Source organism: Agrilactobacillus yilanensis, from assembly GCF_003946725.1.
In the GTDB taxonomy this organism is placed as follows: Bacteria; Bacillota; Bacilli; order Lactobacillales; family Lactobacillaceae; genus Agrilactobacillus; species Agrilactobacillus yilanensis.
Window position 1 is genome coordinate 1 of record NZ_RHOY01000008.1, and the last position, 115343, is coordinate 115343.

A 115343-nucleotide genomic window follows, 5' to 3' on the forward strand; every position below is an offset into this window, starting at 1 on the left:
TCACCAGCACTGATTTCTACATATAACTACGCCTTGTTGCTAGTCGCAGGCGACTACCTGCCAAGTCTAGGTTATACTGCGAAATCACCCGTGCTGGTTCACGCTCTAAACGCGTTCAGGGGCACTGACTTCTCACCTAACTACGAATTATTCATAAGCGAAGTGCGCTTATTTCATAATTCTAGGTTAGTGCTCGAAGTCAAAATCGTGTCCCTTCACGCTCTGGTTCTAAAACGCGTTCCAAAAGACTGATTTTTGTGCTTAGCTACGTCTAACTTGTAAGCGAAGTCCGCTCACGGCGTTAGCCTAGGCTATGCTCAAAATCAACCCGTCTTTTGTCACGCTCTACTTAATAAAAAAAAGGATGGTTTACGATTATGACAAACGAAGAGATTTTTACTAAGGTTCAAGAGATTATTGCGGATCAATTAGATAAAGAGACTGAAGAAGTTAAGATGGATTCTAATTTCAAGAATGATTTTGATGCGGATAGTTTAGATATTTTTGAAATTATCAATGAAATTGAAGATGAATTTGATGTGAAGATCGAGGCTGAAGAGGGTATCGATACGGTTAAAGATTTGGTTGAATTCGTGGAAAAAGAAGCCTAATTAAGGAGCTTAAAAATAATGAAAGCAACGGCCTTTTTTGAAACACTTGGTATTCGTTATCCGATCATTCAAGGTGGGATGGCTTGGGTGGCTGATGGTGCTTTGGCGGCTGCCGTTTCTAACGGTGGTGGTTTGGGGATTATCGGTGCCGGCAATGCCCCTGGTGAAGTTGTCGCAGAACAGATTCGCGTGGCGCGTTCTTTAACAGATCGGCCTTTTGGGGTGAACGTGATGTTGATGTCCCCCTTTGTTGAAGAGGTTATGGCAGAGGTTTTGAAGGCCCATGTGCCAGTAGTTACAACGGGTGCTGGGAATCCTGGAAAATATATTGATGATTTAAAAGCAGCTGGCAGTAAGGTTGTTCCGGTTATTCCATCTGTGGCTTTAGCTAGAATGATGGCACGAACGGGGGCTGATGCAGTTGTGGCTGAGGGTATGGAGTCAGGGGGTCATATTGGCCAATTGACAACGATGGCTTTAGTTCCGCAAGTTGCAGATGCTGTAGATATTCCAGTTTTTGCGGCTGGTGGGATTGGTGATGGTCGTGGTATTGCGGCAGCCTTTATGTTAGGTGCAGCTGGTGTTCAGATGGGGACGCGCTTTTTAGCGGCCACTGAAACTAATATTCACGAAAATTATAAAAAAGCAGTTGTTAAAGCAAAAGATATTGATACGCAAATTACAGGACAATATGCCGGTTCACCGGTACGTGTTTTGAAAAATAAGATGAGTAAAGAATTTTTACGGTTAGAAAAAGCAGAAGCTTATAAACCAGAACCTGATTTTGCAAAATTGGATGAGTTGGGCAATGGCAGTTTGCGCCGGGCAGTTCAAGAAGGCGATAAGGCCACCGGCTCCTTTATGGCTGGCGAAATTGCGGGCTTGGTTAAAGCGGTACAGCCGGCTGCTGAAATTATTCAAGAATTAGTTCAAGAAACAGATGCTTTATTGCAAAATACTGGGAGATTTATCTGATGAAATTAGCGTATTTATTTTCAGGTCAAGGCGCCCAATATGTAAATATGGGGCAAGATCTTTATGACAATGCGGCCACTTATCGGCAATTAATTGATACGGCCAGTGAGGTTTGCGGTTTTGATATTCAAGCCAAAACCCATGAACCGGCGGCTTTGGATAACACGGCTTTATTACAGCCAATGATTGTTGCGATGAGCTATAGCATTCATGCGCTTTTAAAGGCGCAAGATTTGCCAACTCCTGTTGCGCATCTGGGGTTAAGTTTAGGTGAGTACAGTGCATTAATGGCGGCTGGTGCTGTGGATTTTGAAACTGGGATTGATTTGGTCACTAAACGCGGCGCATTGATGCAAACAGCCAGTGCCCAAACTAAAGGTAAGATGGTCGCGGTAATGACTAAAGATCAACAGCAAGTGCAAGAGATCTGCAGTACGGTTACCGATCGGGGCTATGTCCAGATTGCCAACGAAAATACTAGTAAACAAGTGGTTATTGGCGGTGAAATACCTGCTGTAGAACGTGCGCAGCAATTATTAGATGCGGCTGGTTTTAAGACAATTCCGTTAAAAGTAGCAGGGGCATTTCATACACCTTTGATGACTTATGCGGCGGCGAATTTAGCGGCTGATCTGCGGCAGACGGTTTTTGAAGAACCCGCTGTTATGACGCTCAGTAATACAACGGTGACACCATTTACGCATGTAAATACGGCTGAAACATTGATAGATCAAATTACAAATCCGACACATTTTTCTAAATGTTTACAAAAACTAGGGGATTTGGGTGTTGATACGTTAGTAGAAGTTGGGCCAGGCCATACGTTAACCGGGTTTGCCCGCAAGACTTTGAAGGGTCTCAAAACTTATCATGTTGAAGATCGGGCGACTTTATTAACTACGGTACAAGCCTTACAAGAAGAGGTGTCATCATGAATTTAATGGATCAAGTGGTATTAATCACCGGGAGTTCTCGAGGCATCGGTTTGGCGATCGCGCAAGCTTTTGCCGCAAAAGGGGCTCAAGTTATTTTGAATAGCCGGCATGAAATTGCGCCTGAAGTTTTAGCTGAATTTTCAGGGAGCCATTGCCCCGTACAAACCGCAATTGGCGATATTAGTGATAGCGCAGCGGCAGCAGCTTTGGTTCAATCTATCAAAAAAAATTACGGTCACTTAGACTGTCTGGTGAATAATGCGGGCATTACCGACGATAAATTATTATTACGGATGACCCACGAAGATTTTATGAAAGTGATTAATACAAATCTGGTGGGGGCGTTTAATATGCTGCAACCTACTTTAAAAGTGATGTATAAACAAAAATCAGGCAATATTATTAACTTGGCCAGTGTCGTTGGCCTCACGGGTAATATTGGCCAAGCCAATTATGCGGCGGCAAAAGCAGGGATTTTAGGTTTAACTAAAACGGCGGCTTTAGAAGGCGCATTACGCGGCATTCGTTGCAATGCCATTGCACCAGGGATGGTAAATACAGCCATGACGGCGGAATTGAGCGATAAAGTTCAAGCAGAACTAACCGCTCGAATTCCGTTAAAACGCGCTGCTGAGCCAGCAGAAATTGCCCATGCGGCCATTTTTTTAGCTGAAAATGACTATGTTACAGGGCAAACATTGGCTGTCGACGGCGGCATGGTTATGCGGTAAGACTTAGTAAAAAAAGAAGCGGAGGAATTAGTTTGCGTAGAGTTGTTGTTACAGGTATTGGCGCAATCACGCCGATTGGCAATGACGCCAAGACTTTTTTAGAAAATGTAGATGCTCAAAAAATTGGCGCTGGGCCAATCACAAAATTTGACGCTTCTGACTTGAATGTCAGCTTAACCGGAGAAGTTAAAGATTTTGAACCCACCAAGCGTTTAAATAAAAAAGATACAAAACGGATGGATATTTTTTGCCAGTATGGCTTGTATTCAGCTGTAGAAGCGATGACTGATGCTGGTTTTTCAGAGGATGAACCTACCGATAAAATTGTGGCGCCGGAACGTTTAGGCGTGCTATTTGGATCAGGAATCGGCGGTATCACCACCACAACGGAACAAGCCATCAAGATGCACACAAAAGGTGTGGATCGCATTTCACCGATGTTTATTCCAGAAGTGATTGCCAATATGGCCGCGGGTAATATTGCGATTCGTTATCAAGCTAAAAATATGTGTCAATGTATTGTGACGGCTTGTTCTTCTTCAACGGATGCCATTGGTCAGGCTTTTCATCATATTCAAGCTGACCGGGCCGATATGATGATTGCCGGTGGTGCTGAAGCCGCCAATATGGCGATGGGTGTCGGTGGCTTTGCGGCTTTAACGGCCATTACAAAAGCCGATGACCCTACTCGAGCTTCTATTCCGTTTGATGAAGATCGAGCTGGTTTCTTATTGTCTGAAGGGGCTGGCACAGTGATCTTGGAAGATATGGGCCATGCGTTAGCGCGTGGGGCTAAAATCTATGGCGAAATTGTCGGTTATGGCAGTATGTGTGACGCCTATCATATGACTTCCCCAGATCCTACCGGTGCTGGTGCTTATAACGCTATGAACGAAGCAGTTCGTGAAGCAGATATTACCCCAGCGCAAGTGGGTTATATTAATGCCCATGGGACGAGTACAAAGGCCAATGATGCCATGGAAGCTAAGGCAATTCAAAGATTATTTGGTGCCGATTCACAAGTCCTTGTCAGCTCCACAAAGGGCATGACCGGACATCTATTGGGGGCTGCCGGCGCCATTGAAGCGATTATTACATTAAAAGCGCTGCAAAGTGGCCAATTACCAATTAATGTTGGTGTCAAAAATCAAGACGCAGCGTGTCCCGTAACTTTAGTTTCAGCAGAAAATCAAACTCAAACCATTGATTATGCCTTGAGCAACTCTTTTGGTTTCGGGGGTCATGATGCTGTTTTAGCACTAAAGAAATGGCGTGGGGTATAGTAATGGATCAAGAAACATTATTTAAATTATTAGCGGCTTTTGATGCGTCCAGTGTTAAGGAAATGGCAGTGGATTTTGAAGGTGCCCATGTGTACCTCAATAAAAATGATATTGCCCGTAAAGAACCGCAAGTGACAGTGCCGACCAAAACCACCGCAACGATGGATGAGACACCGATAAGTGCTGTTGCAAAATCGGCACCTGAGCAACCGTCTGCTGAAACAGCACCTGAAACAACAGCAAATGATGTTGTTAAAGCGCAGATGGTAGGGGTTGTTTATCTACAACCAGCACCTGAAAAGGACAATTATGTTCATGTCGGGGATCATGTGAAAAAAGGCCAAACGGTGTGTGTAATTGAAGCAATGAAGATGCTCACAGAAGTTAAAAGTGAATTCACCGGCGTAATTGTCAGCATTAATGTGAACAATGAAGAAATGGTGGATTATGATCAGCCGTTGATGACCATTCAAACAGACTAAGACGACAAACTTATGAAATGAGGTGTCTTTATGGCAGATGCAGCAGTGGATATTTTAAAAATTTTGCCCCATCGTTATCCGATGTTATTAATTGATAAAGTAATTGACGTCGTACCTGGGCAGCAATGTCATGCCCTTAAAAATGTGACCAATAACGAGGCCGTTGTTCAAGATTATAGCGATCAAAAACCGCGTTACCCACAAACATTGATGGTTGAGTCCATGGCGCAAGCCGGTGCAGTCGCTTTATTAACCTTGCCAGAATTTGCGGGTCATTTAGCGTTTTTTGGCGGGATCGATCAAGCAACTTTTAATGGCTGGGCTTACCCTGGGGATATTTTAGATATTCAAGTCGAGATCACCAAGCTACGACAAAATGCAGGCGTTGGTGTTGGGCATATATTTGTGGCTGATCAAGAGATTTGTCAAGCCACCTTAACGTTCTTAGTGTCCCCAAAGGAGGCCTGAAATGTACCGAAAAGTACTTGTTGCCAATCGGGGTGAAATCGCAGTACGGGTAATCCGTGTTTTAAAAGAATTAGGAATTCGTTCCGTTGCGATTTATTCAGAAGCAGATGCCAATAGTTTGCATGTCAAGTTGGCGGACGAAGCCGTCTGTGTTGGCGGCCCCATGCCAGTGGCTTCTTATTTGAATGAACGTAATATTTTGTCAGCAGCTGTGTTAACGGGTGCCGAAGCCATTCATCCCGGATTTGGTTTTTTATCGGAAAGCAGTGAATTTGCGCAGATGTGCGGGGAATGCCACATTGACTTTATTGGGCCAACGCCTGAAACCATTGCCTTAATGGGCGATAAAGCCAAGGCTCGGCAGACGATGCACGCGCATGACATTCCAGTAATTCCCGGCAGTATCGGGACCGTAGCAACCTTGGCTGAAGCGGCAAAAATTGCTGAAACAGCCGGCTATCCCGTCTTGTTAAAAGCGGCAGCTGGCGGTGGCGGTAAAGGTATCCGTCGGGTGAATTCTAAAGAAGAATTAACCACCGCTTTTCAAGATGCGACCCGTGAAGCCAAGGGCGCCTTTAATGACAGTGCTATGTACTTAGAAAAAATTATTGCGCCGGCCAAACATGTGGAAGTGCAGATTTTTCGAGATCAATTTGGAAACGGCGTCTATTTTCCAGAACGAGATTGTTCGCTGCAACGGAATCATCAAAAGGTTTTGGAAGAAACCCCTTGCCCGGTTTTGACCCCTGAAGAACGCACCTATTTAGGACAGACGGCATTAAAAGCAGCAGAGGCCATTGATTATAAGAATACGGGGACGGTTGAATTTTTAATGGATCAGGCCCATCATTTTTATTTCATGGAAATGAACACCCGAATTCAAGTGGAGCATCCGATTACAGAAATGGTTACCGGCGTTGATTTAGTAAAAGCTCAAATCTTAGTGGCGGCCGGCCAAAACCTTCCTTTTATGCAGGCTGATGTGGCTTTAAACGGCTATGCCTTAGAATGCCGGATTAATGCGGAAGATCCTGAAAATAACTTTCGACCATCTGCTGGGCATATTGATTATTTATATTTGCCTACCGGTGGTGTAGGGATTCGAATTGACAGCGGTGTGTATTCTGGCGGCGACGTTTCGCCGTATTATGATTCAATGATTGCCAAGTTGATTACCCATGGGCAAACACGCCTAGAAGCCATTGCCCGCATGCGCCGTATTTTGGAGGAATTAGATTTAGAAGGGATTCATTCAAATAGCGATTTTCAGCGGGCGCTGTTAGATGATCCTAATTACCTAACCGGGAAAACAAATAATAGTTACATCGAACGGTATTTTTTGAAAAATTATCTCAAAGAACGCGTGAATAAGGAGGCGCATCATGTATCTCTTCAAGAAAAATTCATACGTTGAAACCCATCCAAGACGGCAACCGGAAAAACAATTTAAACAACAAGTGCCTGACAATATGTTTATCCAATGTCCTTATTGTAAGCGGGGGTTTTATTACCGTAACTTCGGTACACTGCGGGTCTGCCCGGATTGTGGTTACGGTCTGCGGCTGAAAGCGACAGAACGCCTTAATTTATTAACGGCGGATTATACCCCTTGGGATGAAGATCTACAAACAACCGATCCTCTAGATTTTCCGGGCTATCCGGAAAAACTCCGAAAAGCTCAGGCCGCAACAAAATTAAATGACTCAATTTGGACGGGGATTGCGCGGATTAGAGGTTTAGAAATCGCTTTAGGTATTATGGATTCCAACTTTATTATGGGCAGTTTAGGCACTGTAACGGGTGAAAAAATTACCCGATTATTCGAACGGGCAATCGAACAGAAATTACCCGTTGTATTATTTACAGCTTCTGGCGGAGCCCGGATGCAAGAAGGCATGCCTGCCTTAATGCAAATGGCCAAAATTTCTCAAGCAGTGGCCCGTCACAGTGAAGCCGGGCTGTTTTACATGCCGATTTTGACAGATCCGACAACGGGTGGTGTCACGGCAAGTTTTGCCATGCAAGGGGATATCATTGCAGCAGAACCCCATACTTTAGTGGGCTTTGCTGGTCGCCGGGTCATTGAACAAACCATTAATAAGGCGTTACCTGAAGATTTCCAAAGTGGGGAACAACTGCAAAAAAATGGGTTTGTGGATAAAATTGTACCGCGCTCAGAGTTAAGTGATTTCATTGCACAAGTGGTTAGTTTGAATCAATAGAAGTGGGGTAAAGAAATGGCTCAGAAAAGTAAAGCGGCTGCGGCAGTGGTCAAAGCAGCTCGTAGTGCAGATAAAATCAGTACCCGGGCATTGATCAACGGTTTGGTCACAGACTTTGTTGAACTCCACGGTGATCGCAGTTCGGGGGATGATCCAGCAATTGTTGGGGGTATCGGTTATTTGGGAACCCGACCAGTGACGATTATTGCCACCCAAAAAGGGGAAACTGTTGAAGAAAAAATTGCGACACATAACGGCGATCCAGAACCGCAAGGCTATCGAAAAGCACTGCGGTTAATGGCACAAGCAGCTAAATTCAAGCGGCCGGTCATTACGCTAATTAATACCGCCGGTGCTTATCCGGGTGCCGATGCCGAACAGCATGGGCAAGGTGAAGCGATTGCAGCTTTATTGGAAGCTTCTTATCAGCTCAAAGTGCCGTTTATTGCAACAATTTTTGGTGAAGGCGGTAGTGGTGGTGCCTTAGCTTTAGCTTGTGCCGATGAAGTTTGGATGTTTGAAAACAGTATTTATTCTGTGCTTTCACCAGAGGGCTTCGCCTCGATTCTTTGGAAAGACAGCGGTCGTGCTGATGAAGCAGCGGGGTTAATGAAATTGACGCCTAGTGATCTTTTAAGCTTAAAAATTATTGATCAAGTCATTTCAGAACCGAGCAATCAAGATAAGCTCGTTAAAAATCTAAAGAAAAAATTGATATTAAAAGTCGCTGAATTGAATCAATTAGCGCCTGAGCAATTAATTGAAAAACGTTTAGCCCGATTCCGGAAGTTCTAAAAGAAACGAGGGAAGATTATGGAGACACATTATGATGTTGTCGTTTTAGGTGGTGGTGTCGGTGGTTATACTGCCGCAATTCAAGCTGCCAAGCACCATTTAAAAGTCGCTTTAGTAGAAGCGCAACTTTTGGGGGGTGTTTGTTTAAACCAAGGCTGTATTCCGACAAAGGCTTATTTGAAGAGTGCAGAGGTCTTACGAACGATCCAAAAAAGTGCTGATTTTGGCCTGGAGGACGTCACGCAGACACCAACAGTTGCTTTTCAAAAAGTTTTTGAACGTAAAGAAGCGATTGTTAAACGGTTGCGTCAAGGGGTCACCTATTTGATGCAAAAAAATAAAATCACGGTTTATCCAGGTTATGGTCAGTTAATTGGGCCCAATGCCTTAACGGTGAAACAAGCCGAACAAACGGTGCCTTTAAACTTTAAAACATTGATTTTAGCAACGGGTTCTACGCCTAAGACACTAGATAAAGTCGTGATTGATGATCAAAAAATCTTAACCTCTGAATCAATGCTGCAGCAAACGACCTTGCCGAAACGGCTAACCATCATTGGTGGTGGTGCAATTGGCTTAGAATGGGCTTCTTTACTACACGATCTAGGGACAGAAGTTCAAGTTTTGGAATACGCAGACCATTTATTAGGCCAAGAAACAGCTGCTGCCGGTCAATTTTTGAAGCAGACATTAACCAAACGTGGTATTAAAATTCAGACGGCTGCCAGTGTGACAGCTGCTGAACTGGTGGATGATCAAGTGCAAGTGACTTATCTACTAGACGGTCAAACAAAAACCGTCATGAGTGATCAAGTTTTGGTCGCTGTAGGCCGTCAAGCACAAACTAGTGGGATGGGCTTAGCGGAACAAGGCATTTTATTACAGCCCAACGGCACGATTGCAGTGGATGAAAATTATCAAACAAATCAAAGTCAGATTTTTGCGGTGGGCGACTGTATTGATACGTTACAATTAGCCCATGTCGCTATGGCTGAGGGGATTCATGCGGCTGACTTCATTGCAAAACAGCCGGTTGAACCGCTGGATTATGCAGGGGTACCGCGCTGTATTTATACTTATCCAGAAGTGGCCGTTGCGGGGGCCAGCACCATCGACCAGCAACAACACCCCCATACAAAAGTCGGTACCTTCCCTTACAGTGCCAACGGGAAGGCAATTATTGAAGGGGAAACAACCGGTCAGATTCAAGTGACCATCGATACGGACACCGATGATGTTTTGCAAGTATTAATGATCGGCACCCATGCCACCGATATGATTGCAGAAGCCAGTTTAGGCCTTTATTTGAATGTATCCGCTGCAGAAATTGGGGCAGCTGTGCATCCACATCCAACTTTATCAGAGACCGTCCGTCAAGCCGCATTAGCTGCTAAAGACTGGGCGACCGATATTTAATTTAAGAATAAAACGGCTGTTAAATCAAAAAGACGAGAGACTAAAACGCCAAACGTTGGCCTCTTAACAAAGGAGTACAGTGATCATGACACAAAAACTGCTGGCAAGTGGTTTAGACAAAGTAACTTTACAGCAAGTCTATACACAAATTTTACGTTCTCGACGTCTAGATGAACGCTTAGGGCTTTTACAACGGACAGGAAAAACATCTTTTAATGTCTCTGGTCAAGGACAAGAGATTGGCCAAGCCGCTATGGCGATGGCTTTTGAACCGGAAAAAGATTATTTTTTACCTTATTACCGAGATATGACGGCCTTTATGTTTTGGGGAGCCACACCTAAAGAGATTTTGTTAGATTCTTTTGGGCGAGCTGCTGGACCATCGTCTCATGGGATGCAGATGCCAAATCACTATGGTTCTAAAAAATTGCATGCCGTTTCGCAGGCTTCTACTGTTTCCAGCCAATTTCCATTAGCCACCGGCGTCGCTTACGGCGCTGTTTTGGATCAAAGTGACCGCTTAACACTGGTTACAACTGGGGAAGGCTCGACGGCTGAAGGCGAGTTTCATGAAGCGTTGAACTTTGCAGGCGTTGCTCAGTTACCGGTTATTTTTGTAATTGAAAATAATGGGTATGCCATTTCAACACCGGATAAAGAAGAATTTGCAGCTCATAGTTTGGCCGATCGTGGTGCTGGCTACGGGATGCCGGGCATAGATGTGGATGGCCTAGATTTCACGGCGACTTATTTAGCTTTCAAAGAAGCGGTTACCCGAGCTAGAGCCGGTGAAGGCCCAACGTTAGTTAATTTAAATGTCATTCGGCTGTTAGACCATACTAGTGACGACAATCAGCGGATTTATCGTTCTGAAGCAGAATTAAAAGCGTTGCAGGCTAAGGATCCATTAAAGACGTTGACGGCGCAAGTGATCGCGGAAGGTATCTTCACCGAAGCCGAGATTGCCACGTTAGAACAACAGTTGAAAAAAGAAATCAATCTGGCAACGGACCAGGCAGAAGCAGCGCCAGCCCCAGATTTGAGCGTTTTAGGGCAACAAGTTTTTGCCCCTGTTGAAAAGGAGACCGGTATCTATGGCTAAAATTGATTATCTAGAAGCATTGCATCAAGCGCTTGATGAAGAATTGGGCCGGGATCAGCGGCTGACTATTTTTGGAGAAGATGTGGGCGGTGTTAAAGGTGGCGTCTTCAATGTGACCCAAGGCTTAGCTGAAAAATACGGCGACCGCCGCGTGTTTAATATGCCTTTAGGCGAAGCTGAAATTGGAGGCTTGGCCATTGGGTTAGGGACCACCGGCCATCCAGCAGTTGCGGAATTTCAATTTGCCGATTACATATTGCCGGCAACCAATCAAATTATTTCAGAAGCCGCACGCATGCGTTACCGCAGTCAAGGCGATTGGACGGTTCCGGTTGTTTTTAGAGCCCCATATGGTGGCGGTGTAGGCGGTGGTTTTTACCATTCACAATCTACGGAAAAAGTTTTTGTCGGTCAGCCCGGGCTGCGGGTGGTGACGCCTTCTACCGTTCGGGATGCCAAAGGCTTGTTAAAAAGTGCCATCCGGTGTCAAGATCCAGTACTGTTTTATGAGCACAAGCGGCTGTATCACAGTATTAAAGCCGAAATTGATCCAAATGAAGAAATTTTAACCCCGATTGATAAAGCGGCCATTTTACGCTCCGGTACGGATTTAACGGTTATGAGCTATGGCGTGACTTTACAATATGTGCTGCAAGCTGCTGACGAATTAACACAACAAGGGCTTCATACAGAAGTCGTGGATATTCGCTCACTTTATCCACTAGATAAAGCAACCATTATCGCGGCGGCTAAGAAAACTGGTAAAGTTTTATTAGTCAATGAAGATAATCAACAAGGCGGCGTTTTAAGTGAAATTTCAGCAGTAATCAATGAAGGGGCTTTGTTTGATTTAGATGCGCCCATTCAACGCCTAGCTGGCCCAGATAGCCCAGCGATGCCTTATGCCAAAAACTTGGAACAGGCTTTCTTAGTGCAGGCAGACGCTGTGAAACAGGCCATGTTAGATTTAGCTGAATTTTGAATTTCGACAGATAAAAATCTTTTTTAAAGAAAGTGAGACGGCAAACTTATGAAAAAAGAAATGACCATGCCTCGATTAGGCGAAAGTGTCACCGAGGGAACGATTGTCGATTGGTTGGTCAAACCAGGCCAAGAAATCGCAAAATATGATCCAATCTGTGAAGTTCAGACTGTAAAGGTTATCGCCGAAGTGCCCGCAAGTTTTGACGGCACGATCGTTGATATTTTAGCTAAAAATGGGGATACGGTGGCGGTTGGCGCACCAATTGCCACGATTGAAGTGGCTGCTGAAGCAGAATCGACCCTTGATAGCACTGAACCCGCAGCAGCCCCAGCGCAATCCAGTACTTCAAAGACGCCGGTAACTGTGTCCGCAGTCCCAGCACCGACTGCACCAGAAGGCCCTAGATTTTCACCAGCGGTGGCCACGTTATTAGCGCACCATCAATTAAATGCAGCGGATATTCCAGCCACTGGGCATCAAGGACGGTTAACCCGTAAAGATGTTGAGAAATATTTGGCACAGCCGCAACAGCCTAATGTTCAACATCCCGACCAACATCAGCTGGCACCGGCACCAATGGCCACAACCGCTGGAGAATCTATGAGCGCAACGGCTAGCGGAGATACCGTTATTCCTGCCAGCAGTATCCGGCGGGTAATTGCCCAACGCATGAGTTTAAGCAGTTCTGAAATTCCCCATGGCTGGATGATGGTTGAACAAGATGTCACCCGCTTAGTGCAGTTGCGTCAAGCTAAAAAAGCTGAATTTCAACAGCAAGAAGGCTATAAGCTCACTTATTTCCCATTCTTCGTTAAAGCTGTAGCGCAAGCCTTAGTGAAGCATCCGCGGTTGAATAGCTCTTGGCAAGAAGGTCAGATTGTAGTGCATCATGATATAAACTTGTCGATTGCGGTGGCCAAAGATGATGAATTATATGTCCCAGTCATTAAGCATGCGGATCGATTATCCTTAAAAGGGATTGCCGCAGAGATTGACCGCTTAGCGCTGGCGGTACGAAAAGGAACGATTACCGCTGATGAAATGCAAGGCGGCACGTTTACCGTGAATAATACGGGCTCTTTTGGTTCAATTTCATCAATGGGAATCATTAACTATCCGCAAGCAGCGATTATTCAAGTAGAAAGCATCCGTAAAGAACTCAAACCAACACCGGACGGCTTAGGCTTTAAAGTGGCGGATATGGTGAATCTTTCTTTGTCTGTCGATCATCGGTTATTAGATGGTGTTGCTGCAGGCGGCTTTTTAAGAGATGTGAAACAAAACTTAGCTGATTTTGAACCCAGCATGAATTTAAACTAAATAAACGCATTAAAATAAGCGTCGTTTTCAAAGGTTGAAGCTGCAACTTTTGAAAACGACGTTTATTTTTTTGAAGCATGTTTTGATTTTGAATTAAAGTCCGCAAATAAATTATAGCGGGCGTAAAGACAATAGCCAATGGATAAAAGCGAGACGAAGCTGGCTAGTATCAGCCAGACATTGGCTTGAAATGGTGTTTTATCTTCAGACGCTTGAAAGCCTAAAAAGACGATGATCAAATTAACCGCCAACAAAGAAAAACCTAATAAGGAAAAAATCTGTAATGCCTTTTCTACTTTTTTATCATAGCTTTTATAATAATGGGCGAGTGTCTGTAATAAGATTGCTGCGAGGCTCAAAATTAAAATGAAACTGACGGTCAATAATGGTGTGACTAAATTGGCATTGGCTAACAACTGCACCGGCAGTCCCCACTTTCTATTAAAACTTTACCTTAATTATACAAATACTAGCACGGAAACACCAACGGAATTATTAATGTATATTATTCATTCAAATGATTATTTTATGAATATTTATTTAAATACTTGCATTATTTTGTTTAAAGGTGTATATTCATCACATCAACAAAACTAAGGGAGTTTTTAGATATGGCAAATAAAAAAGTAGTATTAGCATATTCAGGCGGTTTAGACACATCAGTTGCAATTCAATGGTTAAAAGATAAAAATTACGATGTTATTGCATGCTGTATTGATGTTGGTGAAGGTAAAGACTTAGAATTCATCAAACAAAAAGCATTGACGGTGGGTGCTGTTGAATCTTATACCTTGGACTGCCAAGATGAATTCGCAGATGAATATGCCTTGATTGCCTTAAAGGCCAATGCATTATATGAAGAAACTTATCCATTAGTTTCCGCATTATCCAGACCATTAATTGTTAAAAAATTAGTTGAAGTTGCCCAAGAAACTGGGGCTCAAGCGATTGCCCATGGCTGTACTGGGAAAGGGAACGATCAAGTCCGTTTTGAAGTTGGGATTCACGCTTTGGCACCAGATATTGAAATTTTAGCTCCAGTACGGGACTGGCACTGGTCTAGAGAAGAAGAAATTGACTACGCTAAAGAACACAACATTCCAATTCCAATTGACTTAGACAGCCCTTATTCCATCGACCAAAACTTATGGGGCCGGGCTAATGAAGCTGGTGTCTTAGAAGATCCTTGGGTAACCCCACCAGCAGATGCTTTTGAATGGACAAGTGCCATCGAAGACACACCAGATACACCAGATATTTTGGAAATTGGTTTTGAACAAGGTAAACCTGTTACATTAAACGGCGAAACTTACCCATTAGCCGAAATGGTTTTAAAACTAAATAAAATTGCGGGTAAACATGGGATTGGCCGGATTGATCATATCGAAAACCGGCTTGTAGGGATTAAGTCTAGAGAAGTTTACGAAGTGCCTGGCGCTGAAGTTTTGATGACAGCCCATCAAGCATTAGAAGACTTAACTTTTGAAAGAGACCTTTGTCATTTTAAACCGCAAATTACGAACCAAATGAGCAATACGATTTATAACGGCTTATGGTTCTCACCATTAATGGAAGCAATGGTTGCCTTTATCGAACAAACTCAAAAAGTGGTCACTGGCACAATTCGGGTGAAATTGTTCAAAGGTAATGTGGTTGTTGAAGGTCGGAAATCACCATATTCTCTATATGACAAAGACTTAGCCACTTACACATCATCTGATACTTTTGACCAACAAGCTTCTGTTGGCTTTATCAAACTTTGGGGCTTACCAACCCAAGTTGCGGCACAAGTGCAACAAAAAGGGGATTTGGAAACTAAAGGCCAAGGTGTGCACTAATGGCAACCACAAAACTTTGGGGCGGCCGTTTTACGGCAGAACCTAGCGAATATGTGCAGAAATTCGGTGCATCCATTGAATTTGATCAATTATTAGCTGAAGAAGATATCCAAGGCTCCCTGGCCCACGTTCAAATGCTGGGGGATCAAGGCATTATCGCTAAAGACGAAATGAGCAGTATTCAAACGGGCTTAAAACAACTGCAAGTTCAACTAGAACAAGGGGATTTAACCTTTTCGATTGACAATGAAGATATTCATTTGAATTTAGAAAAGGCCTTAACGGATCTCATTGGCCCTGTGGCAGGTAAATTGCATACTGCCCGGAGTCGAAATGATCAAGTGGCCCTAGATATGCATTTATACTTGCGTAATCGATTAAATGAGCTGTTGCCTTTAGTTCAGGACTTGCAAAAAACGTTAGTTCAAAAGGCAGAAACAAATGTGGAAACCATCATGCCCGGGTATACCCATTTGCAGCATGCACAACCGATCTCTTATGCCCATTATTTGTTGGCTTACTATAATATGTTCCAAAGAGATTATGAACGGTTGACCTTTAATTTACAGCACACGGATATTTCACCGATTGGGGCGGCCGCTTTAGCTGGGACAACATTCCCGATTGATCGGCAGCAAACCGCAGATTTACTAGATTTTAAGGCACTTTATCACAATAGTTTAGATGCGGTTTCTGATCGAGACTTTATTTTAGAATTTTTAAGTAATGCCGCAATCTTGATGATGCATCTATCCCGGATGTGTGAGGAACTTGTGCTTTGGTCCAGTCAAGAATTTAACTACATTGAATTATCTGATACGTATTCCACGGGTAGTTCAATCATGCCGCAAAAGAAAAATCCCGATATGGCCGAACTGATTCGTGGCAAAACCGGCCGAGTTTACGGTGATTTATTAGGTCTGTTGACCGTAATGAAAGGCCTGCCGTTAGCGTATAACAAAGATTTACAAGAAGACAAAGAAGGTATGTTTGATACCGTGAATACCTTGATGATGTCTTTGAAAGTAATGAAAGGCATGGTCGAAACCTTAACGGTTAAAAAAGAACAGATGAAACATGCTACCGTGCATGATTTCTCAAATGCGACAGAACTTGCCGACTATTTGGCTAAAAAGGGTATTCCTTTTAGACAAGCCCACGAAATTGTGGGGGCAACTGTCCTGAAATGTATTCAGCAAGGTAAGTTCTTAAAGGATATTACATTATCAGAATATCAAGCTATTTCACCGTTAATTGAAGCCGATGTATTTACAGCTTTAGACCCAGTCACTGCCGTTAAAACACGAGACTCCCTTGGTGGTACGGGCTTTGATGAAATTCGCAAAGAATTAGCACAGGCTAAAGCTGATTTACAATTATAGATTTAAAAAACAGTAATCTTTAAGTTTTGCCAACTTGAAGATTACTGTTTTTTTGTGTGGTGTCTATTTTTAAGTGATTAACGGATGACCGCGTGGACAAATTCAGAAATTTCAGTTTTTTGTTTTTCTGAAATATTCGCTTTAGCTGGCACAAGCCCGTGTAAAAATAAATTGTGTTTTGAGATTGTCATTTTTTGATCGTTTAAAATTCGGACGAGGCCTTTTTTGATGGATAAAACACCACCGGATGTCCCAAAAATAACAACTTCACGAATCTTTTCAGAATCAAGATTTTCTGCAAAATGTTTTAATTCTTTATCTAAAGAGGCCATGTGAATCGCACCGCCTAGAAATAATTTTTGGATCGGATAGGTCAAAGGCGTGTCCACCGGTTCAGCCGTGACGCCCAGTTGTTTGGCGATCATTTCCGCCATTTTTTTAGTATTACCAGTTTTGGAACAATAACGAACTGCATTCATAGTAAAGCCCCCATTATAATTAATACACCCCTATTATAGATCTGTTTTTTAAAAATAAAAAAATTAATTTAAAAAAACCCTTGCCTTGAAGTTCAGACAAAGGTTTAAGATGAATCTCGTTGATAAGTTAACAACGTAGCTTAAATTAAGGCGGGATCAATTATGAAAAAGATGAAAAAATATAAGAAGTATCGACGGCGTTTGGAACGCTTAATCATGATGGGCTAACCCTGACGAAATAATCAAAGGAGAAATTTAAATGAATTTATTAATTTTAGCGGCTAACGGCCAAATTGCAAGAATCGTAGAACACCGGATTTTAACAGAGGCACAATTTGACGATGTTCAGTTAACTTTAGTTTTAAGAAATAGCCAACGATTGGCTGATTTAAAAAATAATGAACGGGTGACTTTAGTTGAAGGTAGTATTACCGATGCCAAAGTTGTTAACGCGGCTATGAAGGGGCAAGATATGGTTTTTGTCGCAGTTGTAGATCATGTTAATGACAATGTGATGACGAAGGTTGCTTTAGCGGCAATGGCTGAAAATAGGGTTAAACGGATTATTTCTACGAATATTTTAGGTATTTATAATGAAGTACCTGGTGAATTTGGCCGCTGGAATTTAGAAGCGGTTGCCAGCAATTTACAGACAGCAATTAACGCTGATAAGTTATTGGCCGCAAGTGGGGTAGACTATACGACGTTACGCTTACCTTGGTTAAATGATCGAGATGAAGTGAAGTATGCGGTAACTACAAAAGACCAACCTTATTTGGGCGTTTCTGGCTCTCGGCAAAGTGTGGCAGATGTTGTTTTGAAGATTGTTGCTGACCCAAGTTATGGGCTTAAAGATAGTTTGGGCATGGCTGATCCAGCAACCCAAGGCGAGGATCGCCCCGTTTATTAATTGAGGGATGGTTAAGTTGGAAATTACAGAAGTTGCTAAACAATATGATATCCCCACGGATACTTTGCGCCGCTGGGAACGAATTGGCTTAATCCCACCGGTAACGAAGACCGCTTCAGGCTTAAGAAATTATACGGCTGCAGATTTGAGTTGGGTACGTTATGCTAAAACGTTATTAGCGGCCCATTTACCTGAAGATTTCTTAATAGAATATGTCACGTTAGCCCAATTAGGTGCCAAAGCAAAACCTGCTAGAAGTGCCTTTTTAAAAGCCCAATTAGCTGAAATCCAAACAACTTGCACCCAGTTAACCACGATCATGACCGACATGGAAACTAGTCTGGATAAAACGAATGGGGTATAATGGGTTCAATTTCAAAAGCGAAGCAAAAGGCGGGGGTATAAATTGAATATTGCACAGGCCAGTGAAAAATTTGACGTTACAAAAGAGACCTTACGTTACTGGGAACGTTTGAATTTATTGCCCGAAATTCCTAGAAATGACAGCGGCTATCGGGACTATGGTGAACAGGAGCTAAACTGGATTTTTTTTATTAAAGCCATGCGTCAAGCCGGGATGTCTATAGAGTCGTTGGTGGAGTTTATTGCGTTATATCGACAAAATATGGATACCCGTGAGGCTCAAAAAACATTACTCGTGGAACAACGGGATAAACTAGAGGCTCAAAAAGCAGAAATTGAGAAAACATTAAATTATTTAAACTTTAAATTGGATAATTTTGAAAGCCATGTTTTAAATTACGAAAATGAGAAACTATATTATAAAACAGATGCGGAACTGAATTCGGAGACGTAAAGTAGCTGGACATGATCCTCAAAAAGCGGTTAACTCAAAAATTAATTTTGGGCTAACCGCTTTTTTGTGCCAATTTCGGGCATCGGATCGTGTATGATAAAGGTATTAGATCTATTTCGCAGACAATTATCCGGAGGGTTGATGATGATTACAAAACACCGTTCTTTTTTATCCAGTAATGGCCGTCACCGCATTCAGGCATTGATTTGGGAACCTCAAGACACACCGGTTGGTATTTTACAGATTAATTATGGGATGGCGGAATACGCCAAACGTTATCAAGACGTCGCCCAGTTCTTTACAGCACAAGGGTTTATCGTCGCCTGCCACGATCACTTAGGCCATGGTCAAACCGTCCGCAGTGTTAAAGAATTTGGTTATTTCGGGCCAGAAGGCAAGCAAGCTTTAGTTGAAGACAGCCACTTATGGACGATGGCCTTGCAACAAGCTTATCCAAAACTGCCGTTGTACCTTTTAGGTCATTCCATGGGGTCTTTGATCACAGAGCAATATTTACAGAAATATTGGTATGACACCAATGGCACAATTTTGATGGGGACAGTGTATCAGCCTAAGATTTTGCCAGCATTAATGCCAGAAATTCGATTACGGGCTAAACTTCAAGGGAAGCGGCCGGATTATTTATTAAATGCGTTAGCTTTTGGTCCCTATAATCTAAAGTTTGATCATCGGGAATTTTTCTCATGGCTCAGCAGTGATCCGGCAGCTGTGGCCCGCTACAAGGCGGATCCGTTATTAGGCTTTACCTTTACAACCAACGGCTTTGAAACGTTATTTGAACTTGTTTTAGCCCAAGAAACCAATCAGTGGACTCAAAATTTACCAGCAGCTTATCCGATTTTAGTAACCAGTGGTGCCCAAGATCCAGTAGGGGATTTTGGCCGGCAGCCGGCAAAATTAGTCGCGGCTTTACAAAACAAAGGCTTAGAAAAAGTCACCAAAAAAGAGTGGCCTGCCTTACGACATGAACCACTCTTTGAAGTTGATACAGCAGCTGTAGAAGCCTACTTAGCACATTGGTTATGGCAACAGCTAGAGCAGGGATCTGTGTGATTTTTCCATAATATACCTGCTAAGCCAAAGCCCATTATTAAGATAAGCACAAGGTTGATTAGCCCAAAATCTAAAGTTGTTAGATGTAAGCCTTCGCGAATAAACGTGGCTGGAATAATGGTTAACCGTTGGGCGCCAACAACCACAATACCGATGATAACAGCTAAAGCAGGACTTAACACAAGCTGCCAAATTTTGAAAGGCCGGCAGCGTTTGCGAAAAATTAAGCTGGTTATCAGACTGAGCAAAATAAAACTGCCAAAGAAAATATAACCGATATTCATCCGCATTTGTAACCATGTACTATTAAAACATAAAGTAGCCAGTAATAACGCCCAGATGAAACTATTATAAATTAGGGTTAAATATTTCATGGCTATTTTTTGTTGGCTAACGCAAAGGTAACTTTAACTTTAGTACCGTCTTTAGGTAAGACTTTTTTGTTGCCTCTGAATTCAGCGACTTTGTTTTGGGTCGTGCCTGTTGGCCAAGCAGCATCACTAACGATCCCGGTAGCGCAGCTGTCTAAGCATAAAGTACAACCGGTATTATTTTTCTTAGCACTGGCTAAGTTACCGCTGAAACGGAAATCAGCAGTGTATTTTTTAGTAGATTTAACAATCTTTTGGAATGGAATGGCTTTTTGACCTTTCCATTTGATCGTAACGTCTAATTTAGAGCCTTTTGTTGATTTACCATCTTTGGCGCCAGCCTTCATATCGTCAGCGGTTAAGTTATTACCAGGTTTAGCCCCAATTTTAACTAAAGCATGATAAAAATCTTTTTCATCAGCTAAACCACGTAAAATGGCTTTTTCACCATTAGAGCCACCTTTATAAACGATACCGTGACGGGTAGGTTCCGTGAAATATGTACCATTTACTTCAGCGGTCATAGTCACTGTTTTGGCCTTTTTGTTAACGACAATATCGCTATTTTTAGTAGCAGCCTGTACAGATTGACTGTTTAAAGCGCTGAATGTAAATAAAGCTGCGGCGGCGAAAATAAAAGCGTGTATTTTTTTGAATTTCATGATGATTCTTCCCCCAAATAAAATGAATTATGAATTTGTTTTTTGTTGACGATCCGTATAAATTTTCCGGAATAAAACGATTAAAGCTGAAAGGGCAAATAAAATTAATAGCGCAGTTACAAATAATTTCGCCCCACCTGTCAGCATGCCGCCGACATAAGAATAGATGATGGTTGCAGGTAATTGGCCCAAACCAGTGGCAATTAAAAAGCTACCAAAAGACATTGCGGTTAATCCAGCGGCATAGCTCACGATGTCAAAAGAAATAAACGGCAATAACCGGGCAATCAAAATACTTTGTTGGCCATATTTGTCAAAGAAGTTGTCAATTTGGGCTAAGCCGCTTTTGCTTGTTAATTTCTCAACAGCATCCCGACCTAACACATGGGCAATTCCAAAACAAACGGCTGCACCGGCCATCGCACTTGTCCAAGAAAGCAAAGCGCCTTGCCACCAGCCAAATAAGTTCGCATTGGCAAACGTGATCAAAAATGCCGGTAATGGTGCTGCAACGGATTGGAAAATCATTAGTAAAAAGGATACTAAAACCGCATAAGCGCCATAAGAGGCAACAAACTGCCGAATGACCGTGAAATCACCAGTGGCAAACATTTTAACAATTGTATTGACCTGTTGATTGACCGCTGGCACTAAGAAATACAGCAAGACCAATAAGAGGATTAACCCCACTAAAATCCATCTGGACCATGCATGCTTCTTTTTTGTTGTTTCAGTCATCAAAAAACCTCCTTTCCTATAAAGTTGTCCCACACCTACCTGAGATTTGCGGACAAATCTCGCCCTGTACAAACTGATTCGTTAAGGATATCACAAATCAAAAATTTAAAACTAATAAAATATTTTATATAGTTTTGGAATAATTGAAAACATCAATTATAAGCTTATATATCAACGTTTTTCAAGTATTCAAATTTGAAATAACCCTTGACTAAAAGTTATTTAATATATAAAATTATAATAACAAAATAAAAACATTTTGTCCAAAAAAATTTAATTTGTATACTCAGTTACAAAGTTTGGCGGACTGAAGATAGAAAGTAGCGGATCAAATGCAATATTCTAAGAAAACCACCGATCTGGCCGCAGAGATCGTCACCCAGTGTACGGCGTGTGGCCGCTGTATGAAAGATTGTTTGTTTTTACAAAATAATTGTGAGACGCCCAAAGCCTTTTTTGAAAAGGTTGTTCAAGGACAAGAAATTGAATCGGTTGTCCCGTATTCTTGTCTGTTATGTGGCCATTGCCAATTTGTCTGCCCGCAAAAATTACAGTTAGATGCTGCTTTTTTGAGTATGCGGCAAGATTTGATGGCGCAGCAGAAACAATTACCTTTAAAAGCGTTAAAAGGTGTTTTATTTCATCAGAAGTTTTCGACAAGTGCACTATTCACAACGGTTAAGAAAAGTGGGGATAAAAAATGACTTATGGCTTTATGGCAGGATGTTCGTTGAGTTCTTCTAAACCACAGCGTGTGGGGGATGCAATTAATTATTTACAGCAGTTCTATCCAGATTTGGCGGTAATTCAGGCTTGTTGCGGCCGGCCAACACGGATGATTGGGCAAGAAGAGAAATTTCAAGAACGCTTTGGTAATTTAACACAAATGATCAAAGGTGCTGGTGTGGATGAATTGATCGTGGCGTGCCAAGGGTGTCTGCGGACGATGCGGGATGAAGACCGCTTTATGACAAGCTCCTTATGGGTAAAGATGGCGGAATTAGGGTTACCCACCCAATGTTTGAATAAGGCTAAAGACAGTGAGGTTGTTTTTTCGATTCAAGATTCTTGTCCGACCAGTCAAATGACCGAGATTCATGAGGCGGTGGTTTATCTGTTAAAGCAGCTGGGCTATGGGGTAGCTAAGAGTCGTTTATCTGGTCAAAATACGCTGTGCTGCGGTATGGGGGGCATGTGTGGGGTTTCTAACCCAAACTTAAGTCATGATGTTGCCCAACAGCGGGTACAGAGTTTTAAGACGGATTATATTGTGACTTATTGTGCCAGTTGTGCTTTTGCCATGGGTGTCGGTGGCGGCAAGGCGTGGCATTTATTAGATTTAATTTTTGGGGACGTGGTGCAGTTAGGGGATACGCCCACCCCTTCAGCATTAGGTAATCCAGTTAAGGCTTGGGCCAATCGTTATCAGACAAAACGTGTGATTCAGAAGTCATAATCATAGCTTGTTTATAATTCCTAGTTTATACTTATAATATCTAAATTTAGATAATAAAATTATTTATTTAGGGGTTAAAATAATGATGCGATCAATGCGCTGGCTACCCATTTTAGGGCTACTTTTTTTGAGCAGTTTACTGTTAGATCGGCCACAATCAGTGAATGCTGAAAGTGTAGAAATAACACCAATATTTCCAATGTCACAGCAAGAAAATAGTTCAGAAAACTGGAATTTAGTATTAGCACCTGACCAAACCGAAGTGATTCAAGCCCGCCTTAAAAATAATACGGCGGAAACCTACCGGGTCACTGCTAAAATCTCAAATCCGAATACAAGGGTGGCCGGTTCTGAATCACTACAGGCCGCAGCCAAACTACTGGATCAAACGCCCACGATGCCTTCTATGATCACGGGTAAACCAAAGCAAACGCTGACGATCAAGCCGAATGCTACTAAAGTGCTTACCTTTACGCTAAAAATGCCCTCGACACCAGTCGTTGGCCAGATTGCTGGTAAAATCAACTTTAAATCTGTGTTAGTTGCTCAAAATACAGAGTTAACAAGTCAAGGCTCAGAAGGGCTGGAATTGCCGATCATTGTTCAAAATGACCGCAATGCAGTTACCCCTAACTTGAAAATAAAAATGCCTTTTCCTAAGACATTAAACAACAAAGCAGGCATTGCCATTCCGATCGCAAATCATAGCGGTGCCTTATTAGAAGATGTTCAAGCAAAAATCACGGTTCAAGAACGTAACGGAACTGCCAAAACTACGACACAGCACTTTAGTATTTATCCCCATGTTATTTCAACCTTATGGCTGCCCAAACAAGATTTACAACCGGGTGAGTATAAGGTTAAGGTGCGTTTATCTAGTGCAGATTATCAAACTGACCGGACAACCAACTTAACTGTTAAGCGCATCCTATCTAGTCAGATGAAACAAAAACAAGTCCGCCAGCAGAAGCGAAACTTGCATCGCCTACTGGGTATTGGTTTACTTGGCGCAATGGTCATTGTCGTGCTCTTCTTTATAAGTCGCTATCGACAAACTCATAAGCGAGGTTAATGATGATTCTTGAACTGACACACTTATCAAAGACTTTTGGAGCGCAAAAGATTTTAGACGATCTTAATTACCAGATTGAAACGCCTGAAATTCTTGCGCTAGTTGCGCCTAATGGTACTGGGAAGACAACGTTATTAAATATCATTGCGAATTTAGAGCCTTGGGATACAGGTCAAATTGAGATTTTAGATAAAACGAATAAGCAATACCAGATCTTTAAAGAAATGACCTATATGCAAGATAGCACCGTCTTATTTCCTCAGCAGACCGGCTTGGATCATATTCGCCTCATTCAAAGTAGTTATCAGCTAAGCACACAACAAGTAAATAGGATCATTGATCGAGTTGGGATTCGCAATTTTTTAAAGAAGCAAGTCAAGCACTATTCTATGGGGATGAAACAATTATTGTTGTTCACCTTAGCGATTTTGCCACAGCCTAAATTAATTCTGTTAGACGAACCGCTGAATGGGCTAGATCCTCGGGCTATTAATCTTGTTCGAGAAATTCTGTTGGATTATCACCAACAGGGGACAACGATTATCTTCTCATCCCATAATTTGGACGAAATTGATCGGCTTACAGATAATGTTGTTTTTTTGGCCCACGGCAAATTGGTCAAACCAAAAGAGGACACTTTAACAGCGAAGGCGTATACAGTTGTTTTAAACGATAGTGCTGTTTTAAAGACTTTAGTGCCTGTTGCAGCACTCACAATTCTTACCGAGCACAAAGCTATTTTGAATGTAACGCCCGCTAGGTTTGAAGATTTAATCAAAAAATTAGCTGGTACCCCAAATGAAATTTTGGATACCAGCGTTAAAAAATTAAATACCGAACAAATTTATTTTCAATTGTTTAAGAATAATCGTATCCACTAAGTAAACCGATAACGTGTCTCTAAAAGGTGCGCGACGGCACTTAAACCTAAGGCAAAGCTTAAATCGACTAAAAAGGCCAAGCCAATTATTTGGGGATAGTGCATCCAAGGCTGCAGATGATTATAAAAAGATAATTGGACGAATGGAACCAGCAGAGTTTGCCAACTGCTGGTTTTTTGTAGGCCAAAAAAGATGGGTACAAATAGGACAGCACTACAGAGCAACACGGTTGTAAAACGATCTTTCATTAGATTACTGATCAAGCGCAGACAGCTGCTGCCCACCAGTAATAGGCCAATTGCCAAAATCAGCGCACCGAGTAAGAAGTGGCCCACCGTTAACACATGTCCTGCCTTAAAAGCTAATGGATATTGCCAATAACCTAATTTATGGCTGCTGATTCCAGCAATCACACTTGCGAGTAGCCCCAATAAAAGAAGTTCGCTGCCAATAATTGAAGTCAGTAGTTTGTGTTTTGCATTAAAAATTCGTTTGCGTGGCTTGGGCAGGGTATACAGCAATTTTAAGGTACCTTGCTCATAGTCTCGAGCAAAAATAGGAAAACCTTGTAAAATCAATAGCCCAATCAATAGCCATAAAAGATTACTTTGCCACAAATAGACATGAAACATCAAAATACTAGGTTTTTCATAATGCGTAATCGGTGGCAGTTTTTTTTGCTGCAGGTACTGATCTCGAGCAATATTAAACTTTATCTCCGCTTGGGTGTAGTTTGCATTACTGAGACCAAGTTGTTGTTGCCGACGTTCATTTTTAAAATACTGCAGTCTAGCCTTAACTAGCCTTGTCGAAGGCTTTGTTTTTAATGCGGTATAATAATTATTCAAAACCACTCGACTTGTCTTAAGCTGCTGTTTTTGTTGTGCGTTAAGCTGATTTGACGAGGTCGTTGATTCTAAATCATTATTAATCTGTGTATATTCTGCCTTAAGCTGTTGTTTTGTTTGTTGTAATTTAACCTGTGCTTGATAATCAAAATAGCTATATGCACCAAAAATTAGGCCAATACAAAGACCTAAAAATAACCAATGCCACCAGCTTTTTGTCCATTGCTGCCATTCCCAAAACATGATATAACCCCTTAATTGATTCGATTTGTCCGTGTTAACCAAGTGCAATTTAAGATTAATAAGATTGCAATTGTCCCGCCTAACACAGCGCTTGCTTGGAGAAAACCGCCGAAATATTGCAAGTCGTAATTACCCACATTTCCAATGGTAGAGCCATTATAATAATTTAAGTTTTGGATCAGTGCTGTAATCATCGTCCGGGGATGATCTGGTAGGGTGTTAAATTCAGTAATACTAATAAAAAATTGTGCGATGTAGTCCGTTCCGAATAGAACACGGCTGGCTTGTAAGTAGCTACTGGGCAGCCACTGTAATATAAAACGGGGGCACAGTCCCGGTAGATAACTGAGCAGTGTGATCAGAAATACCAAACTATAGCTCAATAATAAAGTACCTAAACGTAAAATCGAATCGGTTAAAGCATGTAGGCTAATTAAAACGAGCCGTACAAATAAATAAATTACCAAGCAACCCATTAAAAATAAGAAAGCACTACTTAGAGTAACTAACGTTGCTGGTATTATTGTAAATTCATGATGAAACTGTGCTAGTATCGGATAAGTTCCGGGTAGCCTTTGACCTAAACCGGTGCTTAAGCCCCAAGCAAAGCCCAAACAGATGAATAATAACAGACAAACATCTATGAAGAACACTATGGTTTGGCTTAAGAAGACTTGTCGTCTAGTTAATGGCAAAGCTGTCAAAAAGTAACATCGGTGACTTGTTAAATCATAAAAAGTTTCGATAAAAATCATGCTGACCAATAGAACAAGCCCTGCCAAAGACGTTAAAAGCGGTAATAAGCTAATTACAAAGGTCCAATTTCCAGTACCATAGCGAATAGAACTCAGGGGTAAGTTTTGTTTAAGCAATTGCGCATCCAGTTTTTTTCTATTGGCCATTGCGCGTTGAACGACAATTGGGCCAAAACGGTCGTCCATGTGAAGCTGTTCGCCGCTATTGCTCAAAACAGCCCCGTTATTTACGCCATAAGCTTCATTGCTTCCGAGGTTTGCACTAATAGCATCTAGTTGGACGAAGGCACGTTCATCGCCTTGTTTTGCTCGATTTTGTGCCTGCATGAATGGCTTTAGTCCTGAGCGCTTTATGGCTTTTTCATTTTCATAAAGCAGTTTCATAGAAGACGTATTGTACCTTATGGCCATTATTTGTTGTGATTGTTCAACGTTTTGCTGCTGTTTGAAGATAAAAAAAGTTACGCTGATCAAGCCTAATAGTAAACCTAGCATTACATAACGCCGCTTTGAACGCCAGTGTGCTTTGAAAATGAAGCCACATAAATGCTTCATTATTCACCTCCAATTAAATAATCTATCTTTATATACATAAAGATAGATTATTTTTGGTTATAATTCAATTAAATGATGATGGATCGCATATTGAATGAGTTCCGCACGATTTTTAGTTTTGAGTTTCTTCATAATATTTGCCTTGTGCGCTTCAACGGTTTTGACAGAGATGAAGAGTTGCTGTGCGATTTCTTTATTAGAGTAACCTAAGGCAACTAGTGGCAAAACCTCTTTTTCACGGTTGGACAAGTTATTATATTCTTTTAAATTCAAATCCGTCTCACCAACGCTATTGATAGCTTCGGCGGATTCTTCAGATAGCCGAATATTTTGGTCTAAGTAAGTCTCATCGGCACTGACTTTGGCTAGACCAGTTAATAATTCAGCATCTGGAGAGCTTTTTAAAATATAAGCGTTCGCACCGTTTTGTAATGCTTGACGGATGTATTCTTCTTCTTCATGCATTGATAAAATAATAATTTTGACTTTAGGAAAATGTTCGTGAATGCGTTTAGTTGTAATTAGACCACTTTCACCTGGTGGCATGGATAGATCCATGACTAGGATATCAATGGCGTTTTGTTCGACTTTCATATAGGTTTGATTGCCGTCAGCGGCTTGGTCTACAACGGTAAAATCTGGTTGTTGGTTGATTAAAAAAGATAGACCATTCCGCACGATGGCATGATCATCAGCGATTAAAACATTATACAAGTTAACCAGCCTCCAAATGGGCGGAGATAATTGGAAATTCTACTTTAACAGTGGTTCCTTCTCCAATTTTGGAGTCCAGCGTAAAGACACCATTTAATGCTTTTACCCGTTCATTCATGTTTAATAAACCTAATGAGCGGCCATTAGGTTGACCCATTTTTTCAATATCAAAGCCTTTGCCGGAGTCAATGACTTCTAAAGAGATACGCTTGTTATGGGTCAAAAGTAAGAGTGTGATTTCGTCCGTGTCGGCGTGTTTGATGGCATTGCTCATTGCTTCTTGGGCAATGCGGTAAACAACGATAGCGACGTCGTTAGGGATGGTTACCTCTGGACTTAATCGGTTGATAAACGTAATTTGGATACCGGTATTTTCCTGCAGGCGCTGAATCAGCGTCTTTAAGGCAGGGACCAGCCCTAAGTCGTCTAGTGCAGAAGGGCGCAGATCTAAAGCCATCCCTTTAACTTCATTCAGTACTTCCCGCAGCTGTACTTGCAAGAGGTCGCCTTGTTTGGCAAAATCTGCTTTGCTGGCGGTGCTTTGTTCTGAAATTAGGCGGCTAATGCCCATAATCGCCGTAAAGATGCCTTGTGCAATCGAGTCATGTAAGTCTTCAGAAATTTGTTTGCGTTCGTCTTCGTGGGCGCGGTTAACATATTGGACTAAGGACTTTTGAATGGATAGTTGGTCCATTCGTTGTTGGGCATCCATGCTTTTAAGAATAATAGAGTAGACGTTTTCGGAAGTTGAGAGTCGGCGATAGACGAGTGAAAATGAGAGTGGCGTGTCGGTATCACTGTTTAAAGTGATTGGGATAGTAATATCTGTCAGCTGATTTTTAATGACGCAGTCAAAGCATTCATCTGACTCAGTATTATCCCGTTTTATATGTGAAAAAACGATTTGTTTCAAATAATTGATGTCAATATCTGAACGCTCAATTAAATTTTCCGCTAAATCGTTCATGATCAAAAGTTGATCATCTTGAAAAATCAGCATGGCGTCGCTGGCGTGGCTGAAGTTTTCCATGATCCAATTGGATACTTCAAGCATAACGATTCCCCCTTTGGTACGTTTTGCCTTTGGACTAAGCTAGAGAATAAGTTAAACCGCACAAAAACAGCTCTAGGGTCAAAAAGCGAGATAGGGCTTATTTTGTGCGGTTATTTAGTGTGTTTGTTTTAAACGCGTTCAGAAGTACTGACAATTTACATAACTACGGCTTACTCACAAGCCAAGTGCGGGCTTATTTCGTAAGTCTAGGTTATGCGCATTGTCAAACCGTACTTCTTCACGCTCTAAACGCGTTCAGGGTCACTGACTTTTCACATAACTACAAATTACTTGTAAGCCAAGTGCAGGCTTCCGGCGTAATTTTAGGTTATGCTCAAAGTCACCCGTGCCCCTTCACGCTCTGTTTCTTATTCTCTTTTTTAGGCCCTTCTTAGATAATACCGCAAAATGGCTACGGTTTCATGAGAAACCGGTGAGCCGTTTCGGTAGCCAGCCATGAGAACGCCTGTTACGGCGCGGCTTTGAGGGTCTATTATGGGGATTGCGGCGGCTGAATTTAATTTTTCAACAACGGTAATGGGGGTGTACATTAAGTTTTGCGATTTGTCATTAAGGGCGTTGTCAAAGAAGGGTTCGCCGGTGCGTAAGACTAAACCGGCGATGCCTAGGCCGTTACGTAAGACGATGCGGCGGTAGCGTTGCGTAATGTTGCCTCGGACGTAACGCCATTTGATTTGTTCCAGGCTATCGGCACTTTTTAGGGCGATGCCAACAAAGTCGAAGTTAGATTTTTGATAGATTGTTTGAACGAGGGTTTCGTAAGCGATTTTATCTGCTGGTCCTACCATGATGGTTACCTCTTTTCTACGGACACGAGCTGAAAGGGGACGCACAGTATACGAGCAGTCTTGGCGGTCAGTCATAGTCAACTTTGATTTTTGCGGCTAGCTCAGGGTCCACAAAACGTTGATAATGACGGTAGTCGGTGGCGATGCGCTGGATCTGTTGGTCTAATTGATCGATGGCATTTTCCTGCTCTAAAGTATGGGGTGCTTCTTCCAATTGGTGAATTTGGTTTTCCATGAGGGTGCGCCGGATGCTGAGATCACTTAAGGCAATTTGTAATAAACGTTGGAAATCACCGGTGGTCATCTGGGCTTGGTCGATTGGGTTAGTCATTTTGACCACTCCTTTGGTTGTAATTAGTAAATTGGGGTTGATAATTTGACGCCAGAACAAACGGTTGACAGCCACAAGCTTCAGTCAAAAAAATGCGAACTCGGCGCTGACCAGTATTGAGATAGTGTTCGACTGCGTTTTCATTAGTTTCAAAATGGGCAATCGTCTGGTGACTGCGTTGGTCGACTACTGGATAACAAGGCTGTTTTAACAATTGGTTTAAGGTGGCGGTTTCTAATTTAGGATAATCGGTGGGGACCATCAAAAAATCAGTGGTTGTTTTTAAATAGTGACAGGTGGCATAAATCCCGCTTAAAGGGCCTTGGTCAACAAACGGTGCTTGGTCCGCTAAAACAGTAGTTGCGTTATCATTAGCGAACAGTTTCGTAATTGCACTTTGATTATGGTGATTGACGCTGACAAAAATCTGAGAAACTAGCGGTGCTAGAATTAAAGCCATTTGCTGAACTTGCGGTAAAGCTTTTGGGGTTGGGCGGTATAAGGCTTTGTCAGTGCCAAAGCGCCGAGAATGGCCACCGGCTAAAATTAGGCCGATTGGTTTATTGGGCGTCATAGATGAAATGCCCACTTTTACCACCCATTTTTTCAACTAAGTGGCAGTCGTTCAAGACCATCCCTCGATCCATGGCTTTACACATATCATAGATGGTCAGTAGCGCCGTTTGGCAGCCGATTAAAGCTTCCATTTCTACACCGGTGACATTTTTAGTTTTGACTGTGACATCAGCAGTGATGGTATCTTGGTCGTTATCACTGAAATGAATATCCACACCGGTTAACGGAATTAAATGGCACATAGGAATCAGGTCGCTGGTTTTTTTAGCGGCCATAATCCCGGCCACTTGAGCCACGGCTAAAACATCGCCTTTTTTGATTTGACCGGCATGAATCCGTGCCAAAGTTTCAGGATGCATGGTAATTTTGCCGGTGGCTGTTGCTTGGCGGAAAGTGGTGTTTTTTTCAGTGACATCCACCATTTTAGCCCGATCTTGGTCATTAAAATGGGTGAGTTGGTCTTCAGACATAAAGGAACCTCATTTCTTGAATTTAAGTGTCAGCCAAGTTTCGAACCAGGCTTGGCGTTTAGCAGCGGTGGAAAAATCTAAGATTTGATCCTTAACTTTTTCAGGCCAGAGCGTGGCTTGGTAGTCAAGATGAGTCACAGTAAAGTCCGTTAATTTATCCGTTGATCGTAATAAAACAAGTTTTGGATAATCCGCGGTCTTAAAGCCCTCCACTAAGATTAAATCTGTATCCGTGTCCGTGTAAGTCGCAATCATCGCGGGTAGATTCAACTGGGCCGGCTGTTGTTTACGGACAAAAACTTCATGATCTGAGCGTAAAATAATTTGCGCAACGCCCGTTTGCCGAAAACGATGGGTATCTGTACGCTGCTGATCTAAATCCGCATCATTATGGGCATTATGTTTAAAAATAGCTGTTTTTAAATTTAACTGCTGTGCGGCAATTAAGAAATCCGTCAAAACAGTGGTCTTACCACATTTTTTGTAGCCTATGACCTGTAGGGTAAGTGCCATACTTCAACCTCGCTCATGGTTTCGATCGGTTTTTCACTGCCAGGGATCTTGAATAAACAAGTGGCTAAACCAAGATTACCTAAAGCGCCAGATTGATCACTACCAATTAATTGGACATAAGTTTTGCCGTCCGCAACGCGATAAGTACCCCGTAAAATGCGATCATAACTATTGGTCACATGGTATGGTTTTTCAATAATACCCGTACTATGGGTCACATGACTTGTATCGTGGGCTAAGCGGCGTAATAACGGTTCGGTATAAAGGTAAAAACCGGTAAAGCATGCACCGGGATTACCTGATAGTGCCAAGATAGGTGTATCTTTATAGATAAACGCAGTCGTTACACTGCCAGGGCGCATTTTAAGTTTGTTAAAAATCAATTTTTGGGATGCTTTAGCAGCCATGGCTAAGAAGTCATAATCACCAACGGAAACGCCACCGGTAGTTAAGATTAAATCACAGCTAGCCACAAGTTCATCCAGCTGGTCTAATAGCAATTGATAATCATCTACAATTTGCCGAGTTGCGACTACTTCACCGCCGCTTTCCACAACTAAACCGGCTAATAAAGCCCCGTTACTATTGTAAATTTTACCGGGTTCTAAAGGCTGTCCCGGTGCTAAAACTTCAGTACCCGTACTAATAATGCCAACTTTTGGAGTGGCATAAACGGCAATTTCAGTGATACCAAAGGCGGATAGTAAGCTTAAATAACCAGGGTTTAAGACGGTTCCAGCCTCAATCAGTGGGGCATCTTTATGATATTCAACGCCGATTTCGACAATGTTAGAGCCTTTAGCCGTTTCGGTTAATTGAATTTGATCTTTTGCATCAGCAACAGGGCGACTTTGTTCTAACATAATCACTTTGCCAGTATTGTCGGGTACCGCTGCACCGGTCATAATCCGAACGGTTTCATTTTCACCGAGGGGCTGATCGTAAACGGCGCCGGCTGGGACTTCAGACATCACTTTGAAGTTTTTGGGGAAATCATGGTCATCTTCAGCACGGATAGCGTAACCATCATATTTAGAACGACGGAAATTTGGAAAATCATAAGGGACTTTAAACGTTTCAGCTAAGACCCGTTGATTGGCGTTTAAAACGGAGATTGTTTCCGTGTGATAGCTTAAAGGGATGGCGTCAATTTTTGCTTTGGCTTCATCGATAGTAATCGCAGTACGTTGGTCTAACATATGTAATAACCTACTTTCATTTTGTACGTTCTTTGAAGAGATGGTGCAATTCTGGCAAAATAATTTGATTCATAGCTAATTCATTGGCTTTCTTAGAGCCGGGTAAAATAAAGCAGAGCTGCTGGCGCACGGTAAAACCGGCTTCGGCCCGTGAAGCCATGGCATGGGTACCGATATCGTTATAGCTTAACTGCCGGAATAATTCACCAAATCCGGGGATGGTATCAGTGAGTAAAGGGGTTAAAGCTTGAAAAGTCACATCCCGCTGGGCAATGCCGGTACCGCCGTTTGTCAAAATTAGGCTAATTTCAGGCATTAATGCCAACTCGGTAAACGCGTGTTGGATTTCCAAAACGTCATCTTTCACAATACGCCGGGCTTTAGCAGAGAAATCGGTATGGCTTTCTAATAAAGCTTGTAATAAGTTACCGCTTTCGTCATTTTCTAAAGTACGGGTGTCACTAACTGTTAGAATTGCTGCTTTGGGCATGCTTTTTTGCCTCCTGTGTTTGCTGTAATCGTTGCGTTAAGGTGTCATAAATTGTTAAAGCACTTGTTTTGTCTGGGGCATCATAGATGAATAGTTTGTGGTTCTTAAAATAGGTTAGATTTAAATCTTGCCAAACAAATTGTACACACAATGGGTTGGCGGTGAAGGTTATTTTTTGAGCCGTTAAAAATTGTTTCATAGTCGTTAAGTTCAATGAAGCATCTAAATAAATACTATAAACATTTGTACCGCAGAGGACTTTCATCGTATTTTGATAATCTTCGGTAATTTGAGTAGTGGGTTGACTGCAGGCTTTACAATTTGGATTTTTTAAAACTGTAAATTTCTGCTGAGTCATCCGCCAATTATCAATCGTGATTAGTTGGTTAAAAGCCACTTCTTTTTTGGCGGTTAAGTATTTCAAAGCTAAGGAAACTTGCAGACCGCTGACCAGTGGAATTAAGGCTGTGTTTACACCTAATAGATCACAGTCCGTTTTTTTCAAAGCTTCTATATTTGGAAATAGGCAGTGCAGACAAGGCCCGTTTTTTGGATCTACTGCCATGACGTTACCGCTGACACCAGCGCAAGAACCAAAGATGAAATCAAAGTTATATTTCAAGGCCAATTGATTCAATAAATCCCGAACTTGAAAGTTGTCCGTACAGTCAATTGCCAAATCAAAGGCGGGCAAATCTTGGAAGCGGCTTTCAGATAGTTCATAAGGATGAACCGTAACGGCAACCTCGGAATTGATAGCAGCCAAGGCTTTTTGAACTGCTTCTACTTTAAAAGTATCTGAAGCAGCATCGGCTTCGGTGAATAAGGTCTGCCGCTGTAAATTAGTGAGACTGACAATATCTGGATCGAAGATTTCAAGTGCCCCCACCCCGGCACGGGCTAATAATTCTGCGCAGTAGCTGCCTAAAGCACCGGCTCCAATTAAAAGGACACGGGCTTGGCGAATATTGGTTTGGCCGTTTTGACCGATTTGCTTAACGCGCATTTGGCGGTCATAGCGGGCTAGGCTGTCTAAGTTTGTGTTTGTGTTCATAACAAATACCCCGTTTAGCTCAATTTAGGCTTTTCCCTAATCGAAGTATAGCACCTCCAATGCTATCTTAGTATTAGGGAAAAGGCTAACAAGGTTCAAAAAATAACGCCGTGACTACTAAATTAAGTGATTATTGTATTGATATAACGGCGTTTATGACAAGTTAAATTATGAACAAAATTTTTGTTAGCTTAACTATTGCAGCAGTCGTTAAACAAAGGAGTTGAGACTATGAAACAAGCCCGGTTTTTCAAACGCGTTGAGAAGTTTAATGGGAACTTCACCCAATTAGAAGAAGATTCTCGGCGCTGGGAAAAGTTATACCGGCGGCGTTGGAGCCATGATAAAGTGGTCCGGACAACCCATGGCGTCAATTGTACAGGTTCTTGTAGTTGGAATGTTTATGTTAAAGAAGGCATTATTACTTGGGAGCATCAAGCGACAGATTATCCATCTTGTGGCCCTGATTTTCCAGAATTTGAACCTCGAGGCTGTCCACGAGGGGCCAGTTTTTCGTGGTATGAATATAGCCCTGTACGGATCAAGTATCCTTACATAAGAGGGAAACTTTGGCAGCTATGGACGAAAGCCAAAGTTGAAAATCCTGAAGATCTAGTCGCTGCTTGGGCGAGCATCGTCGAAGATGAACAAAAAACAAAGCTTTACAAGTCCGCTCGTGGGCAAGGGGGCTTAGTTCGTGTGCATTGGGATGAAGCTGTCGAGCTGATTTCCGTTATGACATTATATACCATCAAAAAATATGGCCCCGATCGACTGGTAGGTTTTTCACCAATTCCAGCCATGTCGATGATCAGTTACGCTTCTGGCGCCCGTTTCCTATCCTTGTTAGGTGGCGAAGTCTTAAGCTTTTATGACTGGTATGCGGATTTACCACCTGCTTCACCACAAGTTTGGGGCGAACAGACGGATGTTCCAGAATCCAGCGATTGGTATAACAGTCAATACATCATTATGTGGGGCTCTAACGTTCCATTGACGCGGACACCAGATGCCCACTTTATGACTGAAGCCCGTTATAAAGGGGCTAAAGTTGTTGCTGTCAGCCCGGATTATGCTGAAAACGTTAAATTTGCCGATAACTGGTTAGCACCACATCCCGGCACTGATGCGGCTTTAGCTCAAGGGATGACTTATACAATCTTGGACAAATTCTATCTACAAAAACAAACGCCAAGATTCATCAATTATACGAAGCAATATACCGACCTACCTTTCTTAGTCTTGTTAGATCAAAGTGACGCCGATGAAACCCACTATACTTCCGGACGGTTCTTACGAATTAGTGATATTAGTGATGAACCAGTGGCTAATGGCGACTGGAAGACTTGTGTGGTCGATGAAAATCGCCATGAAATTGTGGTGCCTAACGGGACGATTGGTCAGCGTTGGGAAGATAATGTCGATTGGAACTTAGTGTTAAAAGATAAAGATGGTCAAGTGGTTAATCCTAAATTAGGGATTGATGAAGATGAAGTCGTTACCATTGATTTTCCTTACTTTGATGAAGCCGGCAATAAAGCTTTAGCCAGACATATTAAGGCACGCTGGGTTGATTTCAAAGACGGCAGCAAGCATCTTGTAACAACGGTTTACGACCTAATGCTCAGTCAATATGGCTTGCCGCAACAAGCGAATGATAATTTAGCAGCGAAAGGCCCAGAAGATGCCACTAGTCCATATAGTCCAGCTTGGCAAGAAACGGTCACCGGTGTGAAACAAAGTATCTGTGTGCAAATCGCCGAAGAATTCGCTCAAAATGCCATTGATAGTAACGGTAAATCCATGGTAATCATGGGCGCCGGGATCAATCACTGGTTTAATAGTGACATGAACTACCGGACTGTCATCAATCTAACCTTACTAACTGGCTGTGAAGGCTTCTCTGGCGGTGGCTGGGCCCATTATGTCGGACAAGAAAAACTACGGCCGCAAGAAGGTTGGGCAACGGTAGCCTTTGCCAACGATTGGCAAAAAGGCGGCGCTCGCCAGCAAAACGGGACTTCTTTCTGGTACTTTGCCAGCGATCAGTGGAAATATGATGAATTAGATAACGTGGGCTTAAAGTCACCAGTCAAAAAATCAGCGCATGCCTATGATCATCCCGCAGACTATAATCAATTGGCCGTTCGTTTAGGCTGGTTGCCAAGTTATCCGCAGTTTAATCGGAGCTCTTTAGATTTTGTCAAAGATTATCAAACAAAAGACTTGGATGAAATCAAAGCTAAAGTAGTGTCTGAATTAAAACAAGGGAAGCTACAGTTTGCAGTAGAAGATCCCGATGCTAAAATCAACGCACCAAAAGGGCTATTTATTTGGCGCTCTAATTTATTTACCTCTTCTGGTAAAGGCCAAGAATACTTTATGAAACATCTATTAGGTGCTGAAAACGGCTTGTTGGCTAAAACCAATGACCGCTTCAAACCTGAAGACATGGTTTGGCATGACGATCCAGTGGAAGGTAAATTAGACTTAGTGGTTGATTTAGACTTCCGGATGGTTTCAACACCAATGTATTCCGATATTGTTTTACCAGCAGCAACTTGGTATGAAAAAGAAGACTTATCCAGTACCGATATGCATCCATTCATTCACCCCTTCAATGCAGCCATTGCGCCATTGTGGGAAGCTAAGAGTGACTGGGATATCTTTAAGAAAATTGCTAAAAAGTTCAGTACATTAGCACAAACTTACTTGCCAGAAGTGCAATATGATTTGAAGACACAACCGCTAGGCCATGATTCGCCAGCTGAAATTGCCCAACCGATGGGTCAAATTAAAGACTGGAAAAAAGGTGAAATCGAAGCAATTCCAGGTAAGACGATGCCAAATATGAGTCTAATTCCTAGAGATTACACTCAAATCTATGCGAAATATATTGCGTTAGGGCCTAATGCCGGTGGTAAAGTCGGCGCAGATGGCTTGAGCTATTCTGTTGCAGATCAATATGATGAATTAAAACAAGTCAATCGGACTTATCTTGACCCAGCCGTAGTAAATCATGGCTGTCCAAAGATAGACCAGGCTAAAAAAGCTGCCGATGCCATTTTGACCTTATCCAGTACTTCAAATGGGGCAGTGGCTAAAAAAGCTTGGGAAAATGAAACCGAACATACCGGAATTGACCTTCATGAAATCGCCGCTGGCCGTGTTGAAGAAAAAATGACTTTTGACAGCATTACAGCGCAACCAAGAGAAGCGATTCCAACACCAATCTTCTCCAGTTCTAAGCACAACGGGGAACGTTATTCACCATTCACGGTTAATATTGAATATCTTGTCCCATTTAGAACGTTAACCGGACGGCAACAGTTGTATTTGGATCACGAAATTTTCCAAGAATACGGAGAACAGCTGGCCACTTATAAACCAACCCTACCACCGCAAGTTATGGGGCCAGAAGACACAATTGTGCCGGATGCTAAAGAAATCACGTTGCGTTATATGACGCCTCATGGTAAGTGGAATATTCATACAACTTATCAAGATAACTTGGAAATGCTGACCTTATTTAGAGGTGGGCCGAATGTTTGGCTATCTATTGAAGACGCGCAAAAATTAGGGATTAAAGATAACGACTGGGTTGAACTTTATAACCGTAACGGGGTTGTTACCGCTAGAGCCGTTGTCAGCCATCGGATGCCAAAAGGGACAATGTATATGTACCATGCGCAAGATATGGACATTCAAGAACCGTTATCTCAGATTACTGGTAATCGTGGCGGGAGTCATAATGCCCCAACCCAAATTCACGTGAAACCAACCCAAATGGTAGGGGGCTATGCCCAATTAAGTTATGGCTTCAACTATTATGGCCCAATCGGCAATCAACGGGACTTATATGTAAACGTCCGGAAATTAGAGAAGGTGGATTGGCATGAAAATTAAAGCACAAATTTCAATGGTGCTGAACTTAGACAAGTGTATTGGCTGTCATACTTGTTCAGTAACCTGTAAAAATACATGGACCAATCGTCCCGGCGCTGAGTATATGTGGTTTAACAATGTGGAAACCAAACCCGGTGTCGGCTACCCTAAAGGCTGGGAAGACGAAGATCATTATCGTGGCGGCTGGCACTTAAATCAAAAAGGACACTTAGAATTAGTAGCCGGTAGCAAGTTAAACAAAATTGCACTAGGCAAAATTTTCTATAATCCAGATATGCCGGAATTAGATGATTACTATGAACCTTGGACTTATGACTATCAAACGTTATTTAGTCCCGAAAAGAAACATCAGCCGGTTGCCCGGGCAAAGTCACAATTGACTGGTCAGCCAATGGATCTAAAATGGGGGCCAAACTGGGATGATGATTTGGCGGGTTCCAGTGAAACGATGCAAGACGATCCAAACATTAAAAAAATTCAAACTGAGATTAAAACAAACTTTGAAGATGCCTTCATGATGTATTTACCAAGACTTTGCGAACATTGTTTAAATGCACCTTGTGTTTCTTCTTGTCCTAGTGGCGCGATGTACAAACGGGATGAAGATGGCATTGTTTTAGTAGATCAAGAAAAATGTCGGGGCTGGCGTTTTTGCATGACCGGCTGCCCTTACAAAAAGGTTTATTTCAACTGGAAAACAAACAAAGCTGAAAAATGTACTTTTTGTTATCCAAGAATTGAAGAAGGGTTACCAACGGTTTGTTCTGAAACCTGTGTTGGCCGGATCCGTTATATCGGCGTCATCTTATATGATGCTGATAAAGTTCGGTCCGCTGCTGAAGAACCTGACGAACAAAAGCTTTACGAACGGCAATTAGAGGTCTTCTTAGATCCCAATGATCCAGAAGTCGTTGCCGCTGCTCAAGAAGCTGGTATTCATGACGACATGATTGAAGCCGCTCAAAATAGTCCAATTTATAAGATGGCTGTAGAAGAAAAAATTGCTTTCCCACTGCATCCAGAATATCGGACAATGCCAATGGTTTGGTACGTACCACCACTATCTCCAATTATGAATTACTTTGAAGGCAAAGATTCCATTCACAATCCAGAAATGATTTTCCCAGCCATTGATGAAATGCGGATTCCCGTAGATTATTTAGCTAGCCTTTTGACAGGTGGGAATACGACTGTTGTCAAAGCAGCCCTTTACAAATTAGCCATGATGCGGCTATACATGCGGGCTAAAACCGCAGGCAAAGACTTTGATGAAAGCAAATTAGATCGGGTGAACTTAACCGCTGATCGGGCCACAGCACTTTATCGCTTGTTGGCAATTGCTAAATATCAAGACCGCTTTGTCATTCCAAAATCTCATAAAGAATATGCTGAAGACACCTTTAGTGAACAAGGTACAGTAGGTTATGAATCTTGTGACGGCTGCGGTTTAGCTGGTGATCGTCAAGATCGATTTGGTAAGAAACAACCACAAAAGACATCTGAAGAAATCTATGCAGAAAGTTTTTATGGGGGGATCTGGCGTGATTGATTTGAAGCAATTAGATCAAAGTCGACGTAATTTTTATTATTTGTCGCATTTGATCGACTATCCGCAACCAGAGCTGCAAAGTGCCGGATTTTTAGAAAATTTCGAAAAAGAGTACGATGAAAATTCACCTTATAAAGCACAAGTTGCAGCGATTATCACCGAATTTCAAGCACAGTCTTTTGAAAGCTTGACGCAAACTTACAGTAACTACTTTGAAATGAATAAACGATTCACCTTGTACATGACATTTTATCGTTTTGAAGATTCCAGAGAGCGGGGCGAAATTTTAGCCAAATTAAAAATGCTTTATGAAATGTTTGGCGTCGCCGCTTCTGATCAAGAATTGACAGATTATTTACCGTTAATGCTAGAATTTTTAGCTTATGGTGATTGGCAAGATGAGACCCAAGATCGGGTCAAAGATTTGACCTTACTTTTTTCAGTTGTTGAAGATGGCACCTATAAACTATTGGAGAATGGGGCAATTTATCAAGATCAAGCCTACTTTAAGCTTTTAAAAATAATTCGTGCAGAATTAGGTAAATGTGTGACAAAACAACAAATTAGTCAAGCGGAGGTGAGATAATGGCACATCCAGTGCAATGGTTCATTTGGACGGTTTATCCGTATTTGATGTTAGGCTCCTTTATTTTTGGCACGATTATTCGTTTTGCCTTTTATCCAGCATCAGTCACGGCGAAATCCAGTGAACTTCTAGAAAAAAGACGGTTGATGCGGGGGAGTATCTTCTTTCATGTCGGCATCATAATGGTTTTCTTTGGACATATTGTAGGGATTTTTATTCCGAAAGTATGGACAGATGCTCTAGGTATTCCGAACGAGGTTTATCACATGTTTGCCCTAGTTGCAGGGGGTCTTGGGGGATTAGCGGCTTTGATCGGCATGCTGATTTTGACCTACCGGCGCTTCAGTGACGTTCGGGTGCATATGACCAGTACCCTTAGCGATTTGATTGTGAACGTCTCATTATTAATCATCATTATTTTAGGGCTATCCGCAACCTTTATCGTCAGCGCAACCCAACCAGAATTTAATTACCGAGAAAACTTATCAATCTGGGGTCGACAACTATTTTATTTCAGACCCAATTATTTATTGATGCTTAACGTGCCACTATTGTTTAAAGCCCATGTTTTCTTCGGCCTAGCCATCTTTGGCTTCTTCCCATATACACGATTAGTCCACGCCTTTGCCTTACCAATTCGTTACATCAAACGGCGCTATCTCGTATATCGGAAACGCCCACAATTATAAATCAGAGCGCGAACCAACATGGGTGATTTCGCAATATAACCTAGACTTGGCAGGTAGTCGCTTGCGACTAGCAACAAGGCGTAGTTATATGTAGAAATCAGTGTTGGTGAGCGCGTTTAAATCAGAGCGCGAACTAGAGCGGGAAAGCCTCGAGCACTAACCTAGAATTATGAAATAAGCGCACTTCGCTTATGAATAATTCGTAGTTAGGTGAGAGCTTTGCTCTTTTGGAACGCGTTTCAAAAACAAAAAAGACCAGTCAATTTTATACCGATTACAACAAATTAGACTAAAATCTAATGGTATCGGTATAGCTTTGACTGGCCTTTTTGTATCAACTTGGTTATGCAAAATTTCCGGGTGGAGCATAAATTAAGGCGTAAATCGCATGAATTATCAAGTTTCACACCAAAAATTTATTTTTTTATAATAAAAATATTTTTGATCATGAATATGAAAACACTAATAAAGCCGGGCTTTTTTTGAAAGAAAAAAATAAAAATTTAGCAGACTGAAAAAATTTGGTCAATTAGGGAAATAACTGATAGCAATTCTCATCTATTATGGCATAATAGAGTTAGTATTTTGTGAATTATTTAGCTTTTTAAGAGGAGGTGGTCCTTTGGCTATTATTGATTTAATACAGGGACCGATCAATGTAGAGGCACTTAACAAACAACTTGTTGATCCTAAGTATGGCGGCATTGTCACTTTTGTAGGCACAGTGCGCCAGTGGACAGATGGGATTCAAACAGAGTCGATTAATTATACGGCTTATGAAGAAATGGCCCTAAAGCAAATGCATGAACTCGCACAAACCGTTGAAGATACTGGTAGCCGTGTGATCATGGTCCACCGGTTAGGACATTTGGAATTAACAGATGCGGCGGTTTATGTCGGTGTTGCTTCTGAACATCGAAGCACGGCTTTTGGCCAATGCCAAATGTTAATGGATCAAATCAAATATAAAGTTCCAATTTGGAAAGAAGAAATTGATACCGATAAAGTACGTTGGGGAGGGATTCAGGATGATAAGCATTAAGCTGTTTGCCTACTTAGCAGAGATCGTTGATTTAGACGAGATCAAAGTTGAGATTGCCGAAACAGAAGTCACACCAGTGGTCATCAAGGCCCAAGTTGCGGCGGCTTATCCCGTATTAAAGGATTACCTTAAAACCGTACGTTTTGCGGTCGATCAAGTTTTTGTAGAAGATGACTTAATGATCAATGTTCAAGAACACCATGAATACGCACTGATTCCACCAGTAAGTGGGGGTTAAGATATGATAAAATCAGAAGATTTAACCGCAACAGATCCAGCAGTTGATTCAAAAACAGCACCTTTAAAAGATAAATACGGCCGGGTAACCGACTATATTCGCATTTCAGTAACCGATCGCTGTCCATTACGCTGCGTTTACTGTATGCCAGAAGAAGGCTTGCCGTTTTTCCCAACTGAAAAAGTATTGTCTCAAGACGAAATTGTTAAAGTTGTTGAAAACTTCGCACGTCATGGAGTACATAGCGTGCGTTTAACCGGCGGCGAACCGCTGGTACGCACGGACATTGTTGATATCGTTCGGCGGGTCAAAGCCGTACCAGGTGTTGACGATGTGGCGATCACGACCAATGGTTTGGCATTACCAAAATATGCAAAAGCTTTAAAAGAAGCAGGGTTAGATCGGCTGAATATCAGTTTAGATACTTTTAAACCTGAAGAATATAAACGCATTACACGTGGCGGTAATATTAAACAAGTGCTTAAGGGCATCCAAGCTGCTTCCGAATTAGATTTTGAAGCGATTAAACTGAATGTCGTCTTGATTAAAGGCCAAAACGATGATGAAATTTTAGACTTTTTGAAATATACTATAGATCGTAAGGTTAATGTTCGGTTCATCGAATTTATGCCAATTGGGACGGATCAAAAAACTTGGCATAGTGAATATGTCAGTTTAGATTCTGTTTTTGAAACTTGCCGTCAAGAGAATCTGTCTTATCACAGTATTAAATCATTGACCGGTAACGGGCCATCTGACAATTATCAGATTCAAGGGGCAGTTGGTAGTTTTGGGTTGATCCACCCCATTAGCTGTCAATTTTGTGAAAATTGCAATCGCTTAAGAATCACAGCAGATGGTTATATTAAAGCTTGTCTGTACTGGGATGAAGAAATTAACATTCGTGATGTGATTTATGATGAACCTGCATTTGATCAATTAGTCCAAAAGGCTTTAAACACTAAGCCTGAGAACCATGAGATGGCGCTGGCACAGGCCGATCGTATTATTAACCATCAACCAACCTGGCGCCATATGAGTCAAATTGGAGGTTAGTACACATGGAAAACAGTAACAAAAAAGCGGCGACTATGGCGTTAGTCATGGGCACGCTAGCCATGCTTGTGTCTTTTATCGCATGGTCATCGTTGGCACCTTTAGCAACACAAATCACGCAAGATTTATCATTATCGGTTTCTCAAAAAACCTTTATGATTGCGACGCCGGTCTTATTAGGGTCAATCATGCGGATCCCGATGGGGTATTTGAGTGATCGTTACGGTGGTAAGAAGATGTACATCATTTTGATGATCTTCGTTTTAATTCCACTCTTCTTTATGCCAATGGCTTTAGCGAGTAAATCTTTTGGGATGGTTATCTTCTTAGCCTTCTTATTGGGGATGAGTGGCACCTCGTTTGCTATTGCAATTTCTTATATTACGGTTTGGTACCCACCAGAAAAACAAGGCCTCGTTTTAGGCATTGCTGGTGTGGGGAATATCGGGAATGCTATGGCAGCGTTATCACTACCAAAGATCTCTGAAGCAAAAGGTATGAGCGCAGTTTACTATTTCATCATGGCCCTATTAGTGATCATGATTATTTTATTCTTTTTCCTTTGTAAGGAAATGCCCGTTAACAAAAATAAGACATTGGGGCAAGCCTTTGTCGTGGCTAAAGAAAAGAATACTTGGCTATTATCATTATTTTATTTCTTAACATTCGGCTTGTTTGTGTCATTAAGTAACTTATTACCGGCTTTACTGGCAGACCAATTTGGGACAACACCCGTTAATGCTGGTTTATGGGCCGCTGCATTTGCTGCTTTAGCAACAGCAATTCGGCCGATCGGTGGGGCAATTTCAGATAAAGTTGATCCGATGAAATTGCTGGAACTATTATTTGTTGGCGTGACGATTATTGGTGTTTTGATGGCTTTGAGCTTAAGCAGCTTTGGTCTGTTTATGACAACGATTTTGATAATCGCGGTTTTGGCCGGTTTAGGAAATGGGGCCGTTTTCAAAATGGTGCCATCTGTTTCTAAAGGCAATACTGGTACGGTTACCGGTTTCGTTGGCGCAATTGGCGGCTTAGGCGGTTACTTCCCACCACTAATCATGGGAATTATCAAACAAAATACTGGCAGTTATCAACTCGGTTTTTATTTTCTAGCAGCAGTCGGTTTGATCTGTGCCGTGGTTTTGTACAGTGCCTTCATTAAGGGTGGCAAAGCCCACGCGTTATAATAAAGTAGTAATTTTTTAGGTGCTTGGCAAAGTTCAAACACAGCTGAGCATCTATTTTTGTTTTAAAAAAAATCATATACAAAAAACTTCATATCTAAAAAGAATAACCGGTGGGTTCGGATCACCAGTGGCTGTCCTAAATTCAGATCATTGAGAATTTAAAGCAACTGCGACAAAAGCTTCGATTTTTGTTGTAGTTGCTTTTAATTTTGTTATGGATAGAAAGGAATTAAATTGTGAAGGAATATATTGCCCACCAAAAGCACCATCGCTTGATTTTTATCGCGGCCTTGATCGGATTAGTTGTGATGATCGCTATCGCTTTGTGTCTTGGCCGCTATGTATTATCATTGTCCACGGTTTGGCGGGCATTGACTCATCCCTTCTGGTTAAACAGTCATCAGGCGATCACCACGCCGGAAATGATCGTTTGGCAGCTTCGGATGCCACGAATTTTAGGGGCTTGTTTAATCGGATTTGGGTTGAGTCTATCAGGCGGCGCATACCAGAGTATTTTTCAAAATCCTTTGGTATCACCAGATTTATTGGGGGTGACAACCGGTGCCTCGGTTGGGGCCGCACTAGCAATTTTATGGCAAGGTAACATCGTCACGATTGAAATTATGGCCTTTATTGTAGGGCTTGTAACGGTATTATTAACCATCCTAGTGCCGACTTTGATTCGAAGTGTCAACAATTTAACACTAGTTTTAGCAGGGATTGTCGTTGGTGGCTTTATGCAGGCGATCTTAGGCTTGCTGAAGTATTTGGCGGATCCAGACAGTCAATTACAAGATATTGTTTATTGGCAGTTGGGGAGTTTAGCTAAAGTGAATTACCATACTTTGGGGGCCACATTACCGGTCTTTATTATTGCCGGGGGGCTCTTATTGGCCTTACGTTTTCGATTAAATGTTTTATCTTTACGGCCGGCAGAAGCAATTGCTACAGGGGTCAACTTGAAACGAGAACGGTTATTGGTTATCTTATGTGCCACATTATTGACGGCAGCGTCAGTGGCCATTGCCGGTACAATTGGTTGGGTGGGGTTAATCATGCCCCATATTGCCAAATTATTAACCCAGCAGAATAACCAAAAAGCCTTACCGCTTATGGCCGTTTTAGGGGCTGTCTTTTTACTGTTAATTGACACCTTAGCCCGCAGCATTTCTGCTGGAGAAGTGCCATTAGGTATTTTAACTGGCTTAATTGGGACCCCATTTTTTATTGGTATTTTGTTCAAACAAAGAGGACGATTGTAATGGCAATTTTAGAAGTAAGCAATGTGCAATTTAATTATCCTAAAGGGCCGCAGTGCTTAGACCAGGTGAACTTGGCCTTAAATACTGGTGAAATTACAACGATTTTAGGACCCAATGGGGTGGGCAAATCCACTTTTTTACAGCTATTGTGTGGGCTATTGCAGCCGACTGGCGGTGAAATTACGTTAAATGGGTGTGCGATGGACAGTTTATCGCCAGCCAAACGGGCCCAGACCATCGCTTTAGTGCCGCAAATGAACCAAATTGCCGGTTTACCCTATACGGTTTTGGATTATTTACTGATGGGTAAAACGGCCAGCATGGGCTTGTTCCATAAGCCTCAGTCAGCAGATTATCAAGCGGCTGAAAAAGTATTGCAGCGGTTGAACTGCAGTCAGCTTTTGGAACGCTCTTGTGCCAGTCTTAGCGGTGGCCAACTACAGTTGGTGACCGTAGGCAAAGCCTTAATGCAAAAGCCCAAGTTATTATTGTTGGATGAACCCACAGCAGCACTGGATTATAAAAACCAAGTGGAAATTTTGCGCTTGTTAAAAGATCTGGCCCATAGCGGGTTAGCCATTGCCTTAACTTCCCATGATCCCAATCAAGCCATTTTGTTAGAAGACAGAGTAGCACTGTTAGATAAAACCGGACATTTACGGGTGGGGCCGATGACGACAATGATCTCTGCTGAAAACTTAAGTCAGATTTATGAAACGGATCTGACCGTAACCTTTGTACCAAATTGTCAACGTTTAGTTTGTACACTGATGATCTGAGGAGAAAATTCATTATGAAAAAATTCAAAAAAGTAATTTTGGGATTAGGCTTTGTCAGCCTTCTAGGCCTTGGCTTAACCACTGCACAACCAGCGCAAGCAGCCAGCACAAAAACCGTTACGGATATGACCGGTACCAAAGTCGAAATTCCTAAGAAAGTCAAAAAAGTTGCGGATCTTTGGCATGCCAACAATCAAGTTGTGTTACTATTAGGCGGTCAAAAGAAATTAGTGGCTACTACAGCCATGATCCAAAAACAACCTTGGTTTGCAGAAGTTTATCCAAACATCACTAAAGTCACTGCCCCTTATAATGGCACTGATTTACAAGTTGAAGAATTGGTTAAAACGAATCCAGACGTTGTGATTGCTTCGGATGATGCTACGATTCAAAAGGCTAAGGATGCGGGTATTCCAGCCGTGAATGCAATGTATCAAGATTTTGCTGGTTTGAAGAAATCCGTTACTTTAACGGCCAATGTTTTGGGTGGTAACGCACCAAAAATCGCTAAAACCTATAACAAAGAACTAAATAGCAACATCAAGTATGTTAAAAAGAATGTCACGACTAAGAAGTCAAAACCAAAAGTGTTACATATCGTTGGAGCCACTGATTTATTAAAAGTTGACGGCACAAAATCTATTGTTGATGAATGGATCAAAGCTGCTGGCGGTCAAAATGCCATTAAAGCAGAAGGCAATATGATCACCACAACCGCTGAAGAAATCACAAAGAGTAATCCAGACATTATTATTGTGGGCCAAACAACAACTAAAGCCGCTCGTGAAGCACTAAAAAATGATGAACGGTTTGCTAATTTAAAAGCTGTTAAAAATAATAAAGTCTATGGTAACCCAACTGGGACCTTTGCCTGGGATCGTTACAGTGCTGAAGAAGCATTGCAAGTTTTGTGGGTTGCGAAATTATTGCATCCAAAAGACATGAAGAACGTCGACATGAACAAAAAGACACGACAATTCTATCAAAAATACTATAATTATGATTTAACAAAAGCCCAAGCTAAATTAATTTTAGCTGGCGAAAATCCAAAAGCTTAGTGAGGGTATCCGATGCTAAAAGTAAATGCACAAGAGTTCTTAAAGATTGATTACAACAATATTTCACTGAAGACATCTGGTTTTTATGCGGCACCAGAAAGTGACGCCCAAGTTCGACAACAACTTTTTGAAACATTACAGGCCCTGTTCAAGCAGGAACCAGCAGATACATTTTTTGCGTTGTCGATGATGTTAACGATGGGCGAAATTATGATCGCGCCTTTAGGGGTTTTAGACTTAGAAGCGGTTAAACAATTTGGTGCCAATCAACAATTGGATTACACTGCATTAACACCGGAAGATCAGTTAGAATGGCCTTTAGCCGTGCGTTTTATTTCACACACACCAGATGCGGACAGCCAAGAAACAACGGTGGCTTCTGGGTTGGAATTAAAGGCAGATTTTGCCCAGGCTTTTGAAGCTTTGTGGGCTGCGGTTAAACAATATTTAGATTTGAATCAGACAACAATGACTAAGATGTTAGCCACGTTAATTGAAGACAGTACTCAAGTTGAAGGCGATTTTTATCAAGAACTTTCAAAATTAGATGCGAAACAACGGGCTGAAAAAGTAGGTTTTGAGTTAGCTGATGGGGAAGTCACCCAGTTTACAAAATATATGAGTGATTCCCACGAAGTCATGAATATTGTCCGTTCAGCCGCTGATTTTGTTAAAAGTGAACTCGTTCAAGATCAAGCTTTTGCGCAAATTTTCAATGATGCCCATTACCGCAGTACTTATTATTGGGTGCTAGATAATACTTTTTATGAATTGTATTATTATTACATTCAAAAATATAGTGCGGACAGCAAAGTTGAAAAATACTTGAAGCACCGAGAAGCTGACTGGCTAACACAGATGCGGCAAACCGCATTAAAAGGGTCGCAGCAAGTTAGTGAGCAGCCAAAAGCCAATCTAAATCCGGATGTGGCCGCATTGTTTGACCATATTTTCTTACCGTTAAATGAAAAAATTCTAACGGGTATCTTTGGGTTTGATGATGAAAATTCCCATAAATAATAGTATTTTCAAATTTATTTGCTATAATTTATAATGTACGATTAATTTAGGGGGCTTTTCTATGTCAAGAACAATTGGTGTGATTGGTTTAGGTCACGTTGGGATTACAACGTCATTTAATATTTTAACGAAAGGCTTAGCGGATACTTTAGTCATTTTTGATACTAAAGCGGGGCTAGCTGAAGCAGAAAGCTATGATTTACGGGATGCTTTAGGCGGTTTGAACACGTATACTGAAGTGCTCTATAATGATTACGCTGCTTTAAAAGAAGCCGATGTGGTGATTTTTGCCGCTGGGGATATTAGCGCAATTTTGGGTGGCGATCGTAATAGTGAGATCAAAACTTCGAAATTAGCGGTGGATCAAGTTAGTCCGCAGCTAAACGCTTCTGGTTTCCATGGCGTTTTGATTGATATTAGTAATCCGTGTGACGTTATTACCACGTATTGGCAAGAAAAATTAAACTTACCAAAAACACAAATCTTTGGTACTGGGACAGCGTTAGATACTTACCGCATGCGGCGTTCAGTGGCTGATACGCTGGATGTTAATGTGGATGATGTCCGTGGCTTTAGTATTGGGGAACATGGTGAAACCCAATTTCCAGCTTGGTCAACAGTCCGCGTGAATAATCAACCGATCTTAGAAATGGATGGGATAGATTATGATGGCCTATCTGAAGCTGCACGCTTAGGCGGTTGGAAGATTTTTAATGAGAAACACTACACCGCTTATGGGATCGCAACCATCGCCACAGAATTGGCGCTTGCGGTTTGCAGTGATGCCAAACGCGTTTTTCCAGTCACTTGTTTTGATGAAGATTATGGTTTTTGCATTGGCCATCCAGCAGTTGTTGGCCGCAAAGGTATTTTGTCAAATCCACCAATGACCTTGACGGATGATGAAAAGCAAAAATATGCTAAAACAGCACAATCTATTAAAGATACGTATGATAAATTAAAAGCATTAGATTAAGTTGATAAGCTGACCAAACAATGCCTTGAAGCATCTGTCACTTATGAACTTGTAATATGTAAAAAAGAATCATTCGCCTTAAAAGCATAGCCGCTTTTAGGACGGATGATTCTTTTTTGTGTTAAGCGCCGGTGGCTAAACCATCATGGATATGAGTTAAGTTCCATTGCATCATATCATAATAAGTGTCACCAGCTTGGCCTTTTTTAGCCAGAGAATCGGTGAAAACTTTAGAATAGATTTTTAAGCCAGTTTCAGCGGCAACTTGATTCATAGATTTTGGTGAAACAGAAGCTTCAACGAATAAATGTGCGGGTTCATATTGATGGACAGTAGCTAAGACCGCCTTCATTTGTTCAGGAGTACCTTGAGCTTCAGTATTAATTTCCCAAATATAAGCTGGGGTAATTTGATAAGCACTTGAGAAGTATTTAAAAGCACCTTCGGAAGTTACTAAGAGCCGTTGATTTTCAGGAATGTCTAAGAATTTAGATTTGGCGGTGTCATGCAGTTTTTGCAGTTTGGCAATATAAGCAGCACTATTTTTAGCGTAGGCCGCTTGATGCTTAGGATCTTTTTGCTGCAGCACTTTAGTCATTGTCTGAACGTATTTGATCCCGTTAGTTAAATCCAACCAAGCATGGGGATCTTTTTCATTTTTGTTAGTTGTCAGATAAAGTGGTTTAACCGTTTCGCTGGCCGCAAAAACTTCTTTGCCATTGGTTTTGTTGGCCGTTTCAATAAGTTTTTTGAACCAGCCATTACCACCAGTCTCTAAGTTCAAACCGTTATGGAAAATCACATCAGCATGGGTGGTTTTGGCAATGTCTGTTGGCTGAGGATCGTATTCGTGAGGATCCACGCCACGTTTCACAATACTGTAGACGTCAACGTTTTTACCGCCGACTTGCTGAACCATATCTTCTAAAATAGAATTTGTCGTGACAACTTGCAGTTTATCGCTATTGCTGGCAATCGCCTGGGCATCGCGTTGATTTAAAAAGGTAAACACACCGGCGAAGAGTAAACCAATACCGATGAAGGTAATAATCAGGCGTTTAAGCATCTAATTCCTCCTTTAAAGTCACAGCAGCTGGGGCTGTTTTAGGCTTTTGTTTGAATAAAAGGCCTTGCTTTGGTGAAACCACAAAGGAGATCCCGAAGATAATCGCCGATACTAAGACGATGGCAGGCCCTGACGCCCAGTTAAAGGTATAACTAGCATAAAGACCGCCGACTGCAGCAACAATGCCTAAAGACGCTGATAAGAGTAATAAAACATGCATCCGGTCCGTCCATAAGAAGGCAGTGGCTGCTGGGGTAATCAACATCGCGACCACTAAGATGATACCTACCGTCTGCAATGCTGAGACGGTGACTAAAGTTAAAACAATCATCAAGCTGTAATGAACGAGGGTTGTATTCAGCCCATAAGTTTTGGCGTAAGTTTCATCAAAAGAAGTGACGAGCAGTTCTTTATAGAAGACAACTACGAATAAAATGACAATGGCTAAAACGACAGTCGTGCTGATTAAATCATTGTCACTTACGGCCAAAACATTACCGAATAAAATATGATGCAAGTTAGTGGCACTTTCTGCCAACGAAATTAGAATAAAGCCTAATGCGTAAAACGCACTGAAAATAACGCCGATGGAAGTATCCGTCTTTAATTTACTATGGGTTGCCACAAAACCAATTAAAATAGCTGCTAGCACCCCGAAAATGGAAGCGCCGATTAATAAATTCAAGTTAAACATAAAGGCAACGGCCACACCTGGCAGCACGGCATGCGAAACCGCATCGCCCATTAAGGACATCCCTCTTAAAATAATGAAACTACCGATCAAACCGGACATAATGCCCACCATAGTGGCGGTAATCATAGCCGTCTGTAAAAAATCATATTTACCCATGGCCTCAATAAAATTTAAAATACTGGTCACGAAGCAGAACCCACTTTCTTTGTATCGTCAAAAAGGACAGCAGAGAGATCAGCACTAAAAGCTTGCTGAATATTTTCCGGGGTATAAGTTTGGGCAACTGACCCGCTGGCAACGATGCCGTGATTCAAAATTACTAAATTATCAAAGTAATCAAAGACTTTATTTAAATCATGATGGACGACAATAATCGTTTTGCCTTCATCTCGCCAATATTTGATGATCGCCATAATATCGCGCTCACTCTTAATATCAATACCGACAAAAGGTTCATCTAATATAATAATATCGGCTTCTTGAGCAATGGCCCGAGCCACAAAGACCCGCTGTAATTGGCCACCGGAAAGATTGCCGATTTGGCGATCTTGGTAATCTAATAAGTTCACTTGGTCTAAAGCCGTGTAGGCGATTTGTTTCTCAGCATTGCCTGGAACTTTGAACAAGCCTAATTTGCCATAAGTGCCGGTGAGAACAACATCAAATACATTGATGGGGAAAGTTAAATCTAAAGCTTTGCGCTGTTCCACATAGGCAATCTTATTGCTGACTTTTTTGATCTTTTGGCCATCGATTAAGACACTGCCGGATCTTTTGGGGATCAAGTTCAATAAGCCTTTGATCAAAGTGGATTTACCAGCCCCGTTAGGACCAATAATTCCGGTAATTTTGCCGCTTTCAAAAGTCACATCAAGGGCTTCAAAAACGGGCGAATTATCATAAGCCACCGTTAGGTTTTTGATTTCAAGCATTAAATGCCTCCTATTTATATTCTTAGGTGTCATTAACATTTTTCTTAATAGAATGTTATAGGAATTATTTAGATTTGTCAATTAATATTAGAAAAAACTTTTAAATTCAAAAAGTTAATAATTATAATTATATTTATATTCAGTAAATTCGTTCACAAAAAAACAAATATTTACCCTTATAAAATGGGGGTAAGTGGATTCACTATAAATTGGAAATAATTCTTTAAAATATTGCAGATTATGACTTTAAAAGGTAGAATTGAGGTGGTGAAAGCGTTTTTTGAATAACGCAAGTTTATTACATAAGGAGTAATTCATATGGAAAATGTGCAACAATTAACAAAAACAATTCAATCTATTGGTTGTAATGACCGTCGCTTGGAACGCTTTGAAAATCTTTATCCATTACCTAATGGCATCAGTTATAATTCCTATTTTATTGATGATGAAAAAACAGCTATCATTGATACGGTAGATTCCAGCGTTACTTTGCAATATTTGGAAAATATCAAATTTGCTTTACATGGCCGGGATTTGGATTATTTAGTTGTGAATCATATGGAACCAGATCATTGTGCCAATATTGTTGAAATTGCCAAACTCTATCCGAATTTCAAATTAGTGGGCAATAAAAAGACATTACAGTTCTTTGAACAGTTTTATCCAGAAACCGATTTAAGTGCGAATTATATGTTGGTTAAAAATGGGGCGACCTTATCTTTAGGCCAACATCAATTAACCTTCATGCTGGCACCAATGGTTCACTGGCCAGAAGTTATGTTCACGTATGAAAGTACCGAAAAAATCTTGTTCTCTGCAGATGCCTTTGGGACTTTTGGCGCAATGAACGGGAACTTGTTTACGGATGAATTAGATTATGAACAGCTTTATGGGGATGAATCTCGGCGTTATTATACAAATATTGTGGGTAAATATGGCCCGCAAGTGACGAAAGCTTTGAAAAAAGCCAGTGACTTTGATATTGCGATGATTGCGCCATTACATGGGCCTGTTTGGCGGACAAACCATAACTATATTTTGGATCGTTATAAAGCTTGGTCTAGCTATACACCTGAAAAATCTGGGGTAGTTGTCCCTTATGCTTCCGCGTACGGGAACACAGCCTCTGCAGTGGACTACTTAGTAGCACAATTATCCGCTCAAGGCATCCAAGATATTCGGGTATATGATGTTTCTAAAACCCATCCTTCTTATGTCATTGCAGATATTTTCAAATATAGTCACGTTATCTTTGCGGCCTCCACTTATAACTTAGCCTTATATCCATCGATGAGTGCTTTATTAGATGAAATGACTATTTTGGATATTAAAGATCGTAAATATGCGTTGATCGGTAATGGTAGCTGGGCACCAATGGCCACAAAACATATGGTTGATTTCTTTGAAACACAAAAGAACTGGACAAACTTAGCAGAACCAATCACGATTACCACCGCTTTGACTAAAGAACATCAAGCTGAATTTGATGCTTTAGCTAAAACAGTTGCAGATTCGATTAAAGCAGAAACTGAAAAATAGTTACTAAATTTATGTACAAAAATAGCCGTTACTTTCGATATAGAAGAAAGCAGCGGCTATTTTTGCGACTTAAGCTTGATGTCGAATGTTTAACCAGCAACTGATTAAAAGACCTAAGAAAATTAGAAGGTACGTTAGATCACTATACGTTTGGGTGGAAAAAGCTGGGATAAATAGTAAAACTAAGAATAAGACGTTTAGGCCTAAGGTACCTAAAAATACAGGTGATTTGGCACGCGTTGCTGTTGACGCAGTTTGGGTCATTGGTGTGGTTTTAAGCACAAGGACTAAGGCAATCAATAAACAGATTGTGCCAAGGGCCAGGCCGATCAAAAGTCGCGGACTGGCAACAGGTTGAGAAAAATAACCGAGCCAGCTGAAAAGAATAATAACAATAAGCGTAATGCTAGAAGTCGCTTTACGAGCAGTCATGGGAACACCTCCGATAATTATTTTAAAATAAGAATAATTGCTGTACCTACAGATTATCATAAATTGAGGTTGCGTCAATGAAAAAAAATTATCATTTTTTCAGATTACGGCTATGCTGGAAAATTTGGAAATGACTTTCAAAATATTTGGCGGAAGGTTTTTAATAATAAGTAATTGACACCTAAAATTAAAACAACACAACACTGGATTAAAGTCCTATGATAAATTCGCAGAAGTTGTTGAAAAAAGTGTTTGATTTCCATACAATAAGGCTAGCTTTTTACATGAGTACACGTGAGGATACAGCGTGTATTTTTTTTGGAAAAATTGGAAGAAGGGTGGCTACTTTTTGCAAAAGCAGGGGTTATCATTGAAATGGTTATTGGTAGGTTCGTTAATTACCAATACGGGCATTAGTTTTATTTGGCCGTTGACGACCATTTATATGCACGAATATTTGGGGAAACCGTTAACCGCAGCGGGGATTGTATTATTTATTAATTCCATTGTCATGATTGTCGGCAATTATGTCGGTGGTTATTTGTTTGATCGTTGGCAGCCGTATAAGACAATTTTGGTGGGCATCACGATTAATGTTTTATCGGCTTTGATTTTGACCTTCTTCCATGGTTGGCCCAGTTATGCCATCTTTTTGATTATTTTAAGTTTTGGTAACGGGATTGTGGGGACGAGTATTAATGCGTTTGCGACGTTGGTTCAAAATCGCCGAGCCAGCTATGTCTTTAATGTGCTTTATTTCATGAGTAATTTAGGCCTGGTTATCGGAACCTTAGTGGTGGGCTTAGTATTGCCGTTTGGGATTGAATATATTTTTGCTTTAGCGACAGGGTTATTTGTCATTTTTTGGCTCGTTGCGGCTTTGAAATTTAAGGTGACCACTGCTAAGAAACGGCGGAAACAAACTCGGGAAGCGCAAAAAATTCCACGGCAAAGTGCCAATCAAATTATTGGTCTGCTGATCGTTTTTGTAATTGCTTGGGTGGTTTATGAACAGTGGCAGAGTAATATTTCTGCGTTTATGATTAGTCATCAGATGACGGTGAAGGATTATAGTTTTGTCTGGACGTTTAATGCCATTGTTATTGTCGTTTTCCAGCCAGTGTTAACGCACTTTGATAATTGGTTATACGCACATATCCGATCACGACTGAATGTGGGCTTTTTATTATTCGGCTCTTCTTTTGTGATTTTAATGTTTGCCCATCAATATTGGCATTTCTTACTCGCCATGGGGGTATTGACGTTAGGTGAAATTCTAGCGTTTCCAGGTGTTTCAACTTATGTGGATGGCCTAGTCCCCGAATCTCAGCGGGGCCGATATCAAGGTATTGTGAATGCGGCGGCTTCTTTTGGTCGGGCAGTGGGGCCGTTAATTGGCGCATGGGTCATTGAATTTAGTTCGTATCATGTTTTATTCTTCGGCTGCGTTTTAGTCTTATTGCTCTTTTTGGCAAGTTTTAATCTATTTACGCAACGTAAACAAGCGGAACTTTAATTTTTTTGAGTTTATCTAAAAAAAATTTAGTTTTGTGTTTTAAAATTGGTCGATCCTCGGTATAATGAGGATAGTTTCGTCAGCTCACTTAGCGGTTTGACCTTGCTTAAGTGAGTTTTTTGATGGCTTTTTTAATTAATTATCGGAAGGTGGCGATCACTTGCAAAAGCAGGGATTAGCTTTGAAATGGCTGCTGTTAGGCGCCTTGATTACCAATACGGGCATTAGTGCCATTTGGCCGTTGACCACAATTTATATGCACGAATATTTACATAAATCTTTGACGGCCGCCGGCATTGTGTTGTTTATCAATTCAATTGTGATGGTGGGCGGCAACTATTTAGGCGGTTACTTGTTTGATCGCTGGCAACCTTATCGCACTTTGTTGACGGGGATTACGATTAATGTTTTCGCAACTTTAATTTTGATTTTTTTCCATGGCTGGCCCAGTTATGCAATTTTTTTAGTCATTTTAAGTTTTGGAAACGGTATCGTAGGGACGAGTATTACGGCTTTTGCGACGATGGTCAAAAATCAGCAATCCAGTTATGTTTTTAATGTTTTGTACTTCATGAATAATATTGGGATTGTTTTTGGTACGTTGATTGTTGGGTTTGTACTGCCATTTGGCATTCAATATATTTTCATGTTGTCCATGCTGCTGTTTATTTTATTCTGGATTGTCGCCGCATTGAAATTCAATGTGTTACCTGAAAGAAAACGTAAAAAATACGATAAAGGGCCGGCACAATTGCCGAAACAAAATAAGCATCAAATTATCGGTTTAATGTTAGTCTTTATTGTTGCCTGGATTATTTATGCGCAATGGCAGAGTACGATTTCAGCCTTTATGGTCAGTCACGGGATGACGGTGAAAGATTATAGCTTTGTCTGGACGTTTAATGCGATTGTTGTTGTGACTTTCCAACCGGTTTTGACGCACTTTGATGCCTTTTTATACCGGCATATTAAAGCCCGGCTAAACGTAGGCTTTTTACTATTTGCCACCGGTTTTGTGGTGTTGATTTTTGCTAAAGAATATTGGCATTTCTTGTTGTCCATGGGGATTTTAACGTTAGGTGAAATTTCAGCTTTTCCCAGTGTATCAACTTATGTGGATAGTCTCGTTTATGAATCTCAACGCGGCCGTTTTCAAGGGATTGTCAATGCGGCAGCTTCCTTTGGTCGGGCAGTGGGGCCGTTAGTGGGGGCGCAAGTGATCGCGTTAAGTTCTTATCACAGTTTATTTGTGGGCTGTGTTGTGGCATTAGTCGTCTTTTTATTAAATTTCGATATCATTCTGCGGCGTTCAAGGACGCAAAAGCTTTAGCAAGATTAGAATTGCGTTAAAATATTATTTGACAGTTTTATAAAGCCAGTGCTATATTAAGACCATTAAATTTAAGGAGTTTTTGAAAATGATTTTAAACACAACAACAACGCGATATTATTGGTTTAGCTAGCCTGTAGGTGGTCATTGATGTGATCTCTTACAGGAGATCATGTCTATGATGTAGCTAAACGTTGTTTGAATCGAATCAAAAACCAACGGTAGACCTCATAGATGAAGGCTTTATGTACATTCATCCATGGGGTCTTTTTGACCCTTAAATCAAAAATACAGGTGAAAAGACAGGAGAAAGTTGAAAATGGTAATTGATGCAAAAACAAAATTATATGGTCTGCTGGCCCATCCCTGTCAGCACAGTATGTCCCCTTTAATGCATAATACGGCCTTTGCCCATCATCAGTTGAATAGTACTTATCTGGCGTTTGACGTGTTGCCGGAAAACATTGAAGCCGCTTTGGCTGGAATGCGGGCCATGGGGGTAGCCGGGGTAAATTTATCCATGCCGCTAAAAACCGCGGTGTTACCGTATTTAGATGACATCGAACCGGCAGCCAAGCTCATCGGTGCCGTTAATACGATCAAAAATGATCACGGCCGGTTAACGGGCTATAATACGGATGGGTTAGGGCTGCTCCAGGCTTTAGCGCCAGAATTTGAACCTAAAGGCGCCCAAATTGCAATTTTAGGGGCCGGCGGGGCGGCTAAATCGGTAGCGGTGCATTGTGCCTTAGCCGGGGTTAAAAAAATAACGATTTTTAATCGGCATATCGGCCCAGGCAGCAGAGCAGATGCGTTGCAGCAATTATTAGCCACCGGGACTGAGGCAGAAGTTGAAGTTTATGCCTTAGACAACACGGCACAATTAAAGCAGACGTTGGGTCAAGTGGCCTTGTTAGTGAATGCGACGAACTTAGGGATGGGGACTTATGAAGGCCAAAGCCCATTGCCGACACCCGCTGTTTTTTCTAAGGACATTATTGTCTTTGATATGATCTACGCCCCTCGAGAAACAGCACTTTTGAAATCAGCCCGGGCGGCAGGGTTAACTCGGGTACATAATGGTATTGGGATGTTAATCCAACAAGGGGCTGCCGCATTTAAAATTTGGACGGGTGAAGAGATGCCCATTAGTTTAGTCAAAGAAAAGTTAGAATTAAATTAAAATATAATTTGACACTTGCTCATATGGGTGTTATATTAAGAACATCAAATTTAAGGAGTTTTTAATTATGCAAAGACAACAATCTTGGAACGCAACTCGATATTACTGGTTTAGCTAGCCTGTAGGTGATCATGGATATGATCTCTTACAGGAGATCATGTCTATGATGATAGCTAAACATTGTTTGCGTATAATTAAAAACAAACGGCTACCACATAGATGAAGGATGAGGAATTATTCAGCTATGTGGTATTTTTGTATCTTTAGAGTCCTCGGACACTACTGATTTTAGATATCCTAATGGCTGAATGAGCTGTTAGGATTTTTTATTTGATTAAGGGCCAGTTAAAAAAATTAGGAGTGATTGAGATGTTTGATAAAATTGATGAATTAGGTGTAAATGCTGTCAGAATGTTGAGTTTACAAAGTATCGCCAAGGCCAATTCTGGTCATCCTGGCTTACCGTTAGGGGCAGCACCAATGACTTACGTGTTATACCGGAATCACTTGAATGTGAATCCTAGAGATACAAAATGGTTTGATCGGGACCGCTTCATTTTATCCGCCGGTCATGGATCCGCTATGCTTTACAGTATGTTGCATTTAGCCGGTTTTGATTTAAGTATTGAGGCTCTCAAAAACTTCCGGCAATTAAACAGTAAAACACCGGGTCATCCCGAATACGGCGTCGTTGATGGGGTTGAAGCCACCACCGGCCCACTGGGACAAGGCCTAGGCATGGCTGTGGGCATGGCCATGGCTGAAACGCATTTGGCCAGTCAATACAATGTTAATGGCATTTCTGTTATGAATCATCACACCTACGCTTTAGTTGGGGATGGTGATTTGATGGAAGGTATTTCCCATGAAGCGGCCAGTTTAGCCGGGCATTTGCGTTTAGGTAAGCTCGTTGTTTTATATGATTCAAATGATGTTTCCTTAGATGGGCCTAAGAACCGATCCTTCAATGAAAACATCCAAAAACGGTTTGAAAGTTATGGTTGGGATTACCAACGGGTTGAAGATGGCAATGACTTGAATGCCATTGACCAAGCGATAACTAACGCTGAAAACAATACCGTCAAACCTTCCATTATTGAAGTACGTACGGTAATTGGCTATGGTGCTTTAAATGCCGGAACGAACAAAGTACATGGGGCGCCATTATGTGCCGAAGATATGGCCGCTGTCAAAGAAACTTTAAACTGGACTTTGCCAGACTTTGAAGTGCCTGCTGAGGTTTACCAACGTTTAAATGACACGTTAGGGCAACGGGGGGCTAAATTAGATGCCCAATGGCTGTTAAAGGTCACAAGCCTAAATAAGATGGCGCCAGAAATTGGCACCCAATTCCAACTGGCCATGAATGGCAAATTGCCGGCAGATTGGCGGGAAGCTTTACCAACTTACTTAGCCGGCACCAGTGAAGCCAGCCGGATTACGAGTCATACGGTGATTCAAGCCCTCGGGAAGAAAGTACCCCAGTTATGGGGCGGTTCAGCAGACTTAGCCAGTTCCAATAAGACCAATATGGAATGCGAAGGGTTGTACAGTGCTGATAATTTGTCAGCCCGCAATATTGGCTTTGGTGTGCGGGAGTTCGCTGAAGCTGCAGCGATGAACGGTATCGCACTACATGGCGGTACTCGAGTTTTTGGCAGTACGTTCTTCGTCTTCTCCGACTACATGCGCCCAGCCATTCGCTTAGCCGCATTACAACACTTGCCAGTGATTTATGTCTTAACCCATGATTCTGTGGCTGTTGGGGAAGATGGGCCAACTCATGAACCAATTGAACATTTGATGAGCTTCCGGAATATGCCAAATGTCACAGTTTTACGTCCAGCAGATCCTAATGAAACCGTAGCCGCTTGGGAAACAGCCATGACCCACACGGATGGGCCAACGCTGTTAGTCTTATCTCGACAGAACTTAGCCGTTTTACCAGGTGCCGGTCATGAAACTGGGCATAAGGTGGCTAAAGGGGCTTACGTTGTTCAAGATGTACCTGAAGATAAAATTCAAGATGGTATTTTGATAGCTACCGGCTCTGAAGTGAATCTTGCGTTAGCGGCCCAAGCAAAATTAGCTGCTGAAGATGTGGCCGTTTCCGTTGTTTCGGTACCAAGCTTTGAACTATTCCAGCAACAATCCAGTGCTTACAAACGTCAAGTTTTGCCAACGGGTATTCATAAACGCTTATCCTTAGAATTAGGGACAACGTTAGGCTGGGAACGGTTTGTAGGTCTAGAAGGTAAAGCTTTAGGGATTGATACATTTGGTGCCAGCGGACCTTGTGGTGAAGTCCTTGAAAAATTCGGCTTCACGGTTGATCAAGTGGTGGCGCAATACTTAGCCCTTGAAGTTGAAAATGAACAACCGGCCGAAATTGTGCAACCACAATTAAAGACAGTAAAAGCTAAAAATTAATTCAGAAGTATGTTATTGTGAAATCAGTAAAAATTAAAACTAAAATTCTAAGGAGCAATTAAATTTATGATTATTCAATTCAAAACCCCCGTTCAAGAAGATGTTGTTAACGAATTACGCCAAAAGCTAGAAGCTTTGCCAGCCCAAGTGTTTGTGATCAAGAATCACTTAGCAGCCATGGGTGTCAAAAGCTACGACTTAACGGCTAAAGAAGCCGCAGCGATTGAAACTGTCACTTTTGATGATCCTAGCTACACGCTGGGCAGCCGGCAATTTCAACCAGAAGATACGGTTATTGAATTACCACATTCAAAAATTGGCGGCAACAACTTCACAATGATGGCTGGGCCTTGCTCCGTAGAATCTGAAGAACATGTTAAACGCATGGCTAAAGTTGTTAAAGAAGGCGGCGCTACAGTTTTACGTGGCGGGGCGTTCAAACCAAGAACCTCACCTTATTCTTTCCAAGGGTTAGGCGAAGACGGCTTACGTTTCTTAAGAGAAGCTGCGGATGAAAATGATTTGGATATGATCACAGAAGTTATGGATGTGCCCCACGTTGAAATGGTGGCTAAATACACAGATATTTTCCAAATTGGAGCTCGGAATATGCAAAACTTCTCCCTATTAAAAGCTGTTGGTAAAACCAATGTTGCAGTTGGTTTAAAGCGGGGGATGTCCGCAACGATTGATGATCTATTGAATGCGGCAGAATACATTGCTTCTGAAGGGAATCATAATATTTTCCTAATTGAACGGGGCATTCGAACCTTTGATAACAAATACACTCGGAATACCTTTGATTTAGGTGCTATTCCAGTATTGCAGAAATTAACCCACTACCCAATTATTGCCGATCCAAGTCATGCGGTTGGTGAATGGGATCTAGTACAACCAATGGCGGCTGCGGCAGTTGCTGCAGGGGCACAAGGGGAAATTGTGGAAATTCATGATGATCCAGAACATGCTTTTTCTGATGGCCCCCAAGCTTTGAAACCAAAGAATTACTTACGAATGACTAAAGAAGTTTTTGCTTTACGGGATGCTTTAGCAAATGTTGAAGGTGTCTGCCGTGACTAAGATTAATCTAACTTTAGCGGATAAGAACTATGACGTCTTAGTCGGTAAAGGCTTATTGGCAGAAGCTGGCGCCTTGATCCGGGCGATTTGGCAGCCACGAAAAGTTTTAATTTTATCCGACAGCAATGTGGCCCCGCTCTACTTAGCAACGGTCCAAGAACAACTTGTAGCGTCTGGCTTTCAAGTCGTTACAAGCATTGTACCGGCAGGGGAAGCCTCTAAAAGCTTAAGTAATACGGCTAATTTGTATCAGTTAATGTTAGACGAAGCTTTTTCAAGAACGGATGGGGTTGTGGCCCTTGGTGGCGGGGTTGTCGGTGATTTAGCCGGCTTTGTGGCCTCCACCTTCATGCGGGGCATTGGCTTTATCCAGATTCCCACCTCTTTATTGGCCCAAGTGGACAGTAGTGTGGGGGGAAAAACGGCGGTTGATTTTGGCACCGGAAAAAATATTGTCGGCACCTTTTATCAGCCGGATTTGGTCATTGCTGATCCGAACACTTTAACAACGTTGACGCCGCGTTATGTGGCGGAAGGCTATGCGGAAGTGGTCAAAATGGCAGCAACTTCTGATGATCCTGAATTTTGGCCATTGATTGAAAAAATTCAAACCCCCGCTGATATTTTGACTCATGCCACTGCCTTGATTATGAGTAGTGTTTCTTTCAAGGCACAAATTGTGATTGCTGATGAAAAAGAAAGCGGTCAGCGCCGTTTTCTAAACTTCGGCCACACTTTAGGCCATGCCATTGAGCTCTTAGCTCACGGCGACTTGGCCCATGGGGAAGCGGTCAGTATTGGGACGGTGCAGATTTGTAAAGTCTTTGAAGCAAAAGGCCTAACAGCGCCAGGCATCAGTGCTCAAATTGAACGACAATTAAAAGCGGTCGGCTTACCGACGACTTCTGAATTATTGTTTACACCTAAATTTTATGAACAATTACTTTTAGATAAGAAGAATCACGGTGATCACTTAAACTTTGTCTATATTTCAAAGCTAGGTGAACCAAAGATTTACCCCGTCAAAAAAGCAGAACTTAAGGCATTTTTGACAACCAACTAATTTTTTTGACAGACACAGCAATTTTTAAATCCTAACAAAAAAGCTACGTATCACTGAGCTGGCCCGCTCAATGGTTCGTAGCTTTTTTAGTGGGTTAGTTGCGCTGAGCTTGTTGTAAGGCTTGGGTTAAATCATTAATAATATCATTATGATTTTCAATCCCGACAGCAAAGCGTACCATGTTTTCGTGGACGCCGATTTTGGCTAATTCGGCGTCAGGATAAGGCTCATGGCTCGTGGTGGTCGGCTGACACATCAAACTTTCGACCCCGCCAAGGCTGACGGCAAGATCAATCATCTGCAGATGTTCAAAGAATTGGCCTAAGTCAATGGTAGGGGCCACTTCAAAGGAAACGACGGCCCCGCTGCCAGTGGCTTGTTTGGCGTGGATTGCAGCTTCTTCAGCAGAGTAAGACCCGGGATAAAAGACTTTTTGGATGCCGGGTTGCTGTTGCAGCGCTTCAATGACGTATTTGACGTTTTCTAGTTGCCGATCCAGACGCAAGCTCATGGTTTTGACCCCGCGAATTAAAGTATAGCTGTCAAAAGGACTAATGGTGGCGCCAAAGGTATTTTGAATAAAGGCAATTTGTTCGGCTAATTTGTCATCATTGGTAATCACAAAGCCGGCACAAAGATCTGCGTGACCACCATAATATTTTGTTGCCGAATAGGCGACGATATCCGCACCTAAGTCTAACGGCCGTTGTAAATAGCTGGTCATGAACGTGTTGTCGACGATAACAATGGCCCCATGTTCATGGGCGAGTTTGGCGACTTTTGCAATGTCCACAACGCGTAAGGTGGGATTGGCCGGGCTTTCCAAATAAACAGCTTTCGTTTCGGGTTTGAAATCAGCGGCGGTTAATGTATTTAAGTCCTGACAAAAAGTATAGTCAATTTGGTTTTTGGCAAAACAGTCGGTGAAATAGCGATAGGTGCCGCCGTAAATGTTGGCGGAGCTAATAATGTGATCACCAGGTTTTAAAGTTTCAAAGATGGCTGAAATGGCTGCCATGCCCGAGCTAAAGCCGTAAGCATGCTGTGCGCCTTCTAAGGTCGCCATTAATTTCTCAGCTTTTTCTCGGGTGGGATTTTGGGTCCGGATATATTCATAGGGGCCTTGGGTATTGATGTCTTCAAAGCGGTAAGTGCTGGATAAGAAAATGGGGGGCATAATACTGCCATATTCATTTTCTCGGGCAGGAACGCCTTGAACGACTAAAGAGTCATATTGTAATTTAGATGGTTTTTTGTGATTAGAACACGCCATAATTTCGCCTACTTTGTTTGATTTTTAAGTTCAGTGATCAATCGCTGAACGGCCGTTTTTACAATTGCTGGGTCAGTGGCTAAGTTCAGCCGGATATAAGTGTTGTCTTTTGGGGCAAACCAAGCGCCATAGTCTACCGCTAAGCCACAACGATTTTGCACGAAGTCTTCTAATGCATCAGCGTTGACCACGGGGGCTAGGTTGATGTAACTGAGGTAAGTGCCTTGCAAGTCAGCGACCGTGATTTCGGGGCAGTTGGTTTGAAAGGCTTCTTTTAAGGATTGGTAATTATAAGTAATGACACCTAACAAGTTGTCAAACCAAGCTTCACCGTGCTGATAGGCCGCTTTAGCGGCGACTTGGCCGAGTAAACTATTTTCGGTGGCATGGATTGTTTTGATGAAGTCGTCGTAAGCTTGGCGCTTATCCGCATCTGGAATCAGTACGTGAGAATTAGCTAAGGATGCTAGATTGAAGGTTTTGGAAGGGGCGGTTAAGACAACGACGTCATTTTGATAGCGGCCTTTTGCCACGTTGAGTACCGAGGTGAATTTGTGGCCGTTGAGTTCAAAATCTTGGTGAATTTCGTCTGAAACGAGCTGAACGTGGTATTGCCGGCAAAGGGCTAATACTTTTTCTAATTCGGCTTCTGTCCAAATTCGACCCACGGGATTATGCGGCGAACAGAATAAAAATAGTTTGATCTGTCCTTGGGCTAAAGTGGTCTCTAAACGATCAAAGTCAATGGTCCAGCGGTCGCCTTGATTCACTAGATCCACGGAGACGACTTGCCGACCGTTATCTTCAATGGCGCTCATAAAAGGATAATAAACAGGTTGCAAAACTAAAACTTGGTCGCCGGGCTTAGTGCACCAGTGGACCATGGCATATAAGGAATTGACAACGCCATGATCAAAGCGCAGCCAGTCTTTTTCTAATTGAATATGATGGCGTTTGGCTTGCCAGCCGGCAAAGGCTTCAAAGTAGCCGTCGGGAATGAGCGAATAGCCGAAAACCCCTTGTTCAACACGCTGAATCAAAGCATCTTGAACTGCTTTTGGCGTTTTGAATTCCATGTCTGCGACCCATAAAGGCAATAGATCTGCGTTGCCGTAGCGTTCTTGCAAAGCATCCCATTTTAAAGCCGCCGTATGTTTACGGTCGACGAGATTTTCAGTTACAAATTGCTGTAAAGTGTTTGAAAGTTCCACCATAATTGGTTCTCCTAACTTAAATTAATCGGCGCAGTCTGCCCAAGTTGCTTTGGCAGTGCTGACTACCAATTGCAGTTTGCGCCATTGATCGGCAGTGGTCAAGCGGTTCCCTTCTTCGGTGGAGGCAAAGCCGCATTGTGCGGATAAGCAAAGATCGGCTAAAGGCACATATTGGCTGGCAGCTTGAATGCGCTGTTCCAACAAGGCGGTGGATTCAAGGGCAGGTTGCTTAGAGGTAATTAAGCCAAGGACAATTCGTTGATGACGGCCATTAGCAGCAATTTTAGCTAAAGGTTCAAAACCACCGGAACGTTGGTCATCATATTCTAGGAAGTAACCATCAATGTGCAATTGGGCTAAGTAGTCGGCGACAGGATCGTAAGCGCCGGCACCGGCCCAAGTAGAATCATAATTGCCGCGACAGACGTGCATTGTTAAGGTCAAATCATCAGGTTTGTTGTCAGCAATGGCATTAATCGCTTGGACAGCAGCTTCACAAAGCGGCACTAAATCTGGATTGATGGTGCCGTTAGAGAAGCTGGCCCACATGCCCCAAGATGTGTCGTCCAATTGTAAGTAACGACAGCCAAGGTCGTAGAAATGCTGAACAGTTGCTTGATAAGCTTTGATGGTGTCTGTCAAAAAGGTGTTAAAGTCGCCATTGTAATAGTTGTCCACAATTCCTGCGGCTTCATTGGGGAAAAAGACAGAAGGGCTAGGAATCGTTTGTTTCAAAATCGCCGTTTCTGGGGTTAACGCTAACGTACGTTTGAAACCTTCAAAAAAGGGATGTTCTGGATTAAAGGTGATTGGGCCGCTAATTTTAATGCCACCTTTACGGGTTTCTTCACCGTGGAAATTATAGCCGTGGTCTGGTGTGAAGAAGTCAGCGCCTTTTAGACCGTCAAAAAAGTCTAAATGCCACCAACTGCGCCGAAATTCGCCGTCGGTAACAGCTTTTAGGCCAACGTTGATTTGTTCGGCAATGCTTTGTTTGATTTCAATATCTTCGATTGTTCTTAATTCATTGAGGTTGATTTTGCCGGCTTCAAAATCTAGGCGGGCTTTTTTTAAGGATTCTGGACGTAATAAACTGCCGACTTGGTCGTAACGATAAGGTAATTGGGTTTTAGTAATTGTAGACATGGTATTGCTCCTTTAAGATTTATTTTGATGAAATGAGAAGTGGTCTGTGGTGGGGGCGCTCTAGTTCTGAAACGCGCTCACTAGAGCAAAGCTCTCACCTAACTACGAATTATTCATAAGCCAGGTACGCTTATTTCATAATTCTAGGTTAGTGCTCGAGGCTTTCCCGCTCTAGTTCGCGCTCTGGCTCTAAAACGCGTTCGCCAACACTGATTTCTACATATAACTACGCCTTGTTGCTAGTCGCAGGCGACTACCTGCCAAGTCTAGGTTATATTGCGAAATCACCCGTGTTGGCTCACGCTCTAGTTCTGAAACGCGCTCACTAGAGCAAAGCTCTCACCTAACTACGAATTATTCATAAGCCAAGTACGCTTATTTCATAATTCTAGGTTAGTGCTCGAGGCTTTCCCACTCTAGTTCGCGCTCTACAAAAAAAGCCCTCAGTATTCTAAGAATACTAAGGGCGATTATTTCGCGGTACCACCTTATGTGTCTGTTTAGCTTACGCTAAGCAGCTCTAGAAGTGCAGTTTTCACTATACTTCGACGCTGTAATGGGCGTTCCCAATGTGGCTTTACCTGGGGCTCGGTCACATGTTGCTTCAAGACCATTTTCGAGTTTTGGTTAACATCTATTTTCACCAACCATAGATTCTCTAGGCTTAACTTAAAATTCTACTTATCTTTTCATCGCATTCTCATTTATTATTAATGTAATAAAAAGTATAAGCGGAATTTTGGTGACTGTCAACTATCTTTTTTAAGCAATGGCGCTGTCGAAGAATTTCAACATGTCATCTTTGGTCAAATCAGCTTTTTCGGAAGTGCTGTAATCATTGGCAATTTCACCGGCATTCAAGACTAAGAGGCGATTGCCATAACGCAAGGCGTCGTCTAGATGATGGGTGATCATCAGGCAGGTGAGCTGGCGTTCAGAGATGATTTCGTTGGTGAAGGTCATCAATTGGGTGCTGGTTTTAGGATCGAGGGCGGCGGTGTGTTCATCTAACATTAATAAATCAGGATTAGAGGAGATGGCCATGATTAGGCTTAAGGCTTGACGTTGACCACCGGAGAGTTCTCCTGTGGCGGTGTCAAAACGCTGGGACATGCCGTTGTCAAACAAGGTCAATTCGGACATTAGTTTTGGTTTGCGTTGCCGTAAGTGCCGTAAGCCTAAGCCCCGGTGTTGACCACGTTTTTGAGCCAGCAATAGATTTTCGCCAACGGTCATTCTAGGGGCGGTGCCGAGTTTTGGATCTTGGAAGACTCGGCTGATATACTTGGCCCGTTTTTCTTCAGAGAACTTAGTAATATCTTGGCCTTCTAATAAAATTTGGCCGCTGGTCGGGGTAAGATGCCCACTGATCACATTGAACAATGTACTTTTACCGGCGCCGTTTGTGCCTAAAATAGTAATGAAATCGCCTTGGTTAATGGTCAAGTTGATATGGTTCAAAATATTAATATCCCGGCCGCCGTTATTAACGGTGACGGTTAGGTCATTTAACTGTAACATTGGTTGGTTTTTGGGCTGTTTCATGGGTGGACACTCCTCTTTTCAGTACTTGACTGAGATTTAATTTTTCTTTTAAGGCCGGTAACATCAAAGCAAGGGCTAAGATGATGGCGGAAATTAGTTTTAAGTCGTTGGTGTTGAAACCTAATTGTAGCACTAACAAGATGACAATCCGGTACAAAATACTACCGAAGATGACGGCGATTAAACGTTGGCTCATGGTGAGTTCGCCGTAGACAACTTCACCGATAACTACAGCGGCAAGACCGATAACAATGACGCCTAAGCCCATATTAACATCTGCGTAACCGTTGTTTTGGGCTAACAGGCCGCCGGATAAGCCGACGAAACCGTTGGAAACGACTAAGCCGATGATCTTCATCCGATCGGTTTTGATCCCTAAAGATTTGGCCATTGCTTCGTTATCCCCGGTGGCAATGAAGGCTTGGCCTAAGTCTGTTTGTAAGAAATAAGTCAAGATGATAAAGGTAATAATGACGACGACGATACCAATAAGCACGCTGTTGAAGTAAGGGGGGAGATTATTAAAGGCCTCACTGGTGAATAAGTTTTTAGTATTTAATAAAGAAACGTTTGATTTGCCCATGACACGCAAGTTGATGGAATAAATGGCGGTCATGACTAAGATCCCTGCTAATAGTACCGGAATTTTACCCTTGGTGTAAAGTAATCCTGTGGCTAAACCGGCTAGACCGCCGGCTACAAAAGCGAGCAGTGTTGCGACAATTGGGGGGACGCCATTAACGATTGCGGTGACACAAACTGCTGCACCTAATGGAAATGAACCTTCAATAGTCATGTCAGGGAAGCGTAGAATTCTAAAACTTAGAAATAGACCAATACCTAAAATACCATATAATAAACCTTGTCCGATTGCGGAAGTTAGTAAACTCATTTGATGATCTCTCCTTTTGCTTTGGCTTCGTCAATTAATTTTTGTGGGAATTGAATGCCTAAAATTTTGGCTTCTTTCATATTCAGATATAATTGACCTTTACCAATGACATTAACTGGGGTTGTCGCTGGTTTGCTTTTACCATCTAATACATCAGCGGCCATGTTCCCGGTAGCGACGCCTAAATTGTATTGGTTGATACCGACTGTTGCTAAGCCGCCGTCTTCAACCATCGTACCTGCTGGTGGGAATAGTGGAATTTTGGCAATGTTGGCATTATTGACTAAAGTTTTCATTGCACTGGCGATGTTATTATCTTGCGGGATGTAAACGGCTTTGACTTCTTTAAGCATCTGTTGAGAGACTTGATCTAAGTCGTTTGTATTGGTAATGGTATAAGGCTTGATGGTTAAACCATATTTTGGTGCCAAAGCTTCAAGTTCTTTCACGGCAACTTGAGAGGTCACATTGCCAGCGGTATAAATCACACCTAAAGTTTTTAAGTCAGGCATAATTTCAGCAATCATTTTCAGCTGATCAGCAGTGGGGTTCGTGTTGGATACCCCAGTGATGTTGTGGCCGGGATGTTTTAAGTTTTTAACTAAGCCGGCTTGGATCGGACTGGAGATGGCCCCCATAATCATTGGGGTCGTCTTTTGAATATTTGCTAAAGCTTGTGCCGCTGGTGTGGCAATCCCAATGGTTAAATCAGGGTTATTTGAATTTAATTTTTCAGACATTGATTTTAGATTGCTTTGATCACCTTGGGCGTTTAAGACGGTAATGTGTGCGGTTTTGCCATCTTTATAGCCTCGTTTGGCTAACTGATCAATTGTTCCTTGGGTGATTTGATCTAAAGCCGGTTGTGAAAGGGACTGTAATAACCCGATTGTGGGCATTTCTTTTTTTGTATTTTTAGATTGTGCGTTGCTGTTGTTCGGTTGGTATGTGAAGAAGGCGACGATTAAAAACGCCAAGGTCACGATAATTGAGCCGTAAAGTCTTTTCATTATTTTTCCTCCAGAATGATTTAAAACCCCTAAATTAGATAATTGCCATAAAAAAACGCCACTCACAAAATATTTTGCGGGTAGCGTACAGAAAAACCCGCATAAATCAGTAAAGGTTACCGATCTATGCGGGTCTATATTTAAGACAATCAGCATAGATACGGTCTACATATGGTAGACCGCATCAAACGATCCACCGCTAGTGGCTTTGCCACCAGGCAGTGTTCGTCCAAGTATTCAAACTCATAACGATTCGTTTTCTCATGCTGTCGTCCTTCTCTCTAATGTATTATTAATGATAGGCTAATTAAATCACATACGATATAAGCTGTCAAGTCAGAAAATAATTTTTATAATAAAAAAGGCTCGGTTAACCGGGCTCTTTTAGTGACACAACAAGACTTTATTTCCCAATTGTTTTAATTTCTTCTTCAGCTTCTTCAGTCAGCTTAATCTCAGGATTGTGGCTCACTTCGGAGAGTTTATCCATGGCTGCTTGGCGGCTAGGGATGATGTCCATGTTAAAGAGAATCCCTTTGATAATCCCTTTTTGGAAATCAAAAAGTTCATAGACTAAATAAGGCTCTTTGTCATCATCACGCATGCTTGCGTCTAATTTTTCGCGCAGTGCCTGACCGCTTTCTTCTTTGTCCAATTCTGGTGCATCAACTGCTGTAATAAAACCTTTTGTTAATAATTTTTCTTCTAATTCAGATTCAGTCATAATTATTCGCCTCTATAGTTTATTATAGTGCTTTCACGAAAAAGTGGCGTAATTAAATGATTTTTCTCAGCAAATTATAATTATCAGCAAAATTCATAGGTTCGGGGTATACTTGTAATCAAGTAACCCTATCAATTAAGGTATGACTGGAGGTGTGGTGGCTCTTGTTCAAAGATGATAAGCGTGACTTTAGCAGTGCTGAGCAGAAGAACTTGCTTTTTAGTGCTGCGCTGGCAACGGAATTAGGGATTGCATTACAAGCTAAAGATCCGCCAGAAACAACCACCACTACGATCCATATTGCCCCCAGAGATCAAATCAAAGTGGATACCGAATTGGCCAAGGCGCAGTTGAACTACATTAAAGCACAACAGCAGAGTCAATTGGTGCAGCAAAAATTGACAAAGGCCCAAAAACGGCAAAAAAATAAGACGGCTGAAGATTTGACGCAGATTGAACAATCTGAAGCGCAGTATAAAGCAATTGGCCCTCAGAAAAAGGCACTTTTGGCACAGTTGGCTGAATTAAAGGCACAACAGCAGTCGCAACAGGCGCAGCTGCAGGTCAATTATGATCAGCAGCTGGCCCAAGTGAAAGCGCAGCAACAGCAAGTAGCCGCTTATGATCAAGAAATTCAAGCGAGTCAAGATCAAATCACACCGAATCAGACGGCGCAGACACAAAGTGCGTTAGCCTACTATAGTCAGCAAAAACATAATGCCCAGCAGCAGTTAAATCAACAGCAGGCGTCTTTATTGGAACTGCGGCAGCAAGCGCAGCGTTTGACGACTGAGCAAGCTAAAGATTTGGCGGCCCTAGAACGGCAGATTATTGCCCGTGAGACGGAAACGGCCCTTTATCAAGCAAAGATTTTGGACTTAAAGCAAAATAAGACGGTCTATCAAGCGGAAGTGGTGCAACAGCAAAATGCATTGCAGCAGGCTTTGATGGAGGAAGAAAATAGTTTTAAAGAGTTGACGGCGATTCGGCGAAAGCATAGTAATTTGAGTGCGGAACAGCAGGCTTTATTTGCGACGGCACCGCAATTACAGACGGCGGGGGAATTGTTGTCGATAACGTTATATCAAAATGGTCAGCAGCAAGATTTGGTGCCAGAAGTGACGAATACGGGACCTCAGTTGGCATTTGCGCCGGTGCAAGATATTGTGGGCTATGCATTAGATTTGGATCGCTCGTTAGTACTTACGGATCAAACGATTATTGGTTCCTTGCGGGATTTGATGGGTGAGCTGCAGACGACGGCCCCTGAATGGGCGCTGCAGCAGTTGAATGCTGGTCTAAAGATGACGCCAGGTCAGAGTAATCGGGTGATTTTGCTTTATTGGTATCAACGCCAAATAACGTTAGTGACTAAATATCAAACGATACGACAAGATGCGATACAACAAGTTGAAGCTACTCGGGTGATTCAAAATCGAGCGGTGCCTCAATTTGAATTACCGGTTCAGCAGGCGGACTATCAACTGGATTGGCAGCGCAGTCGATTGAAGTTAGATGATTACGATAAGAATTATTTGACGAGTTACTTAGTGGCGGCTGATGGGCAGGGTCCAGTCGCATTAGATTTGTTAAATCAAGATATTGCCCAAAACCGTTTAGTGGCGGCCAAACTAACATTGGTCTATCAATATGTTGCCGCAACGCGACCGTTACAGACACCGCAAGGGCCTGAAGAAGCAACGGCGAGTCATAAAATTGCTGCTTTTGGTCCAGATCAACCTTTGGCCAATACAGCGTTCACAACACCGGTACAACGGACTGCTAAACCAACTGTTGAACCAGCGCCTGAGCCTAAGACTGAACCGATAAAGTCAACGTTGTTTAAATCTCAAACTCAGTTGGTAAATAGTCAGCAACGAGTTCGACCGGCACGGGCTTTATTTGGCAACACAGCTGAGTTAAAACCAAAACTATTGGGGACTTATGGAATTAGTAAATTTAAACGGGGACAGCATATTGTAAATAAAATTATGCCCCGAAAATATTGAATCGAGGTTAGTAATAATGGATGAAAAAGAAAAAGAAGTGCAGTTAACACAATTTGTTTTAGAGCGAACAAAACCTGGTCAAGAAGCAGCCATGTCTGAGTTAATTGATAAGGTATTGGCTAAACGACGGGAAGGGAAATTGAGCACCATGTTTTTGATGGGTATCGTCCCCCAAGCAATGGGTATGATTAAACCAGAGGCTATGGATGAAATTAAAACAACCTTGAAACAGTATCGTTAAACAGTGTGCATGTGTTTCAATTAAAAGTAAAATTATAGCCAAAACAAAAGAGGTCGAGTCAAAATTAATTTTTGATCGACCTCTTTTATTTCGTGGTTTTTGAGCCACTCTCGACTAATGTCGTAAGTCTAGGTTATATTGCGAAATCAACCCGTGTTGGTTCACGCTCTGGTTTTGAAACGCGCTCACTAGGGCAAAACGCTCACCTAACTACGAATTATTCATAAGCGAAGTGCACTTATTTCATAATTCTAGGTTAGTGCTCGCGGTTTTCCCGCCCTAGTTCACGCTCTAATTTTCGCCGGCGTCTAATTTATTATCCATGATTAATTCGATGGTTTGGTTCATTCGTTCTCGGTAGGTGTCGTTTTCCAGCAGCATGGTGGTGATGATGTCTAGGGCGTAGATGATGGCGAATTGGGAGTTAACGAAGCGGTTATTATCAACAAAGTTACTGTTTTTAACGAGGATCGTTAAATCGCTTAAGGCGGCTAGGCGACTGTTGCTGGAGGCGGTAATGGCTACAATTTTAGCGCCGTTTTCCTTGGCGAGTTCTACGGAGCGGTTAACGTCGGAAGTATTACCAGATAATGAAATCGCTAAAATTAAATCACCTGCTTGGACGATACTGCTACTGATGAACATAATGTGGCTGTCGGTCATACAAAAAGCGGAGATACCCATCCGCAACAGGCGTTGGGTCATTTCATTGGCGGTGTAGCCAGAACTGCCCAAACCAAATAAATAGACTCTTTTAGCTTCAAAAATTTCTTGAACGGTTTCTTTGAGTTTGTCTACATCAATCCGTTCCCAAGTACCGGTTAAAATTCGGCGGTAATAATTATAAACACTATCCGTAATTCGATCTTCACTCACGGCAGGTTCGGCAGGGGCGTGAACGACGGCGAGCTGAAGTTTAAAGGTGTAAAAATCACTGCAGCCCATTTTTTTAACAAATCGAGTGATCGTGGCATTACTAACGCCGACGGTTTTGGCTAAGGCTGAGATGGTCATATTTTGAACTTGTTCAGGGGCTTGAATTACTTTTAAGGCAACCTTGCGCTCCTGACGAGATAAGGTGTCAAACTGTTCTTCTACAATATTTACAATACTCATAATGAATTCATTCCTGTCTACAGGGCTTTTTAACTAGCTTATCACGGTTCAACGTAACTTTCAGAGTTGCAACGAAGTTTTCAATTAATTGTAATCAAGCTGTAAATAAAGACCCGTCCGCAGGTTTATCAGCTTTAACCTACAGGACGAGTCTACGAATTAAATTAAAATTAATTTTGAATGGCTTTTACAAAACTTTGGGCAATTTGTAGTGGCCGAGTAATCGCACCACCCACAACCACCGCATGACAGCCTAGGTCCAAGCAGCGCCGTAGTTTTTCTGGCGTATCTACTTTACCTTCCGCAATCACGGGATGTTGTGCCGTCTTTAAGACAGATTTCAAGTATTCAAAGTCATTGTCGGCTAAATTAAGCCCTTGAGTATCCAGTGTATAACCGTGCATCGTTGTACCGATAATATCAAAACCTAAGGCATCGGCTTCACGGACGTTTTCTAAAGTCGCTGTATCCGCCATTAAGAGGGTATCCGGGAATTCTTGGCGCATTTGTGCCACGATGTCGGCTAGCTTTTCACCATTAGGTCGGGGCTGGCCGGTAACATCGCAGGCGACAACTTCAGCGCCAGTACTAGCCACAGCACGCATTTCTTTCATAGTCGGTGTAATGTAGACGGGAGAGTCTGGGTAGTCTACTTTATTCAAGCCAATCATTGGTAAATGGACTTCGTCTTGGATGGCCTGAATATCAACGACGGAATTTGCCCGAATTGCCGCACCGCCAGCTTCTTTAGCTGCTAAAGCCATACGAGCCATGATGAAGGAGCTGTGTAAAGGTTCACCCTTTAAGGCTTGGCAAGAAATGATTAGCTTGCCTTTAACCGTTTCTAAGAAATTATTTTTTGCCATGGGAATTCTCTTTTCGTTAATTATTGATTATTTAAAATATTTTTCGCAGATTGCTTTAGCGCCAGCAATCATTTCTGGATTAGGTTTGCTCATTGGAGCTTTGCAGTAGCCAGCGTCAACACCTAATTCTTTGAAGATTAATTTGATTGTTGGGTAAAGGTCATTTTGCAATAGATCAGTGATGTAATCGTTACTTTCCTTTTGTAATTGTAAAGCTTTTGTCAAATCGCCAGCTTCAAAAGCCGCAATTTCTTCTTTAGCTTTTTTAGCGTTCAAGTTGAAAGTAGAACCAATGGCGCCATCAACGTTTAAGGCTAAGGCTGGCAACATCATTTCATCAAAACCAGATAGAATTAATTTGTCAGGGAAAGCTTGACGGCAACGTTCTAATAAGTAGAAGTCAGCGTTCGTGTATTTAATCCCGATAACTTTTGGATTTTCGAATAATTCAGCGAATTGGTCAATAGATAGGGAAACACCTGTTAAAGCTGGAATAGAGTAGATAATTAATTGAGTATCCACATCTTTGACGATTTCGTTGTAATAGTGTTTGATTTGTTCAAATGAGAAGTTGTAATAAAATGGCGTTACGGCAGAGATTGTCTTGTAACCTAGGTCTGTCACATATTTAGCCAATTCTTTAGATTCAATTAAGTTCAAGCCACCAACTTGGGCAATTAAATCAATCGCACCATCAGCTTCATCAATAACGGCTTTAAAGATCGCCTTTTTTTCGTCTTGGTTCAGCATGAAGGCTTCACCAGTACTGCCACCGACGTATAAACCATCAATATGATTCACATCAATGTTGTAACGAACCATAGCGCGAACGCCTTTTTCATTAACAGTACCGTCTTCGTTAAAAGCTGTCATTAATGCTGAATATAATTTTTTCATGATTGATAAACTCCTCAGTTTAAATAAATTTTGTAATCATCATCTCAATAATTCAACCGCTTACATGACATAGCATACGATGCGGTAATCAATATTGCAATACTATTTTTAGGTAATTATTTTCATAAATTACATTTATCCCTTTAATATCAAGGCATAAAATCTTTTTTGATTTTAATTAATTTTGTGAATTTTGCCAGTTCATGCTATTATCAAACCGATTTCATTGACATAATTTTAGACCGCAACTAAAAAATAAGACAGGAATGAAGACGATGACAAAACAATACTTAGTATTTGACGTAGGCGGCACCACCATTAAATATGGTTTGATGACAAGTGATCTAAAACTAAGCCAGCAGGGCAAATGCGCTACAGAAAAAAATAAGGATGGTTTTATTTTAAAAGAATTGCAGCGTTTAAGTGCGGCATTTCAAGCAAAGACGACACTAGCGGGCATTGGTGTTAGCACGGCCGGCATTGTCGGCGCTGATGGCGGCATTCAATATGCTGGGCCAACTATTCCTGGTTATCAAGGGACGCCTATCAAAGCGGCTTTGGCTGCCCAGACGGGTTTGCCGGTTTTTGTAGTGAATGATGTGGACGCCGCCTTATTAGGAGAACAATTAGCTGGCGGGGCTCAAGCTGCTGAAGAAGTATATTGCATTGCCTTAGGTACTGGTATCGGGGGCGCTTATTTAAATCACGGGCAACTATTTAATGGGGCGCATGCTACAGCAAATTCAATTGGCTATACTTTGTATGATCCAAAAACGCAGACAAAATACGAACAACGGGCGTCAACTTTAGCATTGGAAGCCACTTTAAAAGCTTATGATATTAGTGTGCCAGCGGCGTTTGATGCCGCCAAAGCGGGGACTGCACCTTATGTTGACCTCATCAGTGCCTGGTCAGATGAGGTGGCTTCGGGATTAGCCCAAGTCTTATTATTCTTTGATCCTGAGGTACTTTTAATCGGCGGGGCCGTCTCCCAGCAAGGGGATTATTTACTAACCTTACTAGAAGATAGTTTGGCGAAGTATTTGCCAAAGGACCTGTGCCAAACAAAATTAAAGGTCGCTCAATTAGCTGACAAAGCGCAACTATATGGGGCTGTTGCCGGCTTACTGAAGGCATAGACCAGTTTAAAAAAATAAATAAAGCGTTTACAATAATTATTGTGTATGTTACAGTGCTTACTGTAATCATCACTCAAATTATTAAATTCAACCGCTACTAAAATGGTATATAGAAAATCTCAGTCGTCTGACCGCTGACTGAGAGGCTGCTTTATCAAAAGCCAAGCCTTCTATATTTGTTTAAGTAGTGGTTTTTTATGTGTAATTGTTGAAAGGTGGCTCATTATGAACGTATCGATCAATACAGCTGTATTTTTAGAAGCAATGCAAAACGGCGTTGCTCAAAGTGATTGTGTGCAGGTATTAGCCGGGATGGCAATAGATGCGATTGAAGTTCGGGGAGAATTTTTCAAACCCGAAACAAAAGCGCAGGAATTGGCAGCGATTGCAGAATTCTGCCAAGCACAAAATTTTGATTTTTATTATTCTGTGCCTGAAGAACTATTCACGGCAACCGGACTGAATCCGAGTTTGACCGAAAATCTGGCGATGGCTCAAAAGTATCAAATCAAAGGCTTGAAATACAGCTTCGGGACTTTACCAACCTTGAACCAAACGGAACTTGAAACCCTTAAAAAAATTTCAACGACTAATGTTGCCGTTACAATTGAAAATCAGCCGAATCAAAATGGAGTTTTGGCAACTTTTGTAAAAGATTTAACATGGGTTCAAGAAAATAAGTTACCATTAGGATATACTTTTGATTCTGGAAATTGGTACTGGATTGATGAAAAGCCAGAAACAGCTTTTGCGGCGCTAAAAGATCAAGTAACGATTTTTCATTTAAAGGATATTAAAGATCAAGATACAGTTTTGTTAGGTGAAGGGTTAACGGATTGGCAAAGTCTAGTCCAGCAGCTTAAACCAACGAGCCCTGTATTCTTAGAATATGCTATCCAGCCGGCAGCACTCAATGACCAAATTCAACTAGTAAATAAACTATTAAATTAACGGGGGCTATCATGAACTACTTACTCCAACTAGTCATAATCTTATTATTGACAAAACTGGGGGCGCATTTATCTAACCGCTTAAATTTTCCAAGCGTTATTGGGGAATTATTGGTGGGGGTAATCGCTGGACCAGCAGTCTTACATATCTTAACACCAGATACCTTTACGCATTATTTCTCAGAAATCGGCGTTATTGTTTTAATGTTTATTGCCGGTTTAGAAGGTAACTTGAGTTTATTAATGAAATATTGGAAACCGGCTTTGACCGTAGCCACATTAGGGGTTATTTTCCCAACAATGAGTGCGGCATTGCTGTGTGTGTATGTATTTGACTTCGCTTGGTCAACGGCCTTATTCCTAGGCTTAATTTTGAGTGCAACATCGGTCAGTATTACGGTACAAGTACTTAAAGAAATGGGCCGAATGAACACGCGAGAAGGTGCGATTATTCTAGGCGCTGCGGTAGCAGATGACATTATGTGCGTCATTTTATTGGGCATTTGTGTCAGTCTATTCGGCAGTGGCGCGGCAGCCCAACAGCAATCTGCTTGGGGGATGGCTTGGCCAAAAATCCTATTCTTTATTTTGATGTTGGCGCTAGGTAAGTGGTTTGTACCGCGTTTTATTAGTTTCTTTAACAAGTTAAATGCCAGCGAAAACGAAACTACAGCAGCGATGATTCTGTGCTTTGGTTTTGCGGCAATTGCTGTTTTACTAGGGATGAGTGATGTTTTAGGGGCTTACTTTGCCGGATTGGCAATCTCTGAAACAAAATTCAAAGAGTCATTGGCTTTGAAAGTAGAACCGATTGGTTATGCGATTTTTATTCCCGTTTTCTTCGTGAGTATCGGGTTAAATATCACTTTCAAGGGTATGCAAAACGATATTATTTTCATTATTTTATTAATTATTATTGCTGTTTTAGGCAAACAAGTCGGCGGGGCTATCGGTGCGAAATTCTTCGGATTAACGTGGGATGAGTCCAACGTTGTCGGTGCCGGGATGGTTTCCAGAGGGGAAATGGCCTTGGTCGTTGCGAATGTTGCGCTAACCGCAAACTTGATTGATAAAAACCACTACACTGCGATGATTGTTGTCACTGTCATTACAACATTAATCGCACCACTAATTTTAAAATTATTTATTCAAAGAACTGTGAAACATGGTGAGAAACAAAGTACCACAGAAATTAATGATCAGGCCCCATAAGAGGGTAAATACTATCGAATAAAATAATAAAACTTATTTTAAGTAGGCTGATAAGTTTATCAACTTATTCAGAACTTCTTATGGGCAATTTTTAGTTAAAACTGTTATGTAGGAAGGAATATATAAATATGGGAAACGGCGGATTAAGAACAGCGGATCTAGTTATTCTAATCGTTTATTTAATTGCGGTATTACTGTTTGGGCTGTACTTTTCAAAAAAGGAAATGGAAGGTAAGGAATTCTTTAAAGGGGACGGAACGATCCCTTGGTATGTAACATCTGTTTCTATTTTTGCAACAATGTTAAGTCCAATTTCGTTTATGACATTGGCAGGTAATTCATATGCTGGCTCTTGGCTATTATGGTTTGCACAATTAGGGTTGATCATTGCGATACCATTGTCAGTGAAATTTTTCTTACCTATTTATGCACGTATGGATATTGATACGGCTTATGACTACTTGGAAAGAAGATTTAATTCTAAGGGGCTTCGTGGCGTGTCCGCGATCTTATTTATTGTCTATCAAGTAGGTCGGATGTCTATTATTATGTATTTACCATCTGCTGCTTTGGCAACGCTAACAGGAATAGATGTTAATGTCCTTATTATTTTAATGGGTGTCGTTGCTATTATCTATTCTTACACTGGTGGTATCAAATCTGTATTATGGACGGATTTTGTACAAGGGGCTGTTTTAATTGTTGGGGTTATCATTTCAATGTTCTTATTAATGAGAAATATTGATGGTGGCTTTGGTTCTGTTGCGGAACAATTAGCTAATGGTAAATTCTTAGCTAAAGGAGAGAGTATTTTTGATCCTAATATCTTGAAGAGCTCTGTCTTCTTGTTAATTGTCGGTTCAGGTTTAAATATTTTATCTTCTTATGCTTCATCACAAGATATCGTGCAACGCTTTACAACAACACAAAGTACTAAAAAATTAAACAAAATGCTTATTACAAACGGGGTACTATCTTTAGGGATCGCAACTGTCTTCTATTTAATTGGGACAGGGTTATACGTTTATTATAGATTACAAAACCCATCTGATCCTGGTAACGCTATTCCGCAAGATCAAATTTTTGTTTACTTTATTGCCTATCAAATGCCAGTAGGATTGACAGGGTTAGTATTGGCCGCAATTTATGCTGCTGCACAATCAACGCTTTCAACCGGATTAAACTCCGTTGCTACGTCATGGACTCTAGATATACAAGATGCCATTAGTAAAAAACATCGGACAGATGCGCAGAATACAAGATTAGCACGTTGGATTTCTTTAGGTGTTGGGATCTTCTCAATTATTATCTCAATTGTATTAGCGCATTCAGATATTAAATCTGCCTATGAATGGTTTAACGGATTTATGGGCTTAGTATTAGGGGTACTTGGTGGTACGTTTATTTTAGGGATGGTTTCTAAAAAAGCGAACAAACAAGGTGCTTATGCAGCATTACTAGCTTCAGGTCTTGTAATGATTTTTGTTAAGTATGGTGTTCCTGCTGAAGCTGTTAGTATTTGGGTTTACTCAATCATTTCAATTTCAGTTTCCTTAGTCGTAGGTTACATTGTTTCACTGATTACAAACAAAAACGAATTGGCACCAGAAAATACAACAATCTACGATATTTCAAAAATTAAAGAAGATATGAGTTGGGCAAGACGAAAATAATTATTCAACATTACTTGGGGGTAACGGTAAATGATTATTGCAAATATAAAAGACTTACGCAGATATGTGAAGGTGAACCCTTACTTTATAGATGTTTGTCAATTTTTAGAAAATCTGGATATTTCAGAGCTTTCAGAAGGTCGCATTGAAATTAATGGTGATAATGTTTTTGCAAACTATATGACTTATACCGCAGATGGAAAAATTGGTGACTTTTTTGAAACACATCACAAATATCTAGATATTCATCTTACTTTAGAAAATCAAGAAAAGATGGCGGTTACAAGTCTGGATAAAGTTACAGCTAGAAGTGCTTTTAATAAAGAAGATGACGTTGTTTTATTTGATGGGACTACGGAACAAATTGTGACCTTAACACCGGGAAACTGTCTGATAACATTTGCCGAAGATATTCATCAACCCAAAATTAAGGTTAATGATGCACTAGTTAAAAAGCTGGTTATTAAAGTTTTAAACAGTGAGGTAAAACAATGAAAGTAAAAACAATTAGATTTACGTTTGTTGTTTTAGGCTTAATGTTAATGGTTAGTGGCTTACTTAGTTCTAATAAGGCTAGTGCTGCAACAGAACCGGTGTATGAAAAAAATGATATTTCCCTCACAAATAGCGGCTTAGACATCACAGAAACATTAAGCCCGTTATTAAATGGGAATGATCAAACAATTATTGTTAGATTTAAATCTGATAATAGCAATGCATTGCAGGCTTTAATAGGGTTATCTAACAATAATAAAGGGTATCAAAATAATTATTTTGATATTTATATGAGAAATACTGGTGAATTAGGTATTGAACTGAGAGATAGCAATCAAGCAATTAACTATCAAGTGTCCAGACCAGCAGCGTTATGGGGCAAAAGTAAAGGCGTTGAACATTACAACACCATTGCATTTGTAGCAAATAGTGAAGCAAAATCGTATACGTTATTTGCCAATGGGACTAAGATAGTTGAGCAAAAAGTTTCTGATTTTAAAGGGATTAATGAAATAACGGGTATGAATGCCATAAATATTGGCGGTGTTAATCGGGCAGGCAAGTTGGCCTTTAACTTTTCTGGTGAAATTAATAGTTTAAAAGTCTATAACGAGAGTTTAAACGATCAAGTGCTTGAATCTGCAACAATCGAGTCAGACTTACCAGTTCAAATTTTCAAAGCAAATGATGAAACAGGGGCCAATTATTTTCGCATACCATCACTATATACATTGAATAATGGACGAATTTTAGCAAGTGCAGATGCCCGATATGGTGGCACCCATGATTTTCTAAATAAGATCAATATTGCAACAAGTTATAGTGATGATAATGGTGCAACATGGGCAACCCCTAGACTAACATTAGCGTTTGAAGATTTTGCAAATGAGCCAATTGAATGGCCAAGAGGGCCAGGCGATAGAGATCTAAAAATTAGCGGTGGCGCAACATTTATTGACTCTGTTATGGTTCAATCCCCTAAAGACAACAAGGTTATTATGATGGCTGATGTTATGCCGGCTGGTATTGGATTTAGTGCTGCTAATCGGTCAGATTCTGGTTATAAACAAATTAATGGTAAGTATTACGTTAAGTTGAAAAAAACTGGAGAAACAGCTTATAACTATACCATTAGAGAAAATGGCGTTATCTACAATGACACAACAAATGAACCTACAACATATGGTGTAGATGGACACTATGGTCTCATGGAGAACGGCAAGTATTTGAAAGTAGAACAATATTCTGCAGAGTTTAAAGATGGCGTAAAACATGAGTATCACAATGGAACCTTTGTAAATATGAATATTTTTTACAAAGATGCATTGTTTAAAGTAGTACCGACTAATTATATAGCTTATACAACAAGTGATGATAATGGCACTTCATGGAGTGAACCAACATTATTGCCACCAGTAATGGGCTTAGACCATAATGCTGCTTATTTAGGACCTGGTAAAGGAACAGTTGTTAGTACAACGGGTAGAATTATTTTTCCTGCGTATACAGGTGCCGATGTTGTTTACATTTACAGCGATGATAATGGTTTAACCTGGGCGGCAAATAGTGTAAAACTGCCTTCGGGATGGTCTGCCGAAGCACAAATTGTAGAAATTAATTCAGGTGTCCTTCAGTCCTATATGCGAACTAATAATGGTAAAGTCGCCTATATGACTAGCACAGACGGCGGAGATACATGGGGTGCACCACAATACCTAGATTTTATTAACAATCCAGGATATGGTACACAGTTATCAATAATTAAGTATTCACAATTAATTGATGGACAGGAAGCCGTTATTTTAAGCACACCTAATGCAACGAATGGTCGTCGAAATGGTCAATTGTGGACGGGGCTAATTGATAAGGCCAATAATACAATTAACTGGAAGTATCACTATGATGTAGATTACAGTAACTATGGCTATTCATACTCTGCTGTTGAAGAGTTGCCTAATCACGATATCGGCTTGTTTTATGAAAAATTTGATTCATGGTCAAGAAATGAATTACACATGAAAAATGTTCTACCCTACACATCTTTAACCATTGACCAACTTTTAAATTAAAGAGGAGCAGACAAAATGATAAATTATGCAATTGTAGGAACAGGTTATTTTGGCGCTGATTTAGCGCGTTCACTTAATAAAATTGAAGATGCCAAAATTGTAACGGTTTATGATCCAGAAAATGCAGAACCAATTGCTAAAGAACTGGGCAGTGATATCTCTAATTCATTAGACGAGTTAGTAGAAAGACCTGATGTAGACTGCGTTGTTGTTGCTTCTCCTAACTATTTACACAGAGAACCTGTTGTTAAGGCTGCAGAACACGGTAAACATGTATTTTGTGAGAAACCAATCGCTTTATCTTATGAGGATTGCCGAGCAATGGTTGATGCTTGTAAAGAAAATAATGTCATCTTTATGGCTGGACATATTATGAATTTCTTTAATGGTGTACATCATGCTAAGGAACTGATCAGTCAAGGGACTATTGGGAAAGTTCTATATTGTCATGCGGTTAGAACTGGTTGGGAAGATACCCAAAAGAGTATTTCATGGAAGAAGATTCGTGAAAAATCTGGTGGACATTTGTATCACCATATTCATGAATTAGACTGTGTTCAATTCATTATGGGTGGTTTGCCAAAACAAGCAACGATGATGGGTGGTAATGTGGCGCATCAAGAAAAAGATTTTGGTGATGAAGATGATTTAATTATTGCTAACTTAGAATTTGATGATGATCGGTATGCTGTCTTGGAATGGGGCTCAGCTTTTCGCTGGGGTGAGCATTATATTATGATTCAAGGGACAAAAGGTGCTATCAAGTTAGACTTGTTCAACTGCGGTGGTACATTGCGCGTAGATGGTAAAGATACACATTTCTTGATTCATGAAACACAAGCAGAAGACGACGATAGAACAAATATTTATCATGGGAATAGTATTGGTGGTATGGATGGTGCCATTCAATATGGGAAACCAGGTATCCGGACACCGTTATGGTTAGCGACGGATATTGATAAAGAAATGGCTTATCTTCAGTACATTATGAAGGGGGGAGAAGTGAGCGATGAATTTGCAAAACTTCTCACCGGTGAAGCTGCACTAGAAGCAATTGCGACAGCGGATGCTTGTACACGATCGCTTAATGATGATCGGAAAGTAAAACTTTCGGAGATTATCGGCGAATAAAATCTGATTAACAAGTTAATTTCACGCCCAACAAAAAAGGCTACCTTTTACGGTGGCCTTTTTCTATTGCCTTTAAATTAGTTGGTTTTAGCTGCGTCTGTCAATAATACTTGCCATTTTTGCCATACTTCATCAGGGCTGTATTTTTGTGCCGCTTGATAAGCGTGTTCACTCAAACGCTGTTGTAAAATATCATCTTGAACAATCTGGCGTAAACGTTCTGCCAGGGCGTCCACGTCGCCGTTAGGGATCAAGAAACCACTGACATCATTTTCGATCATTTCGTCAGGGCCGTAGTTAATATCATAAGCTACTGCGGGTACCCCATGGCTCATAGCTTCAAGTAAAGCAAGACCAAAACCTTCGCCAGAACTAGTCCAGGCCATTGCAACAGCTTCGTCATAAAACTTTGAAAGATCTTGATGATAACCCATAAAATGGACGGCGCCCATGACACCGGATTCTTCAACGGTTTGATTTAATAGTTTGGCAGAAGCGTTATCGGCAATGAAACCAAAAACGTTTAAGACGGCTTCTGGCACAACTTCATGGACTTTAGCAAATGCCCGGACTACTTGATCTAAACGCTTTTCAGGTGAAATTCGAGCGACAACCATAATTTCATATTTATGTCGTTGTGAAATTTGAACTTGAGGTATATCCGGATCAATATAGCCACTAGGAATAGCATAAACGGGCTTTTTGAAGTGGAAACGATTTATTAAATCAGCCCGCTCTGCTTCAGTACCCACAATTAAGCCGTCAAATAAATTGTTGCGTTGAATGCCATAACTGTAGTTATAATTCAAATTAGGATCCATTGGGTCATCTGGATCTAAGGTATAGTTAGAGTGGATGAAGACGTACTTCTTAGCTTTTGTTTTCATATCACCCAATGCCGGTGTCAGTTCATAACGATCTGAAATAAAGCAATTATTCAAGCCATGGCTTTGATTTAATTGGTCAAAAAAGTAAGTTTGCAGGCCCCGGTCATTCATGAATATCTGGACACTTTGATTGTGGGTCAAAACAATTCGGGAGACTTGACTGGGCTGCTTTTCAGTAGGGGTACTGTAGATAAATTGCAAAGCAGTTGTCCCATCTGGTTTTGTATAAATCGCTTTTGTTGTGTAGTGCCCCGTGGCATCGAACTCAAATTTTAAAGATTTGAAACCACGATAATCATAAACATCAGAGTATAGCATTTTACCCTCAGCTGTGGCATAAGCGACAGAATCCACTTGATCAGTATCTTTGTCTACCCGAATCATCGCTTGTTTACCATCGGGATAAGTGGCTAAAAAGCCCAGTACGGCATAATGATTCGGCGTCATGTCTTCGCCTAAAGCTTTAGGGTCGCTTAAATTTTCCTGAGCCAAAAAATCAGTCAAGGTAAAAGTCTGCAATGGCAAATTTAAAGTTTCTAAGAAATAATCAAAGAGGTTAATGGAATGGGCATCATCTAAGCCGTTCTGATGGAAATCATAATGGAACCGAGAATAATAAAAGGTAGAGACGATGGCCGCGTCGGTTTGGAACTTATTAAATAAGTTCAACCGCATAACTTGGGCGTGTTCAATCCCGGAAGTGCGTGTACCTACGTTGTTGGTCATAAAGAAATTCATGGTTTCAGCCTCCAAATAATTAATCTAAAGTTTCCGTGGTTAATGTGTGAAAGAGCCATTCTTGTGCTAGATCAAACCATTTGGCCACATGGGGCAAGTCCGTACCAGAACGCCAAGCGGTTTGGGCGTTGGCTAAAGCTAAGCCGTGGGGCCCGTGATCAAAAATATGTAGCTCTTGGGCAACGTTAGCTGCATTTAAAGCGGCCGCATAAAGCAGACTATTTTTTACCGGGACAGCTTGATCGTCATTGGTAACCCAGATGAAAGTGGCTGGATTCGTTTTTGAAACATGCTGATCCGCTGCATAAAAGTCCAAATTATCGGTGATGGCTAACGCGTCTGCTTTGGCCTTAGGGAAACCGGCGTCTAAGCGGATAACGGGATAACCTAAAATAATAGCTGCTGGCTGGCGGGTTGCTTTAGTTGTTTGGCTGACTTGGTCCAAAAAGTCACTGGCCCAATAGTCACCGTAAAGTGCCGCAATGTGGCCGCCAACGGAAAAGCCGGCGATAACGATCTTAGTTGCATCTAGCGCTAAAGCGTGGTGATTTTTGTTTAAGTAAGTCACGGCATGGGCCAAATCGACTAAGGGGGCTGGCATTAGTGGATCGCCTTCGTCAATGAAGTGATACCGTAAGTAAAAGGCTTGGTAACCTTGGGCAAAAAAAGCTAGGGCTAATTGTTCAGCTTGATGCTCAGGGATGTGCGTGTATGAGCCGCCAGGGATAATAATGATAGCCGGATAGGTGCTCTGGTGGGTCTCGGGATTAGGTTCGTGTAAGTAGCCTTGTAGATAGGCCGGTGTTTTATCGGCGGTTTCTTGGGTCAAGGGTAATGCTTGTTGGAAAGTTTTCATCTGATAACGTCCTCTCGCATTATATTTGCTTACTATTTATTGTATACTTTTTTAGGCGCATCTTAAAATCAAGAAAGGTAATAATTCTTATGCAAAATCGGTATATCGAAACAAAACGGCTGAATATCAGACCTTTTACAGCCCAGGATTTAACAGATTATTTTGAAATTTTACAAGAACCTACGAATTTTGAATTGGCAGGACAACCTATACCTGACAACTTGGAAATGGCAGAACGTCAATTGGCGCAAGCGATTGTACAAAAAACTTGGGCTATCTGCTTAAAATCTAATGGTAAAGTCATCGGTTTAGTCGAGCAGCAAGTTCGATTTACCGGGCAGCCGCCAGTACCTGATGAAACCCAAATACAAATTGGCTACCTATTAAATAAGAAATATCGACGACTTGGTTATATGCAAGAAGCTTTGACCGCAATTTTTGTTTATTTTGAGCAGCAAGGACTAACCGATATTTGGGCGGGTGTGTTCCTAAATAATACGCCCTCGCGAAGATTATTAGAGAAATTAAATTTTTCTTATCAATATAAAGTGGATTTAGGGCCGATGGTACAACCTTTTCAACGAGAAGAAGCTTACTATAAACTGAAAATAAAAAATTGATTAAGTGTCTAGTTTCTGAAAAAGCTTATGTTATAATTAAGGAGCATACACAAAAGAAAGGACGCGTTATTGTTGCAACAACAATCTACTTTAGCGAAAGCGTTTGAAACTAGACTTAAAGCAATTGAAGCTGATCCGAATCTCACTGTTTTAAAGACGATGGACCAACCTCAATCTGATATACATGGCCAAGTCACACAATATATTGTTTATACGAATTTCAAAGCCAGTTTGAAAAAACAGCAAACGGCTTCGATTTTTGTTTATACCCCGTTGGAAAATATTGATCACTATCGAAATAATAAAGTTGATTACCAAAGTCAATTGTTATTTGAGTACGATCCTTGGGACAAAAAGATTCACATTTCGGTTTTGGAAACATTAGGTGCTGCCTCCCGATTGGCATTTTTTGATTATCAAAACCATGGTTTAGCTCAATTAGCAGTTCAAGCTTTAATTAAAATTGCTAAGAAAAACGAAATTACTTCTATTAATGGTATGCTTTCTTCCTTTGATGGGGATGATTGGGACCGAGTGAACCACTTATTTGACAAATTTAGCTTCGAAACCCTTGCAGCAGATAAGGATCGTGGCTTAGCAATCTACCGATTAAACTTGTAATAACCGCCTAAATCCTTAAAAAAATATACAAAATTCATAGTTATTTCACATTTGAATAAGATTTCTTACCAAACTTGCCCGTTATAACGAAAAAAACTTGGTAATATAGTAAGTGTAAAAAGGTTTTAAGTATCAACCTAGTTTTGGGAGGGGTCGTATGAAATGAAAAACAGACATGCTGCAAAGCAACGACCTATCTGGAAACGGTTAGTGGGTATTGGAGTTGTCACGGCCTTTATTTTCGCAATTGTAGCTGGGATTCAATACACCGTCGCGTGGGCGGGTTCCGGATACGATTACAACGGAAACGAGGTGAGACAGGCTTTACCTGTAGCGGCTACAGGCACTGATTCGAATAAAGATTCAGCTGCGCAAGTAGTTGTTGCTGATAATGGCGAAGATAATCAAACCGATGACAATGCTGATAATGAGAAAACACCGTCTGATAATGCCGATAATAACGATACTGGTGGCAAAGTGGTGAACACAAACACCGGTTACGTTCCTGGCTCGGCGCCAGCGGTAAACGTTACCAGCAGCAATACATCGTATCCGCAAACCGGAGAAGTGCATGACGCTTGGGTAACTACTATTGGTTATGCTTTGGTCTTAGGCGCAAGTGTTGTTATCTTCACACCATATGTAGGTAAGTCTCGTCGCGAAGAAATTTCATTGTAACTTCTAACTTAATTCATAGGAAATTCAACTTTTGTAAGAATTCTTATATAAAGTTGAAGTCCACAGAAAAAAAAAGAAGCTATAATGATACTTGTAAGTTGATAAAGCGATATCAATTAATTGTTGAATAACTTTACTTAAGGATTTAGGGAGGAAATACTCATGAAAATGAATAAAAAGATTTTTGCTAGCTCCGCTGTTGCTGCTCTTGCTTTAGTTGGGACTTTAGCTCCTGCTACAGGCGTATTTGCCGCTACTTCAAGCATCGATGGTGCTCAAGATATTAAGTTAAACTCTGCTGACCAATTAGGTAATGGTGAACAAGCAGATTCATTAGTCGGTGTTTATGCACAAAGTGGTGCTACAACTGGTGAAGCGGTAGCAAAATCCGCTGCTCAAGTTGGGATCATCTCTGATGTACTATCTTTAGATGCTGTTCCAGACTTTAACTTTGGTAATGCAGTTCCTGGTAAAACAGTAAACTTGCATAACAACGTTGCTACCAGTCAAGATGGTAACAGCAGAGGTCTATTACAGATCACTGACTCTCGTACGACTAAGGCAACAGATGCTAGTGGTGAAGCTACTATCCTTTATGGTGGTGGTTATAACTTATCTCTATCTGTTGGTGCTTTTACTAACGCAGAATCTAATAATGCAGCTGCTTCTACTGACGCTACTGCAACAAGTGACGCCGTTAAGAACGGTTTTAGATTGGAATTTGGTAAAGATGCTTTGAACGGTAATGGTGGTGTCTGGGCAGCTTCTAAAGATGGTGCTTCTGCAGAGATTGCTAATAGCACGTTCACTTCTGATGGCACTACTGCTAACTTTGTAACCAGTGCAACAACTGATGGTGCTTCTTATGGTCGTGTTAAAGCTTACTTAAACGGTGACCATGCTGATGATATCCAATTATTTGTTCCAGATGGCGCTGATGGTGGCTATACTTCTACATTAACTTGGACATTAACACCAACTGTAGTTACACCACAAGCATAGTTTAATCTAACGAATTAGATCTAAATATTAATCGGGGATTGCGAATTCGCAATTCCTTTTTTTATTTTTAAATTAAAAATTGATGAGGGGTTTGATGATGATGAAATTATCTAAACGTTACTGGTTGATGACATGCTTTGCTTCACTACTTGCATGTCTAGGTGTATTTATTAGTAGAGGAGATACCGTCAAAGCGGCGGAGACTAATCTAGTAGTAACGCCTGTATATACAGACAATCAAATCGGTGGACATACGGGATATTTTAATACATACGTGGCCCCGGGTGAAACACAAACTTATACTTTCTTAGTAGCCAATAAATCAGATGATAAACGTACGCTGTACATGCGATTTAATGCTGGTTATACAAATCAATCAGGTAATGCTGTTTTCGATAGTACAAAGATACCTGCTGATAGCAGCCTAAAGTATGATATGGCAAAAGAGCTCTTAGTGGGCAATCGTGTAAAACGTGTACATGTTGAGGGCCAAGAAACAGGGACCGTCAGTTTTGAAGTGAAAGCACCAAGTACAGCATATAATGGGGTTATCATGGGTGGTGTTGTTACATCCACTTCTGGTAAATCTTCATTAAAGAGTGATGGGACACTTTTGAAAAATGATTATGGTTATGCTATCCCTATATTCATTCGTAATCAACAAGAAGTCAGTGTATCTCCAAAGATTACACTAGGTACAGTAAAACCGGCTATGCGCAATGGTAGTCCAGCAGTTCTTGTTCAAACAAAAAATGAACAGCCTGCTTATTTAACTACCAGTACAATTACAGCTAAAGTTTATCGTAAAGGCGAAAGTAAAGTTTATAAAAAGAGTACAAACAGTGCTATTACGATGGCACCAAACTCTAACTTTGAATATGGCATTGACTGGGGTAAAAATCGAGTAGAAGCCGGCGATTATAAACTGGATTACACTGTTTCCCAAGGCAAATTAAAGACTTGGCATTTTACAAAGAACTTTACAATCAGTAATGATGATGCTAAACGGCTTAATGATTTAGCTGGTTTCAAACCAAACTATACTTGGTTATGGATCTTATTAGCGGTTGTTGTTTTAATTGTCATCTTATTAATTGGTATTTTGGTTGGTCGTCGTAATAAAAAGAATAATAACAGCAACGGCAATAACAACGCCAACGGTGGAAAAGATAGTAGAAGAAGTCGAAAATAATAAATGAGGCTGTGGGGGATAGATGTGAAGCGATACTTTTGGTTGATTTCAGGATTAATGTTATTGCTAGTAGGTTATTTTGGACAACCTAAACAAGTTCAAGCGGATATTTCAGATATCTCCGCAACACCGATGATTGAAGATAACGATGTGACTGATCGGTTTCAATTGATCGTACAGCCAAATGAAACTCGAAATATTACGATTTCATTCACGAACTATAGTGATGCGGCGCAAACGATTATGGTTCAGCCTACAAATGCCTCTACCTCTGCATCGGGAAAAATACAATATACAACGATTATTAAACCTGGACAAAATAACTTGAAATATGCTTTTGCGAATATGTCTGAAGCGAAGAAGATTACTTTAAAGGCGCAGTCTACTAAAGATGTCACCTTTAAAATTAAAATTCCTAGTGGACGCTTCAAAGGGTTGATTCTAGGGGGCTATAATATTTACCAGACAGCACAAAAGAATAATCCTAATCGTTCGCAAGTGGCCATTCCGGTGTATATTACAGAAACAAATAAGGCAGTTGGTGGGGTATTAATTTTAAAAAATATTAATGCGGCAGCTACTAACGGACAGCCCCATCTTTATGCGAATTTATCCAATAATCAACCGGGCTTGATGAAGAATATTGATGTGCATATGGTGATTGAACGCAAAGGCTTAGCAGAATTTTTCCATCTTGGGCTTAAGGCGATGACAGCCGACCAGCATTACAATACGGTGGCACCTAATTCCACAGTACCAATTGGTTTTAATCAAAAGCAAACGCCGATTAAAGCTGGAACCTACGTGGTAAATGGAACAGCCACCAGTGGGAAAACAAAATGGAAATTTAGCGGAAAGTACCATATTAGTAAAGCTCAAGCGGCAAAAGTTAATAAGCAGTCAACGAATCTAATTTATGATAAGACTTGGATTTTCTTATTAGTCATTGGTGGCGTTGTCTTATTAATTATTTTGTTAGTTGTCTTGATTCGAGTTCAAGGCCGTAAAAATCGAAATTAAATCGTTTAAATTGAAGCTGGGATAAAACATGAGTTTTGTCTCAGTTTTTTTTGTACAGATTCTAACGTTACTGTTATTACACACAAGTATTTTTGTGCTATGATGCAAGTGTATAGAGATAATTTAGTGATAAACAGTTCAAAAAACAGTTCGTTAACTAATGTACAAGGGATTTATTTAATTTATTTTGTGAAAAGCACTTGAAATATAACAGAAAAGTAGTATGATATGAAACAGATTAAACAAAGCGAGGAGCAGAAAATATGGCTAAAAAAGAAGACTACCGTGGTGCAGATGCAATTATTGACAGTTTGATCAATCATGATGTGAAATATGTTTTTGGGTTACCGGGTGCTAAAATTGATCGTGTTTTTGAAAAATTAGAACATCCCGAAAAGGCAAACACACCAAAATTAATTGTAACCCGTCATGAACAAAATGCGGCTTTCATGGCTGCTGGCATTGGTCGAATCACGGGGGAAGCAGGGGTTGTTTTGACAACTTCTGGACCTGGGGCTTCTAATTTAGCTACAGGCGTTGTGACTGCAACGGCTGAAGGCGATCCAGTCTTAGCAATTTCTGGACAAGTACAGCGGGCAGATCTGTTACGGCTAACGCATCAAAGTTTCCGCAGTGCTGCTTTGTTTGAACCGATTACAAAATATAGTGCTGAAATTCAGGAACCAGAAAATATCTCTGAAGTCTTAGCCAATGCGTATCAGGAAGCGACTTCTTCAAAACAAGGCGCAAGTTTTGTCAGTGTACCGCAAGATGTTGTGGACGCACCTGTAAACTCTAAACCAATTGCACCAGCAAATAAGCCTAAATTAGGCCCTGCTAGTCCAGCAGAAACAACAATTTTAGCTCAAGAAATTAAAAGTGCCAAATTACCGGTCTTGTTAGTTGGTATGCGGGCTTCTTCACCGGAAGTAACTGAAGCCATTCGTAACGTGTTGGCAGTGGCGAATATTCCAGTTGTTGAAACCTTCCAAGGTGCCGGTATTATTTCTCGAGAACTGGCCGAAAAGAATTTCTTCGGTCGGGTGGGCTTATTCCGGAATCAGCCTGGGGATCAATTATTAAAACGCAGTGATTTGATTATTACAGTAGGTTATGATCCGATTGAATATGAACCAAGAAACTGGAATGCAGAACGGGACGCTCGGATTATTGTAATTGATGATGCGCCAGCTCAAATTGACCATAACTTTGAACCAGAAAAAGAATTAGTTGGCGACATTGCCCAAACTTTAGATTTCTTATTACCTTACATGCGGGGCTATGAACCAAGTGAAGATGCACAAGATTATTTGAATACTTTAATCGAAAAATTACAAACACGGGATATTCCACCGGTTGTAGACGATAATACAGTTGAAAGTCATCCTTTAGACATCGTGCAGTCCTTGCAAAATCATGTTACCGATGATATGACAGTTACGGTTGATGTGGGTAGTTTTTATATTTGGATGGCTCGGCACTTTAGAAGTTATCAACCAAGACATTTACTCTTTAGTAATGGGATGCAGACATTAGGTGTTGCCTTACCTTGGGCCATTTCTGCCGCCTTATTACGGCCGGAACACCAAGTAGTTTCTGTAGCTGGGGATGGCGGCTTCTTATTCTCAGGACAAGAATTAGAAACTGCAGTTCGTTTGAATTTAAATATTGTTCAAATTATCTGGAATGATGGTGGCCATTATGATATGGTAAAATTCCAGGAAGAAATCAAATATGGCCAAGCTGCCGGTGTGGACTTTGGCCCAGTTGATTTTGTGAAGTATGCTGAAAGTTTTGGCGCCACTGGGTTGCGGGTAGATAAGGCAGCAGACTTGAATAAAGTTTTGGATCAAGCCTTTAAGACACCAGGCGTTGTAGTTGTAGATATTCCTGTAGATTATTCTGATAATAAGGCATTAGGCCAATCATTATTACCAGATCAATTATAAGATAGTAGAAACATTGATAACGAGGAGAGATTCGTAATGGATAAGGAAGATACGTTATATCAACATGGGACATTAGCCCTATTAGTACCTGGTTTATTTAAGGGGACATTGACCGTAGGGGAACTCTTAAAACATGGCGATTACGGCATCGGCTCTGTAGAAGGTTTAGATGGTGAGTTAACAGTTGTAGATGGTAAAGGTTATCTAGTTAAAAGTGATGGCAAAGTAACTGAAGTTGGGCCTGAAGAAACAGTGCCCTTTGCTAACGCTCACTATGATCGGGAAACAGATAAATATCAACGCACAAACATTACGAAAAATGATTTAGAAACAGAAATTTTAAAAAACCATGACTATCAAAATATTTTCTTTGCAGTTAAAATAACAGGGACGTTCAAGTCTATTAAAACGCGGGTAGTTAATGGCAATGGCAAGCCACCATATAAAACACTGGCACAAACAGCTTTAGATCAATCTATCTTTGAAGCTGAGAACATGCCGGGGACTTTAGTGGGCTACTACAGTCCTGAATTATTCCAAGGGGTGGCTAGTGCGGGGTATCATGTGCACTTTATTAGTGACGATCATACTTTTGGCGGTCACATACTAGATTATGAACTGGCAGATGGCAAAGTTTCTCTACAACGATTTGAAAGTTTAGACTTACATTTACCAGCTCACGATTCTACTTATCGTAAGTTTGAGTTTGACTATGATGAGACGGATGAAATCATTAAGGGCGCTGAAGGCAGCGGCAATAATTAACAATAAATACAATTTTTAGCAAGGTGCTTTCTTGTTAAAAATTGTATTTTTTAATTTTGAAGAGAAATTCTAGTTAAAATTGATGTGTGTGTCTTATGAAAAACTGCTATGATACTTATATTAGGAAATTAAATAGTGATCGTAAAATAGAATATGGGAGCAGTTCGAAATGATAAGATGGTATGCAAAAAAAATAATAACCGCCCTATTATTGAGCTTTTGTCTGATTGCCGGAGGAACTAGTACAAAAGTACAAGCGGCAGATACACAAAGCAGCAGTTCAAGTGTTAAAAATAAAAGCAGTTTTTCAGTACAGGCAATTATTCCAAAAGAGCAAGAGGATCAAAATAGAGGCTTTTTTGATTTGACAGTACAGCCTAATGAAGTTCATGAGGTGGGCATTCGGCTGTTTAATACGGGGACTGAAAAAATTACAGTAACTGTGGCAGTCAATAATGCCTATACGTCAAACAGCGGGGCGATAGCTTATGACAAACACGATCGTAAGCTATACGATACGGCCAGTGACAGTATGGCAGATCTTGTCCAAGGTAAACGGCGTCAAGTTGTAACGCTGGAACCTAACGGCATTAAAGAAGTCAAGTTTAAGATCAAAGCGCCTGAAACGCAGTATCAAGGGATGATCCTGGGAGCAATTACGGCGACTGGTGCAACGGATCCAGCAAAAAAACAGCAAATTACAATCAATAATCGAATCGCTTATAGCTTAGGCATCGTCTATCGTGAGGGAGATTTTGCCTCGGTTACGCCTAAGTTCAAAGTTGGTAAGGCAACCCCGAAAATTATAGCTACCCAACAGGGAATATCTTTAGAGCTTGAGAATTCGATGCCGATTAATGCCAGCAAGATGAGTATCCATACTGAATTTTATAAAAATGGCAAGCGGATCAAAGAAATTGATCAATCTAAGCTTGAAATGGCACCGTATTCGTACTTCAAACATTTTATTCCAATCACTTTAAGTGCTGGTAGTTATAAAATAACGGGTAAAATCCAATCTGAAAATGGTGGTTATCAAACATTTACAAAACATTTCAATATTACCAAGACAAAAGAAGCTAAAAAAACAGTAGCCAAACCAGTTGTACAAAAGAAAAATAACATTGGCTTAATTGTCTTATTTATTGCTTTAGGTATTATTGTGTTAGCGATCGTTTGGATTGCAATTTATTATTTTGCAATGGCTTCTGGGAAGAAAAAACGCTCTGCTAGAAAAGCCCGTCGTACCGGGGATAATCGCCGTAGTAGCCGCCGTAAAAATCGCTAAATTCAATTTAGAAAAGAATTGTTATCTGAGATTGAAATTTAAATCGCTTTTTTTCCGCTATACTTAGGACATAAGATATAAGGGGGGAATAGCGATGCGAAAATGGTTGATGGCGTTTGCGAGCTTAATACTTTTAATGACAACAGGTGTCGCTATGCTCAACGGACAAAAAGCTTCTGCAGCTGTAGCAGATACAGCAACATCGACGGCAACCGTAGAATTTACAAGTGGTGTTTCACTATTGGCTGCCCCTAATTTTGACTTTGGGGTTAATAAGATTAATCCGATGGATACGACATTTGATCTAGTCTCAGACCAAGACGACTCAACTTACGGCCGGTCATTAGTTGTTAAAAATGACGGTGGTTATGAGGGCTGGACGGTCAGTGCTCAATATGATACCGACAATGGTAGTTTCACTTATGAAAATTCTGACAAGATTGCTGATTCACAGATGAATTGGAATGATGTTCAAATTCAAGAGTTGCAAAGTGATGGAACTTGGAAGGATATCAGTGGTTATGGCACCATAACAGCACAGACAATTAAGCAAGGTATCTCAACTTCAGTATTTTCCACAGACAGCTCTGAAGTTGGTACTTATCGCCTGAACTTCCCTAATAAGAATTCAGCGAGCTTGAATGTGCCTGGGGAATCTCAAAAGGTTGGGACGGCAACCACTGATATGACTTGGACATTAGTTGCAGGGCCAACAAGTTAAGCATAGAATATAATATAGAAGAAAAAAGCGGTTGGGCCAAAACATTGGGTTTTGATTCACCGCTTTTATTATATTTATAGTGGGGTTTGTACAATGAAGAAGATGTGCTTAAGTTTCTTTTTTTTATTATGGGTAAGTCTTGGCTTTTTAAGCGGCGGTGGGCAGACTGTATCTGCGGCAGCGCCTTCTTTTAGTGCTCAAATTGTTCAGACGATGACCGATGATGACAGCAAAAAACCTTATTTTGATTTAACACTAGAGCCTAACGAAACCCGCCAAGTACAGATCAGTATTCAAAATATGCTAAAAAAAACCAATGAACTTAAAATTACACCAACGATTGCCATCACCAATGATTCTGGGCATGCCGTTTATAATGATACAAATGCCAAACGAGATCCTTCATTAAAATATGCTTTTCCGGATTTAACGGATAAGGCCAAAACAATCAAAATTCCTGGAAATGGTAATGAAACGGTGACATTTAATATTAAGGCTCCTGCTGAACCGTTCCAAGGCATAATAATGGGTGCGTATACAGTAAAATCATTAACCGCAGGTAGTGTGGCGAGTTCCACAAATGAAAAAGTGGACAAGCATGTACAGATTGGCTACAGCATTACGACCTTACTACATTCAAAGCCGACAGCTGCTGAAAAAGTAACGCCAGAATTAAAAATCAGTGATCCCCAATTAACAACTTACAATACGCAACCGCAAATTATGATTAATGTCCATAATGTTAAAGCCAATTATTTAACGAAGATGACGGCCACCACTAAAATCTATCAAAATGATAACAAAGTACCGCTGATTACAGATAAGCAGAGGAATCTAAGTATGGCCGCAAACTCAAACTTTGACTTTACAGTCCCGTGGAAGACGGGCAGTGTGATTGCAGGTTCTTATCGTATGGTGACCGAGTTTAAAACGAAAGATCAGCATTGGCGATTTAACCAGAAATTTTTGATTACGCAAAATGAAGCTACAAAATTTAATAAGAAAAACGTAAAAATCAAGCCTAATTATAAACCTTGGATTATTATGACCACAATTTTACTAGTTGTTGTTATTTTGAGTTTCAGCTGGATTCTCTATTATAAAGGGCAACAAAGGGGTCAAAAACGAAATTCTCGACGAAAAAAACGATGAGATGCAATATTGAATAGCTTTTCTTACCAAAGTTGAAATTTTTTGGAAGATTTTATGTATATAATATGGGTATAGATGATATTAAAGGGCATAGAAAATGGGAGTGAAGCGATTATGAAAAAAAATATGAAGACATTGTTGGCAGCATCCACTTTACTAGCAGGTATGGCTGCAACGACATTTGCAACAGTTGGGACCGTAAACGCCGCAGATGGTGATCCAGTATTAGGAACGGATGGCAATGGTTCTGTAGAAGTCAGCGGAGCTGCAACTTCAGATGTACCTGCAACCGGAAAAAGTAAAGTCGGCATTGGTTTTAGCGGTGGGGACTTAACTCTAGACTATGTTCCAAATTTAGATTTTGGGATGCATAAAGCATTAACTGGTGACACTTATAATTTAGCTCAAAAAGCTGCAGATCCTTCAGACGGGGACAATACTAGCGGTGGTGTTGTTGGTCGTAACTTGATCGTGACGGATGCCCGTGGTAAAGCAGCTGCAACAGGTTGGACTGTACAAGCTCAATTAGGTGCATTTACCAATGATGGCACAGGCAGTACTAATTTATTGACAAACGCAACGGTAACTATTAATAAGACCAACCCAATCAAGGCGGGGACCTTATATATAAGACCAGATCTTACAGACAAGCCAGATGGCTTCCTCTATGGTAGAAATTCTGGCGATGATGCTGGACCAGTTGCTAATACTGGAAATATTACATTAGATGCCAGTGGAGCTGCGGCAGATGTGATGACTGCGACAATAGGTAATGGGCTATTAACTTGGGGCATGGACTTCCAGGAAACAACTTCTGCTGAAATTTATGTACCAATTGCATCTCAAGACGTACAGACTTATATCGCACCAATGACTTGGACTTTAGGCACAAATCCAATTTCATAATGATACAAACTACTGGCAGAGATCATAGCGGGTGGCGTGTTGCCACGATGATATTGCTGATGCTGGGGCTTAGCTTTTTGTTTAAAGCACAACCAGTTCAAGCGGTACAGGTGCCTGATGTGCCCGTAGATCTGCAGCCAGTTATTCCTGAAACACAGGCTGACAAATCAGCAGGGTACTTTTCAGTTGAAATGACGCCTGGACAGACAGTACCAATGAATTTGAAAGTTACCAACACCTCAAAGAAGGCGACGACAATCAAAGTTAAACCGTTTGTTGCAACGACTTCAGTTGATGGCACAATTTCTTATTTACCAACGGATCGTCCAAAAGATAGTTCTTTGAACTTAGATTTTACCAAGTTGGGTGCAAGTACCCAGACCATTACTTTAAAAGGGCATGAATCTAAAGAAGTCGTTCAAAATATAACGATTCCTGAAGATAGTACCTTTAAAGGCCTGGTTGTCGGTAGCTTTTATGTTTGGTCACCGACAATTGATAAAGCAAAACGGGAAAAAGCTGCTAAGAAAAAAGGCGTTTCTGTTTATAATATTTATGGGATGTATATCGGCGCTGCTATTTCGGTAGGAGATGCCCAATCGGTGAATGTAGATTTCCGATTAAACAAAGTATATCCGGGCGTTAGCGGCGGCGAACCAGCCGTTTTAGCTAATTTGCAAAATTTCAAAGCACAGGCGGTTCGAAATCAACAACTAACTGTTAGTGCAAAAGTTTATCCAAGAGGCAGTGATAAAGCGATTAAGAGTATGGGTGTCAAAGAAATGAGTTTTGCACCTAACTCAAATGTCGACTTGCCAATTGTTTGGGGCAGACAAGAAGTACAAGCCGGTGATTATACTTTAAAAATGACGGCTAAGACAGCATTAAGAACTTGGCACTTCAAAAAGAATTTTACAATTAGTGGCAAACAAGCCCAAAAAGTAAACCAAGTCGTACCAAAAAAGAATAATTATATGTGGCTTTGGATCGCATTGGTTGTTCTAATCGTGATTGCGGGGATTATCTTGATGTCTTACCTCTATCGTCGAGGGATCAGTAAAGGCCAGGCGAAAGCCGAAAGTCGAAGAGGTCCAGTAAATCGGCGCCGGAAACGGTAATGACAGCACACATAATATGAGGGAGTGTAAAAAATGAAATTTACAAAAACAAGTCTTTTATTTTCAACAGCAATCTTATTAGGCTCAGCATTAACCGGGTTAACCGGTGTAGCACAAGCCGCAGACCAAGCTTTACTTGATAAAGATGGTAATCCTATTAGTGGGGTATCTTCTGGTCAAGAAAATGGCGCTGAAGTTATTAACGGCGATGCTACAGCTGGTTCTGCAGCCGGTGAAAGTACGGTTGGTATTGGTTTTAGAGCAGGTAATTTGACCTTGAACCAAGTACCAAACTTTGATTTCGGTGGCGAAAATGATTTCATGGCCCAAACCGACTTTACATTGTTTAATGAGGGTGCAGAATTAAATTATACGGATGATAGCGGTACAGCACCACGGCCAAGAGCTTTAATCGTGACTGATGCCCGGGGCGCAGATGATTCTGGGGCAACTAATGGTTGGAAAGTCTCTGTAAACTTCAAAACTCTATTAACAAAAGGCGACACTACTTTAGGAGAAGCTGGTGATGCAACTGCTGCACCAATCTTACAATTATCTTCTGCTGTGGAACCAACACCAGTTACCTTTGATACTGCAAACCATGATACAATAGCAGTAGGTACTACTGTAACGGACTCGGGGTCACCACTGTATACAGCTGCAGCACCAGTTTTACAAAAAACGGGTGTGACTGATTTCTTAGACGTACCTTCTAATACGACAGATCCAACAACTGTTGTAACTGCAAATGCGACACAAGGACTTCGTGGCTGGGCAGTGAACTATAAAGCTAAAGATTCTGTTCACTTGCAAGTACCAATTGAACAACAATATATCGGTGTGTTCACGGCTAAGTTGAACTGGACTTTAGGTAATGCACCGGCTTAATTAACGGAGGGTGCAATGCGAAAAATGAATATGGCAAGATGCTTGGGCATCTTGCTTTTTTCGGTAATGAGTTTGTGGTTGGGTATGAGTCAGCAAACTCACCGAGTGCAGGCAGTACAAGTTGGTAATATTCCAGTTGATGTAAAAGCGGTTTTCCCAGAGAATCAAAATGGGATGGTTACGGGTTATTTTGACTTTGAAATCGCTTCAGGTCAAAGTAACAATTTGACTTTAGAATTTACCAATACGGCTGATAAAGAACAGACGTTGACAGTTGAGCCGGTTGTTGGGGGCACGACTTATCAAGGTGAATTGAATTATGAACCCACTGACCGTAAGGCCGATAGTTCACTGAAATTGCCCTTTACAGACTTAACAAGTAAAAAGCAAACAGTAACTTTGGCAGGTAAAGAAACAAAGCAAGTTACTTTTCCGGTTCAAATACCGCAAACAACGGTTAATGGGATTGTTTTGGGGTCACTTTATGTGAGTTCAGAACAAGCCAATAAAGAAGCTTTGAAAGCGCGGAGTAAAAAGCGCATGAAAGTTATTAATACCTATGCCCTCTATTTTGGGGTTGTTTTGCGGGTTAACGATTGGGAGAGCGCCAAACCTGATTTTCGGTTAAATCGCGTTGTACCAAAGCTAATTAACAATGACCCTGGTGTAGGTGTAGATTTACAAAATTTTGAACCAGCGATGATTAAGGATAAGGCGCTAAGCATTAAGGCGCGGGTAACCCAAAAAGGTTCGACTAAAACGATCAAGCACTATAATATGAAAGCTAGTTTTGCACCAAATTCGACTTTGAGCTACCCCATTACTTGGGGCGGTGATCGAATTACAGCAGGAAATTATACAGTGCATATGGATTTAAAGACTAGTGATAAGACGTGGCATTTGAAACGAAACTTCACAATTACTGGAGAACAGGCCGAAAAATTGAACCAGGCCAATCAACCAAAGAAAAATTATATGTGGTTATGGATTTTAATTGGGATTTTAGCAATATTACTGATTATTATCTTTGTTATTTACATGTATAAACGTGGCCGGCAAACAGGTCGACAATCCGTGCAGAATCAGCCACAAAATCGTGGAAGTCGCAAAAAAAAGCACTGAAATAATCAGTGGTAACCGTTATTTAAAAATATGAGATTCAACTTTAATAAAGAATTCTATCGAGAGTTGATACGAGTAGCTTTCACAATTAAGTTATAATGGTAGTGTATTAAGGAAGCGAAAAAACTCAAAAACCTTTGGGAGGGAACTATAATGAAATTAAATAAAAAATTTGGCACATTGTTAGCTTCAGCAGCATTGTTGGGCACAGGGTTATTCGGCGGTTTAGGCACAGTTCATGCGGCAGAAATTACAGGCGCTCTGGATGGTGCTGATGGTGTAACTGTAGGACAAGAAAATGGTTCTGAAAATGACGCTACGCACATTACCAATGCGGACAATAATGGCACAGGTCAATCTACAGCAGGGATTGGTTGGGCACCTGGTAACTTACTATTGAACCAAGTACCAAACTTTGATTTTGGGACTGGGCATACATTACATGGTGGTCAAACAGTTTATCCGCTATTAAGCGCTGCTGCACAATCTGGGGCACGGTCTTTAGTCGTGACAGATCAACGGGCAGATATGGGGAAAACAGAAGGCTGGAATGTCACTTTGAAATTATCTGATTTCAAAGGGACAGATGCTGAAACTTTACCAAGTACAACAACGGACCCAATTAACTTGAATTTATACGCAGCAGATGGAGACGCAACAGACAAGGCTTATATCAAAGCAGCTATTTGGGATATGGACAGAACAACGGCAGACCCTGCACTACCTGCTTATGTCTTTGATGCAAACAATTCTACCAGAACAGACAAACCAGATAATGTGTTAGACACAGCAGTTAGAGCTGGTGATGATACAACAGCAGTTGCTGTTTGGGGTGCTGCAGTTGGAAATGGTGCTGGTACTTGGGGCTTGAACTTTGATGGCGAGCATAGTGCTGAGTTAACTGTACCGGATGCAGCACAAAAAATTGGGACATGGACAGCACAAATGGATTGGACATTATCAAGCGGCCCAATTCAATAAGCTCTATCATGTTCTAGGTGAGAGGGATTAGGAAATGGAGATCGGTTGGAATAGTCAAAAATTTTTAGTCAAATTTGCGATACTTTGGGCTATGGTTTTAGGTGGTTCGTTTATTTTCGGACAGCAGCACGTGGCGGCAGCAAGTAATTCTAGTGCTGAATTTCAAGTGAAAGCGATACCGCCAGAACAGCAAACAACTCAAAATACAAATTTCTTTAGTTTTGATTTAGCACATGGACAGACCGCACAATTGGGATTAACGATTACAAACAATAGTAATGCAACCCAAACTTTCAAAGTAAAACCTACTGTTGGGGTCACGAATGATCAAGGGACAGTGCTTTATAGCGATACCAGTAAAACACGGGATAGTTCTTTGAAGCTGGACTTTACCAAACTTGGTCCAGAGGTCAAGACGATCACGGTTGCAGCCGGGCAAACTGGCACATATACAACATCCGTGACGATTCCGGAAAATAATTTTACGGGTGCCATTGTTGGTGGGTTTTATATCAATTCACCATCGTTAAATGAGGCAGCAATGAAGAAAAAATCGAAAAAGAACAGTGTTTCGATTCGTAATGTTTATAGCTATGCTATTGGGGCGTTAATCAATGTGGGGGATGTCAGCACCATCCAACCGAATTTCAGAATAAGAACAGTTAAGCCCACAGTCGTGAATCAAAAAGGGGCTGTGGTGACAAATATTCAAAACTTTAATGCAAACTATGTTTCTGGGCGAAAGTTAGCGATGACTGCCCGGGTTTATAAACGCGGTTCTACTGAAAAGTTATTTGATAATACTGTTTTAAATATGAACTTTGCACCAAACTCAAATATGAATTTACCGGTATCTTGGGGTAACACGGAAATGGAAGCCGGTAACTATACAATGAAGGTTACGATTACACGAGGGCTTAAGAGTGACATGGATCATAAAGTTTGGCATTTAACTAAGAACTTTACGATCACACCGGCACAAGCCAGTCGTGCAAATCAAAACCCTAATTTGAAGAAGAACTACATGTGGCTCATTATCTTATTAGTTGTAGTATTAGTTCTACTTGTTTCTGTTTTATTAGTTTACGTTTACAAGCGTGGTAAACAGACCAATACTTCGGCCGGTAAACCACAACAGCGTCGCAAGCGTAAAAAGTAATAAAGCGAGGAGGGGATGCAGGTGACATCTGGGAAGCTGAGTTCTTTAGCTAAATTAGCCGTAGGGTTATTTAGCATGAGTGCGGCTGCTTTCTTCTCCTTGTCCAATGTGCAGGCAGACAGTGTTGACACGGCAGGTGCAGCGTTATCTGGATCCCCTAGTGAACAAGTGAATCAAATAGCTACCGATGACACGGCAGCTGTTGGAGAAAGCCAGGCTGGTATCGGGTTTGAAGATGGCGGTATCCGAATTTATGCACCGAGTTTTAATTTTGGCTCACTTTTTGCTTTTTCAAAAGGAGAACAGAGTGTAGACGGGCGCTATGATCAGGAAACGCCTAATAATTTAGGGCGGCGGTCGTTAGTTGTTAACGACTATTCAGATACAGATGGTTGGCGTGTAAATGTTGGTATAGGTCTATTCAGAAAAGTGGATGATTCTAGCAAGGTGTTAGATGTTCAGCACTTTACACTTAGACCTGGGAAGACCCGCCTATACTACGGGACACCACAAATACCCGGAACACTAGACCCACAGAAGGTAAATTGGACAGGAGTATATCAGTATACCGACTCTAGTCAGTCCAACGGTTCAATTGAGTTAAAAGATAAAAATAATCCAAATTCCAGTGCCGAAGTAAATGAAGGTATCCCGAGTACAGGCTTACCTTGGCAGTATGAAGATCCAAGTACAGCTCACGATGCTGCAGATGTCGTTTTAACGCCATTTAACGATAGCGTTAGTAGTGATGACCTCTCGGATAACGAACGGAAGTCAGATGCCTATCTGCAAGACACTTCTCAAGACGCAGAGACCCAAGCAACACATACAAGCTTGTTAAATCGCTGGCTTGGTAAAGCAGACAGTAGTTTGACATTGCAAGGCGCTACGCTTAGAAACGGATTTCAAGAGGTCTGGGGTTCAGATGGTCAAGATGCCAGCGGTTATTACCACGGCAAAGGCTGGTGGGGCTTAAGTTTTAACAAACCAGGATCTGCAACAATTACATTAGGTGATTCTGTGCATGAAACTGGGCAATATCAAGCCACAATTTACTGGGTTTTGACAGGAGATCCATTGGGGAATTAATCTAGTAAAAAAGTCCAAATCATGTTAAAGATGATTTGGGCTTTTTATTTTTATTCTATTGCAAGATGCAAATGGGGTAGCTTCAATTTAGGAGGAAAATCATGACAAAAAAGGAAATGAGAAAACAGCGCCTGCTTAAAGGTGTTACGTTTGGTTTGTTATCGTTTGCGGCACTTTTAGACTTATTTGGAATTAATCAAAAAGATAAGGTTTACGCAGATACACAAGAACCTACAGATGGGCAAGATAACAGTGATGCCAATACGGTCACGAATGAGCAGGAAACGTTAAAAACACAAAATAACTTAGCGATTTCGACAGAAGACACTACATCGGAAGCAGCACCTGAAGTTGCAACAACACCGGAAACTGAGACAACGGGCGATACTGTGGGGGATGCTGAAGTACCGTCTTCAGAAGTGACAGTTGAAAATAATGATTCAGTGGAATCTGAGCCCGAGCCGATAACACCGGAAACACCAGCAGCTGCTGAAGAAGAAACTGTCACTGATGGGGATGTTTCACAAGAAACATTGCAACCGCAAACAGCTACACCGGAAGTCGGAACGCAAACAACTGAAACGCAAACGCCAGCAGGAAACACTGAAGCCGCAGGTACGGAAACTTCAGAAAAGACAAATGATGAACCTACAAATGAAATAACAGGGATACAATCTCAGGAACAGCAACCTGCAGCCTTGGCAGAGGAAATATCTGCAGATACAGTTGAGGCAGAAGCAGAAGATACCGCTTATACGTTAGTGAATGCCAATAATGACAGTAGCTTACATGATTTGTACATAAGCTATTTACAGAGTACAGGGATTACGGATGCGGATCAGTTAGCACAGCTAGCTGCTAGGGTACCGGAGACAATGAACATCACTGAAGGTACTGTCCTACAGGCTATCGCAATTGGTGGAACAGTTTACCTACCCGTATTAACAGATAGTGACGTTGATGCTTATATGCGAAGTCTATTAATAAATAATGTAGATAACTTGAATTTAACAATAACTCAAAGTAGATTAACTGATTTAAAGAATAATCAAATTAAATATGTAGCTTTAAATACGGTTGTTCCTAATGACGACAATAAATCTAATGTGAGTTATATAGGGGATACCATCAATAATGACAGACTAGGTGGAGCGACCGCCAGCACTGACACTTTAATCGTAAGAGGGATTGAGATCACTAGAACAGGTGATAACAGTAGTCAAAGTGTTGCGTGGAAAAGAAATTCAGATGGTACAGTAGATACCAAGAACCTCGAATTATTAAATTCGGATATTCAATTTGGCAATCAGTATAATTCAGATGGAAAAGTTCAAGCAATTACACCACAAGCGGATGATGAGGTTAATTATCAATGGATTTTAGATAACTTCTCAGCTAATGGTGCTTCTATACAAGTTGCGACGACTGATAATAACGGTAAACTACACTATGGTTATGCGGGAATCAATTCTTTTGATACTGATAAGATGATTTTAACTGTGGATATGTTTGTTGCAGATACTGATAAAACGATGTCCAGTTTTGCTAAGGATTTTTTAGATGGCCTGGCTAATTCAACTAATCCTACACAGCAATATTTAGGTGTTTTAAGAGATGGTGTTGGTAACATTATCCGTTATCATTTAGAAGGATTTCAGACAGATAATATAACTGTAGATACAACTAAGTATGAGAATCAGAGCAACGTCACACTTGAAGTGATGCCTGATAACGAACAAATCAAAACAGATATTAAAGCAATCGGAACTAAAAACTTCGGTGTTGATGATCAGAGCGGTGCAGTTACTAAAGTTGTACAAGGAACAGGAATTGTAGAAGGATCTAGTAGCGAAAAGAAAGATGGTTCTCTAGATGTTACCTTATCAAAGGCAGCAGTTACAGATGATAATAGTTTACAATTGAATTTATTAAACTACTACTACACCGTAAACTTCAACTTACTTGGGCAAGTTAAGTACCAACAAGCTGTTAAGGATTCAGATGGCACAATAACAACTACGGATCTAAGCGAAAAAGATAATGCAACGGTTGGCTCAGAAATTACCAGTGAACAGCCAGCAACGCCGGAAAACACGCACGTTAATGAAACTGAAAATCTCAAAAATCCAACAACGGTGGGCTGGGGCACTACGACGGTTACTTATAATTATGATGCTAATTTGAATGCTTCTCAAAAGAGCAATGTTACAACCCAGACCGGGAATCTAACGGTGGCTGTCACAGCTACTGATGAGAACAGCACCGAATTCAGCGAATTTGCCAATCAGGATTTAACGGATACAGATAAATTTACAGTTAGTTCCGAGGATGCAAATTTTGGCGGAATTACAGCGACAGATAAAGGCTTCCAAGTAACTTTCAAAGATGAAGCGACTGATGCCACAGGACATGTAATTACGGTGCAAAATAAGGCCACGGGTACAAGTTATACCCTGGATCTAACGTTACAAGGGCAAGTTAAATATCAAACGCAACTTGATGATAAAGAACCTGTTGCAATTGATGATGCCACAACAACTGAAAATTTAGGTGCGACTATTGATTTGGATGTGCATCAACCAGCGGCAGCAGATCCTGGTACACATTATGTCAACACCACAACAACCCCTGATAACGCTACCACCTTTACCTGGGGTACCACGACGGTTACGTATAACTATGAAACCGATCACATGGTTTCACAAAACAAGACTATAAATACAGGAGACACTAGTCAAGTTACTGGGCATACCATTAACCTCAAGACCTCCGGATTAGATCTATCTAATTTTACAGGGGATATTTTAGGTGAAAATACAAATTATGAAGTTACTGAGTATGATGATAATAATACCGTCCTCAACAATATCACTGGTATTGTCGCCACAGATAAGGGCTTTGACATGACTTTTGCGGCTGATACGACAACATCAAAACATGTAATAGTCATTCGTAATAAAACTAATGGTGAAACTTATCAGCTAAACTTGACTTTACAAGGCCAGGTTAGATATCAAAAGCAGCTTGATAATTACACGCCTACTGCAATTGGCAGCGCTGCTGCAGTTGCAGAACTAGGTGAATCTATCAACATAGACGAGCGTAAACCAGACAGTATAGAGCAAGGTTACCATTTTGTAGAAACAACGGCGATTTCTGAAGCTGGTAATCCAGAGACAACCTTCACTTGGGGCACGTCAATGGTCACTTATAAATATGCGAAGGATGCTGTGGTAAGCCAGTCAGAAACAGTGGATACTACAGGTAACGATACTTATAAGATTTACATTGAAGCCACTGACAAAGATGCCTTGACCCAATTTATAGGACAGTCTTCAGAAACGAATCAAACAGGCTATTCATTGACGAAAGGTGCTAATATAACTCAGGTAGATGTTCAAGATAACGGCTTTGAAATTACCTTTGCTGCTGATACGGGAGGTATCGGGACTTTTTCAATCCGCAATGATGTTAGCGGTGAAACTTACACAGTGTCCGTTAGCTTGCAGGCTAGAATTCAGTATCGGAACGAATTTTTAAATAGTGACGGGACATTTGAAAAAACGACATCTGCTGGGAGTATCTCTAAAGCAAATATGAACGGCGGCTATGACGTGAATTTTAAAAAGAGTCCTCAGATGGGCTATACTTTTGTAAAAACAACATTAGATCCTGAAAGAAGCCTTTCGGGTAGTGGTAACACGATATCCTTTAGACCTGCTTGGGGCACAACCACGGTAACTTATACTTTCTTAGCAGATTATAAGACGGCGCAGAATACAGCTATTCACACTTGGGAAAATGACGATCACACCGTTGCAATCACACCAACAAATACTGAAGCACCCGACCAAACCGTTAAAATGGATTCATTTATCAACGGTGGCAATAATTTGATTGGGGCAGATGATTTCACAATTTCTGGCAATACCGATCAGGCAATTACCGGGGTTACCGCCGATGAAAATGGCTTCCATGTAACTTTCAAAGATGACGTAGACACTGCTGCACATACAATTACAATTCATAACAATACTAACGGAGATACCCATACACTGAACCTAACGTTACAAGGGCAAGTTAAATATCAAACGCAACTTGATGATAAAGAACCTGTTGCAATTGATGACGCCACAACAACTGGAGATTTAGGTACGACTATTGGTTTGGATGCGCATCAACCAGCGGCAGCAGATTCTGGTACACATTATGTCAGCACGACTACTGATCCGACAGCGGCTACCACCTTCACTTGGGGCACAACAACCGTCACGGATAAATACGCTTCAGACCATAGTGTTGATGAAGAAAAAACGATTAATACCGCTGATACTACAGAAACAACCGACCATACGGTCACGGTTACTGCAGACAAAGCCTTGAATATGAACGACTTTACCGGTCAGGACTTAACGACAGATAACTTTACGATAACTAAAGGGACTGATGTTAAAGACATTACCGCCACAGAAACTGGCTTTAACGTAACCTTTGCGGACAACACAACAGCACCAACGCATAGTATTAGTATCCGCAACAATACTACTGGCGAAACGTATAATTTGATGTTGAATTTACAAGGGCAAGTCAACTACCAGACGAATGTCAACGGTACAATTACAGCCTTACCAGACACAACCGAAGTTGAAAATTTAGGCACTAGTATTACGGATCCAGAGAAGCATCAATTAGCAACGCTGCCAGAAGGCACACATTATGTTGATACCACATTGGATCCGGCAGCAGCAAATGCCTTCACTTGGGGCACCACGACGATTACGTATAACTATGTCTCGGACAATGCGGTGACACAAACCGAAACGATCAATACGGCTACTGATGATCGAGTAACTGATCACGAGATTAGTGTGACAGCTGATTCTAAACTAGATATGAACGACTTTACCGGTCAGGACTTGATGAATGAAACAAATTTTGACCTTACTAAGAGTGATGCTATCAGTGGGATCATTGCGACTGAGACTGGTTTTAAAGTAACGTTTAACAACGACACGACAGCAGCCAACCACACGATTAATATTCGGAATAAGACTACTGGCGAAACGTATAATTTGACGTTGACTTTACAAGGGCAAGTGGAATATAAGACTAATGTCAACGGTACAATTACAGCCTTACCGAATACAACCGAAGTTGAAAATTTAGGCACTAGTATTACGGATCCAGAGCAGCATCAGCTAACAACGCTGCCAGAAGGCACACATTATGTTGATACCACATTGGACCCCGCAGCGGCTGATACCTTCACTTGGGGTACCACGACGATAACCTACAATTATGCGGCAGACAATGTGGTGACACAAACCGAAACAATCAATACTGCTGAAACAACCGACCATACCATTACGGTTACTGCAGACGAAGCCTTGAATATGAAAGACTTTACTGGTCAGGACTTAACGACAGACGACTTTACGGTAACTAAAGGTGATGATGTTAAAGACATTACCGCTACAGCAGACGGCTTTAACGTAACCTTTGACAACGACACAACAGCGCCAACGCATAATATTAGTATCCGCAACAATACCACTGGTGAAACGTATAATTTGACCTTAAATTTACAAGGACAAGTCAACTATCAAACTAATGTCAACGGTACAATTACAGATATCGAAACAACGTCAGCAGTTGTAGGCAACTTAGGGACAGCGTTGACTGATGCAGTTAAGAATCAATACAAACCAGAAATACCACCCGTATCTGGGACGAGTTTTGATAATATCACCACTACTAATGATAACTTTGTCTGGGGCACAACCACGGTCACTTATAATTACACGGACGGTGAAACTTATACTCAGACAAAAGGGGTTAATGTCAATGTTACCGCCGGGGATGGTTATAGGGTTGACGGTCATGTCATTACGATTAAGAGTGATAATTCTGAGAAATTCCAGAATTTTGCGAATCAAGATTTTGCGAGTCGTGCGGGCAGTTACACGATTGACACCAGCGCTAACATCACAAATGTTAGAACAGATGGCGAAAACTTTATCATTACGTTTGATAATAATACGCAAACTGCTGGCCGTTCCATTTTGATTACGAACAATCAAACCGGTGAAAAATACAAATTGGATACGACTTTAAAGGCCAATGTGACGCACTATACGGAATTAAACGGGGATAAGCAACAAGTTGGCGACGTTGTCGAACGGAATTTAGGTGAGGGCAATAAACCACAGATCGCCGCACCGAATTTAGGCGGCAACACTTACTTGAGATCTACAGAAGCTAGTCCAAGCAATCTGATCGCTTGGCGGGACAGCAACCAAATTATTTTCCATTACGCTGAAAATCAAGAGATTACCCAAAACGTCACTGTTAATACTGCAGATCCTAAACAAGTTACAGGACACGTTGTCACAGTGGACAGCCAAGAGATTACAGGCTTTGATAAGTTTGCGAACCAATCAAACTTAGAAAAAAATCCAGATTTCAAAGTTACAAAAGATGATCAAGTTCAAAAAGTAAATACAACGGCGACTGGTTTTGAAATCACTTTTGATCCTAAGACAGATACTGCTGTGCATGAGATTAAAGTTGTTGGCGCAGATGCGACTTATACGTTGACCGTCACTTTAACCGGGGAAGTTAACTATGAAGTAACTTGGCCGGATGGGACGAGCCAGCTGGTGACGGATCCGAGTCAAATTGATAAAGGACTTTATATTATTGGTGGCGATTTGAGCAATTCACTACCAGGGCAGACGATTGATGATGCTTTTGTCAAAGCCCACGGGGATGCGGCTGTTCAAGAGATGTTAGCTTCTGGAAAGTACCAGCTTAAAGCAGTGACACCGGCACCGGAAACGATGGAATTTACTTGGGGTACACAAACGATTCAAATTCAATATCAAACCCCAGATGTCACTAATCCAGACACAGGTGTTGAAATCCCAGTGACACCAGACAGACCAAATCCGCCGGTTAACCCAGAAAAACCCGTTGCTCCAACGGATCCAGAAGAGCCAACAAAACCAGAGGAACCAACGGATCCAGAGGAACCAGTGACACCAGACGAACCAGATGAAGTTATACCGGATGAAGATACCGATGAGACCGTGACCAATCCAAATACAGGCGTTGAAATTCCAGAAACACCAGTACAGCCAGAAACACCAACACGGCCAGCCAACGGCACTGCCGGATTAACACAAGTTGCCACACAAACAACCGCCAAAAAAGCACCAGCAACCAATCAAGGCACCTTACCACAAACCGGGGAAGATAAAGTAGAATCTTCAACCCTATCCGCATTAGGCACATTAGGTCTATTAGGCCTATTCGGCGGTAAAATCGCCTTACGGAAACGGAAAGAAGATTAAATCAGAGCGTGACAAGCTACGTTTTGACAATGCACATAACCTAGACTTACGACATAAGCCCGAACTTGGCTTGTGAGTAAGACGTAGTTATGTAAATTGTCAGTAGCTTGGAACGCGTTTAAATCAGAGCGTGAAAGGGCACGGTTTGGCTTTGAGCATAACCTAAAATTACGTCGGAAGCCCGTTCTTGGCTTACAAGTAATTTGTAGTTATGGGAAAAGTCAGTGACCTTGAACGCGTTTCAAAAGACGACATAAACCGTTTCAACCAAAAGAAGCTGGATCAAAAAATTGATCCAGCTTCTTTTTACGCTCCAGAGATTTTATCACGGAAGGTTTTTTGAATTTTTAAGTAGAGCTTATAAAAGTCCACCGTCCAAGAATCTAAATTCCACTTAATCACCTGCAGGTCCGGCGGAATATCATGACCATACAACACATCTAAGTCAATCGTTGTAATCACAATATCCGCCGCTGCCAATGGGGCATTTTGCGGTAGAATTGTGATCATATTTAAGTCTTCTAAGAAGAACTGAATATCACGACTAATTAAATCACTGCGTTCGATCAATAATTTGATTTTAACCAATTGCCCGGTCCGTAATACCTTTAAGTAAGGGGCAATTAAGAAATAGATTTCACTTGTTAAAGATTCTTGGAAAGGCATCAAATCTTGGAAGAGATTCTGTCGATTTTTGATTTTGAAAAACAACGTAATAATGTCCCACAAAGTAGTACGCTCATAGCTCTGTTGGCTGGTTCGGTAGAAATCTAACAGCCGGACACGCCGGCCACCTAGGACACTGTAGCTGAGAGTAATCCGCATCAAATTAGCAACGAGTTGAACGTTCGTGTTCAAAGATCGTTCCTGGGCTTCAGAATTAATATCATAATAATCTGCAATAAATGTAAAAAAATCATTGCTAAATTGCCATAATAGTGTATTATGAGTTCGATTATATTGATATAATTGTTGTGTTTCAAAACTAGGTCGATGATTAACCCGGCCAGTAACCGTATTATAAAAATACGTGAATAGACTTTCGTTAGCCATATCTTCAAAAGAAAAACGAGGATAGTCCGCCGTTGTTAAGAAGGGATGCTCTCTTGTTTCAGCATCATAAAAGAAAGGTTTGAAGCTATCCATATTCTTAACCACATAGCCATTAATAATACGGATTCGGCAAATTGCCATAAAAAGAGTATTTTGCATTTCTAAAATTGGATCATCCGGATTACTAAGGGTTGTTCGAGCCAAAATTGGCCGAACCGCTTCTGGCTGGAGATGCTTAATAGGCCATTCTTGACCATGGTAGCCAATCCAATAAATAGTAAAGAACAAGAAGCGAATGCGGCGTTCATCCCCTTCAAACTTAAGATTACTAGTGGAAATTGAGATGCCGTATTGCTTCATGTATTTCCGCAGCGGCGACATTTTTCGCAGCAACGTAGATTTACTGATGAAGTGGGCATTACAAAATTCATCGATCGCCGGTTTTTGTGTTTGAAAAGCATAATCAAACGCTTGAAAGACAATACTGCCTTTTAATAAGAATAACCGGTACATATCGATGGGGACTGGGAAGTTCTCAGAGGTAATATCCTTTTTATTGAGCTTATCGTACTCAATAGAAGGGTCAATCAAAACCATATCCTCCAAAAGCCCTTGATAAATATTGTAGGTTTTTTGATAAGACATGTTCATTTCCGTGCCGATATCATTCAAAGTAAATGATTCGGCCCCCAATGTATTTAAAACACGGAACATTTGAAACTTCTCACTGTCAGCTTTGCTAAAAAACATTTCTTCAAAAATAAGACTCACCCGACTTCTCTTAGAAATTGACAACCAGCGTCTGGCTTAAGAAATTCAGAAAGTTCTGGTAAAGCCCGCGGTTGTTGGACAAAAGCAGGCAATTTCTATGTAATTAATTGTGCACAATATTATTGCAATGATCGGTCAATTAGTTTAATTATAGAAAACCAATTCTGAAAGTGCAATAGGGCACATATTGACGTTTAGTTTTTTTTAAGATAATCTAGTTTAGATTGTAAATAATAATATGCGTTAAAATTGCTTAGGGGGCAATGAGGTGAATTCACAAAATAATGAAGTAAAGCGTTCGTTAAAGACGCGGCACTTATCAATGATCGCCATGGGTGGCAGTATCGGTACAGGATTATTTGTTGCCAGTGGTTCCGCCATTTCTCAAGCTGGACCTGGGGGCGCTTTAGTCGCTTACGTAGGTATTGGGATCATGGTTTACTTTTTAATGACAAGTTTGGGCGAAATGGCAACGTTCATGCCGGTTTCAGGTTCCTTTGCGACTTATGCCACACGTTTTGTTGATCCGGCATTAGGGTTTGCGCTGGGGTGGAATTATTGGTTTAACTGGGCGATCACGT

Annotated in this window: 107 protein-coding genes and 1 other annotated feature (1 of these 108 running past the window's edge); of the genes, 73 read left to right on the forward strand and 34 right to left on the reverse strand. The window is 41.2% G+C overall.

The window, feature by feature from the left end; translation table 11 throughout:
* The first annotated feature begins 377 nt into the window (after positions 1–377).
* The 14 genes from EKM93_RS06820 (at position 378) to EKM93_RS06885 (ending at position 13325) form a co-directional block, all read left to right on the forward strand.
* Complete coding sequence (locus tag EKM93_RS06820) at positions 378–611, forward strand: acyl carrier protein (RefSeq protein WP_125714329.1); 234 nt, start codon at positions 378–380, stop codon at positions 609–611.
* A gap of 18 nt (positions 612–629) precedes the next feature.
* The gene (fabK, locus tag EKM93_RS06825) at positions 630–1586 is read left to right on the forward strand and encodes an enoyl-[acyl-carrier-protein] reductase FabK (protein WP_125714332.1); all 957 of its coding nucleotides are present in this window, start codon (positions 630–632) and stop codon (positions 1584–1586) included.
* Positions 1586–2521, forward strand: a complete 936-nt coding sequence (locus tag EKM93_RS06830; protein ID WP_125714334.1) for an ACP S-malonyltransferase — start codon at positions 1586–1588, stop codon at positions 2519–2521. The genes fabK and EKM93_RS06830 overlap by 1 nt, the downstream gene beginning before the upstream one ends.
* Positions 2518–3252 (forward strand): 3-oxoacyl-ACP reductase family protein, encoded by a 735-nt coding sequence (locus EKM93_RS06835; RefSeq protein ID WP_125714336.1) that lies wholly within the window; start codon positions 2518–2520, stop codon positions 3250–3252. The genes EKM93_RS06830 and EKM93_RS06835 overlap by 4 nt, the downstream gene beginning before the upstream one ends.
* Positions 3253–3284: 32 nt before the next feature.
* Positions 3285–4535 carry a beta-ketoacyl-ACP synthase II gene (gene fabF, locus EKM93_RS06840; RefSeq protein WP_125714338.1) on the forward strand — a complete coding sequence of 417 codons (1251 nt, stop codon included), beginning with the start codon at positions 3285–3287 and terminating at the stop codon, positions 4533–4535.
* Positions 4536–4537: 2 nt separating this feature from the next.
* Positions 4538–5017 carry an acetyl-CoA carboxylase biotin carboxyl carrier protein gene (accB, locus tag EKM93_RS06845; RefSeq protein WP_164507019.1) on the forward strand — a complete coding sequence of 160 codons (480 nt, stop codon included), beginning with the start codon at positions 4538–4540 and terminating at the stop codon, positions 5015–5017.
* Between the two features lie 30 nt (positions 5018–5047).
* Positions 5048–5485 carry a 3-hydroxyacyl-ACP dehydratase FabZ gene (gene fabZ, locus EKM93_RS06850; protein ID WP_125714342.1) on the forward strand — a complete coding sequence of 146 codons (438 nt, stop codon included), beginning with the start codon at positions 5048–5050 and terminating at the stop codon, positions 5483–5485.
* Position 5486: 1 nt separating this feature from the next.
* Complete coding sequence (gene accC / locus EKM93_RS06855; RefSeq protein ID WP_125714344.1) at positions 5487–6899, forward strand: acetyl-CoA carboxylase biotin carboxylase subunit; 1413 nt, start codon at positions 5487–5489, stop codon at positions 6897–6899.
* Positions 6868–7707, forward strand: coding sequence for an acetyl-CoA carboxylase carboxyltransferase subunit beta (locus EKM93_RS06860; protein WP_125714346.1), 840 nt, complete (start codon positions 6868–6870; stop codon positions 7705–7707). Before accC ends, EKM93_RS06860 begins: the two co-directional genes overlap by 32 nt.
* 15 nt (positions 7708–7722) lie before the next feature.
* Positions 7723–8502 (forward strand): carboxyltransferase subunit alpha, encoded by a 780-nt coding sequence (accA, locus tag EKM93_RS06865; RefSeq protein ID WP_125714348.1) that lies wholly within the window; start codon positions 7723–7725, stop codon positions 8500–8502.
* Positions 8503–8520: 18 nt separating this feature from the next.
* Positions 8521–9918: a dihydrolipoyl dehydrogenase gene (gene lpdA, locus EKM93_RS06870; protein WP_125714350.1), complete on the forward strand. Its 1398-nt coding sequence runs from the start codon at positions 8521–8523 to the stop codon at positions 9916–9918.
* A gap of 85 nt (positions 9919–10003) precedes the next feature.
* Positions 10004–11020: a thiamine pyrophosphate-dependent dehydrogenase E1 component subunit alpha gene (locus EKM93_RS06875; protein WP_125714351.1), complete on the forward strand. Its 1017-nt coding sequence runs from the start codon at positions 10004–10006 to the stop codon at positions 11018–11020.
* Positions 11013–12002, forward strand: a complete 990-nt coding sequence (locus tag EKM93_RS06880; RefSeq protein WP_125714353.1) for an alpha-ketoacid dehydrogenase subunit beta — start codon at positions 11013–11015, stop codon at positions 12000–12002. The genes EKM93_RS06875 and EKM93_RS06880 overlap by 8 nt, the downstream gene beginning before the upstream one ends.
* Before the next feature lie 48 nt (positions 12003–12050).
* Positions 12051–13325 carry a dihydrolipoamide acetyltransferase family protein gene (locus tag EKM93_RS06885; RefSeq protein WP_125714355.1) on the forward strand — a complete coding sequence of 425 codons (1275 nt, stop codon included), beginning with the start codon at positions 12051–12053 and terminating at the stop codon, positions 13323–13325.
* 62 nt (positions 13326–13387) lie between these two features.
* On the opposite strand, the gene EKM93_RS06890 is transcribed toward EKM93_RS06885, so the two are convergent.
* A complete protein-coding gene (locus EKM93_RS06890; RefSeq protein WP_125714357.1) occupies positions 13388–13747 on the reverse strand; it encodes a hypothetical protein in 360 nt (119 codons plus the stop codon).
* Positions 13748–13936: 189 nt separating this feature from the next.
* Between EKM93_RS06890 and EKM93_RS06895 the strand changes: the two genes are divergently transcribed.
* Both EKM93_RS06895 and argH read left to right on the forward strand, forming a co-directional pair.
* Positions 13937–15163: an argininosuccinate synthase gene (locus EKM93_RS06895; RefSeq protein WP_125714359.1), complete on the forward strand. Its 1227-nt coding sequence runs from the start codon at positions 13937–13939 to the stop codon at positions 15161–15163.
* Positions 15163–16545: an argininosuccinate lyase gene (argH, locus tag EKM93_RS06900; RefSeq protein WP_125714361.1), complete on the forward strand. Its 1383-nt coding sequence runs from the start codon at positions 15163–15165 to the stop codon at positions 16543–16545. Before EKM93_RS06895 ends, argH begins: the two co-directional genes overlap by 1 nt.
* Positions 16546–16622: 77 nt before the next feature.
* On the opposite strand, the gene EKM93_RS06905 is transcribed toward argH, so the two are convergent.
* Entirely contained in the window at positions 16623–17024 is a 402-nt protein-coding gene (locus EKM93_RS06905; protein ID WP_125714363.1) for a flavodoxin family protein, read from the reverse strand.
* A 259-nt stretch (positions 17025–17283) separates the two neighbouring features.
* Here EKM93_RS06905 and EKM93_RS06910 point away from each other — a divergent pair, with 259 nt between their 5' ends.
* The 4 genes from EKM93_RS06910 (at position 17284) to EKM93_RS06925 (ending at position 19825) form a co-directional block, all read left to right on the forward strand.
* The gene (locus EKM93_RS06910) at positions 17284–17934 is read left to right on the forward strand and encodes an NAD(P)H-binding protein (protein ID WP_125714364.1); all 651 of its coding nucleotides are present in this window, start codon (positions 17284–17286) and stop codon (positions 17932–17934) included.
* 16 nt (positions 17935–17950) lie between these two features.
* Positions 17951–18298 carry a MerR family transcriptional regulator gene (locus EKM93_RS06915; protein ID WP_164507020.1) on the forward strand — a complete coding sequence of 116 codons (348 nt, stop codon included), beginning with the start codon at positions 17951–17953 and terminating at the stop codon, positions 18296–18298.
* 42 nt (positions 18299–18340) lie between these two features.
* Positions 18341–18751 carry a MerR family transcriptional regulator gene (locus tag EKM93_RS06920; protein WP_125714368.1) on the forward strand — a complete coding sequence of 137 codons (411 nt, stop codon included), beginning with the start codon at positions 18341–18343 and terminating at the stop codon, positions 18749–18751.
* A gap of 144 nt (positions 18752–18895) precedes the next feature.
* Complete coding sequence (locus EKM93_RS06925; protein WP_164507021.1) at positions 18896–19825, forward strand: alpha/beta fold hydrolase; 930 nt, start codon at positions 18896–18898, stop codon at positions 19823–19825.
* Here EKM93_RS06925 and EKM93_RS06930 read toward each other — a convergent pair.
* Genes EKM93_RS06930 through EKM93_RS06940 form a run of 3 tightly spaced genes read right to left on the reverse strand, consistent with a single transcriptional unit; the run spans position 19777 to position 21596 of the window.
* Positions 19777–20199 carry a hypothetical protein gene (locus EKM93_RS06930; RefSeq protein ID WP_125714372.1) on the reverse strand — a complete coding sequence of 141 codons (423 nt, stop codon included), beginning with the start codon at positions 20197–20199 and terminating at the stop codon, positions 19777–19779. The two genes, EKM93_RS06925 and EKM93_RS06930, sit on opposite strands and share 49 nt — an antisense overlap.
* 2 nt (positions 20200–20201) lie before the next feature.
* Positions 20202–20858 (reverse strand): YdjY domain-containing protein, encoded by a 657-nt coding sequence (locus tag EKM93_RS06935; RefSeq protein ID WP_125714374.1) that lies wholly within the window; start codon positions 20856–20858, stop codon positions 20202–20204.
* A 27-nt stretch (positions 20859–20885) separates the two neighbouring features.
* Positions 20886–21596, reverse strand: a complete 711-nt coding sequence (locus tag EKM93_RS06940) for a TVP38/TMEM64 family protein (RefSeq protein WP_125714376.1) — start codon at positions 21594–21596, stop codon at positions 20886–20888.
* Between the two features lie 332 nt (positions 21597–21928).
* On the opposite strand from EKM93_RS06940, the gene EKM93_RS06945 reads away from it, so the two are divergent.
* The 4 genes from EKM93_RS06945 to EKM93_RS06960 all read left to right on the forward strand — a co-directional run bounded on the left by EKM93_RS06945 (position 21929) and on the right by EKM93_RS06960 (position 25005).
* Positions 21929–22300 carry a 4Fe-4S dicluster domain-containing protein gene (locus EKM93_RS06945; RefSeq protein WP_125714378.1) on the forward strand — a complete coding sequence of 124 codons (372 nt, stop codon included), beginning with the start codon at positions 21929–21931 and terminating at the stop codon, positions 22298–22300.
* An 11-nt stretch (positions 22301–22311) separates the two neighbouring features.
* Entirely contained in the window at positions 22312–23052 is a 741-nt protein-coding gene (locus EKM93_RS06950; RefSeq protein ID WP_225423661.1) for a (Fe-S)-binding protein, read from the forward strand.
* 82 nt (positions 23053–23134) lie between these two features.
* On the forward strand, positions 23135–24124 hold the full coding sequence (locus EKM93_RS06955) for a WxL protein peptidoglycan domain-containing protein (RefSeq protein ID WP_125714382.1): 990 nt from the start codon (positions 23135–23137) through the stop codon (positions 24122–24124).
* Between the two features lie 2 nt (positions 24125–24126).
* Positions 24127–25005: an ABC transporter ATP-binding protein gene (locus tag EKM93_RS06960; protein WP_164507022.1), complete on the forward strand. Its 879-nt coding sequence runs from the start codon at positions 24127–24129 to the stop codon at positions 25003–25005.
* On the opposite strand, the gene EKM93_RS06965 is transcribed toward EKM93_RS06960, so the two are convergent.
* From EKM93_RS06965 to EKM93_RS07020, 12 genes are all read right to left on the reverse strand, one after another.
* Complete coding sequence (locus EKM93_RS06965; RefSeq protein ID WP_125714386.1) at positions 25002–26096, reverse strand: ABC transporter permease subunit; 1095 nt, start codon at positions 26094–26096, stop codon at positions 25002–25004. The genes EKM93_RS06960 and EKM93_RS06965 overlap by 4 nt on opposite strands.
* 11 nt (positions 26097–26107) lie before the next feature.
* The gene (locus EKM93_RS06970; RefSeq protein ID WP_125714388.1) at positions 26108–27406 is read right to left on the reverse strand and encodes a hypothetical protein; all 1299 of its coding nucleotides are present in this window, start codon (positions 27404–27406) and stop codon (positions 26108–26110) included.
* A gap of 57 nt (positions 27407–27463) precedes the next feature.
* A complete protein-coding gene (locus EKM93_RS06975; RefSeq protein WP_125714390.1) occupies positions 27464–28120 on the reverse strand; it encodes a response regulator in 657 nt (218 codons plus the stop codon).
* 1 nt (position 28121) lies between these two features.
* Positions 28122–29174 (reverse strand): sensor histidine kinase, encoded by a 1053-nt coding sequence (locus EKM93_RS06980; RefSeq protein WP_125714393.1) that lies wholly within the window; start codon positions 29172–29174, stop codon positions 28122–28124.
* Between the two features lie 380 nt (positions 29175–29554).
* A complete protein-coding gene (locus EKM93_RS06985) occupies positions 29555–29983 on the reverse strand; it encodes a GAF domain-containing protein (RefSeq protein WP_125714395.1) in 429 nt (142 codons plus the stop codon).
* A gap of 67 nt (positions 29984–30050) precedes the next feature.
* Positions 30051–30314, reverse strand: a complete 264-nt coding sequence (locus tag EKM93_RS06990) for a hypothetical protein (protein WP_225423660.1) — start codon at positions 30312–30314, stop codon at positions 30051–30053.
* Positions 30307–30903, reverse strand: a complete 597-nt coding sequence (gene mobA / locus EKM93_RS06995) for a molybdenum cofactor guanylyltransferase (RefSeq protein ID WP_164507023.1) — start codon at positions 30901–30903, stop codon at positions 30307–30309. The genes EKM93_RS06990 and mobA overlap by 8 nt, the downstream gene beginning before the upstream one ends.
* Complete coding sequence (gene moaC / locus EKM93_RS13630; RefSeq protein ID WP_125714399.1) at positions 30875–31360, reverse strand: cyclic pyranopterin monophosphate synthase MoaC; 486 nt, start codon at positions 31358–31360, stop codon at positions 30875–30877. Before moaC ends, mobA begins: the two co-directional genes overlap by 29 nt.
* Before the next feature lie 9 nt (positions 31361–31369).
* Positions 31370–31873 carry a molybdopterin-guanine dinucleotide biosynthesis protein B gene (mobB, locus tag EKM93_RS13635; RefSeq protein WP_125714401.1) on the reverse strand — a complete coding sequence of 168 codons (504 nt, stop codon included), beginning with the start codon at positions 31871–31873 and terminating at the stop codon, positions 31370–31372.
* Positions 31849–33072, reverse strand: a complete 1224-nt coding sequence (locus tag EKM93_RS07010) for a molybdopterin molybdotransferase MoeA (RefSeq protein WP_125714403.1) — start codon at positions 33070–33072, stop codon at positions 31849–31851. The genes mobB and EKM93_RS07010 overlap by 25 nt, the downstream gene beginning before the upstream one ends.
* Before the next feature lie 16 nt (positions 33073–33088).
* On the reverse strand, positions 33089–33562 hold the full coding sequence (locus EKM93_RS07015; protein WP_125714405.1) for a MogA/MoaB family molybdenum cofactor biosynthesis protein: 474 nt from the start codon (positions 33560–33562) through the stop codon (positions 33089–33091).
* Positions 33534–34616: a HesA/MoeB/ThiF family protein gene (locus EKM93_RS07020; RefSeq protein WP_125714407.1), complete on the reverse strand. Its 1083-nt coding sequence runs from the start codon at positions 34614–34616 to the stop codon at positions 33534–33536. Before EKM93_RS07020 ends, EKM93_RS07015 begins: the two co-directional genes overlap by 29 nt.
* A gap of 231 nt (positions 34617–34847) precedes the next feature.
* Between EKM93_RS07020 and EKM93_RS07025 the strand changes: the two genes are divergently transcribed.
* The 13 genes from EKM93_RS07025 (at position 34848) to EKM93_RS07085 (ending at position 49967) form a co-directional block, all read left to right on the forward strand.
* Positions 34848–38522: a nitrate reductase subunit alpha gene (locus tag EKM93_RS07025; protein ID WP_125714409.1), complete on the forward strand. Its 3675-nt coding sequence runs from the start codon at positions 34848–34850 to the stop codon at positions 38520–38522.
* Positions 38512–40071, forward strand: a complete 1560-nt coding sequence (narH, locus tag EKM93_RS07030) for a nitrate reductase subunit beta (protein ID WP_125714411.1) — start codon at positions 38512–38514, stop codon at positions 40069–40071. Before EKM93_RS07025 ends, narH begins: the two co-directional genes overlap by 11 nt.
* Positions 40064–40657 carry a nitrate reductase molybdenum cofactor assembly chaperone gene (gene narJ, locus EKM93_RS07035; protein ID WP_125714413.1) on the forward strand — a complete coding sequence of 198 codons (594 nt, stop codon included), beginning with the start codon at positions 40064–40066 and terminating at the stop codon, positions 40655–40657. The genes narH and narJ overlap by 8 nt, the downstream gene beginning before the upstream one ends.
* The gene (gene narI / locus EKM93_RS07040) at positions 40657–41346 is read left to right on the forward strand and encodes a respiratory nitrate reductase subunit gamma (RefSeq protein WP_125714415.1); all 690 of its coding nucleotides are present in this window, start codon (positions 40657–40659) and stop codon (positions 41344–41346) included. The genes narJ and narI overlap by 1 nt, the downstream gene beginning before the upstream one ends.
* A gap of 622 nt (positions 41347–41968) precedes the next feature.
* Complete coding sequence (locus EKM93_RS07045; RefSeq protein WP_125714417.1) at positions 41969–42388, forward strand: molybdenum cofactor biosynthesis protein MoaE; 420 nt, start codon at positions 41969–41971, stop codon at positions 42386–42388.
* Positions 42375–42626, forward strand: coding sequence for a MoaD/ThiS family protein (locus EKM93_RS07050; RefSeq protein ID WP_125714419.1), 252 nt, complete (start codon positions 42375–42377; stop codon positions 42624–42626). The genes EKM93_RS07045 and EKM93_RS07050 overlap by 14 nt, the downstream gene beginning before the upstream one ends.
* Positions 42627–42629: 3 nt before the next feature.
* A complete protein-coding gene (moaA, locus tag EKM93_RS07055; protein ID WP_125714421.1) occupies positions 42630–43682 on the forward strand; it encodes a GTP 3',8-cyclase MoaA in 1053 nt (350 codons plus the stop codon).
* Positions 43683–43687: 5 nt separating this feature from the next.
* Positions 43688–44872 (forward strand): nitrate/nitrite transporter, encoded by a 1185-nt coding sequence (locus EKM93_RS07060; RefSeq protein ID WP_125714423.1) that lies wholly within the window; start codon positions 43688–43690, stop codon positions 44870–44872.
* Positions 44873–45180: 308 nt separating this feature from the next.
* Positions 45181–46134 (forward strand): FecCD family ABC transporter permease, encoded by a 954-nt coding sequence (locus EKM93_RS07065; protein ID WP_125714534.1) that lies wholly within the window; start codon positions 45181–45183, stop codon positions 46132–46134.
* Entirely contained in the window at positions 46134–46913 is a 780-nt protein-coding gene (locus tag EKM93_RS07070; RefSeq protein ID WP_125714425.1) for an ABC transporter ATP-binding protein, read from the forward strand. The genes EKM93_RS07065 and EKM93_RS07070 overlap by 1 nt, the downstream gene beginning before the upstream one ends.
* A 14-nt stretch (positions 46914–46927) precedes the next feature.
* Positions 46928–47971: an ABC transporter substrate-binding protein gene (locus EKM93_RS07075; protein ID WP_125714427.1), complete on the forward strand. Its 1044-nt coding sequence runs from the start codon at positions 46928–46930 to the stop codon at positions 47969–47971.
* A 12-nt stretch (positions 47972–47983) separates the two neighbouring features.
* On the forward strand, positions 47984–48991 hold the full coding sequence (locus tag EKM93_RS07080; RefSeq protein WP_125714429.1) for a hypothetical protein: 1008 nt from the start codon (positions 47984–47986) through the stop codon (positions 48989–48991).
* 61 nt (positions 48992–49052) lie between these two features.
* Positions 49053–49967, forward strand: coding sequence for a lactate/malate family dehydrogenase (locus tag EKM93_RS07085; protein WP_125714431.1), 915 nt, complete (start codon positions 49053–49055; stop codon positions 49965–49967).
* Between the two features lie 121 nt (positions 49968–50088).
* Here EKM93_RS07085 and EKM93_RS07090 read toward each other — a convergent pair whose 3' ends face one another.
* The 3 genes from EKM93_RS07090 to EKM93_RS07100 are packed head-to-tail and all read right to left on the reverse strand — an operon-like array spanning position 50089 to position 52659.
* Positions 50089–51033 carry a metal ABC transporter solute-binding protein, Zn/Mn family gene (locus EKM93_RS07090; protein ID WP_125714433.1) on the reverse strand — a complete coding sequence of 315 codons (945 nt, stop codon included), beginning with the start codon at positions 51031–51033 and terminating at the stop codon, positions 50089–50091.
* Complete coding sequence (locus tag EKM93_RS07095) at positions 51026–51913, reverse strand: metal ABC transporter permease (RefSeq protein WP_125714435.1); 888 nt, start codon at positions 51911–51913, stop codon at positions 51026–51028. The genes EKM93_RS07090 and EKM93_RS07095 overlap by 8 nt, the downstream gene beginning before the upstream one ends.
* Entirely contained in the window at positions 51910–52659 is a 750-nt protein-coding gene (locus EKM93_RS07100; RefSeq protein ID WP_125714437.1) for a metal ABC transporter ATP-binding protein, read from the reverse strand. The genes EKM93_RS07095 and EKM93_RS07100 overlap by 4 nt, the downstream gene beginning before the upstream one ends.
* Positions 52660–52977: 318 nt before the next feature.
* Between EKM93_RS07100 and EKM93_RS07105 the strand changes: the two genes are divergently transcribed.
* On the forward strand, positions 52978–54198 hold the full coding sequence (locus EKM93_RS07105; RefSeq protein WP_125714439.1) for an FprA family A-type flavoprotein: 1221 nt from the start codon (positions 52978–52980) through the stop codon (positions 54196–54198).
* Between the two features lie 69 nt (positions 54199–54267).
* On the opposite strand, the gene EKM93_RS07110 is transcribed toward EKM93_RS07105, so the two are convergent.
* Positions 54268–54630 (reverse strand): hypothetical protein, encoded by a 363-nt coding sequence (locus tag EKM93_RS07110; RefSeq protein WP_125714441.1) that lies wholly within the window; start codon positions 54628–54630, stop codon positions 54268–54270.
* A 349-nt stretch (positions 54631–54979) separates the two neighbouring features.
* Here EKM93_RS07110 and EKM93_RS07115 point away from each other — a divergent pair, with 349 nt between their 5' ends.
* The 6 genes from EKM93_RS07115 (at position 54980) to aroB (ending at position 63232) form a co-directional block, all read left to right on the forward strand.
* The gene (locus tag EKM93_RS07115) at positions 54980–56146 is read left to right on the forward strand and encodes an MDR family MFS transporter (protein WP_125714443.1); all 1167 of its coding nucleotides are present in this window, start codon (positions 54980–54982) and stop codon (positions 56144–56146) included.
* A 160-nt stretch (positions 56147–56306) separates the two neighbouring features.
* Entirely contained in the window at positions 56307–57476 is a 1170-nt protein-coding gene (locus tag EKM93_RS07120; protein WP_125714445.1) for an MDR family MFS transporter, read from the forward strand.
* A 319-nt stretch (positions 57477–57795) separates the two neighbouring features.
* The gene (gene aroE / locus EKM93_RS07125) at positions 57796–58659 is read left to right on the forward strand and encodes a shikimate dehydrogenase (RefSeq protein ID WP_125714447.1); all 864 of its coding nucleotides are present in this window, start codon (positions 57796–57798) and stop codon (positions 58657–58659) included.
* A gap of 369 nt (positions 58660–59028) precedes the next feature.
* Positions 59029–61089: a transketolase gene (gene tkt / locus EKM93_RS07130; protein ID WP_125714448.1), complete on the forward strand. Its 2061-nt coding sequence runs from the start codon at positions 59029–59031 to the stop codon at positions 61087–61089.
* A gap of 66 nt (positions 61090–61155) precedes the next feature.
* On the forward strand, positions 61156–62169 hold the full coding sequence (aroF, locus tag EKM93_RS07135) for a 3-deoxy-7-phosphoheptulonate synthase (protein ID WP_125714450.1): 1014 nt from the start codon (positions 61156–61158) through the stop codon (positions 62167–62169).
* Positions 62162–63232, forward strand: coding sequence for a 3-dehydroquinate synthase (aroB, locus tag EKM93_RS07140; RefSeq protein ID WP_125714452.1), 1071 nt, complete (start codon positions 62162–62164; stop codon positions 63230–63232). Before aroF ends, aroB begins: the two co-directional genes overlap by 8 nt.
* Positions 63233–63326: 94 nt before the next feature.
* Here aroB and EKM93_RS07145 read toward each other — a convergent pair whose 3' ends face one another.
* From EKM93_RS07145 to EKM93_RS07175, 7 genes are all read right to left on the reverse strand, one after another.
* Complete coding sequence (locus EKM93_RS07145) at positions 63327–64505, reverse strand: trans-sulfuration enzyme family protein (RefSeq protein ID WP_125714454.1); 1179 nt, start codon at positions 64503–64505, stop codon at positions 63327–63329.
* A gap of 8 nt (positions 64506–64513) precedes the next feature.
* Positions 64514–65719, reverse strand: a complete 1206-nt coding sequence (locus tag EKM93_RS07150) for a MalY/PatB family protein (RefSeq protein WP_125714456.1) — start codon at positions 65717–65719, stop codon at positions 64514–64516.
* 21 nt (positions 65720–65740) lie between these two features.
* On the reverse strand, positions 65741–66865 hold the full coding sequence (locus EKM93_RS07155; RefSeq protein WP_125714458.1) for a 5-methyltetrahydropteroyltriglutamate--homocysteine S-methyltransferase: 1125 nt from the start codon (positions 66863–66865) through the stop codon (positions 65741–65743).
* 459 nt (positions 66866–67324) lie between these two features.
* Positions 67325–67567 (reverse strand) — a binding site (T-box leader).
* A 60-nt stretch (positions 67568–67627) separates the two neighbouring features.
* Positions 67628–68410 (reverse strand): ABC transporter ATP-binding protein, encoded by a 783-nt coding sequence (locus tag EKM93_RS07160; RefSeq protein ID WP_125714460.1) that lies wholly within the window; start codon positions 68408–68410, stop codon positions 67628–67630.
* The gene (locus EKM93_RS07165) at positions 68370–69302 is read right to left on the reverse strand and encodes an ABC transporter permease (protein WP_125714461.1); all 933 of its coding nucleotides are present in this window, start codon (positions 69300–69302) and stop codon (positions 68370–68372) included. Before EKM93_RS07165 ends, EKM93_RS07160 begins: the two co-directional genes overlap by 41 nt.
* The gene (trpX, locus tag EKM93_RS07170) at positions 69299–70312 is read right to left on the reverse strand and encodes a tryptophan ABC transporter substrate-binding protein (RefSeq protein WP_125714463.1); all 1014 of its coding nucleotides are present in this window, start codon (positions 70310–70312) and stop codon (positions 69299–69301) included. Before trpX ends, EKM93_RS07165 begins: the two co-directional genes overlap by 4 nt.
* Before the next feature lie 403 nt (positions 70313–70715).
* Positions 70716–71036, reverse strand: coding sequence for a hypothetical protein (locus EKM93_RS07175; protein ID WP_125714465.1), 321 nt, complete (start codon positions 71034–71036; stop codon positions 70716–70718).
* Between the two features lie 164 nt (positions 71037–71200).
* On the opposite strand from EKM93_RS07175, the gene EKM93_RS07180 reads away from it, so the two are divergent.
* Together EKM93_RS07180 and EKM93_RS07185 are read left to right on the forward strand one after the other, a co-directional pair.
* Entirely contained in the window at positions 71201–73045 is a 1845-nt protein-coding gene (locus tag EKM93_RS07180; protein ID WP_125714467.1) for a hypothetical protein, read from the forward strand.
* Positions 73046–73061: 16 nt separating this feature from the next.
* Positions 73062–73286: a hypothetical protein gene (locus tag EKM93_RS07185; RefSeq protein WP_125714469.1), complete on the forward strand. Its 225-nt coding sequence runs from the start codon at positions 73062–73064 to the stop codon at positions 73284–73286.
* Positions 73287–73577: 291 nt separating this feature from the next.
* Here EKM93_RS07185 and EKM93_RS07190 read toward each other — a convergent pair whose 3' ends face one another.
* The 3 genes from EKM93_RS07190 to EKM93_RS07200 form a co-directional block, all read right to left on the reverse strand.
* Entirely contained in the window at positions 73578–74402 is an 825-nt protein-coding gene (locus tag EKM93_RS07190; protein WP_125714471.1) for a MurR/RpiR family transcriptional regulator, read from the reverse strand.
* Positions 74403–74572: 170 nt separating this feature from the next.
* Complete coding sequence (locus tag EKM93_RS07195) at positions 74573–75268, reverse strand: N-acetylmannosamine-6-phosphate 2-epimerase (RefSeq protein ID WP_125714473.1); 696 nt, start codon at positions 75266–75268, stop codon at positions 74573–74575.
* A 27-nt stretch (positions 75269–75295) separates the two neighbouring features.
* Complete coding sequence (locus EKM93_RS07200; protein ID WP_125714475.1) at positions 75296–76165, reverse strand: N-acetylneuraminate lyase; 870 nt, start codon at positions 76163–76165, stop codon at positions 75296–75298.
* 275 nt (positions 76166–76440) lie between these two features.
* Between EKM93_RS07200 and EKM93_RS07205 the strand changes: the two genes are divergently transcribed.
* The 7 genes from EKM93_RS07205 (at position 76441) to EKM93_RS07235 (ending at position 84834) form a co-directional block, all read left to right on the forward strand.
* The gene (locus tag EKM93_RS07205; RefSeq protein ID WP_125714477.1) at positions 76441–77304 is read left to right on the forward strand and encodes an ROK family protein; all 864 of its coding nucleotides are present in this window, start codon (positions 76441–76443) and stop codon (positions 77302–77304) included.
* Between the two features lie 225 nt (positions 77305–77529).
* Positions 77530–78255, forward strand: coding sequence for a sugar phosphate isomerase/epimerase family protein (locus EKM93_RS07210; RefSeq protein ID WP_125714479.1), 726 nt, complete (start codon positions 77530–77532; stop codon positions 78253–78255).
* A gap of 11 nt (positions 78256–78266) precedes the next feature.
* Positions 78267–79466, forward strand: coding sequence for a cation:proton antiporter (locus EKM93_RS07215; RefSeq protein WP_125714481.1), 1200 nt, complete (start codon positions 78267–78269; stop codon positions 79464–79466).
* Between the two features lie 128 nt (positions 79467–79594).
* Positions 79595–81139: a sodium:solute symporter gene (locus EKM93_RS07220; RefSeq protein WP_125714483.1), complete on the forward strand. Its 1545-nt coding sequence runs from the start codon at positions 79595–79597 to the stop codon at positions 81137–81139.
* Between the two features lie 30 nt (positions 81140–81169).
* Positions 81170–81634 (forward strand): YhcH/YjgK/YiaL family protein, encoded by a 465-nt coding sequence (locus tag EKM93_RS07225; RefSeq protein ID WP_125714485.1) that lies wholly within the window; start codon positions 81170–81172, stop codon positions 81632–81634.
* Positions 81631–83703, forward strand: coding sequence for a sialidase family protein (locus EKM93_RS07230; protein WP_125714487.1), 2073 nt, complete (start codon positions 81631–81633; stop codon positions 83701–83703). Before EKM93_RS07225 ends, EKM93_RS07230 begins: the two co-directional genes overlap by 4 nt.
* Before the next feature lie 15 nt (positions 83704–83718).
* A complete protein-coding gene (locus EKM93_RS07235; protein ID WP_125714489.1) occupies positions 83719–84834 on the forward strand; it encodes a Gfo/Idh/MocA family protein in 1116 nt (371 codons plus the stop codon).
* 77 nt (positions 84835–84911) lie between these two features.
* Here EKM93_RS07235 and EKM93_RS07240 read toward each other — a convergent pair whose 3' ends face one another.
* On the reverse strand, positions 84912–86459 hold the full coding sequence (locus EKM93_RS07240) for a glycosyltransferase (RefSeq protein WP_125714491.1): 1548 nt from the start codon (positions 86457–86459) through the stop codon (positions 84912–84914).
* A 19-nt stretch (positions 86460–86478) separates the two neighbouring features.
* A complete protein-coding gene (locus tag EKM93_RS07245; protein ID WP_125714493.1) occupies positions 86479–87315 on the reverse strand; it encodes an alpha/beta hydrolase in 837 nt (278 codons plus the stop codon).
* Positions 87316–87404: 89 nt separating this feature from the next.
* Between EKM93_RS07245 and EKM93_RS07250 the strand changes: the two genes are divergently transcribed.
* From EKM93_RS07250 to EKM93_RS07340, 19 genes are all read left to right on the forward strand, one after another.
* Entirely contained in the window at positions 87405–87935 is a 531-nt protein-coding gene (locus EKM93_RS07250) for a GNAT family N-acetyltransferase (RefSeq protein ID WP_164507024.1), read from the forward strand.
* 72 nt (positions 87936–88007) lie between these two features.
* Entirely contained in the window at positions 88008–88556 is a 549-nt protein-coding gene (locus tag EKM93_RS07255) for a hypothetical protein (protein ID WP_125714497.1), read from the forward strand.
* 162 nt (positions 88557–88718) lie between these two features.
* On the forward strand, positions 88719–89234 hold the full coding sequence (locus EKM93_RS07260) for a prolipoprotein diacylglyceryl transferase (RefSeq protein ID WP_125714499.1): 516 nt from the start codon (positions 88719–88721) through the stop codon (positions 89232–89234).
* A gap of 162 nt (positions 89235–89396) precedes the next feature.
* Complete coding sequence (locus tag EKM93_RS07265) at positions 89397–90236, forward strand: WxL domain-containing protein (RefSeq protein ID WP_125714501.1); 840 nt, start codon at positions 89397–89399, stop codon at positions 90234–90236.
* A gap of 100 nt (positions 90237–90336) precedes the next feature.
* Positions 90337–91428, forward strand: coding sequence for a DUF916 and DUF3324 domain-containing protein (locus EKM93_RS07270; protein WP_164507025.1), 1092 nt, complete (start codon positions 90337–90339; stop codon positions 91426–91428).
* A gap of 24 nt (positions 91429–91452) precedes the next feature.
* A complete protein-coding gene (locus EKM93_RS07275; protein WP_164507026.1) occupies positions 91453–92448 on the forward strand; it encodes a WxL protein peptidoglycan domain-containing protein in 996 nt (331 codons plus the stop codon).
* Between the two features lie 263 nt (positions 92449–92711).
* Positions 92712–94397 carry an acetolactate synthase AlsS gene (gene alsS / locus EKM93_RS07280; RefSeq protein ID WP_125714507.1) on the forward strand — a complete coding sequence of 562 codons (1686 nt, stop codon included), beginning with the start codon at positions 92712–92714 and terminating at the stop codon, positions 94395–94397.
* Between the two features lie 36 nt (positions 94398–94433).
* Positions 94434–95162, forward strand: coding sequence for an acetolactate decarboxylase (gene budA, locus EKM93_RS07285; protein ID WP_125714509.1), 729 nt, complete (start codon positions 94434–94436; stop codon positions 95160–95162).
* 169 nt (positions 95163–95331) lie between these two features.
* Positions 95332–96450 (forward strand): WxL protein peptidoglycan domain-containing protein, encoded by a 1119-nt coding sequence (locus tag EKM93_RS07290; protein WP_125714511.1) that lies wholly within the window; start codon positions 95332–95334, stop codon positions 96448–96450.
* Between the two features lie 94 nt (positions 96451–96544).
* Entirely contained in the window at positions 96545–97171 is a 627-nt protein-coding gene (locus tag EKM93_RS07295; protein ID WP_125714512.1) for a WxL domain-containing protein, read from the forward strand.
* A 93-nt stretch (positions 97172–97264) separates the two neighbouring features.
* Entirely contained in the window at positions 97265–98323 is a 1059-nt protein-coding gene (locus EKM93_RS07300; protein ID WP_125714514.1) for a DUF916 and DUF3324 domain-containing protein, read from the forward strand.
* Between the two features lie 114 nt (positions 98324–98437).
* Positions 98438–99229 (forward strand): WxL domain-containing protein, encoded by a 792-nt coding sequence (locus EKM93_RS07305; RefSeq protein WP_164507027.1) that lies wholly within the window; start codon positions 98438–98440, stop codon positions 99227–99229.
* A 77-nt stretch (positions 99230–99306) separates the two neighbouring features.
* On the forward strand, positions 99307–100347 hold the full coding sequence (locus EKM93_RS07310; RefSeq protein ID WP_164507028.1) for a DUF916 and DUF3324 domain-containing protein: 1041 nt from the start codon (positions 99307–99309) through the stop codon (positions 100345–100347).
* 33 nt (positions 100348–100380) lie between these two features.
* Positions 100381–101235: a WxL domain-containing protein gene (locus EKM93_RS07315; RefSeq protein ID WP_125714520.1), complete on the forward strand. Its 855-nt coding sequence runs from the start codon at positions 100381–100383 to the stop codon at positions 101233–101235.
* Positions 101236–101250: 15 nt separating this feature from the next.
* Positions 101251–102357, forward strand: a complete 1107-nt coding sequence (locus tag EKM93_RS07320) for a DUF916 and DUF3324 domain-containing protein (protein ID WP_125714522.1) — start codon at positions 101251–101253, stop codon at positions 102355–102357.
* Positions 102358–102510: 153 nt separating this feature from the next.
* The gene (locus EKM93_RS07325) at positions 102511–103338 is read left to right on the forward strand and encodes a WxL domain-containing protein (RefSeq protein WP_125714524.1); all 828 of its coding nucleotides are present in this window, start codon (positions 102511–102513) and stop codon (positions 103336–103338) included.
* A gap of 34 nt (positions 103339–103372) precedes the next feature.
* Positions 103373–104497 (forward strand): DUF916 and DUF3324 domain-containing protein, encoded by a 1125-nt coding sequence (locus tag EKM93_RS07330; RefSeq protein WP_125714526.1) that lies wholly within the window; start codon positions 103373–103375, stop codon positions 104495–104497.
* A 21-nt stretch (positions 104498–104518) separates the two neighbouring features.
* Positions 104519–105586, forward strand: a complete 1068-nt coding sequence (locus EKM93_RS07335; RefSeq protein ID WP_125714528.1) for a hypothetical protein — start codon at positions 104519–104521, stop codon at positions 105584–105586.
* Between the two features lie 101 nt (positions 105587–105687).
* Positions 105688–112938 (forward strand): LPXTG cell wall anchor domain-containing protein, encoded by a 7251-nt coding sequence (locus tag EKM93_RS07340; protein WP_125714529.1) that lies wholly within the window; start codon positions 105688–105690, stop codon positions 112936–112938.
* 306 nt (positions 112939–113244) lie between these two features.
* Here the strand turns inward: EKM93_RS07340 and EKM93_RS07345 are convergent, their stop codons facing one another.
* Entirely contained in the window at positions 113245–114762 is a 1518-nt protein-coding gene (locus EKM93_RS07345; RefSeq protein WP_164507029.1) for a helix-turn-helix domain-containing protein, read from the reverse strand.
* Between the two features lie 322 nt (positions 114763–115084).
* On the opposite strand from EKM93_RS07345, the gene EKM93_RS07350 reads away from it, so the two are divergent.
* Positions 115085–115343, forward strand: partial view of an amino acid permease gene (locus EKM93_RS07350; RefSeq protein ID WP_125714535.1) — the start only. Its footprint extends 1178 nt past the window's final position; the window shows 259 of its 1437 coding nt (coding positions 1–259); it begins with the start codon at positions 115085–115087; its stop codon lies beyond the right edge, outside the window.

Excerpts from the sequence above, each read along its gene's own strand:
- EKM93_RS07325 (WP_125714524.1), top strand. The coding sequence starts at position 102,511 with ATGAAATTAAATAAAAAATTTGGCACATTGTTAGCTTCAGCAGCATTG.
- EKM93_RS07300 (WP_125714514.1), top strand. The coding sequence starts at position 97,265 with ATGAAGAAGATGTGCTTAAGTTTCTTTTTTTTATTATGGGTAAGTCTT.
- EKM93_RS06990 (WP_225423660.1), bottom strand. The coding sequence starts at position 30,314 with ATGACTAACCCAATCGACCAAGCCCAGATGACCACCGGTGATTTCCAA.
- EKM93_RS07075 (WP_125714427.1), top strand. The coding sequence starts at position 46,928 with ATGAAAAAATTCAAAAAAGTAATTTTGGGATTAGGCTTTGTCAGCCTT.
- EKM93_RS07260 (WP_125714499.1), top strand. The coding sequence starts at position 88,719 with ATGAAAAACAGACATGCTGCAAAGCAACGACCTATCTGGAAACGGTTA.
- EKM93_RS07205 (WP_125714477.1), top strand. The coding sequence starts at position 76,441 with ATGACAAAACAATACTTAGTATTTGACGTAGGCGGCACCACCATTAAA.
- EKM93_RS06880 (WP_125714353.1), top strand. The coding sequence starts at position 11,013 with ATGGCTAAAATTGATTATCTAGAAGCATTGCATCAAGCGCTTGATGAA.
- EKM93_RS07165 (WP_125714461.1), bottom strand. The coding sequence starts at position 69,302 with ATGAGTTTACTAACTTCCGCAATCGGACAAGGTTTATTATATGGTATT.
- EKM93_RS07290 (WP_125714511.1), top strand. The coding sequence starts at position 95,332 with ATGATAAGATGGTATGCAAAAAAAATAATAACCGCCCTATTATTGAGC.
- EKM93_RS06830 (WP_125714334.1), top strand. The coding sequence starts at position 1,586 with ATGAAATTAGCGTATTTATTTTCAGGTCAAGGCGCCCAATATGTAAAT.
- EKM93_RS07250 (WP_164507024.1), top strand. The coding sequence starts at position 87,405 with ATGCAAAATCGGTATATCGAAACAAAACGGCTGAATATCAGACCTTTT.
- fabK (WP_125714332.1), top strand. The coding sequence starts at position 630 with ATGAAAGCAACGGCCTTTTTTGAAACACTTGGTATTCGTTATCCGATC.
- EKM93_RS06935 (WP_125714374.1), bottom strand. The coding sequence starts at position 20,858 with ATGAAATTCAAAAAAATACACGCTTTTATTTTCGCCGCCGCAGCTTTA.
- EKM93_RS07230 (WP_125714487.1), top strand. The coding sequence starts at position 81,631 with ATGAAAGTAAAAACAATTAGATTTACGTTTGTTGTTTTAGGCTTAATG.
- EKM93_RS06885 (WP_125714355.1), top strand. The coding sequence starts at position 12,051 with ATGAAAAAAGAAATGACCATGCCTCGATTAGGCGAAAGTGTCACCGAG.
- accC (WP_125714344.1), top strand. The coding sequence starts at position 5,487 with ATGTACCGAAAAGTACTTGTTGCCAATCGGGGTGAAATCGCAGTACGG.
- alsS (WP_125714507.1), top strand. The coding sequence starts at position 92,712 with ATGGCTAAAAAAGAAGACTACCGTGGTGCAGATGCAATTATTGACAGT.
- EKM93_RS07050 (WP_125714419.1), top strand. The coding sequence starts at position 42,375 with ATGATAAGCATTAAGCTGTTTGCCTACTTAGCAGAGATCGTTGATTTA.
- EKM93_RS06980 (WP_125714393.1), bottom strand. The coding sequence starts at position 29,174 with ATGCTTGAAGTATCCAATTGGATCATGGAAAACTTCAGCCACGCCAGC.
- EKM93_RS07315 (WP_125714520.1), top strand. The coding sequence starts at position 100,381 with ATGAAATTTACAAAAACAAGTCTTTTATTTTCAACAGCAATCTTATTA.
- mobB (WP_125714401.1), bottom strand. The coding sequence starts at position 31,873 with ATGGCACTTACCCTACAGGTCATAGGCTACAAAAAATGTGGTAAGACC.
- EKM93_RS07015 (WP_125714405.1), bottom strand. The coding sequence starts at position 33,562 with ATGCCCAAAGCAGCAATTCTAACAGTTAGTGACACCCGTACTTTAGAA.
- EKM93_RS06905 (WP_125714363.1), bottom strand. The coding sequence starts at position 17,024 with ATGAATGCAGTTCGTTATTGTTCCAAAACTGGTAATACTAAAAAAATG.
- EKM93_RS06910 (WP_125714364.1), top strand. The coding sequence starts at position 17,284 with ATGAATTTATTAATTTTAGCGGCTAACGGCCAAATTGCAAGAATCGTA.
- EKM93_RS07060 (WP_125714423.1), top strand. The coding sequence starts at position 43,688 with ATGGAAAACAGTAACAAAAAAGCGGCGACTATGGCGTTAGTCATGGGC.
- accB (WP_164507019.1), top strand. The coding sequence starts at position 4,538 with ATGGATCAAGAAACATTATTTAAATTATTAGCGGCTTTTGATGCGTCC.
- trpX (WP_125714463.1), bottom strand. The coding sequence starts at position 70,312 with ATGAAAAGACTTTACGGCTCAATTATCGTGACCTTGGCGTTTTTAATC.
- EKM93_RS07330 (WP_125714526.1), top strand. The coding sequence starts at position 103,373 with ATGGAGATCGGTTGGAATAGTCAAAAATTTTTAGTCAAATTTGCGATA.
- EKM93_RS07100 (WP_125714437.1), bottom strand. The coding sequence starts at position 52,659 with ATGCTTGAAATCAAAAACCTAACGGTGGCTTATGATAATTCGCCCGTT.
- EKM93_RS07195 (WP_125714473.1), bottom strand. The coding sequence starts at position 75,268 with ATGGCAAAAAATAATTTCTTAGAAACGGTTAAAGGCAAGCTAATCATT.
- EKM93_RS06820 (WP_125714329.1), top strand. The coding sequence starts at position 378 with ATGACAAACGAAGAGATTTTTACTAAGGTTCAAGAGATTATTGCGGAT.
- EKM93_RS07160 (WP_125714460.1), bottom strand. The coding sequence starts at position 68,410 with ATGAAACAGCCCAAAAACCAACCAATGTTACAGTTAAATGACCTAACC.
- EKM93_RS06925 (WP_164507021.1), top strand. The coding sequence starts at position 18,896 with ATGATTACAAAACACCGTTCTTTTTTATCCAGTAATGGCCGTCACCGC.
- accA (WP_125714348.1), top strand. The coding sequence starts at position 7,723 with ATGGCTCAGAAAAGTAAAGCGGCTGCGGCAGTGGTCAAAGCAGCTCGT.
- EKM93_RS07245 (WP_125714493.1), bottom strand. The coding sequence starts at position 87,315 with ATGAAAACTTTCCAACAAGCATTACCCTTGACCCAAGAAACCGCCGAT.
- tkt (WP_125714448.1), top strand. The coding sequence starts at position 59,029 with ATGTTTGATAAAATTGATGAATTAGGTGTAAATGCTGTCAGAATGTTG.
- EKM93_RS07110 (WP_125714441.1), bottom strand. The coding sequence starts at position 54,630 with ATGACTGCTCGTAAAGCGACTTCTAGCATTACGCTTATTGTTATTATT.
- EKM93_RS07235 (WP_125714489.1), top strand. The coding sequence starts at position 83,719 with ATGATAAATTATGCAATTGTAGGAACAGGTTATTTTGGCGCTGATTTA.
- EKM93_RS06960 (WP_164507022.1), top strand. The coding sequence starts at position 24,127 with ATGATTCTTGAACTGACACACTTATCAAAGACTTTTGGAGCGCAAAAG.
- EKM93_RS07305 (WP_164507027.1), top strand. The coding sequence starts at position 98,438 with ATGAAAAAAAATATGAAGACATTGTTGGCAGCATCCACTTTACTAGCA.
- EKM93_RS06985 (WP_125714395.1), bottom strand. The coding sequence starts at position 29,983 with ATGGTAGGACCAGCAGATAAAATCGCTTACGAAACCCTCGTTCAAACA.
- EKM93_RS06955 (WP_125714382.1), top strand. The coding sequence starts at position 23,135 with ATGATGCGATCAATGCGCTGGCTACCCATTTTAGGGCTACTTTTTTTG.
- EKM93_RS07025 (WP_125714409.1), top strand. The coding sequence starts at position 34,848 with ATGAAACAAGCCCGGTTTTTCAAACGCGTTGAGAAGTTTAATGGGAAC.
- EKM93_RS06895 (WP_125714359.1), top strand. The coding sequence starts at position 13,937 with ATGGCAAATAAAAAAGTAGTATTAGCATATTCAGGCGGTTTAGACACA.
- aroE (WP_125714447.1), top strand. The coding sequence starts at position 57,796 with ATGGTAATTGATGCAAAAACAAAATTATATGGTCTGCTGGCCCATCCC.
- EKM93_RS07225 (WP_125714485.1), top strand. The coding sequence starts at position 81,170 with ATGATTATTGCAAATATAAAAGACTTACGCAGATATGTGAAGGTGAAC.
- EKM93_RS06835 (WP_125714336.1), top strand. The coding sequence starts at position 2,518 with ATGAATTTAATGGATCAAGTGGTATTAATCACCGGGAGTTCTCGAGGC.
- EKM93_RS07270 (WP_164507025.1), top strand. The coding sequence starts at position 90,337 with ATGAAATTATCTAAACGTTACTGGTTGATGACATGCTTTGCTTCACTA.
- EKM93_RS06970 (WP_125714388.1), bottom strand. The coding sequence starts at position 27,406 with ATGAAGCATTTATGTGGCTTCATTTTCAAAGCACACTGGCGTTCAAAG.
- EKM93_RS06875 (WP_125714351.1), top strand. The coding sequence starts at position 10,004 with ATGACACAAAAACTGCTGGCAAGTGGTTTAGACAAAGTAACTTTACAG.
- EKM93_RS07265 (WP_125714501.1), top strand. The coding sequence starts at position 89,397 with ATGAAAATGAATAAAAAGATTTTTGCTAGCTCCGCTGTTGCTGCTCTT.
- aroF (WP_125714450.1), top strand. The coding sequence starts at position 61,156 with ATGATTATTCAATTCAAAACCCCCGTTCAAGAAGATGTTGTTAACGAA.
- EKM93_RS07080 (WP_125714429.1), top strand. The coding sequence starts at position 47,984 with ATGCTAAAAGTAAATGCACAAGAGTTCTTAAAGATTGATTACAACAAT.
- EKM93_RS06940 (WP_125714376.1), bottom strand. The coding sequence starts at position 21,596 with ATGACTGAAACAACAAAAAAGAAGCATGCATGGTCCAGATGGATTTTA.
- moaA (WP_125714421.1), top strand. The coding sequence starts at position 42,630 with ATGATAAAATCAGAAGATTTAACCGCAACAGATCCAGCAGTTGATTCA.
- moaC (WP_125714399.1), bottom strand. The coding sequence starts at position 31,360 with ATGTCTGAAGACCAACTCACCCATTTTAATGACCAAGATCGGGCTAAA.
- EKM93_RS07020 (WP_125714407.1), bottom strand. The coding sequence starts at position 34,616 with ATGAACACAAACACAAACTTAGACAGCCTAGCCCGCTATGACCGCCAA.
- EKM93_RS07085 (WP_125714431.1), top strand. The coding sequence starts at position 49,053 with ATGTCAAGAACAATTGGTGTGATTGGTTTAGGTCACGTTGGGATTACA.
- narI (WP_125714415.1), top strand. The coding sequence starts at position 40,657 with ATGGCACATCCAGTGCAATGGTTCATTTGGACGGTTTATCCGTATTTG.
- EKM93_RS07185 (WP_125714469.1), top strand. The coding sequence starts at position 73,062 with ATGGATGAAAAAGAAAAAGAAGTGCAGTTAACACAATTTGTTTTAGAG.
- EKM93_RS06965 (WP_125714386.1), bottom strand. The coding sequence starts at position 26,096 with ATGTTTTGGGAATGGCAGCAATGGACAAAAAGCTGGTGGCATTGGTTA.
- budA (WP_125714509.1), top strand. The coding sequence starts at position 94,434 with ATGGATAAGGAAGATACGTTATATCAACATGGGACATTAGCCCTATTA.
- EKM93_RS07150 (WP_125714456.1), bottom strand. The coding sequence starts at position 65,719 with ATGGTGGAACTTTCAAACACTTTACAGCAATTTGTAACTGAAAATCTC.
- EKM93_RS07200 (WP_125714475.1), bottom strand. The coding sequence starts at position 76,165 with ATGAAAAAATTATATTCAGCATTAATGACAGCTTTTAACGAAGACGGT.
- EKM93_RS06860 (WP_125714346.1), top strand. The coding sequence starts at position 6,868 with ATGTATCTCTTCAAGAAAAATTCATACGTTGAAACCCATCCAAGACGG.
- EKM93_RS06945 (WP_125714378.1), top strand. The coding sequence starts at position 21,929 with ATGCAATATTCTAAGAAAACCACCGATCTGGCCGCAGAGATCGTCACC.
- EKM93_RS07105 (WP_125714439.1), top strand. The coding sequence starts at position 52,978 with ATGGAAAATGTGCAACAATTAACAAAAACAATTCAATCTATTGGTTGT.
- EKM93_RS07145 (WP_125714454.1), bottom strand. The coding sequence starts at position 64,505 with ATGGCGTGTTCTAATCACAAAAAACCATCTAAATTACAATATGACTCT.
- EKM93_RS07070 (WP_125714425.1), top strand. The coding sequence starts at position 46,134 with ATGGCAATTTTAGAAGTAAGCAATGTGCAATTTAATTATCCTAAAGGG.
- fabZ (WP_125714342.1), top strand. The coding sequence starts at position 5,048 with ATGGCAGATGCAGCAGTGGATATTTTAAAAATTTTGCCCCATCGTTAT.
- EKM93_RS07320 (WP_125714522.1), top strand. The coding sequence starts at position 101,251 with ATGCGAAAAATGAATATGGCAAGATGCTTGGGCATCTTGCTTTTTTCG.
- EKM93_RS07215 (WP_125714481.1), top strand. The coding sequence starts at position 78,267 with ATGAACTACTTACTCCAACTAGTCATAATCTTATTATTGACAAAACTG.
- argH (WP_125714361.1), top strand. The coding sequence starts at position 15,163 with ATGGCAACCACAAAACTTTGGGGCGGCCGTTTTACGGCAGAACCTAGC.
- EKM93_RS07190 (WP_125714471.1), bottom strand. The coding sequence starts at position 74,402 with ATGAGTATTGTAAATATTGTAGAAGAACAGTTTGACACCTTATCTCGT.
- EKM93_RS07210 (WP_125714479.1), top strand. The coding sequence starts at position 77,530 with ATGAACGTATCGATCAATACAGCTGTATTTTTAGAAGCAATGCAAAAC.
- EKM93_RS07155 (WP_125714458.1), bottom strand. The coding sequence starts at position 66,865 with ATGTCTACAATTACTAAAACCCAATTACCTTATCGTTACGACCAAGTC.
- EKM93_RS07240 (WP_125714491.1), bottom strand. The coding sequence starts at position 86,459 with ATGAATTTCTTTATGACCAACAACGTAGGTACACGCACTTCCGGGATT.
- EKM93_RS07010 (WP_125714403.1), bottom strand. The coding sequence starts at position 33,072 with ATGTTAGACCAACGTACTGCGATTACTATCGATGAAGCCAAAGCAAAA.
- EKM93_RS07175 (WP_125714465.1), bottom strand. The coding sequence starts at position 71,036 with ATGACTGAATCTGAATTAGAAGAAAAATTATTAACAAAAGGTTTTATT.
- EKM93_RS07220 (WP_125714483.1), top strand. The coding sequence starts at position 79,595 with ATGGGAAACGGCGGATTAAGAACAGCGGATCTAGTTATTCTAATCGTT.
- EKM93_RS07340 (WP_125714529.1), top strand. The coding sequence starts at position 105,688 with ATGACAAAAAAGGAAATGAGAAAACAGCGCCTGCTTAAAGGTGTTACG.
- EKM93_RS06930 (WP_125714372.1), bottom strand. The coding sequence starts at position 20,199 with ATGAAATATTTAACCCTAATTTATAATAGTTTCATCTGGGCGTTATTA.
- EKM93_RS07295 (WP_125714512.1), top strand. The coding sequence starts at position 96,545 with ATGCGAAAATGGTTGATGGCGTTTGCGAGCTTAATACTTTTAATGACA.
- narH (WP_125714411.1), top strand. The coding sequence starts at position 38,512 with ATGAAAATTAAAGCACAAATTTCAATGGTGCTGAACTTAGACAAGTGT.
- EKM93_RS07090 (WP_125714433.1), bottom strand. The coding sequence starts at position 51,033 with ATGCTTAAACGCCTGATTATTACCTTCATCGGTATTGGTTTACTCTTC.
- EKM93_RS06950 (WP_225423661.1), top strand. The coding sequence starts at position 22,312 with ATGGCAGGATGTTCGTTGAGTTCTTCTAAACCACAGCGTGTGGGGGAT.
- lpdA (WP_125714350.1), top strand. The coding sequence starts at position 8,521 with ATGGAGACACATTATGATGTTGTCGTTTTAGGTGGTGGTGTCGGTGGT.
- EKM93_RS07065 (WP_125714534.1), top strand. The coding sequence starts at position 45,181 with ATGATCGCTATCGCTTTGTGTCTTGGCCGCTATGTATTATCATTGTCC.